Source organism: Streptomyces sp. NPDC092296 (assembly GCF_044755465.1).
Lineage (GTDB): Bacteria > Actinomycetota > Actinomycetes > Streptomycetales > Streptomycetaceae > Peterkaempfera.
The window spans coordinates 94,765-209,736 of the sequence record NZ_JBIVRB010000002.1; the positions used below are offsets into that span (position 1 = coordinate 94,765).

The following is a 114,972-nucleotide window of genomic DNA, read 5'->3' on the forward strand; positions in this document are numbered from 1 at the left end:
AGCCGGATGGACACCGCGCAGCTCTACCACGAGATCCTGGAGCACCGCTGGTACCTCTCCGAGCGGGAGGAGGGCGATGTCGGCCTGGAGCACGCGGTGGACGACTACGTCCGTACCGTCCTGGTGCATGTGCCCGTCCCGGCGGAGGCCGTCCCCATGGAGGCCGCCCCGGCGGAGTGACGGCGGCGGCCTCCGGCACCGGCCGACCCGCCGCCCGCCCCGCTCCGGTCAGCCGCGGCGGCCGGGCCGCCGCCCCGGAGGCTGCCGGGGCTCCGGGCGCGCGGCGGGCTCCGGCACCGGGCACTGCTGCGGCGCCTTCTCGGAGACCATGAACGACTTGCCGTAGTGCTGGATCTCCAGCGGCGCCCCCTCGACCAGCGAGTAGGTGGCCACCGAGTCGGTGATCTCCACCCGCAGCCGCCGCCCCAGCACCTGGATGCGGAAGGCGATCCGGGCGAGCTTCTCCGGCAACCGGGGCGAGAAGCCCAGCGTGTCACCGCAGTGCCGCAGCCCCCCGAAGCCCGCCACCAGGGCGATCCAGGTGCCCGCCAGTGAGGCGATGTGCAGCCCGTCGCGGGTGTTGCGCTCCAGGTCCTTGAGGTCCATCAGGGCCGCTTCGCCCAGGTAGTCGTAGGCCAGCCGCAGATGGCCGACCTCCGCCGCGATCACGGCCTGGCAGCAGGCGGAGAGCGAGGAGTCCCGTACGGTCAGCGCCTCGTAGTAGGCGAAGTTCCGCGCCTTCTGCTCCGTGTCGAACGCATCGCTGCGCAGATACATCGCCAGCACCAGATCGGCCTGCTTGACCACCTGCTTGCGGTACAGGTCGAAGTACGGGAAGTGCAGCAGCAGCGGGTACTGGTCGGGGTGGGTGGCGTTGAAGTCCCACGTCTGGTGCTCGGTGTAGCCGGCCGACTGCTCGTGCACCTCCAGCGTCTTGTTGTACGGGATGTTCATCGCGTCGGCCGCGTCCCGCCAGGCGGAGGTCTCCTCGTCGTCCACGCCCAGCTCGGCGCCCTGGTCCGGGTGGCGCTCGACCACGTCGGCGGCGGCCCGCAGGTTCGACTGGGCCATCAGGTTGGTGTACGTGTTGTCGTCCGCCACCGCGCTGTACTCGTCCGGCCCGGTGACGCCGTCGATGTGGAAGCGGCCCCGGTGGTCGTGGTGCCCCAGCGAGCGCCACAGCCGGGCGGTCTCCACCAGCAGCTCGACGGAGGTCTCCCGCTCGAACGCCTCGTCGCCGGTGAGCGCGACATAGCGCACGGCGGCGTCCGCGACATCGGCGTTGACATGGAAGGCGGCGGTGCCGGCCGGCCAGTAGGCGGAGCACTCCTGCCCGTCGATGGTCCGCCAGGGGAAGGTGGCGCCGCCCAGGCCGAGCTGCTGGGCCCGCTGCCGGGCGGCGGGCAGCGTGGACTGCCGCCAGCGCAGCGCCTCCGCGACGGAGGACGGCGAGGTGCAGGTGAGCATCGGCAGTACGAAGGTCTCGGTGTCCCAGAAGGAGTGCCCGTCGTAGCCGGAACCGGTCAGGCCCTTGGCCGGGATGGCCCGCTCCTCCGCCCGAGCGCCCGCCTGGAGCACATGGAAGAGGGCGAACCGCACGGCCTGCTGGATCTCCGCGTCGCCGTCCACCTCGACGTCCGCCCGCCCCCAGAAGTCGTCCAGGTAGCGGCGCTGGTGGTCGACCAGGCCCTGCCAGCCGGTGCTGTTGGCGCCCGCGAGCGCCGCCTCCACCTGGTCCCGTACGGCGGGCAGCGAGCGGACTCCCGACCAGCCGTAGGAGACCAGCTTCTCCAGCCGCAGCGCCTCGCCCGGCTTCAGCACCGATGTGACGGTGAACCGGCCGACGTCCGGGGCGCTCTCGCTGGAGGTGCGGGTGGACTCCGGCCCGTTGACGATGTGGTCGGCCGCCGCCGCCACCCGCAGCCCGCTGCGCGCGGTGCAGTGCACCAGCCGCAGCCGGGTGCCGTCGGCGTAGTCCTCCTCCGGCTGGAGCGGGGACTCCAGCGCGGCGGCCACCCGGGGGTCGCCGCCGGTCTGCGGCAGTTGCTCGTTGGCGACCAGCTCGGACTGGACGACCACCCGGATCTCGGAGTCCACCGGCTCCACCTCGTAGGCGACCGCGCAGATGGCCCGCTGGGTGAAGGAGACCATCCGGGTGGAGCGCACCTGCACGGTCCGCCCGGCCGGGGAGGTCCAGACACAGGTGCGGTGCAGCAGGCCGCTGCGCAGGTCGAGCACCCGCTCATGGGAGCGCAGCCTGCCGTAGCGCAGGTCGAACGGCTCGTCGTCCACCAGCAGCCGGATCAGCTTGCCGTTGGTGACATTGATGATGGTCTGCCCGGACTCCGGATAGCCGAAGCCGGCCTCCGCGTACGGCAGCGGACGCAGCTCGTGCACGCCGTTGAGGTAGGAGCCGGGCAGGCCGTGCGGCTCGCCCTCGTCCAGGTTGCCGCGCCAGCCGACATGGCCGTTGGAGAGCGCGAAGACCGACTCGCTCTGCGGCAGCACGTCCAGGTTGAGCTCGGACTCGCGTACGCTCCACGGCTCGACGACATACGAGGGATGGGTGATCACGCCCGTGCCTCCAGCAGCTCGGCCAGGTCCTGCACGACGGTGTCGGCGCCGTGCTCGCGCAGCGCGTCGGCCTGGCCGACCCGGTCGACGCCGACCACGAAGCCGAAGCGGCCGGCCCGGCCCGCGTCCATACCGGCCAGCGCGTCCTCGAAGACCGCCGCCGCGTCGGGGGCGACGCCCAGCTCGCGGGCGGCCTCCAGAAAGGTGTCCGGGTGCGGCTTGCCGGGCAGTTTGCGGTCGGCGGCGACCACACCGTCGATCCGCACCTCGAACAGCTGCTCGATGCCGGCCGAGACCAGCACATCACGGCAGTTGGCACTGGAGGAGACCACCGCCGTCCGCAGGCCCGCCGCGCGCACCGCCTCCGCGAAGCGCACCGAGCCCTGGTACGCCTCCACGCCGTCCTGGCGGATCTTGGCCAGCACCAGGACGTTCTTCCGGTTGCCCAGGCCCTGGACGGTGTCGCGCTCCGGCGGGTCGTCGTCCGAGCCGTCCGGCAGCTCGATGCCCCGGGAGGCCAGGAAGGTACGCACCCCGTCGGCGCGCGGCCGCCCGTCCACGTACTCGTCGTAGTCGGCCACCGGGTCGAACGGTCGGAAGCCGGCCCCGTCCCGGCGCCGCAGGAAGTCGTCGAACATCTCCTTCCACGCGGCCGCGTGGACCACCGCCGTCTTGGTCAGTACACCGTCGAGGTCGAACAGGCAGGCCCGGATACCGTCCGGGAGGCCGAGCTTCGTCATGGGTGGTCCCTCCCCGCCCGACCCGGAGCGCATGCCTGGAACCGGCCCTTCTCGCCCAGGCGGCTGCCCGCGGCCGCCACCGCCGGCAGCTGAACCGGCGTCAGCATCCGGCCCCCGCAGCGCCGTCCGCAGCGGCCCACTCCCCGTGGTGTGACCAGGACCGCAGCGTGCGCCGGCTCTCGAAGCGGCGCGGCACCCCGCTGACCGGGTCGGTGAACTCCAGCACCCGGGCCAGCAACTGCAACGGCCGGCGGAAGTCGCCCGGCGCCGGATCGGGCAGCAGCGCCGGATACACCGGGTCGCCCAGGATCGGGAGGCCGAGGCCGCTCATGTGCAGCCGCAGCTGGTGGGTGCGGCCGGTCAGCGGCAGCAGCCGGTAGCGGCCGAGGCCGCCGCGCCGCTCCAGCAGCTCGATCCGGCTCTCGGCGTTGGGCGGCCCCGGCTCCTCCCGGGCGGCTATCACCCCCCGCTCCTTGACGATCCGGCTGCGGACCGTGCGCGGCAGCGGGACGGCCGGGTCGTACGGCGCCACCGCCTCGTACTCCTTGCGCACCAGCCGGTCCCGGAAGAGCGTCTGGTAGGCCCCGCGCAGCTCCGGCGTGACCACGAACATCACCAGCCCGGCGGTCAGCCGGTCCAGCCGGTGCGCCGGGCTGAGGGCGGGCAGGCCCAGCTCCCGCCGCAGTCGCGTCAGGGCGGTCTCGGTGACATGGCTGCCGCGCGGGGTGGTGGACAGGAAGTGCGGCTTGTCCACCACCAGCAGATGGTCATCGCGGTGCAGCACCTCGACGCCGTACGGCACCGGCACCTCGGGCGGCAGCTCCCGGTGGAACCAGAGGAACGCCTCCGGTACGAAGGGGGCGTCCGGCTCGATCGGGCCGTCCACCGCGAAGACCGCCCGCTCCCGCAGCATCGCGTCGATCCGCCCGGCGGGCACGGCCGGCAGCCGGTCCACCAGGTGGTCCCGGACCGTCGCCCACGGGCCGGCGGCGGGCAGCCGCAACCGCACCGGGTCCACCCCGGCGCGCTGCGGCAGGGGCGACGGCGGCACCCTCGGCTTGCGTCTCATCGGGGCCAGCCTAGGCGGGGGGTCGGACAACGGCGGCCGGCCCGGACCCGAGCGGACCCCTGACCAGCGGTCAGGGGCACGGCAGGGGCGAGTGGGGGATCTTCCCGATGCCCGGCGCGGGTCGCCGTCGGCAGGATTCAGGGCATGCCGAAGAACACCGCACACCACGCCCGCCGGACCGCCGCCGCCGTCGCGGCCACCGCCGCCCTCGGGCTGACCCTCACCGCCGTCACCCCGGCCGCAGCCGCCGCACCGCCCGCCGCCGCACCGCCCGCCGCCGCACCGCCCGCCGCCGCACCGGAGCTGCCGGACCCGGCCGCGTACGCCGACTGCCCCACCCGGCTGCCCGCCGGCGCCGACCCCGCCCAGTGGCGCTGCGAGATCACCGTCGCCCGGGGCAGCATCACCCTCGGCGGTGTCAAGCCGGCGGAGATCAAGCCCATCACCCTGGTCCACGCGGAGGGCCCGCTGCCCGGCGGCGACTGGGACCAGGTCTTCGGCGGCCTGCGGGCCGACGCCACCCCGGTGCCCGGCGGACTGCTCGGCCTGCCGGGCACTGGCGGACCCGGACCGCTGCCGGGCCTGTCGGTCCAGCCCGAGTACGGCGGCTACGCGGACTTCCTCGGCACCGGTACGGACAAGGGCGGCCTGGCCCTCAAGTTCCGCCTGGTCTCCCCGCTGCTCAACCGGCGCTGCTCCATCGGCACCGACCGCGACCCGGTGGTGCTGCACCTCAGCCGCGCGGGCGACAGCCGGTGGCTCTCCCAGGACCCGCCGCTGGTCGCCTTCGACGCCTACGACCACACGCTGACCGCCCCGGCGGCCACCGGCTGCGGCCCGCTCGGCGCCGCTCTGAACCACCGCTTCGCCCTGCCCGCCCCCTCCGGCGTCAGCAGGATCGACTACACCGCGCACTACACCTTCCGCAGCTACGACCAGCTCCGCGCCTCCTGACCCGCACCGGCACCGGCACCGGCTGCGGAACGCGGGACCGGCCGGGCGTCGCCTGGCCGCCGGGGGTGGTCAGGAGGCGCCCAGGTCCAGCAGCGCCGCGAGCCGCCGCCACTGGGCGCGCGGCAGCCGCGCGTGCTCCGTGCCGGTCACCACCTGGAGCGCCACATGGTCCGCGCCCGCCGCGTGGAACTCCGCCACCCGGGCGCGCACCCGGTCGTCATCGCCCCAGGCGATCAGCGCGTCCACCAGCCGGTCGCTGCCGCCGTCCCGGAAGTCGTCGTCGCCGAAGCCCAGCCGCCGCAGGTTGGCGGTGTAGTTGGGCAGCTCCAGGTAGTACGTGACGATGCCGCGCCCCAGCGTGCGCGCCCGCTCCGGGTCGCTCTCCAGCACCACCTTGAGCTCCGGGGCCAGCAGCGGCCCGTCGCCCAGCATCTCCCGCGCCTGCGCGGTGTGCTCGGCGGTGACCAGGTACGGATGCGCCCCGGCGGACCTGGCCGCCGACAGCCGCAGCATCTTCGGTCCCAGCGCGGCCAGCACCCGCTCCCCGACGGGCACCGGCGTCGGCGCCGCGTCCAGCGCGTCCAGATACGCCCGCATCGCGGAGTACGGCCGCCGGTAGTCGGCGGCCAGCTTGGCGTGGCTGGCACCCAGGCCCAGCAGGAAGCGGCCCGGGTGCTCCTTGGCCAGCCGGGCGTGTGCCTCGGCCACGTCGGCGGCCTCGTGCTGCCAGATGCTGAGGATGCCGGTCGCCACCACGATCCGCGAGGTGGCCTCGATCAGCCGCGCCGCATGGCCCACATCGCTGCTGCCACCCACCCAGAGCGCGCCGTAGCCCAGCTCCTCCAGCTCCGCGACCGCCTCGGCGACCTCGGCGCGCACCGCAGGTTGGTCGGCGCGCAGCGCCGAACTCCAGATGCCGACCGTGCCCACTGCCTGCCTGAGTGCCATGGTGCGTTCCCCTCGTCGTGCGCCGTATCCGACTCTGTACGCCCCGGGAACGCGGCACGCCGAGCGGCCTATTCCGGCGGCCCGCCGTTCGGGTGAGCCGGACGCCGTACCGGCCGCTCCCGCCCGCCGTGGCATGCTCGGACGCATGGACGCCCCCGCCCCCGCCCCCGGCGCGCAGCCGCCGCCCGCCCGCCGCAACCCGGTGGGGGCGCATGTGCCGGTTGCCGGGCGCGGCCTGGTGGGGACCGGGCTGGCGTACGCGCGGCGGGTCGGCGCCGAGGCGGTGCAGGTGTTCGTCGCCAACCCGCGCGGCTGGGCCACCCCGGCGGGCGACCCGGCGCAGGACGCGGCCTTCCGGGACGCCTGCGCCGAGCAGGGCATCCCGGCGTACGTCCACGCGCCCTACCTGATCAACTTCGGCTCGGACAACGCGGCCACCCGCGAGCGGTCGGCCGTCTCGCTGCGCCACTCGCTGCTGCGGGCCCACGCCATCGGCGCGCGCGGCGTGGTGGTGCACACCGGCTCGGCGGTCGGCGCGGCGGCGGACGGCGGCTCGCGGTACGCGGAGGCGATGGCCCAGGTCCGGGCGGACGTACGGCCGCTGCTGGACGAGCTGGACCGGCTCGGGGCGGACGCGCCGTGGCTGCTGCTGGAGCCGACCGCCGGGCAGGGCAGCTCGCTCTGCTCCCGGCTGGAGCAACTGGCCGAGTACGCCGACGCGCTGGACCGGCACCCGCTGGTCGGCGTCTGTCTGGACACCTGCCATGCCTTCGCCGCCGGGCACGACCTGGCCGCGCCGGGCGGGGTCAAGGAGGCGCTGGACGTATTGGTTGCCGCGGTCGGTCCGGGGCGGCTGCGGCTGATCCACGCCAATGACTCCAAGGACGTCGCCGGGGCCCGCAAGGACCGGCACGCCAACATCGGCGCCGGGCGGATCGGCGCCGAGCCGTTCGGCGAGCTGTTCCGGCACCCGGCGACCAGCGGCGTCCCGCTGGTGGTGGAGACCCCGGACCGGCACCCCGACCGGGAGGGCGGCGGTCACGCCGCCGACATCGCCTGCCTCAAGGCGCTGCGGGAGCTGCCACCGGGGGCCTGATCGGCTGTCGGTGCCGGTTGCTATGGTTCCCTGGCGCGTTTCAGCACCCAGAACGAAAACGGGGGAGTGTGGCCGTGGGCCTGATGGACCGCATCCGCGGTGAGTTCATCGACATCGTCGAGTGGACCGATGACAGCCGGGACACCATCGTGTGGCGCTTCCCGCGCTACGAGAACGAGATCAAGATGGGGGCCAAGCTCGTCGTCCGCGAGTCCCAGGTCGCGGTCTTCGTCAACGAGGGCCAGATCGCGGACGTCTTCAAGCCCGGCACCTACACCCTGGAGACGCAGAACCTCCCGCTGCTGGCCACCCTGAAGGGCTGGAAGTACGGCTTCCACTCGCCCTTCAAGGCCGAGGTCTACTTCGTCACCACCCGTCAGTTCACCGACATGAAGTGGGGCACCCAGAACCCCGTCATCGTCCGTGACGCCGAATTCGGCATGGTCCGGCTGCGGGCCTTCGGCGCCTTCGCCGCCCGGGTGGTCGACGCCGCCGCGCTGCTGCGCGAGCTGGCCGGCACCGATCCGCAGTTCCGCACCGAGGAGGTGCAGGAGTACCTGCGGCAGCTGATCGTCGGCCGGCTGGGCAACGCGCTGGCCACCGCCGGGGTCCCGATGCTGGATCTGGCGACCCAGCAGGACGCGATCGGCACCAAGCTGGCCGGTGTCCTCACCGAGGAGCTGGCCTCGGTCGGCATCGCCATCCCCAAGTTCATCATCGAGAACATCTCGCTGCCGCCCGAGGTCGAGCAGGCCATCGACACCCGCTCCCGGATGGGCATCGCGGGCAACCTCGACCAGTACACCCAGTTCCAGGCGGCCAATGCGATCGGTGACGCCGCCCGCAACCCCGGCGGCGGCGCCGGTGAGGGCATCGGGCTGGGCCTCGGCATGGCGATGGGCCAGCGGATGGCGGCCGGCCTCAGCCCGCAGCAGGCACCCGCCGCCGCCGCCGTCCCGGCCCAGGCACCCGCACCCGCCGCCGGGCCGCCGCCGCTGCCGGTGCAGCAGCAGTGGTACATCGGGGTTGGCGGCGCCCAGCAGGGTCCGTACGACACCGCCGCGCTGAGCGGCCTGGTCGGCGCGGGCACCCTGACCCGCACCACCCTGGTCTGGCACAACGGCATGTCCGGCTGGCTCCCGGCCGAGCAGGTGCCCGAGGTGGGCGGCCTGTTCGCCAGCGTCCCGCCGCCGCTTCCGCCGCAGGTCTGAGAGCGAGGACCGCCATGACCGACGACCAGAGCACCACAGCGGCCACCGCCTCCCAGTCCTACCCGTGCCAGGCGTGCGGCGCCACCGTGGAGTACGCCCCGGGCACGGACGCGATGCGCTGCCCCTACTGCAAGCACGAGCAGGCGATCGTCCCCGTCCCCCGGCAGGTGCGCGAGCACGACTACGCGGAGCTGGCGAGCCTGCCCGCCAAGCCGCTGGCCACCCCGGGCGGCGTCAAGGTCTTCGTCTGCCCCGGCTGCCACGCCCGCACCGAGAGCGACACGCTCTCGGTGCGCTGCCAGTTCTGCGCCACGCCCCTGGTGGCGGACGCCGGGGCCACCGAGCGGGTCGTCCCGGAGGCGGTCGTCCCGTTCGGCATGGACCGCGAGGCGGCCCGTTCCGCGCTGCGCAAGTGGACGTCGTCGCGCTGGTTCGCCCCCTCGGGGCTGAAGAAGGTCACCGAGGCGGAGACCTTCAAGGGCAGCTACCTGCCGCACTGGACGTACGACGCGAACACCGTCTCGGACTACACCGGCCAGCGCGGCGAGTACTACTACGAGACCCAGACATACACCGTCACCGAGAACGGCGAGAGCCGCACCGAGACCCGCGAGGTGCGGCACACCCGCTGGTATCCGGCCTCCGGCACGGTCAGCCGGGGCTTCGACGACGTGCTGGTGCCCGGCACCGGCCACGTCAAGTCCGACCAGCTGGAGAAGCTCACCCCCTGGCCGCTGGAGGAGGCCAAGCCGTACCAGGAGGAGTACCTGGCGGGCTTCCAGACGGTGCGCTACGACATCGAGCCGGAGGACGGCCTGGTGGCGGCCAAGGAGCAGATGGCGCCGGTCATCGCCGCCGACTGCCGGGAGGACATCGGCGGTGACGAGCAGCGGGTGGCCTCGGTGGACACCCGCTACTTCGACCTCACCTTCAAGCTGATGCTGCTCCCGGTGTGGTTCCTCACCTATCTGCACGCGGGCAGGAGCTGGCAGGTGATGGTGAACGCCCGCACCGGCGAGGTGATCGGGGAGCGCCCGTACAGCAAGGGCAAGATCTTCCTGGCGGTGCTGGTGGCGCTCGCCGTCATCGCCGTGGTCGTGCTGCTGGTGAACCGGAAGTAGGGCGGACGCCGGTGGTACGCGGGGTCGCCCGCGTACCACCGGCGGGGCGCTACTTCAGCCCGCTGTCCAGGGCGCCGAGCAGGGTGCCCTGCGGGGTGTCGCCGGACATCTCCCAGATCATCACGCCGAGCAGGTTCTCGGACTTCACATAGTCCGTCTTCTTGCCGATGGACCAGGTGTCGTCGAAGCTCCACCACTGGTTGCCGGTGTAGCCGTAGGTGGCCACCGACTGGGTGTCGTGGTAGACGGTCATGGTCGGGTACGAGGCGATGAGGTTGGCGTAGCCACGGGTGCCGGCCTCCTCCGCGAACTGGCCGGGTGCGGCGCCGCCCGCCGGCTGCCACTCACCGTGCGCGCCGCCGTCGGTGACGTTCTGCCAGCCCCGGCCGTAGAACGGGATGCCCACGGTCAGCTTGCGGGGGCTGACCCCGGCGTCCAGATAGGCGTTGACGGCCGACTCGACGCTGAAGTGGAAGCCGTACGGGTCCTTGTCGTCGGCGTACAGGTTGGCCTGGTTGCCGGTCAGATCGGGCTCCCAGGAGTTGTCACTGCCCGAGCCGTGGAAGTCGTACCCCTGCACATTGGCCACGTCGAGCGAGTCGAAGACCTGGCCGAGGTCCCAGCCGTCGCTGATCTTCTGCGGGTCGGCGGGGGTGAAGGCGGTCAGCAGCCGGTGGTCGCCGCCCAGCGCGTCCAACTGCTTGCGGAACTCCGCGAGCAGCAGGGTGAGGTTGCCCCGGTCGGCGGTGGACCAGTGGTTGCCGGGGTGCCCGGAGTCGGAGCCGGGCCACTCCCAGTCGATGTCGAAGCCGTCGAAGATCCCGGCGGCGGTGCCGGGGCCGCCGGCACCGGCGTAGCTGGGCAGATTGCCCTTGATGTACATGTCGATGCAGGAGGCGACGAACTTCTGCCGGGACGCGGCGGTGGCGGCCACGTCGGAGAAGTACTTGGAGTACGTCCAGCCGCCGAGCGAGACCAGGATCTTCAGGTTCGGGTGGAGCTTCTTGAGCTTCTTCAGCTGGTTGAAGTTGCCGCGCAGCGGCGCGTACCCGTCGTCCCCGACCCCGTCCACGGACTGGGCGGCGCTGAACGGGCGGGCGTAGTCGGCGTCGGCGTCGCCGGCCCCGGTGCCCTGGTTGGGGTCCTCCGGGTCGGCGGTGGTGGCCCGGGTGACGCCGTTCATACAGGTCAGATTGGTCGGGTCGATGTTCTCGAAGGCGTAGTTGACGATGTCGAGCTTGGCGGCGGCGCCGGAGTCCTGGAGGTTCTTCACGAAGTACTGCCGGCCGTAGATACCCCACTGGACGAAGTAGCCCACCTCGGCGTGCCTGCCGCCGCCGATCACGTCGTCAGTGCTCACCGTCAGCGCGTTGCTGGCGGGCGAGGCGTTGTCGGCCGGGTCGCGGGCCTTCACGGTGAAGGTGTAGGGGGTGGACGGCGACAGGCTGCCCACGGTGGCGCTGGTGGTGGAGCCGGAGACGGTCGCCGCCAGGGTGCCGCCCCGGTAGACGTCGTATGCGGCGACGCGCTGGTTGTCGGTGGCGGCGCTCCAGGCGAGGGTGACGCTGGTGGAGCCGACGGCGGTGCTGTGCAGTGAGCCCGGCGCGGTCGGCGGGACGGTGTCGTCGGCCGGGTCCACGGTGGCGGTGGTCACCGGGGCGCTGGGCGCGGAGGTGTTGCCCCGGGTGTCCCTGGCCCGCACGGTGAAGGAGTAGGAGTGGGCCGGGGTCAGCCCGGTGACCACGGCGGTGGTGCCGGTGGTCGTGGCGACCTGGGCGCCGTCGGCCAGTACGTCGTACGAGGCGACCGGGAAGTCGCCGCCGACCGCCGCCGTCCAGGACAGGGTGGCGCTGTGCGCGGTGGCGTCCACGGCCTTCAGCCCGGTGGGCGCGGCCGGCGGCGCGTCGGCGGAGCCGTCGCACTTGTCGCCGTTGACCCGGCAGCCGATCGGCGCGGCGACCGGGCCGTTGGCCACGAACCAGAAGCTGAACGGCTCGGTGGTGCCGTGGGCCGCGACCGTGCCGTTGTAGTAGGCGTTGGTGGCCGTGACGTGGCTGCCCTGGGTGGAGGCGGTGCCGTTGTAGGAGGACTGGATGGTGACTCCGGCAGGCAGGTCGAAGTCGAGCGTCCAGCCGGTGACGGCGGCGTCGCCGTCGTTGTGGACGACATAGGTGCCCTGCCACCAGGAGCCGTTGTCGGCCGTGGTGAAGGTGGCGGTCAGCTTGCCGGTGGCCGCATGTGCGGCGGGGGCGGCCAGCACGGTGAGCAGGGCGAGCAGCAGGCTGAGGGCCGCCAGGAAAGCGGTGGCCGCTCTCCTGCCGGGGCTGAGGTGCTCGGACATGGTTCTCCCTGGGGGCGGGGACCGGACGGACCGGTCCGGTGAGGGGAGCGGTGGCCGTCGGGTGCCATGGAGCATGGTGGAACGTAATTGGAGTGGACCAATTCGTCAAGAGGTCCAGACCACTTGCCTCGGGGAGGGCGGCGCTTTCCGGCCGACGCGGCGGTGGCCGCGCCGGCCGGGGCGGTTGTCGGTGGGGGCTCAGGACGGGATTCGTGTGGGTGGCGGGTGGCGGGTGGCGGGTGGCGGGTGGCGGGTGGCGGGGTGCTGGGGCGCTGGGGTGCTGGGGTGCTGGGTGGTCGGCGGTGATGCGTCGGTTGCGGCGTACGGGGTGGCAGGTGGGGTGGCGGGTGGGGGTTGGTCGGCCGGGGTCATGACGGAGGGTCGGCCGTCCAGGAGGCGTGGACCAGGGCGCGTTCGGTGGCGGTGAGATGGACGGCGGCGGCGAGCCAGCTGCGGGCGTACCGGTCGGGGTCGGGGTCGGAGAGGCGGCCGAAGACATCGCGGCCCCGGCGGTCGGCCTCGGCGGTGAGGGCGCCCGCGAGTTCGGCCGCCACCGGGAGGCCCGCGCGGCGCAGCGCGGCGGACTGACCGCCGGCGGCGGCGCTGCGACCGGCCTCGGCGGCGGCCCGGCGGCCTCCCGTGACGGCCAGCTCGACCAGGCTGCGTACCCGCCAGAGTGGGGAGTCGGCCAGTGGGTCCGGGCCCGGCGCGGTCAGTGCCGCCGGGGGCGGCGGGCAGTCCTCGGCGGGCGGGAGGTGCCTGCCCTGGAGCCGGTCGTAGCCGAGGTCCGCCCGCTCCAGCCACTCGTCCGGCAGGCGCAGCGTCGCCGTCTCGCCCGGGACCGGCCCCACGGCCAGCGGGCGCAGGGTGGCGGCGCGGTCCGGGTCGGCGTGGCCGACCACCCGGATGCGCAGGCCCGGCCGGGAGGCGAACAGGCGCAGATTGCCGAGATGGGCCAGGTCCGGGTGGTGGGAGGCGGCCGAGAGCCGGACCACCGGGCCGATGCTCCTGGCAGCCGCAGGCCCGGCCGGCGAGCCGAGCTGACGGGTGAGCAACTGCTCTCCGGCGGTACCGACGACCAGCAGATCGCAGCCGATCAGCTGCCGCGCGGTCGGCTCGGCGTGCTCGGCGGCCCCGGCTGCGGCATGGGCGGCGACCGGCGGTCGGGCGAACAGGCCCGCCAGCGGCCCGGCCGACCACGGCAGCCCCGGCACCGGATGGGCCCGCACCGAGCGGCCTGCCCCCAACCGGCCGTCCGGCGAGACGGTGGCCCCGGAGACCAGCAGGCCACCCCGGGCGAGCCCGGCGTGGTCCAGTGCGGTCGACAGGGCCACCGGCGCGGTTGCGGCGCCGACGGCACGCCCCGGACCGCCCGGCTTCACATCCGCGAGGGACAGCTGCCGGCCGTCCTCCGCGATCAGATGGGTGACCACTCCGGCGTAGCCGGTGGCGCTGATCACCGGTTCGCGGCAGACACCGAACACCCGCAGACCGCCGTCGGGCCGGTAGTCGCGGCGGGCGGTGCCGATCAGCGACGGGTCGGGGTCGGCGGCGGCCAACCGGGCGCTGGTGAGCAGCAGTTCGCTCAGGTCGGTGACCAGGTCGGCGGTGCGATGGCCGTCCTGGCGGGTCCGGGCCGCCCGCAGGCCGCGCACCGTGCGCAGCGCGGCGGCCTCGGCGCGCAGCAGGCCCGCCAGCCGGGCGCTGTGGGCGGCGCGCAGCAGGTCCGCCTGGAGCACCGCGCCTGCGGTGGCCGTACCGGCGGCGAGCACGGCGGCTGCGGCCGACCAGAGCGCCGCGGCTGCTGCCACCTGGGCGGGGGAGGGCGGCGGTGGGGTGGGCGGTGCGGGGTCGGCTGGTGCGGGGTCGGTCGGCGCCTGGGCCGGGGCGGGAGTGTCGTGGTGTGGAGCGTCGCTGTCTGGGGTGTCGGTGCCCGGGGTGTCGCTGTCCGGGCTCGGGCCGGATTCGGCGGTGGTGACCGGGCAGGCGCCGAGGACGGCCGCGCGGTGCAGGCACCGGGGGGCCAGCAGGCAACTGCACTGCGCCGCGCCGGAGTCGGTGACCGTACCGGAGGGGCTCGGGCGCAGCGTGACCACCGCGTCCTCGCCGCAGACGACGGTGACGACCTCGCCGTCCACGGTGACGGGGGCGGCGGAGATCCGTTCGATCGCCGCGTCCAGCTTCTTGCGCAGCCGGGGGGTGAGCAGTTCCACCGCGTCGGCTGCGACCAGCGGGGTGACGGACGGGAGCGGGGTGGCCGGGGATGTGGTCAACGGGGTTCTCCGCGGAGGCGGTCGCCCACCCAGCGGGCGAGGGCGAGCGGGCTGAGGGCGGCCACGGGCATGCCGGCCGCGACGAGTTGTTGCGCGACGGGCACCGAGTAGCGGGGAGCACCGGCGTCGTCCAGCGCGGCGCAGCCCAGCAGGTGCACCCCCGAGCCGGCCAGTGCGCGGACCTCGGTGAGCAGCCCGCCCAGCGGGTAGCCCTCTTCGAAGTCGCTGACCACCACGACCAGGGTGCGGCTGGGCACGGTCACCAGGGAACGGGCGTGGGCCAGACCGGCGGCGATATGGGTGCCGCCGCCGACCCTTACTTCGAGCAGCAGCGAGAGCGGGTCCGCCACCTGCTCGGTCAGGTCGATCACCTGGGTGGAGAAGGCAAGGAAGTGGGTGGAGAGCGTCGGCACGCCGCCCAGCACGGCGGCGGTGAGCGCGGACCAGACCACGGACGCCTCCATCGAACCGGACACATCGACCACCAGCATCAGCCGCCAGTCGGCCTGCTGCCGCGACCGGGCGCCGAACACCGGCCGCTCGGGGACGACCACCGTCCGGCCGTCGTCCAGTCGGCGGGCGTGCTGGAGGTTGGCCCGCAGGGTGCGGGGCAGGTCCAGTCGGCCGCCGGGTCGGCGGGTCGGCCGGGGAGTGGCCAGACCGGTCAGCGCCGGGCGCAGCCGGGTGGCCAGCTCCTTGGCCAGCTCGTCGACCAGTCGGCGCACCAGTGGCCGCAGCCGGGCGAGTTGCTGCTCCGGCAGGCCACCGGCCAGCGACAGTACCGAGGTCAGCAGCTCCACCGAGGGGCGTACCGAGTCGGGGTCGAGCGCGGCCAGCACATCGGTCCGCCCGCTGTCGGCGGCCCTGGCCAGCACTTCTTCGCGGACCTCGGCGCCGAAGAGGGCGTCGAGTTCGTCGGCCCATTCCCGGGCGGTGGGGAAGGACGCGTCCTGGCCGCCCCCGGCCCCATCGCCGGCCCCGGGACCGAGGTCGGCCGCGCCCTCGCCCCGGCCCGCCCCGTACAACTCGTCCAGGGCATGCGCATAGCGGCGGGCGCCGGACGGCAGCCGGTCGGCCTGGCGGCCGAGCAGCAGCCGCCACCGGTCGGCGGCCGCGAGCCGCTGCGGGACGGCCCGGTCGGCGGATGGATCGGGCTGCGGGGCGGGGGGCGACCCGGGGGATGGGTCGGTGGTGGGCAGGTCGGCGGCGCTGGGGTCGGTGGTGGGCGGGTCGGGGAGTGGGCTGGTTGGCGGAGTTGGGACGGTGGGGTCGGAAAGTGGGCGGGTCGGGGCGGTGGGTGGCTGGGTGGCTTGGGGGTCGGCGGCGGTCAGGTCGATGGTGGGCAGGTCGGGGTTCGGGCTGGTCGGCGGGGTGGGGGCGGTGGGGTCGGTCGGCGGGTCCGGGCTGGTCGGCGGGGTCGGGGCGGTGGCTTGCGGGTCGGCGGCGGTCGGGTTGGTCGGCGGGGTCGGGGCCGTGGGTGGGGGGAGGTGCGGGGCGAGGCCGAGGGCGGTGAGGGTGGCCAGGCCGGCGGCGTCCGCTGCGGCCCACAGGGCGAGCAGTTCCGGGGGCGCCGCCAGTGCCAGGTCCGGCCGGTCGCCCAGCCGCTCGGTGACGGTCCGTAGCAACCGGTCGCGTCCGGCGGGCGCCAGGGCGTCGAAGCCGCCGCGCAGCGCGGGCAAGCGGTCCAGGAAGCCCTGGTCGGTGAGGCCGTCGATCCGGTCCAGCAGCGGGCCGAACGCGGCCGGGGCCGACTGGAGCAGCGGGCCGGCGGCGGTGAGCAGCCCGCTGAGCCGCCCGGTCAGCCGCCTGCGCTCCTCGGGGGTGGTGGCGCCGTCGACCCAGCCCGCCGTACGGGTGCCCAGCGTGCCCGCATCGTCCAGGTCGAGCAGCACCCGGGCGGCCGCCGCCGCGCCCTGCACGAGCGGCGCACCGGTACGGGCGAGCGTCGCCAGGGCGTCGTCCAGCCGAAGCCCCAACCGGTGCTCACCGGCCCGGACCGCGAGGGCCACCAGCGCGGTGGCGTCCTCGGTACGGTCGCTGCCGGCCAGCCCGGGGAGCGACCGTACGGCCGCCTCCAGCAGCAGGCCGGCCAGTTCGGCGGCCTGCTGCCGCAGCTCCGGCGTGGTACCGGCCAGGTGCCGTCGGCGCAGTGCCTCCAGCAGGTCCAGGCCGTCGAGGAGTTCGGCGAGCGTGGCGGCGGACGGCAGTGCGTCCGCCGCCAGGGCCAGCCGGTCCGCGACCAGCTCCGGCAGGTCGCAGTGGGCAGCGGCGCGCAGGCCGGCCAGCAGTTGGGCGCAGGTCGGGCCGCCCTCGGCGGACTCCCGGCGGAAGGTCTCGCGCAGCGTGCCGGCCGCCGCCTGGGCGGCGGTGACCCCGCGCACCCCGGCCAGGTCGAGCAGCGCGGGGACGGCCGGGGTCCAGTGCAGCTGCCACCGGGTGCCGAGCGCCGTGCCGTCCCCCGTACCGGCCACCTCCACCGGCTTGCCGTAGCCGACGCCGCAGACCAGCAGGCGGCGCAGCAGGATCTCGCGGCGGCCGTCCAGCTCGGAGCGGAGCGGGTCCAGCCGCAGGTCGCGGGCGTCCGGCTCGTCGGGGCGGGGCAGCCGCAGGGCGGCGAGGTCGGCTTCGACGGCCGGACCGAGGCCCGACCTGGGTGTGCCCGGCGCCGTCCGGCCCCGGGCGGTGCCGACCAGGACCGTGTCCAGTGCGCGGGCCAGCGCCCGGCCCCGGCCGAGGGGTTCGCCCTGGCCCAGCACCGTGGTCACCGCCTCCAGCAGCTCGCCGCGCCCGGGTGCGGGCAAGCCCCGCAGCCGGGCCAGGTCGTCGGCCAGCCGAAGCGTCTCGGCGGCCTCCCCGGTACCAGCCGGATGACCGGCCGCCCGCAGCTCCCGGCACAGGTCGGTGATGGCCCGCGCGGCGGCGTCCCGTACGCGGTCGGGGTCGCCGCCCGCCGTCAGGACCGCCTGCTGCCAGCGCGGGTCGCGGATGCCGGCGGGATACCCGGAACGGGAGTCGAGCAGGTCGAAGGCGTACGGCACGAGTGATGTGGTCACCGGCGCCACCGGGGCCGCATCCGAGGGGTCGTCAACCCCGCTGCCCACGTGGGCGGTTCCAGGGATCAGCGCCGGGGCGTGGAAGGCACCGACCACGGCGGCCACTCGCCGGCCCCCGGTGGCGGCCGCGGCGAGGACCCGGCGCATGTGCGCCTCACGGGCCAGGTCGACGGCCGAGACGCCGCCCCGGCGCTCCGCGTCGCCGCGCAGCGCCCAGCCGACGCCCAGCGCGGCCCGGCGCACCGCCTCGGGCGGGCAGCCCGGGGCCAGCACCTCGACGGCCCGGTCCCACATGTCGTCGCCGTCCCGGCCGGTGCCCGCTGCGGCCAGTGCGTCGGCGTAGGCCGTCCCGGTGGGGGTGCTCGCGGCGCCTGCTCCGTCGGACGCGGACCACCCCGGGTCGGAGAGCGGCAGGTCGCAGCAGAGCACTTCGACGCCCTGCTCCCGGGCCCAGCGGACGGCGGCCAGCTCCGGGGAGAAGTCCGCGAACGGGTAGAAGCCGAGGCGGCCGTCCTGGCCCGTCCCGGCCAGGGCCACCGGGGCGACGGTGCCGGGGTCGGCCAGGTGCGGCAGCCAGTGCTGGAAGTCGGCGGGCAGCTCCACGCAGACCACCTCGGCGCCCGCCGCCGCCAGCAGGGCCGGGACGGCGGCGGCCAGCGCGGGGCTGTGGTGGCGCACCCCGAGCAGGTACGGCCGCGCCGACCCGGCCAGCGCGGCGACGGCGGCCCGGGGGTCGGCGGGCGGGGCGTCGGCGGGCGGGGGTTGGGCAACGGTCAGGTCGATCCCGGTCACCGCAGGGTCCCCCGCAGCTCCCAGAGCCGCCGCCACATCGCGGAGCCGTCCTCGGCCCGGCGCCGCACCGGCCCGTCCCAGTAGCCGAGCAGCCGCCCGTGGTCGGCGGGGTCGTCCTTGCGGACCACGCCCAGCAGATGACCGGGCACCAGGTCCAGGACGTCACCGGACGGCAGGTAGGCGGCGGCGACCCCCAGCGAGGCGGCGACCTGCACGGCCTCGGCGGTGGACAGCACCGTGCCGGGCCGCTCCACGTCCCAGCCCTCGGCGGACCGGCCGGAGCGCAGGTCGCGGAAGACGGTCACCAGGGCGTCGAGCACCGCGTCGTCCACGCCGAAGGCCGCCCCGGCCCGCTGCACGGCGGCGACCGCCTGGCGGCGTACCAGCTCGGTCTCCGCCGCCGCGTCCGCGATCGGCAGCACCGTCTCGAAGTTGAACCGCCGTTTGAGCGCCGCCGACATCTCCGAGACACCCCGGTCCCGCAGGTTGGCGGTGGCGATCACGGTGAAGCCGGGCGCGGCTGCGGCCAGGCCGTCCGCGCTGCCCGCCAGCTCCGGCACGCTGATCCGCCGGTCGGAGAGGATCGACACCAGGGCATCCTGCACCTCGGGCAGGCAGCGGGTGATCTCCTCGATCCGGGCGACCCGCCCGGTACGCATCGCGGTGAGCACCGGGGAGTCGACCAGGGCCTGCCGGCTGGGGCCCTGGGCGAGCAGCAGGGCGTAGTTCCAGCCGTAGCGGAAGGCGTCCTCGGTGGTGCCGGCGGTGCCCTGCACGGTGAGCGCGCTGGTACCGCAGACGGCGGCGGCCAGCAGCTCGGACAGCATCGACTTGGCGGTGCCGGGCTCACCGACCAGCAGCAGGCCGCGCTCCCCGGCGAGGGTGACCACGCACCGCTCCACCAAGGCCCGCTCGCCCACGAACTTGGGCGCTATCGCCAGCCGGGCCGGCGGACCGGCACCGTCCGGCCCGGGGGTGCGCCGCGCCCTGGGTAGCTCCAGCGTCTCGCCGCCGCTGCCGCAGACGAAGGTGACCACGGCCCGCGGGGTCAGCGCCCAGCCGGGCGGCCGGGGGCCGTCGTCATGGGCGGCGAGGAAGGCCAGCTCGACGGCGTGGCGCTCCTCGGCGGGCAGCACCTGCCGGGCCGCCGGGGCGGCGGCCGGGGCGGCGGCCGGGGAGTCGGCCGGGGAGTCGGCCGGGGAGTCGGTCAGGGGGGTCATCGGGTGTTCCTCGTACCTTTCGGAGTTCTCGAACGGGGTCGGGTGGCCCGGCCCGGCGGACCGGACCACCCCGGAGTCAGCGGCGCCGGCCGCGCCTGACCCGCAACGCCTCGAAGCGCGGCCCGGCACCGTCCCGGACCCGCTGCCAGGCCCGCCGGTACAGGTCCGCCACCGGCTCCAGCGGCACCGTCGCCCCCGGCGCGGCCGAATCGTCGGCCGCCTCGAACAGCGGCAGCTTCCACTGCTCCAGCGATGTCTGCGGCGCCCGCCGGTCCACCCAGCCGCCCGGCAGGAAGAGTGACCGCCCGGACCGGCTGCGGCTGGCCTCCACCAGCAGGCCGCACCCGGCCAGCTCGGTACGGGCCGCCTTCAGCCGCCGGGGCTGCCAACCCGTCCAGCGCGCGGTGTTGCGGTCGGTGGGGTCCGGCATCGCCAGCAGCATCAGATAGAGCGCGGCGGCGTCCGCGCCGAGACCGTGCTCCGCCGCCGCCTCCGCGACCAGGTCCGGCACCGAGCGGGTCGGGTCCTGCGGCCACCAGGTGCCGTCGGCGTCCCGCCCCCCGGCGGCCGGGTCGCCCGGGTCGGCCAGCAGCGCGGCGAACCGCTCGCAGCGCGCCGTACGCAGCGCCGCCTCGACCCGGAACGGCTGCTGCTCCTGGCCGCGCAGCGCGGCCAGGTACGGGTCCTCGCCGGCCGCGTCCAGCAGAGCGGTACGCAGACCGGGGGCCGGCCGGTTGTCGTAGGTGGACAGGATGACCGCGCCATACCGCTCCCAGCCAGCACCGATCTCGGTCGGCGCACCGGCCGCCTTGCGGAACTCGGGCAGGTCGACATAGCGGCCCAGGTCCAGCAGCAGTTCGGGGGAGGCCAGCCGGTCGCGGACCAGGGCCAGCACCGTGGGCAGCTCGGCCCGCAGCCGGTCCCCGGCGGGCAGCCGGTGGGCCAGCCAGCCGGCCAGCGCGACGACGTCGGTCAGCAGCCCCGCGTCGAGGCCGGGGGCGTCCGCCTCCACCGGGGCCACCCGGTCGCGGTGCACGGCCCAGCGCCGGTCCTGGGTGAGCAGCGGGGACGAGGCGGGCTCGACCAGCGCCGGGAGCAACTGCCCCGGCCGCGCGGACGGCGGCGCCGCGCGGCGCGCCTCGGTCAGCAGCCACTCGGGCACCGCCGCCCGCCGCCCGACCTCGGCGAGCCACACCTCGGCGGCGGCGGCCACGTCCGGCCCGTCCGTCCACAGCCGGGCCGGGTCCTCGGGCAGCAGCGCCGCGACCACCGCCCGGCGGACGCCCGGAGCGATCCGCACCAGCTCGTCCCGCGCGGCGGCGGCGTCGGTCGCCTTCACCCCCAGGGCGGTGCGCACCTCGGGGGAGAGGAAGTGCCGCCGGGAGTCGTCCACCTGGGGCAGTCCGGCGACCACCAACCGGGCCGTGGTCAGCGAGACACCGGTCAGCCGGGCGAACTCCTCGGCCGCCGCCGGGCGCCAGGGCGCCGGACCGCGCACATCCGCCTCGGCCAGGACGGCCGCGACCCGGCGGCCCTGGGAGGCGTCGCCCACCGCCGCCGAGGACAGCACGGTGTAGGCGGGCGGCACGGCGAAGCGCTCCGCCGGGTCGTGCAGCAGGGCGGTGAAGCGCAGCCCGGGATCGCGGTCGGACCGGACGTCCACCACCGCCAGCAGCGCCCCGCCGTCCAGCGGCAGCAGCGCCCGCCGGGGGGAGGGGCGGCCGCCGCGCGCCGCGAGCACGCTGTCGTCCAGGTGCAGGGTGAGCCGCCGCCACGGGACCGGGCCGGACGCCGGAAGCAGCCGGAGCGCGGCCGACTCGTCCAGCAGCTCCCGCAGCGCGTCGCGGTGCTGCTGCGGAGTGGTCGGCGCGACATACCGGAAGACCGCCGCGCAGGGGTCGTCCAGCAGCGGCCACCAGTCCAGCCCGGCGGTGGGCAGCGCGGTGCCGTCCATGTGCAGCTCGGCCGCGCCGGTACGCGGGCCGGCCGGCTCCTGGCGCAGGGCCTGGCCGATCAGCCGCAGCTGCCGGAAGACCGTGTGGCCGGGCGTGCCCCACCAGTAGCGGCCGCCGCCGGTCAGGCCGCTCAGCGAGGCGTCGAGCAGCGGGTCCGCCGGGCCTTCCGGCAGCTGCTGGTCCAGGCCGGACACGCCCCTGGCGAGCCGGGTGGCCACCAGGTCCAGCCTGGCTCGCTGCTCCAGGGCGAAGCGCGTCGCACCGGCGACCCCGGCCACCAGCGCCTCCCGGGTGAGCTGCGGCAGCGCCGTACGGATCCGTGCGGGCAGCTCGTCCGCCGCGCCCTCGGCGGCCTTGAGCAGCGCGGCTCCGGTCTCCCGGTCGGCCCGCCGCAGCGCCGCAGAGCCCTCCGGGTCGCGGGGGCGCAGGCAGTGCCAGTAGTCCAGTGGCGGCAGCATCGCGCTGCCCGCCGAGAACGGCCCCGGGGGCCGGCCGGGTTCGGCGGTCGCGGTGGCCACCCCTTCGGGGTCCAGCAGGCTGACCCCGCGCCAGTGGGTGAGCACACCGCGCGGCCGGTCGTCGCCGGGGAGCGTCAGGGCCAGCGCCGGGAAGCCCTGGTCATAGGCCGCGCTGACGCTACGCCCGGCCAGGTCCTCCCCGCGCCGCAGCCCGTCGGGCAGCTCTACCACCCGCCAGCCGACCAGGCCGCCCACCGGCCCGCCGGTCGGGCCCACCGCCCCGCCCGGTGCGGGCCGCACCCAGCTGTGCGCCGCGTCCAGCGAGCTGCCGACCGGGGCGGAGCGGAGCGCGTCGGCCAGGAAGCCGGGCATGCCGGGCCTGCCGTGCTGCCCGCTCACCGGGTCGTACTCGCGCCAGCCGGGCGCCGGCTCCAGCGAGTCGTCCCAGACCCAGTACGAGGTGCCGTCGCCGATCACCGGCCGCCGCTGCGGAATGGCGGTGTCCCCGGAGTGCAGCACCCCGTGGCCGGTGGTCCGCCCGCCGCCGGGCAGCGGCAGCGACACGGTGGACCGCCTCAGCCGCCAGTGGTCGCCGTCCGTGGTCATCGGCAGCACCCGGCCCGCCGCGCGGTGCCAGTAGCCACGCAGCGACGCCTCCGGCTGCCGGGAGTACCAGTGGACCAGCAGCTCGCCGTCGACCAGGTGGAAGCCGGGGCCGCTCCAGACGTCCCCGCTGGGTATCCGCAGGTCATGGCTGAGCACGGTGCCGTCGGCGTCCAGCACCCGGGCCTGCGTCGGCCCGGCGACGACCAGCTGCGGCCAGGCGTCCGCGACGGCCAGGTCACCGAGGCGGTCCGGCTTGACCAGGGCGGCGACCGCCTCGTCCCAGGCGGGCCAGCCCAGCTCGTCGAAGAGGCCGCCGCGCAGCGTACGCGCCAGCTCGGCGGCGAGGTCGGTCCCCGCCGCTGCGGCCACCTCCTCGGCGGCCAGGGCCAGCACCTCGCCCGGCAGCCAGGTCAGCCGGTCCAGCGCCTGGGGCAGCTGCGGCAGGCCGACCCCCAGCGCCCGGCGGGCCACCCCGGCCGTCCACTCCGCCAGCAGCGGCCGGCCGCCGGGGGAGGCGGCCAGCAGCCGGGCGGCCCGGACGCCGGTCGGGGTGTCGCGGAACCGGTCGGCGCCCCGGCGGAAGGCGGCCCGGAACCGCTCGTCGGCCGCCACCGCCCGCAGCTCGCGCTGCCCCTCGCCCTGTGCCCACCGCTCCAGCCCCAGCCAGGCGGACTCCGCCGGGTCGGCCACCGGCAGGCCCAGTGACAGCAGCACGTCCAGCAGGTCCAGATCGCTGCCGGGCTCCAGAACGGCGCCGCTCGCGGCCAGCTCGGCACCGAGCAGCCCGGCGGCCCGCTCCACCAGCGCGTACAGCGACGGCAGCCGCGTCGGGTAGCCGCCCCGGGCGCCGCGCGCGTCCACAAAGCGCTGTAGCCAGCCGGCCGTGCCGTCGGCGGGCCGCTCGGCGGCGGGCAGTGCCGCGTCGAGCAGCCCCGCGACGGCGCCGCACTCCGCCAGCACCTCCAGCCACAGCCCCGGCAGTTCGGCGTCGGAGCCGCGCGGCACCATGCCGAGCAGCGCCCCGCGCACCGAGGCGTCGCGCCGGGCCAGCGCCACCAGCGCCGGCCGGTGCCCCTGCCACCAGCGCAGCGGCGCCCGCAGCACGGACGGCAGGGTCAGCAGCTCCGCCAGGTACTCCTGCTCGGCCGTGTCCGCGTCCGCCCCGGTCGCGGCGGCCAGCCGCCGCAGCTCGGTCGCCATCTGCGCGGACGGCGGCAGCCCACCGGCGCAGCGCCGCACGCACAGCAGCCGGAACCGGCGGAACGCCTCCTCGGCCGGCACCCGCGCGGCCAGCTCCTTGGCGTACCCGGAGAGCACCTTCACCGGTAGTGCGCCCGCGAGCGCGAACTCCAGGAAGACCGCGTCCAGCCGCTCCTCGTCCACCGGCAGGCCGTGTTCCGCCTCCGCCTGCCGTGCCCGGGTGAACAGCTGCGCCGCGTAGGTGGCGTTCTCCACGGCGAGGAAGAGCCGCCCGGCCTGCTCGTAGAAGGTCGGCAGGAAGTGCGGCACGGCCGCGCCCAGCCGCTCCGCGAGCTGCCGGCAGGCGTCCAGCGCGGCCTTCGGCCGGGACTTCGCCAGCCGGGCGGCCCGCTCCAGCTCCGGCACCACGGCCAGCGCGTGGTGGCCGTCCGCCGGGTGGTGCACCAGCACCCACTCGGGGAACCCCAGGCCCTGCCGCAGGCCCAGCCCGACCACGGCCGGTTCGGCGGCCGGCTCCAGCCCCAGGAACCCGGTGGCCAGATCCTCGGCGGCACCCAGCTCCTCGGCGACCAGCCGCACCACCGTCCGGCCGTCCAGGCAGGGGTGCCGGTAGCTGCGGGCGGTCAGCGGGACCGCTTGCTCGCCCGCGCCCTCGGTCCCCGGCGGCAGCACCGCCCCGGCGGCCAGCAGCTCCCGGGCCTCGGCCCCCGTCGGCGTCGTCCGAGCAGTCGGCGTTGCCTGAACCGCAGGTGCCGGCCGGTCCGCACCTGCGGTCCGGTCCGTCGTCGTCGCGCTGTTCACTTGCCCGTCCCCTCCTCGATCCGGCGCCCGGCGTACAGTGCCGCAGCCATCCGCATGCCCTCCGACCAGGCCACCGGCCCGACCTCCCCCAGCGGCAGCACCCCGCCACCCGGGCCGTGCCAGGCGAGATTGCCGGTCTGCGCGTCGTCCAGGTACGGCTCCCCGATCCACACGGCGGCCTCGGCGGTGCGGCCGCCGTCCCGCACCCGGCAGGTGGCGTAGCCGCCGGAGACGCGGTAGCCGAGCGCGGTGGCCCGCGCCGCCAGGCCGAACCGCGAGTCGTACCTCCCCCCGGCGAACTCGGTCACCTCGGTGGCGGCCGCCGCCGGCCCGTCCGGCCGGTGCCAGGTCGCCCGATGGATCTGCTCGACCCGCTGGGTGACGCCCAGCTCGGCGGCGAACTCGCGCAGCTCGGCCAGGTCCGGCAGCAGCACCGGATGCGGCAGGGTCACCGTCTCGGGGGAGAGCCGGACGGTCTCGCCGTCCAGATTCACCACCCGCAGCTCACCGCCGCTGGTGGCGTCGCGCAGGAACCCCACCTCGTCGGGGTCGTCGCCGACCACCGCCAGGTCATGGAGTGCCGACCGCCATGCCTCGTCCGGCCAGACCCGGGCCAGCAGCGCGGTGGGGACGGGCAGCGCCGACACCATCCAGGAGTCCACCTGCCGCACGCAGGCGGCGGCGTGCCGGTCCAGCCACTCCGCGAGCGCGCGCAGCCGGTCCACCTCGGGGTGGTCCCGCAGGGCTCTGGGCAGCGACTTCAGCTGCCGCCCGGCGGCCCGCCCCGCCGTGGCCCGCGCTGCCACCCGGCCCTCCACCAAGGCGACCTCGTACCCGTCGCCCGCTGACAGCCATCCCACCTGTCCCCACCTCTCGACCGAACCAGCCCACAGCTACGCACCGGACCAAGGCCCGGCCATGCTGTGACGATGCGGGAAACGCTAGCGGCGACCACTGACAACCCGTCCATTCCCGAGGGCGGCGCGGGTCCGTCGGCAGCGGACGGACGGGCGCCGCGTACGGGTCGCCGGGTCGGCCCGGCCGGGAGACGACCCCGCCGGACGGCCCGGATACGCATCCGGGCCGTCCGGCGGGGGACGGTGGTGGGAGTGCGGGCGGCCCGCAGCCTCAGCGGGGGCGCGCGCCCGGCGTCACCAGGGGCTGGGCGCGTAGTCCTTGAGGAAGCAGCCGTACACGTCCTCGCCCTGCTCGCCCCGGACGATCGGGTCGTAGACCCGGGCCGCGCCGTCCACCAGGTCGAGCGGGGCGTGGAATCCGGCGTCGGCGAGCCGCATCTTGTCGGGGTGCGGGCGCTCGTCGGTGATCCAGCCGGTGTCGACGCTGGTCATCAGGATGCCGTCGGTGAGCATTTCCTGTGCGCTGGTCCGGGTCAGCATGTTGAGCGCGGCCTTGGCCATATTGGTGTGCGGGTGCCCCGGGCCCTTGTAGCCCCGGGCGAACTGGCCCTCCATCGCGGAGACGTTCACCACGTACTTGCGGCGCGCCGGCGACGCGGCCATCGCCGGGCGCAACCTGCTGACCAGGACGAACGGCGCGGTCACATTGCACAGCTGCACCTCGAGCAGCTCCACCGGGTCGACCTCGTCCACCCGCTGGCTCCAGCTGTTGACCGGGTCCAGGTCCGGCACCAGGCCGCCGGCGTCCACGGCGGTGCCCGCCTCGATCCGGGCGAGCGAGGCGGAGCCGCTGGTCAGCGCGAGGGCGGTCAGCGACTCGGGGGTCAGCCCGCTGGGTGCGCTCCGGCGCGGGCCGGGCAGCGCGGGGTGGCTGGCGGAGTCGAAGCGGCCCAGCACCACCGACTCGGGGAGTTCGCCTGCGGGCAGCGGCGCGGACTCGGCGGCGATCAGCTCCTCGTACGCGCGGGGGGAGCGGCGTACGGTCTGCGCGGCGTTGTTGATCAGGATGTCCAGCGGCCCCTGGGCGCTGACCTGGTCGGCCAGCGCGATCACCTGCGAGGGGTCGCGCAGGTCGATGCCGACGACCCGCAGCCGGTGCAGCCAGTCGGCGCTGTCCGGCATCGCGGTGAAGCGGCGGATCGCGTCATTGGGGAACCGGGTGGTGATGGTGGTGTGGGCGCCGTCCCGGAGCAGCCGCAGGGCTATGTACATGCCGATCTTGGCGCGGCCGCCGGTGAGCAGCGCCCGGCGGCCGGTGAGGTCGGTCCTGGCGTCGCGGCGGGCGCGGTTCTCGGCGGCGCACGTCCGGCAGAGCTGGTGGTAGAAGGCGTCCACCTCGACATACCGGGTCTTGCAGATGTAGCAGGAGCGCGCCCGCTCCAGCACGCCCGCGATCTCGCCGGTGGTGCTGGTGGTGAGCGCCAGCCCCTGGGTCTCGTCGTCGATCCGGCCGGCCGCCCCGGTGGCGGTGGCCTCGGTGACCGCCCGGTCGTTGGCGGTCTTGGCGGCGCGGCGCTCCTGGCGGCGGCGCTGCTTCACCGTCCGGTAGATGCCGGCGGTCGCCTTGCGTACGGTGACCGCGTCGGGGTGGTCCACCGGCAGGTCGTCCAGCTCGGCGAGCACGCTCAGGCACAGCTCCAGGCGTGCCGGGTCGATGCCTGCGGTCGTCTCGTGCAGCACCGTCGTGCCCTGGCCGTCCTCGCTTGCCGTCATGCCCGCTGCTGCTTCCTCGCTCGTCCGTACCACCTGGCTTCTCGGGAACTCTACGGATCGGGCCACCTGCCGCCAAACCGGTGACGGCGCCCGGCCCGGCCGGGCCGGCGGGCGTCGTTGCGGGGCGCGGTGCGGCGCGAAGATCGTCCGGGCGGCGGGTCCGGGCGCCGCGCGCGGCCGGTCGGCGGGTACGCGGGTGCGGCGACCGGCCACCGGGGTGGCGGCACACGGTCGGCGGTGTGCCGATGTCGGTGGCCTGTGCGACTCTGCGGCTGTCGCGATCTTGTGACCGGAATGCACGTGCGAACCCGGTACGGCTGGGCATTAGTCCAGTCAGCCGAACGTCCTGCCGCCCGCCCGACCCGGGGAGACTGCCACTCCATGAACTCGACGCTTGCCGGCCAGGCCCGCCACCGGGCCCGTCCTGGTTCCACCCTCCCCGCCGGTACCCAGGCCGTGCTGGCGGTCGTCGGTGATCCCCAGCGGCCGGTCCACCTGGTGGTGACCACCGGGCGTGTCGCCCGCCGCAGCTTCATCTCCTGGCAGCCGTGGGACGCCGCGGCCCGCACCGGCAACTGCTACACCGCGCTGCCCGCGTCCGTCTGCGACGCCCTGCTCGACGCCGGTCTGATCACCCTGGGCGCGGTGGTGCAGGACCCGCAGCGCCAGGTGCAGGCCATCGGGCTCACCGAGGCGGGCCGGCTCCGCCGCAGCCGGCCCGCCGTCGCCGCCTGACGTCCGGCGCCCGCTCCAGCACCCCGGCCGGGACCGGGTCCCGGCCGGACCGCACCCGGCGCCGCTTGCCCCGGCGCCCGGCGGGGCACACGATCGGAAGTGGGCTGACCGATCGGCTCGCCGACAGGTCGCGTGAACGAGGTGCCGCTGTGAGTGAGAACACCATGGGTGACGAGGTCTACCAGCCCCAGGGGGACGACGTCGTCGAGGACGCCGGCCCGCTGGAGCCCGAGGACACCCTGGTCGACCGAGGGGTGGACCAGGTGCTCGACGAGGGCTACTCGCCGCCGGACAGACCTCTGGTGGTGGAGGACTGGGGCACCACCGCCGACGAGCAGCACCGGGGCGAGACGCTGGACCGGCGGCTGGCCCGCGAGCGGCCGGAGACCCCCGGCCCGGAGGGCGACGGCTTGGGCGACGTCGTCGGCACCGACGGGGAGCTGGTGGACGGCGAGGTCGGGGACCGGCGGGCCGGCCGCCTGATCGCGCCGGACGAGGGCGCCCGGCCGGACACCGAGTCCGAGCTGTTCGCCAGCGACATCGGCGTGGACGGCGCGGGTGCCTCGGCGGAGGAGGCGGCCGTCCATGTCGTCCGCGACGAGGAGTAGCCGCCCGGCACGGCCGACCGGGTCGGTGGCAGGGCGCCGACGGAGTGAGCTTTCGCCGGACCGGTTGGGAGCGAGGCGATCTGACGCCCTATCGTGTCCGGCATGCCCTCTCCCGAGCTGATCCGCATCGTCTCCCGCTCGTCGCCGATGGCCCTGGCACAGGTCGAGCGGGTCCGCGCCGAGCTGGCCGTGCTCCACCCCGGCCTGCGTACCGAGGTCGTCCCGGTGACCACCTCCGGCGACCGCTGGCCCGGCGCCCTGTCGGCGCTCGGCGGCAAGGGCGCGTTCACCAAGGAGGTGGACGCCGCGCTGCTGGCCGGTGAGGCGGACCTGGCGGTGCACTGCGTCAAGGATGTGCCGGCCGACCGTCCGCTCCCCGCGGGCACGGTCTTCGCCGCCTTCCTCAAGCGCGACGACGTACGCGACGCGGTGGTGCACCCGGGCGGTCTGACACTGGACGAGCTGCCCCCGGGCAGCCGGATCGGCACCTCCTCGGTACGGCGGATCGCCCAGCTGGCGGTCTCGCACCCGCAGCTGGAGTGCGTGCCGTTCCGGGGCAACGCCAACCGCCGCCTGCAGAAGCTGGACGCGGGGGAGGCGGACGCGCTGCTGCTGGCCGTCTCCGGGCTGGAGCGGATCGGGCTGACCGACCGGATCAGCGAGATCCTCTCGGTGGAGGCGATGTGCCCGCCGGTCGGCGCGGGGGTGCTCGCCCTCCAGTGCCGTGAGGACGACAGCGCCACCGTGGCGGCGGTCTCCGCCCTCGGTGACACCGACGCCTGGCGGGAGACCACCGCCGAGCGGATGCTGCTGCACGTCCTCCAGGGCCACTGCAACTCCCCGATCGCGGGCTACGCCAGGGCGGAGCGCGACGGCCGGCTCTCGCTGCGGGCCCGGGTCTTCAGCCCGGACGGCAAGACCGTCCTGGACGCCCACGAATGGGCCGGCCCCCTCGACCCGGCCACCCTCGGCACCTCCGTCGCCGTGGCCCTCCTGCGCCAGGGCGCCCGGGAAGTCATCGACTCCATCCCCCACTGACCGCCCTACTGACCGCCCCGCTGGGCGCCCCGGTGGGGGCGCCCAGCCGTCCCCGCGGTGACACCCTCACCGCACCAGCCGCCCCACCAGATCCCGCCACCCCGCCTCCAGCCGCTCCACCGGCAGCCCGCGCTGCTTGCACAGGTGGCTGATCAGCGCCGTGTCCAGAAAGCCGAGCAGCGCCTCGGTCAGCAGGTCGACATCCCCCCCGACGCCCGCCTCCCGCAGCAGCGTCGTGATGTGGGCGGCCCGGACCAGGCGCGGCGGCGCGGTGAAGCGCCGCGACGAACACTGGTCGGCGGCCAGGAAGAGGTCCAGGTACCGGACCTGGTGCCGCAGCGTCGCGACACCGAACGCCTCCAGCCGCTCCACCGGCGGTGCCCCGGGCCCCAGCGGGGCGGGCCCGGTCAGGAACGCCGCCTGGTGCTCGCGCTCCGCGTGGTCCAGCAGGGCGAGCATCAGCCCCACCCGGTCGCCGAACCGCCGGAAGACCGTGCCCTTGCCGACCGAGGCCGCCGCGGCGACGGCCTCCATCGTCACATGCTCCGCGCCGTGCTCGGCCACCAGCCGGGACGCGGCCTCCAGCAGGCGGATGCGGTTGCGTGCCGCGTCCGCCCGCTCCTGCGGACCCTCGTCCGCCATGGGCAGCGGCGTACACACCGCCGCCGGCGTCGGGTGTGGTGATCCCGGGGTGAGGGGGGAGGGAGTCATCTGCTCAGGGTAGCGCCCACCCAGGACAAGTGGACCGAGGTCCGCTTAGCGTGCTACAACCTAGTACCGGACCACGGTCCGCTTGTTGTCCTTACCGATTTCCACTCCGCCCCCCGGGAGTTCCCATGACCGTCCGCGTACTCGCTCTCGTCGGCAGCCTCCGTGCCGGCTCGCACAACCGCCAGCTTGCCGAGGCCGCCGTCAAGCTCGCCCCGGAGGGCGTCGAGGTCGAGATCTTCGAGGGCCTGGCCGACGTCCCCTTCTACAACGAGGACAACGACGTCGAGGGCTCCGTCCCGGCCGCCGCCGGCAAGCTCCGCGAGGCCGGCGCGCAGGCCGACGCCTTCCTGCTCTTCTCCCCGGAGTACAACGGCACCCTCCCGGCCGTCCTGAAGAACGCCATCGACTGGTACTCCCGCCCCTACGGCGCCGGTGCCTTCGTGGGCAAGCCGGTGGCGGTCGTCGGCACCGCCTACGGCCAGTACGGCGGCGTGTGGGCGCAGGACGCGGCGCGCAAGGCGGCCGGCATCGCCGGCGCCACCGTGCTGGAGGAGGTCAAGCTCTCCGTCCCCGGCTCCGTCGTCCGCTTCGCCGAGACCCACCCGGCCAACGACGAGGAGATCATCGAGAAGCTGCCCGCGCTGCTCGCGCAGGTGGCCGACGCGGCCGGCCAGCCCGCCGCCTGACCCGCGTCACCCCCGCAGGCCGCACCGGCCCGCCGCCGCCCTTCCGGGCACGGCGACCCGGTGCGGCCTGCTGCGTTCCCGGTACGCCTCGGCCGCGCCGGGCTGCCCGGCGCCGGGCGGTCACGTAGCGTGAGGGGCGGACCGCTGAGATCCCGAGGAGGTGCCGGTGCAGACTGCGCTCGCGGTGGTGTTCTCGCTGCTGGCGGCGGTCAGCAATGCGCTGGCCACCGCCCTCCAGCGGTATGCGGCCCGGACGGTGCCGCTCTCGGTGGGCTTCCGGCTGCGGCTGCTGGTCGAGCTGGTGCACCGGCCGGTGTGGCTCGGCGGCATGGGCGCCGTCATGGCGGCGGCCGGCTTCCAGGCCCTGGCACTGACCAACGGGGCGCTCTCCCTGGTCCAGCCGATCTTCGTACTGGAGCTGCCGTTCGCGCTGCTGATCGGCGGCCTCGTACTGAAGCAGCGGATGCCGCACCGGGCCTGGACCGGGGTCGCCGCGATCGTGATCGGGCTGGGCATCGCCCTGGCCGCGGCCGCGCCGTCCGCCGGAGTGCAGCAGCCCGGCACCGGCCGCTGGATCCTGGGGCTCGCCTGCTGCTGCGGCGTGGTGGTGCTGCTCGTCGGTACGGCGCTGCGCCGCCCGGCGGGCCCGACCCGGGCGGCCTGCTTCGGCCTGGCCGCCGCCGTCGGCTACGCCCTCACCGCCGCGCTGATGAAGTCGGCCACCCGTATCTGGCAGGCCGGCGGGATCGGTGACTTCTTCACCAGCTGGCAGACCTACGGCTTCGCCGCCGCCGGGGTGGCCGCGCTCTTCCTGCTGGAGAACGCCATGCAGTCCGGGCCGCTGGTGGCCTCGCAGCCGGCCCTGACCCTGGGGGACGCGCTGGTCAGCCTGTCGCTGGGGGTGACGCTGTACCAGGAGCACATCCGCGCGGGCTGGTGGCTGGTACCGGAGGTGCTGGGCGTGGGCCTGGTCGCCGGCGGTGCGGTGGTCCTGGCCCGCGCCCCGCTGACCCAGGCCCTGGTGGCCCCCGACAGCGACCCCTCCTGAGCACCGCCGCCGCGACCGGGGCGCCGATGCCGAGCGCCACCCGTGGGCAGCAGTCGGCGGCGCCCCCGGAGGAGCGCCGCCGACACCGGGAGACGCGAGCCCCCGTCACCGTCCGAAGAACCACCGGGTGGTGAGCTGCCACCAGGACGGCTCCCCCGGCCCGGCCGCCACCGGGACCGGGCCGCCCGCAGGCCGCAGCGGGGTCCCCTCGGCGGTGTCCTCGCCGGCGGTGTCCTCGTCGGTGCCCTCCGCAGCGGCCTCGTCGGCGGCCTCCGGCGGCGGGGCGATCCGGGTCGGCGGGGCGAGCGCCGGGTCGGGCTCCGGCCGGCGCGGGGCGTACACCACCGGCAGCGCGGCCAGATGGCGGGCCCAGATCGAGGAGTGCCAGGTCAGCTGGGACTCCCCGACGGCCAGCCGCACATCGGGCAGCCGGACCAGCAGGCAGTCCACGGCGGCGTCGGTGATCGCCCGGCCGATGTCCTGGCCGGGGCACATGTGCGGGCCGCTGCTGAACGCCAGATGCGAGCGGTTGCCGCGTACCGGAGCCGCCGGGTCCGGTCGGACCGAGCTGTCGACGTTCCCGGCGGCCAGGCCCAGCAGCACCATGTCCCCTGCCCGGATGTGCTGCCCGCCCAACTCGGTGTCGTCCACCGCCCAGCCGCCTGGGCAGGCGGTCAGCGGCGGCTCGTTCCACAGCACCTGCTCCACCGCGTCGGCGACGGTCATCCGCACCCCCGCCAGCGATGCCCGGAAGCGGCGGTCGGTCAGCACCACCTGGAGCGTGTTGGCGATCAGGTTGATGGTGGTGGCGTTGGCCGCCACCAGCACCAGCCGCAGATGGTGCCGCACCTCCTCGTCGGTGAACCCCGCCGGGTGGGCGGCCAGCCAGGAGGCCAGGTCGGGGCCGGGATCGGCGCGCTTGCGCGCCACCAGGTCCCGCAGCGTCCCCAGGATGTACTCATTGGCGCGGCCGGCCTGCTCGGTGCCGGTCATCAGGTCGGAGCTGGCCGCCACCAGCCGGGGGCCCTCCGACTCCGGCAGCCCCAGCAGATGGGTCAGCACCAGCATCGGCACATGCTGCGCGTACTGGACCAGCAGCTCGGCGCCACCGTCGGCGCAGAAGGCATCGATCAGCTGGTTGGCGACCCGGTGGGTGTGGCGGCGCACCCCGCGCCGGTCGAACCGCTCCAGACTCTCGGTGACCGGGGTGCGCAGCCGCTGGTGCTCCTCGCCGTCCGCCGAGATGCAGTCCGGCCGCCAGCTCACCATGGGCAGCAGCGGGGAGTCCTCCGAGACCCGCCCCTCCCGCCAGTCCCGCCAGATCCGGGAGTCCCGGGAGAAGCGGTTGGGCGCCCGCATGACCTCCAGGTTCTCCCGGTAGCCGAGCACCAGCCAGGCCGGTACGTCGCCGTCCAGCAGCACCGGAGCGACCGGCCCGTGCCGGGTGCGCAGCTCCTCGTACAGGCCCATCGGGTCGGCCTCCGCGGCCGGCCCGTAGAACCGTACCGGGCCGCTGTCGGCGTCGTCGGCGTCGTCGGCGTACGGAGCGGCGTACGGATCGGCGTGCGGCCCGGCGGGTGTGCCGGCGGGTGCCCCGGTGTGGGCGTGCGCGGGGCAGCCCGGGGGAGGGGCGGCGCTGCGGGCGTGGTGGGGCGGGGGTGCGGTCACTGCGGCTCCCGGGAGGCGGTGAGGGTGTACAGGTAGCGCATCAGGGTGAGCAGGACGTCCCGGCTGGAGCTGCGCCGCCGGGCGTCGCAGTCCACCATCGGGACCGTGGCGTCCAGGTCCAGGGCCGCCCGCAGCTCCGCCACCGGATGCGCCGGGGCGTCCGGGAAGGCGTTCACGGCGACCACGAACGGCACGCCGCGCTCCTCTAACCGGCCGATCACGTCGAAGCTGACCTCCAGCCGACGGGTGTCGATCAGCACGACGGCGCCCAGCGCCCCGTCGAACAGCCGGTTCCACAGGAACCAGAAGCGCTCCTGGCCCGGCGTGCCGAACAGGTAGAGCACCAGCCGCTCGTTGAGGCTGATCCGGCCGAAGTCCATCGCCACGGTGGTCGCGGTCTTCCGCTCCACCCCGGCGGTGTCGTCCACGCCGACCCCGGCCTGGGTCATCGTCTCCTCGGTGGTCAGCGGACGGATCTCGCTCACCGAGCGGACCAGGGTCGTCTTGCCGACCCCGAAGCCGCCGACGATCACCACCTTGACGGCGGCGGTGGCCGAGGCCGGGAGGGTGTCCTCCTGCCGGGGGCCGGGCAGCAGCTCCTCAGAGCTTCTGGAGTCCATGCATCACCGCCTCCAAGAGTTCGATGTCGGGGAGCGACGCCGCCGGGATCGGTGCCCGTGCCTCCACCTGGCCGCCGGCCAGCAGATCCGCCAGCAGCACCTTGACCGCGTTCACCGGCAGCACCAGATAGGCGGAGATCTCGGCCACCGAGAGCGGGTAGTGGCACATCCGTACGATGGCGGTGTGCTCCGGTGGCATGCCCGGCTCGGGCAGCGACCGGGCCACCACCAGGGTGACCAGGTCGAGTTCGGCCGGGCCGGTCGGCCGACTGCGGCCGCCGGTGATCACATACAGCCGCTCCGGACCGCCGGTGTCCGCCTCACCGCCCGGTGCGCTCATGTGGCGACCGATCCGTCGACGCGGGGCGGGCTGGTCAGATGCTCACCGATCCGGGCGACCAGGTCGCGCATCCGGTGGCCCATCAGCCCGGCGTCCACCCCCTCGTCGGCCAGCACCGCGAGGTACGCCCCGGCGCCCGCCGCCATCAGGTAGAAGAAGCCGGCGTCGATCTCGATCACCACCAGCCGCATCTGCCCGTTGCCGTGCGGGAACTCGGCGGCGACCGCCGCCGACAGGCTCTGCAGCCCGGCGCAGGCGGCGGCGAGCCGGTCGGCGGTGTCCGCGTCGGTGCCGTACTGGGCCATCCGCAGGCCGTCCGAGGACAGCACCACCACCTGGCGGGTGTGCGGGACACCGGTCGCCAGGTCCTGGAGCATCCAGTCCATGTTGGGCCGCTGCTGCTGCAACACTGCTACTCCCCCTCTTCCAACGACTCGTCGGCCGGCCGCCGGCCGGGCGGCCCGGCAGGCAGCGCCTCACCGGAGACGCCGGCCTGGAAGGCCGCCAGCCAGATGCCGGGTTGCACGGGTGCTTCGGCGCTCGCCCCGCCGGGCGCCGAAGCCCTGGCCGGGGCGGGTGCCGGGGCCGGGGCCGCCGCCCGGCGCGCCGCTGGTGGCGAGGCGTGCCGGCGGCGGCGCTGCGGCAGCCCGTAGGCGTTGTGCTCCACCTCGACCGGCTCCTCCTCCAACTGGACCGGCGCCCGGCCCGGACGCGGCTGCGCCGGGCGGGTCGGCATCGGCCGCGGCGGCGGCATGGTGCCGGGGCCGGGCATCGCCCGCGGCGGCGGCACCGAGGTCAGTACGTCCCCGGGGACCACCAGCACCGCGCGGACCCCCGCGTAGGCGGACTGCCGCAGCGACACCTGGAAGCCGTTCGCCTGGGCCAGCCGGCCCACCACCGCCAGGCCCAGGCGCGGCGTCTCGCCCAGGTCGGTCAGGTCCAGCCCGGCCGACGCCTGGGTCAGCACCCGCTCGGCGCGCCCCCGGGCCTCGTCGCCCATGCCCAGCCCGCCGTCCTCGATCTCGATCGCCACCCCGGTCTGCACCACGGTCGCCGTCAGATGCACCCTGGTCTGCGGCGGCGAGTACCGGGTGGCGTTGTCCAGCAGCTCGGCCAGCGCGTGGATCAGCGGCTCGGCCGTCGGGCCGACCACCGCCACCTCGGCCACCGAGTGCAGGTCGACCCGCTGGTAGTCGATGATCCGCGACATGGCGCCGCGCAGCACGCTGAACATGCTCACCGGCTGGCTCCACTGCCGGCCCGGCCGGGCGCCGCCCAGCACCGCGATGCTGTCGGCCAGCCGCCCGATCAGGGCGTTGCCGTGGTCGATGTGCAGCAGATCCCCGAAGACGTCGGGGTTGTCGCCGTGCCGGTTCTCCATCTCCCGCAGGTCCTGCGCCTGCTGGTGGACGATGGCCTGCACCCGGCGGGCGATGTTGACGAACGCGCGCTGCGCGGAGTCGCGCAGGTCCTCCTCGATGACCACCGCCTCCACCACGGTGCTCAGCACGGCCTGGTGGGTGGGGGTGAAGTCCGGGTCGAGCTCGGCCTCATGGGCGGCGCTGCGCAGCACTTCGGTGGCGCGCTCGCCGCGCTGGAGCCGGGCGACCACCGCGGGCAGCAGCGTCTTGGCCAGCCGTACCGTACCGGCCTCCTGCTCGGCCAGCCTGCGGTGCAGCTCGGCCTCCTGCTCGGCCTGCCGACGGCGCAGCACGGTGATCGACCGGCCCCGGCGGGCGGTCTCGGTGGCGATCAGCAGCATGCCGGCCGTCGCCACCGCGCCGCACCAGGCGACCTGGAGCCGGATCGTCGCCGAGACCGTGGTCATCGCCCCTGCGGTGCACGCCGCCATCAGGACGGGCGGGAGTATCCAGACGAGGGCGGAGGCGGCCCGGCGGCCTCCGGATGGCGTTCCAGTACGAACCATCGGCATCCTCAAGCAGTTGAAAGGTCAGGAACGACAATCGGGACAACGACCGGGCGGTGCGCTGGGGTACGGCCGATCGGGTGAAGCGGTCGGGCACCCGGTGTCTGTGGCGCTGCGGGCGCACACCAGGGCGCGCGCCGCTCGCCGGGAGCGCAGCAGCCAGCCCTGACCTGCGGTAATCACCTCGGCGCGCTGCGCAACCAGGAGCATAGCCGCCGGGCTGTGGGCGATGGGCGTGGTCTTGACAAGAGGGCGAAAGGTGCTACGGGTTTACCGGTGCACGGCCAATTGGGGGGCGCGTGGACGACAGTGCGCGCCCCCGGTGTGGGTGACCCGGCGGCCTTAGGCCGACCGGGGGGTGAGGCAGCGTCAGCCGATCGGCGCAGCGGCCGGTGCCCGGCGGCGGGTCGTTCGGTCGGGCCGCCCGGCGTGCCCCGGCGCCCGTTCGCGCTTACCGTTCCGGTGTAGGCATGGTTGGCGGCGCGACGCCCGGCCGGGCCGATCGGCGTGCGGCCCGCGGACCGCGCTGCGGCACGATGCCCTGGAGGCAGTCAATGCACGAGATGCGAGCGGAACACGGACCGGCGGCGGCCGGCGACCACCGTCCGGTGGACTTCTGGCACGTGGTGGCGAGCGGGGCCGATGTCGCCCTGTGCGGCCGCGAACTGCACCGGGACGCGGCGGTCCAACCCGTCCAGGACGACGAACCGGCCGCCGAGCAGTACTGCGAGCCCTGCCTCGCGGCCTTCCGCCAGAAGGTCACCCCCGTCACCCCGGCCACCCCCTGACCCACCCCGGCCACCCCGCCACCAGGGGGCGCGGGCCCGCCCGCGCCCCCTGCCGGGGTCAGCCCCGGAGCTGCTGGAGGCGGCCGGCGGCGTCCTTGAGCACCTCGTCCCGCTTGCAGAAGGTGAAACGGACCAGGGAGCGGCCGGCCGCGGTGTCGTCGTAGAAGACGACATTGGGGACGGCCACCACGCCGCAGCGCTCCGGCAGGGTGCGGCAGAAGGCCAGGCCGTCCTTCTCACCGAGCGGGGTGATGTCGGTGGTGATGAAGTAGGTGCCGGCCGGCCGGAAGACCTCGAAGCCGGCGGCGGTGAGGCCGTCGCAGAGCAGCTCGCGCTTGCGGTGCAGATCGGCGCGCAGCCCGTCGAAGTACGCGTCGGGCAGCCGCAGCGCCTCGGCCACGGCGTACTGGAACGGCCCGGCGCTGACGTAGGTCAGGTACTGCTTGGCCGTGCGGACGGCCGCGACCAGCGCCGGGGCGGCGGTCACCCAGCCCACCTTCCAGCCGGTGAAGGAGAAGGTCTTGCCGGCGGAGGAGATGGAGACGGTGCGCTCCCGCATGCCGGGCAGGGCGGCGATCGGATGGTGGCCGCCCTCGAAGACCAGGTGCTCGTAGACCTCGTCGGTGACGACCAGCAGGTCGTGCTCGACGGCCAGTTCCGCGATGGCGGCCAGTTCGTCGGCGGTGAGCACGGTGCCCGTCGGATTGTGCGGGGTGTTGATCAGCAGCAGCCGGGTGCGCGGGGTGATCAGCCCTCGCAACTCGTCCAGATCCGGTCGGAAGGCCGGCGGCCGCAGCGTCAGCGGGACGCGGACGGCGCCGGCCATGGCGATGCAGGCGGCGTACGAGTCGTAGAACGGCTCCAGCGCGATGACCTCGTCGCCCGGCTCCAGCACCGCGAGCAGGGCGGCGGCGATGGCCTCGGTGGCGCCGGCCGTGACCAGCACCTCGGTGTCCGGGTCGTACGCCAGGCCGTGGAACCGCAGCTGGTGCTCCGCGACGGCCTGCCGCAGCTCGGGGACGCCGGGGCCCGGCGGGTACTGGTTGCCGCGCCCGTCGCGGATCGCCCGCACCGCCGCCTCGGCCACCTCGGCGGGCCCGTCGGTGTCCGGGAAGCCCTGGCCCAGGTTGATCGCCCCGGTGGCGACGGCCAGCGCGGACATCTCCGCGAAGATCGTCGTCCCCAGCCCCTCCAACCTGCGGTTCAGCAGCGGCCTCGCAGCCATGCGGTCACCCTCTCCCAGTGGTCGCCTTCGTCGCGGGACATCCTCCGCCTCACCGGGAGGCGCGGCAAATACCCCGGGTGGCGCGGGTCAGGTCGGGGGGCGGCGGGTGAGGTCGTTCCATTCGGTGTCGGGTTGGCCGGGGACGGCTCGGCCGATGGCGCGCCACTGCTCGGCCAGCGAGGCGAAGAGCGGGGTGTCCAGCCAGCCGGCGGGCGACGGCCGGTTGCGGGCGGCCTCCGCCGGGGGCGGCGGGAGCTGCCGGGGGATGCGGGTGGTCTCCACGCCGCGTACAACGACGTCCCGGGCGGGGGGTGACGCGGGGTGCCGCCGTCCGGCGGTGTCGGCGTCAGCCCCGGCGGCCCAGGGCCGCGCGCAGCCAGTGGTAGGAGTCCTTGGGGGTGCGCCGCTGGGTGGCGTAGTCGACATGGACCAGGCCGAACCGCTGGTGGTAGCCCTCGGCCCACTCGAAGTTGTCCAGCAGCGACCAGATGAAGTAGCCGCGCACCTCCACCCCCGCCGCCATCGCCCGGTGCAGCGCCCGCAGATGTCCGTCCAGGTAGTCGATGCGCGCGGTGTCGCGGACCCGGCCGTCGCCGTCCACCGTGTCCGCGACGGAGCAGCCGTTCTCGGTGATGGTGATGGGCGGGAGCGCGGCCCCGTACCGGTCGCGCAGTCCGGTGAGCAGTTCGTCAAGGCCCTCGGGCACCACGGGCCAGCCGAAGGCGGTGGTCGGTACGCCCTCGATCGGCGGCAGGGTGAACGGCAGCCCGCCGCCGGGGTCGGCGGCGGCGACCCGGGTCGGGTGGTAGTAGTTGACGCCGAGCGCGTCGAGCGGCGCGGCGATGGCCGCCAGGTCGCCGTCGTGGACGTACGGCGGGTCGGCGGGCAGGCCGAGGGCGGCCAGGTCGGGGTAGCGGCCGAGCAGCAGCGGGTCGGTGAACAGCCGGTTGTGCAGGGTGTCGTAGGCGGTGGCCGCTGCCACGTCGGCCGGGTCGTCGCCGGCCGGGTGGACCGGGGTGAGGTTGTTGGCGATCATCACCTCCAGGCCCCGGTCGCGCAGCGCCGTGGCCGCCAGCCCATGGCCCAGCAGCTGGTGGTGGGCGGTCGGCAGCGCGTCGAGCATCAGGGTGCGGCCGGGGGCGTGGATGCCGAGGGCGTAGCCGTAGACCGTGTGCACGAAGGGCTCGTTGAGGGTGATCCAGGCCGGGACCCGGTCGCTGAGGCGGTCCGCCGTGACGGCGGCGTACTCGGCGAACCGGTGGGCGGTGTCGCGGTTCAGCCAGCCGCCGGTGTCCTCCAGGGCCTGCGGGAGGTCCCAGTGGAAGAGGGTGGGCAGCGGGGTGACGCCGGCGGCGAGCAGGGCGTCGACCAGCCGGTCGTAGAAGTCCAGCCCCTTGGGGTTGGCCGGTCCGCTGCCGTCGGGCTGGATGCGGGGCCAGGCGATGGAGAAGCGGTAGCCGCCCACCCCCAGGTCGGCCAGCAGGGCGATGTCCTCGGGCCAGCGGTGGTAGTGGTCGCAGGCGGTGTCCCCGGTCTGGCCGTCGCGGACGTGCCCGGGGGTGTGGGTGAAGGTGTCCCAGACGGACCGCCCCCGGCCGTCCTCGGTGACCGCGCCTTCGATCTGGTACGCGGCGGTGGACACCCCCCACCGGAAGTCCGCGGGGAACTCCGGCAGCGCGCTGCTCATCCTGTGCCTCCTCGGAGAAGTGACTGCTGTTCAGGCTAGGGCTGCCGACGCGGTCCGGCACCGTCGCGGTCCGGCGCGCCGAGGCGGGTGGGGCGCGCGTCGGCGTCCGCGCCCCGGCGGCGGGGGAGCGGCACCGGGTACAGCAGGTCCTCCCAGACCGGCAGCGGCTGCGGACGGCGCCGCCGGGCCGCCGCCGGGTACGGCAGCTCCCGCAGCGACCGCTCCAGCCAGGCGCCCAGTGCGCCCGCCGGTGCCTCCAGCGCCACCTCGCCGCCGGGGGAGGCCAGCGTGAGCCGGACGGCCCGCCGCCCGTCCCGGCGCACCGGGCGGACCTCCGCCCCGCCCTGCCGGCAGGCGCGGAACAGCCCTTCGGTCAGCAGCCCGCGCGGCAGGGTCCACTCCAGCGGCTCGGGGCCGTCCAGCGGCAGGGTGAGCACGATCTCGTACGGGGCCTGCGGGCGGCAGGACAGCCGGGCCTCGGCCCGGATGTCGGCCTGGGTCCGGATGTCGGTGGCGGTCCGGTCGTTGGTGGTGGGCCGGTCGTCAGTGGTGGGGGTGAGCAGCTGTACGGCCACTCCGAACTCCAGGGGGTGCTGCATCGGCCTGCGCTCCTTGTACGAATGAGGGGTTGCCGGTGGAGAGAAGGCGGGTTCGGAGGTCTTACACATGTTCGGGGGACTGTTTCCGTTCGGGGGGCTGTCGCGGCGCGACCCGCAGTCGGACGCACCGTCGACAACGGTGCTACCGGTGGGTAGGTTCGGCGGGTGACCACCACTCCGGCCCCGCCGCGCCGCCGCACCGTCCACTCCGGCGGCCTGCCGCTCGCCGTCGTCGAGCAGGGCGACCCCGCCCGGCCGACGGTGCTGCTGGTGCACGGCTACCCCGACACCCACCGGGTCTGGGACGACATCGCCGCCGACCTGGCCGCCGACCACCATGTGGTCCGCTACGACGTACGCGGCGCCGGCGCCTCCGGGACGCCGCGCGACCGGGCCGGCTACCGGCTGGAGCTGCTGGCCGCCGACCTCTTCGCGGTCGCATACGCGGTCAGCCCCGGCCGGCCGGTGCACCTGGCGGCCCACGACTGGGGCTCCATCCAGTCCTGGGAGGCCGTCACCTCGCCCGGCGCCGAGCAGCGGATCGCCTCGTACACCAGCCTGTCCGGCCCCTGCCCGGACCACGTCGGCCACTGGTACCGCGACCGGCTGGCCCGGCCCACCCCGCGCCACCTGCGCCAGCTGCTCGTCCAGTCGGCCCACTCCTGGTACATCGCCGCCTTCCACCTGCCGCTGCTCGCCCCCGCCCTGTGGCGGCACGGCCTCGCCCGGCACTGGGCCCGGCTGCTGGCCCGCCGCGAAGGGGTCACCCCGCGCCCCGGACACCCCCAGCCGACCCTGGCGCGCGACGCGGTGCACGGCATCGAGCTGTACCGCGCCAACTTCCGCCCCCGGCTGCGCCACCCGGGGCGGCGCGGCACCGCCGTCCCGGTCCAGCTGGTCACCCTCACCGCCGACCGGTACGTCCGGCCGGTGCTCTCCGCCGGGCTGGAGCGCTGGGCACCCCGGCTGACCCGCCGCACCCTGCGGGCCGGCCACTGGTCGGCGCTGCTGGAGCAGGGGCCGGCCGTCGCCGGCCTGGTACGGGAGTTCGCCGCCCGTACCGAGGCCGGCTGACGCCCGGTCACTCCCCGCGATGGGCCCTCAGCCCTTGGGCCAGGGCCGCTGCCCGGTCGCGTCCGACGGCGGCGCCGCCGACGCGGCCGCGCCCCACCCCTTGGCCGGGGTGGCGGCCAGGGTGAAGTCCAGCGTCCGGCCGCGCAGCTCACCGAAGCGCAGCCAGGGCGCGTCCAGCGGGCGACCGCCCAGCGTGAGCCGCTGTACGTACGGCGCGCCCGCCGCCGCCCCGCGCCCGCGCACGGTGAACGGCGCCGCGCCCGGCGGGGAGACCGTCACCGACGGGAAGCCGGGGCTGCCCAGCACCAGCAGGTCCGAGCCGGGCACCGCCGGGTACAGCCCGAGCATCGACCAGACGTACCAGGAGCTCATCGCCCCCAGGTCGTCGTTGCCGAACTGCCCGCCGGGGGAGTTCGACCAGAGCGCGCGCTGCACCTCGCGCACCGCGCGCTGCGTTTTCCACGGCTCCCCGGTCCAGTCGTACTGCCACGGGATGCCGAGGCTGGGCTCGTTGTTGAGGTCGGCCCGGGTCGGCGCCGGGTGGCGGACGTCCTTCAGCAGGCCGTCCAGATAGCGGCTCCACGCCCGGGTGCCGCCGCGCCCCTCGATCTGCCGCCGCAGGTTGAACGCCACCATCGGCGTGTACTGCGCCGAGCTGCCCTCCACAAAGCCCCGGGTGGCACCCGGCGTGAAGCCGGGCGCGAACCCGCCCGCCGCAAGCCGGGGCTGGAGGTAGCCGCTGCGCCGGTTGAAGACGTTCTGCCAGTCCTGCGCCCGGGTGGCGAACCGGGTGTACGTGTCCCGGTCACCGAGGCCGCGGGCGAAGGAGGCGATGGCGTAGTCCGCGTTGTCGTACTCCAGCAGGGTGGAGACCGTGCCGTAGAAGTGGCAGCAGCCCCAGTCCTTGCCGTCCACCGGCAGATAGCCCAGCCGGTCGCGGACCGCCTGGCCGGGCCGCGCGTCATTGCGGTCCGTCGCCTCGCGGACCATCACCGCCAGCGCGCGCCGGGCGTCGAAGCCGCGCGCGCCGAAGGCGTACGCCCCCGCGATGATGCCGTCCGCCGGGTCCCCGATCATCACCCAGCTCTCGCCGTTGTTCTGCGTCCACTTGGGCAGGCTGCCGGACTCGTCGAAGTCCCGCAGCATCGCGGAGACCATGTCGCTCGCCACCGCCGGGTCCACCAGCGCCATCAGCTGCGCCTGGCTGCGGTAGGTGTCCCAGCCGGAGAAGTTGGCGTAGTGGGCGTGGCCGCGCGGCGCGGTGTGGATCTCCTTGTCCATCCCGGCGTAGCGGCCGTCGGTGTCGCTGAAGACATTGGGGTGCAGCAGCGCGTGGTAGAGCGCGGTGTAGAACTGCACCCGCTCGTCCCGGGTGCCGCCGGTCACCCTGATCCGGCCCAGCTCCCGGTTCCAGGCGGCGTGCGCGTCGTCCTCCAGCTCCCGGACGTCCCGGTGCTCGGCCTCCTTGGCGAGGTTGCGCCGGGCGCCGTCCTGGCTGGTGTACGAGATGCCGATCCGGGCGGTGACCGGGCCGCGCCCGGGGTCGAACTCCGCGTACGCCCCGTCCGCGTCGGACAGCTCCTCGCCGTCCGGACCGGGCAGCGCGCTGGACCGGCCGCCGCGCCAGGTGCCGCCGCCGGACAGCGGCCGGTCGAAGACGACGGCGAAGTGCAGGGTGTAGGTGTTGGCCGCGCCGCAGAAGTGGCCGCTGCGCACCGAGCCCGCGATCTCGTGGTCGGAGACGAACCGGACCCGCGTCCCGTCGACCTGGGTGGCGCCGCCGCGCAGCTTCAGCAGCAGCCGGGCCGGCCGATCGGCCGGGAAGGTGAACCGGGCGGCGCCGGACCGGGCCGCCGAGGCGAGCTCGGTGGTGACGCCGCTGTCGTCGGTGACCCGGTAGAAGCCGGTACGGACGGTCTCGCGGCGGTGCGAGAAGCCGACCGAGGCGGCGCCCGGGTCGTCCGGCAGCTCGCCGGCGAGCGGCAGCAGCGGGACGTCGCCTGCGGCGGGGCAGCCGGGACCGCTCAGATGGGTGAGGCCGAAGCCGGTGAGCCGCTTGGCCGCGTACGAGTAGCCGCCGCCGTACGCCCGCTCCGGTGTGGTGTCCGGGCCGAGCTGCATCATGCCGAACGGGACCACCGGGCCGGGGAAGGTGTGGACCACGCCGGCCGTGCCGATCAGCGGGTTCACCAGCGACGCGGGGTCGGCCGCCGGGTCGGCCGCCGGCGGCGCGGCGCGGCCGGCGCTGCCGGAGGTGCCCGGGGCGGGGGCCGCCGCCAGCAGGGCCAGGGCCGCGGCCCCGGCGCCGACCGCTCTCCCGCCGCCGGACAGGAAGGGCAACAGGCGCCGCCCCCGGGCGGCGGACGGCGGTGCGGCAGCGGGCATGGGCGGGTCCTCCCCGGGTCCGGCGACTTCCCGGCCACGGCAGCGGCCGCCCCGGGAACGGGAGGCGGTCCTCGCGCTCCCCGGCAGCACGCTAGAGGCCCCCGGCACCCATTCGGCCGCCCCGCGCCCCGGCCGGCCCTCGGCTCACCCGGATGGCCCAGGGGCGCTGCGGCTACCGGGGGGCGTGGGGCTGCGCTCTGCGGGAGTGGAGGGTCGGCCGCGCCGGTCCTCGCGCCCCGAGGCCCGTGCGGGGTGGCCGGCGGATTGTCGGCCATGCGGCCACCTGCGCGAGCAACCATGCACGGAGGTGAAGCCCCGTACACAGGCAGTCCCGCAGGCCCCCGGGGGAGGCTAGGCGTCGCGGTGGCGCAGGAGGAGCGCGCCGGCGGCCAGGGCTGCGGCGGCGTAGCCGCAGAGCAGGGCGAAGCCGGGCCAGGGGGCGAGGGCGGAGGGCTGGGCGTGGAGGGTGGTGAGGGCCTGGCCGGCCGGGCCGGGGAGGTACGGGAAGATGTGGTCGCGCCAGGAGCCGGGCAGCACCTGGGCCAGTACGGGCAGCACCAGCAGCAGCCCGAGGACGGTGGCGACACCGCCCGCCGTGCTGCGCACCAGGCTGCCCACGCCGACCGCCAGCAGCCCGACGGCCGTCAGATACAGCGGCGTGCCCAGTACGACCCGCAGCACCCCGGGCGCGGCGAGCCCGGTGCCCAGGTGCTGCCCGGCCAGTACGGACTGCCCCAGCAGGAACGCCGCCGGGCAGGCCACCCCGGTGACGGCGAGCGTCACCGCGCCGAACACCCCGGCCTTGGCCAGCAGCACCGGCACCCGGCGCGGCACCGCCGCCAGCGTGGAGCGGATCGCCCCGGTCGCGTACTCGCCGGTGACGACCAGGACGCCGAGGACGCCGATCGCCAGCTGGGCCAGGTAGAACCCCTTGAGGCTCTGCCCGGCCGGGCTGAAGGCGAGCCGTTCGTCCTGGGGCAGCCGGGCCCAGTGGTCGACCGTCACCCAGCAGATCAGCGCGCCGAAGCCGATCATCGCCACGGTCGCGGCGAGCAGGGTGCACCAGGTGGACCGCAGCGACCGGAACTTGATCCACTCGGAGTGGACGACCCGCAGTGCGGTGACCCCGCCGCGCCCGGTGTCCGGGACGACGGCACGGACGGCGGCACCGGCGGCGGTACCGGAGGCACCGGCGGCGACGGCGGAAGCGGTGGCGCTCATCCGGCGACCTCCTCGACAGCATCGACCACGGGCGCGGTCACCAGCGCGGTCACGGGCCGGAGCGCCGGGGCCGGCCGGTCGGCTGACTGGTACTCCACCGCGTCCCGGGTCAGCTCCATGAACGCCTCCTCCAGCGAGGCCGGCTGCGGCGTCAGCTCGACCAGCGGCAGCCCGTACCGCGCGGCCAGCCGCCCGATCCGCTCGCTGTCCGCCCCCGCGACCTCGATCACATCGGGCCGCTCCCCCGCGCCGACCCGCGCCCCGGCCGCGCTGAGCAGCCCGCCGAGCCGCGCGGCCTCGGGCGTACGGACCCGTACGGTGCGGTGCGAGGCGCGGCGGGTGAACTCCTCGACCGAGGTGTCCGCGATCAGCCGGCCCCGCCCGATGACGATCAGGTGCTCGGCGGTCAGCGCCATCTCGCCCATCAGGTGCGAGGAGACCAGTACGGTCCGCCCCTCGGCGGCGAGCGAGGTGAGCAGGGTGCGCACCCAGCGGATGCCCTCCGGGTCGAGCCCGTTGACCGGCTCGTCCAGCAGCAGGGTGCCGGGGTCGCCGAGCAGCGCCCCGGCGATGCCGAGGCGCTGGCCCATGCCGAGCGAGAAGCCGCCCACCCGGCGGTGGGCCGCCTCGCCGAGTCCGACCAGGTCGATGACCTGCTCGACCCGGCGGCGGGGGATGCCGTGGGTGGCGGCGAGCGCGGCGAGGTGGTGGTAGGCGCTGCGGCCGGTGTGTACGGAGCGGGCCTCCAGCATCGCGCCGACCTCGCGCAGCGGCGCCGGATGGTCGGCGTAGCGGCGGCCGCCGACGGTGACGGTGCCGGAGCTGGGCGCGTCCAGGCCCAGGATCAGCCGCATGGTGGTGGACTTGCCCGCGCCGTTGGGCCCGAGGAAGCCGGTGACCGTGCCGGGCCGGACGGTGAAGCGGAGGTCCGCGACGGCGGTCCTGGGGCCGTAGCGCTTGGTCAGGCCGACGGCTTCGATCATCTCTGGGTCCTCGCAGCGGCGGGGGCGGTGGCCGCTCCCACGCTAGGCCGGGCCGCCGGGTCCCGCGCGCGCTGCCGGGCCGTTCGAGTCCCGCCGCCACCCGCCCGGGGGCCGGTGGCGGCGGTGGCGGTTCAGTCGGTCCGCTCGGGGCGCTCGCCCTCCTCGGGCACGACCAGCTCGCTGGGGGCGAGTCCGGCGCCGCTGGAGACGGCGGCCAGCTCGGAGCCGAGCGGCTCGGCGGCGGGCACCGGGTGCTTGCGGTCGATGCGACCGGTGAGCAGCGACGACAGCGCGGCGATGACGCAGGCGGCCACCGCGAACCAGAAGGCGATCACCAGGCCGTCGTGGAACGGTCCGGAGATCAGGTGCGGGAAGAACTCCTTGCTGGTGACGCTCTTGCCGCCGTCCGGCAGGCTGCTGAGGCTGCTGCCGAGCAGCTCCTTCAGCGGGTTGTAGCCGAGGAAGGCGGCGAACAGCACCGCGATCGGCGGCAGCTGGGAGATCTGATCCGCCTGCGCGGCGGGGACGCCCTGCTGGACCAGTCCGTCGTGCATGGCGTGCGGCAGGCTGGTGGACAGGCCCGCGATCATCAGGCTGAAGAAGACGCCGATGGAGAGCACCATCGAGGAGTTCTGGAAGGTGGCGGTCATGCCGGCGCCGACGCCGCGCGACTGGGCGGGCACGGCGTTCATGATCTCGGCCCGGTTGGGGGAGGAGAACAGGCCGGAGCCTAGGCCGTTGACCAGCAGCAGCACCGCGAAGACGGGGTAGGAGAAGTCGGTCGGCAGCAGCATCAGGGCGACGAAGCTGGCGGCGGTGACCAGGGCGCCGGAGACGGTGAAGGACCGGGCGCCGTAGCGGTCGGAGAGCCAGCCGGACAGCGGCGCGGATATCAGGAAGCCGATGGTGAGCGGGATCATGTAGATGCCGGCCCAGAGCGGGGTCTTCTCGAAGCTGTAGCCGTGCAGCGGCAGCCAGATGCCCTGCAGCCAGATGATCAGCATGAACTGGAGGCCACCGCGGCCGAGCGCGGTGAGCAGGCTGGCGATGTTGCCGGCGGTGAAGGCGCGGACCCGGAAGAGCGAGAGCCGGAACAGCGGGTCGGCGACGGTCATCTCGATCCGGACGAACACCGCCAGCACCGCCGCGCCGCCGATCAGCGCGGCGAGCACCCACGGGTTGCTCCAGCCCATGGTGGAGGAGCCGTAGGGCTGGATGCCGTAGGTGATGCCGACCAGGATGGAGACCAGTCCGAGGGCGAAGGTGACATTGCCCCACCAGTCCATCCTGGCGCGGCGCCGGACGCCGGTGTCATGCAGCTTGAGGTACGCCCACACCGTGCCGAAGAGGCCGAACGGCACCGAGACCAGGAAGATCAGCTTCCAGCTGGTGGGCGCGAGCACGCCGCCCAGGATCAGCCCGATGAACGAGCCCGCGATGGCGGCCAGCGAGTTGATGCCCAGCGCGGTGCCGCGCTGATCGGCGGGGAAGGCGTCGGTGAGGATGGCCGTGGAGTTGGCGAACAGCAGCGCCCCGCCGATGCCCTGCACGATCCGCCAGCCGATCAGCCAGAGCGCGCCCGCGCTGCCGCCGAACCAGGTGATCGAGAGCATGATCGAGCAGAAGGTGAAGACGGCGAAGCCCATGTTGTACATGCGGACCCGGCCGAACATGTCGCCGAGTCTGCCGAAGGTCACCACCAGCACCGCCGTGACCACCATGAAGCCCATGAGCATCCACAGCAGGTAGCTGGTGTTGGCCGAGTCGAGCGGGTCGAGATGGATGCCGCGGAAGATGTCCGGGAGTGCGATGAGCACGATCGACTGGTTGATCATCACCATCAGCACACCGAGCGTGGTGTTGGACAGTGCGATCCACTTGTAGTGGGGGCTCAGCCCGTTCGGCTGGGGTGGTTGTGATGTCCGGTCGGCTATGGCCACTGCGGGTGTACTCCTCCGCCTGCGACTGCTGCGCGTCGGCGAGTGCAGGCCGTGGGATGTAGTTAGTTGTCGGAGGCAACCTTATCGCGTGTATGTGACATCTACATGACCGGGGTGGGGTGCGGCAAGGGCGCACACGCCCGGGGCGCACTACTCCGGTACGGCGCGCGCCGACACCGTGATCTCGCTCCACACCTGCTTGCCGCCGCCCATCGGCAGCGAACCGAACGTCCCGGACACCGCCTCGACCAGCATGATTCCCCGCCCGCCGGTCGCCTCCCAGCCGATGTTGGCCGGCTTCACCGGGGACCGCGGCGAGGCGTCCGTCACCGCGATCCGCAGCCGGTCGCCCACATGGGTGAGGTCCAGCCGTACCGGCCCCTGGGTGTGCACCAGCGCATTGGTGACCAGCTCCGAGACCACCAGCAGCGGCGCGTCCGCCTCCTCCGCGAGCCCCCAGGAGGAGAGCGTGCGGGCCACGAAGCGGCGGGCGTGCGAGACCGCCTCCGGCAGCCGCCACACCGTCCACCCGGCCCGTACCGGCAGCGACCCCATCCCGTCGTAGCGCAGCAGCAGCACCGCCACGTCGTCGTCGCGCCGGGTCGCGTCGCCGAGCAGGGTGTCCGCCACCTGCTCCACATCACCGGCCTCGGTACGGCCCAGCGTCGCGCAGAGCCGGCCCAGACCGTCGTCCAGCGTCAGCGTGCGGGACTCCACCAGGCCGTCGGTGGTCAGCACCAGCAGCGTGCCGGGCAGCAGCGCCAGCGGCGTGATCGGGAAGTGCGCGTCCTCCAGCACGCCCAGCGGCGGCCCGCCCTCGGCCACCACCACCTCGGTACGGCCGTCCGGCAGCCGCAGCACCGGCGGGATGTGCCCCGCCCGCGCGCACCAGGCGCTGCCCTCCTCCATGTCGACCACCACGTAGCAGCAGGTCGCGAAGAGGTCGGTGCCCATCCCGACCAACAGCCGGTTGGCGTGCGAGACCACCACGTCGGCCGGGTGCCCCTCCACCGCGTACGCCCGGATGGCCGTCCGCATCTGGCCCATCAGCGTCGCCGCCCCGGCGTTGTGCCCCTGCACATCACCGATCACCAGCGCCACCCGCCCGTCGGTCAGCGGGATCACGTCGTACCAGTCGCCGCCCACCTCCAACCCGGCCGTCGCGGGCAGATAGCGGGCGACCGCCACCCCGCCGGGCAGCTGCGGCAGCCGGCGCGGCAGCAGCGCGCGTTGCAGGGTGCCGATCAGCTCGTGCTCCGCGTCCAGCGTGTGGGCGCGCTCCAGCGCCTGCCCGGCCAGCGCGGCGGCGGCCGTCAGCAGCGCCCGCTCGTCGGAGCTGAAGGTGTGCGGCTGCTCCCAGCCCAGCAGGCAGGCGCCCACCACCCGGCCGGCGGCGGGCAGCGGCAGCAGCGCGAGGCCGCCCGGACCCATCTCGGACAGTCCCGGCTCCAGCGGCGCGCCCGCCGGCCAGAACGAGGGGCGGCCGTCGCGCAGCGCCGACTCCAGAGTCGGCATCGCGCGCGCCGGCGCGTCGGGCCACTCCGAGCGCCACTCCGCGCGCCACACGTCCGGCCAGGCCTCCGGCTCCGGCGGGTCCAGCAGGGTCGCCACCAGCCGGTCCGCCTCCAGCTCCGCCAGCGCCACCCGGTCGGCGCCCAGCGGGTGGCGCAGCGCGCTGACCATCGCCCGGCCGACGTCCTGCACGGTGACCGCCGTCGCCAGGGTGGTCGCCAGCCGCTGCACCCGGGAGATGTCGTCCACCCCCGGCCGCAGCCGGGAGGCGTCCGCGACACTGCCCAGCAGCCGGGTGGGCAGCCCGTCGGCGCCCGGGGTGACCTCGCTGCGCAGCCGCAGCCAGGTCAGCTCGCCGTTGCCCCGGCGGACCCGGAACTCCAGGTCGCGCCCGGTGGCGCGCGGCCCCGGGTCCATCACCGACATCAGGGCGGGCAGATCCTCCGGCACGGTCAGGCCGAGCAGCGTCTCCACCCGGCCGTCGAACTCCGCCGGGGCCAGCCCGAACAGCTCCAGCACCCGGGCGTCCGCCTCCAGCCGGCCGGTGGCCAGCGTCAGCGCGAAGGTGCCCGCGCCGTTGCCGCGCGTCTCGGGGCGGGGCGGCGCCAGCGACTCGTCGGCCGCGATCCGGTCCGCGAACAGCGCCAGCAGCGCCCGGTACTCCTCGTCGAACCCGTCGCGGTCCTCGTCCACCACCAGCAGGCAGCCGCCGGTGCTCCGGCCGCCCGCCACCAGCGGCAGCACCGCCAGCGCGACCTCCCCGGTCAGCGCCGGCCCGTACTGCCCCCCGGCGACCGCCGCCGGGGCCAGCCAGAGCGGGCGCCCCGCCTCGTGCGCGGCGGCGAGCGGGGAGCGGCCGGGCACCGGGTACTCGCGGCGCAGCCCGTACAGCGCCCGGGGCACCCCGGCCTCCTCGACCAGGCTCAGCTCCCCGGCGTGCTCCCGGGTCGCGTACACGGCTGCCAGCGTGGCCCCCGTCGCGACCAGGAGCTGCTCCACCACCGCCCGCAGCGGCACCGCCGCGTCGACCCCCGCGCGCAGCGACCGCCGGGCCAGGTCGGCGCGCAGCGGTCTCACCCCGCGTCTCTCCGTCTGCTCCCCGGCCACATGGTCATTACATCGCCTCCGGCCCCCCGGCGCAGCCGGATGGACCGGTTCCGTTACACCCCGATCGGCCCTGCGCGGCAGGGGCGCACGCCGGTGCGCGCGGCGCGGCCCGGCGCCCGTGCACCGGCCCGCGCCGGGCCCGCGTCGGCCGCCCCGCCGACCGGCCGCCGAGTTGAGCGGCTGCGGCCCAGGGGAGACGCTGGGAGCACCGACCACCCCGACCGGTGCGGAATGGGCAGCGATGGAGACGCACGGCAGCGACCCCCGGGACCAGCCCGGCGATCGTCGCTGGCCGGCGGAGCCGGCGACGGCCACCGCCGACCCCCGCGGCGTCCTGACCGGGTGGAGCGAGAGCGCCCGGCTGCTGCTCGGCCACACCGCCGACCAGGCGGTGGGCCGGCCCGCCGCCGACCTGCTCGGCACCGAGCCGCCGCGCGAAGCGCTGCGGGCCTGCGCCGCCCACCGCCCATGGCGCGGCCTGCTGCGGCTGCGGCACCTGGCCGGGCATTGGCTCGCGGTCGAGGTGCGCATCGAACCGCTGCTGGACGGCGCCGGGCGGCTGCTGGCCCACCAGCTGTTCGCCCTCCCGGTGGAGCGGCTGCGCTCCGAGCAGGATCTGACGCTGCTGGAGTGGTCCTTCGACCAGTCGCCCGCCCAGTTCGCCACCTACGACCTGGAACTGCGGCGGCGCTGGATCAACGACACGGCCTGCCGGGCGTTCAAGATCCGCAAGGCCGACGTGCGGGGGTTCCGCCTGGAGGAGGGCAACCGGGGCGCGGTCAGCGCCGAGTACCTGCGGCGGCTGCGGCAGGTGCTCGAAACCGGGCTGCCCGTCCACTTCGAGAGCCGCACCCGCAAGCCCGGCATGCCCGACGCCATCGCCTGGGACACCTGGCTCTGGCCGGTGCGCGACCTGGCCGGGCAGCTGTGCGGCGTCTCCGTCGCGTCGATCGACGGCACCGAGCAGCAGCTGGCCCGCGACCGGCTCGCCCTGCTCAACGAGGCCGGCATCCGGATCGGCAGCACCCTGGACGTGGTGCAGACCGCCCAGGAGCTGACCGACATGGCGGTGCCCCGGCTCGCCGACTTCGCCAGCGTCGACCTGCTGGAGGGCCTGTGGCAGGGCGAGGAGCCGGTGCCGGGGCCGATCGCCGGACCGGTGGCGATGCGCCGCGCCGCGCACCGCTCGGCCACCGGGGAGTGCCCCGGCGTCGGGGCGATCACCGCGTACGCCCCCGGCTCGCCGCCCGCCGACTGCCTGGCCACCGGCCGGTCCGCCCTGCTCGGCGCCGCCGACCCGGCCTTCGTCCGCTGGCCGGCCGACCACCCCGGGTCGGCCGACCGGAGGCACGGCCGTGGGCAGCACTCGATGATGGTGGTGCCGCTGAGCGCGCGCGGTGCGCTGCTCGGCGTGGCCGTCTTCACCCGCAGCGCCCACCCGGAGCCGTTCGTCCAGGACGACCTGCTGCTGGCCGAGGAGCTGGTCGCCCGCGCCTCGCTCTGCGTGGACAACGCCCGCCGCTTCACCCGCGAGCACACCACCGCGCTGGCCCTCCAGCGCAGCCTGCTGCCGCAGCGGCTGCCCGGCCAGGCGGCCGTCGAGGTCGCCTTCCGCTACCTGCCCGCCGGCTCCCAGGCGGGCGTCGGCGGCGACTGGTTCGATGTGGTGCCGCTCTCCGGGACCAGGGTCGCGCTGGTGGTCGGGGACGTGGTCGGGCACGGCATCCAGGCGTCCGCCACCATGGGCCGGCTGCGTACGGCGGTCCGCACCCTGGCCGACGTCGACCTGCCGCCGGACGAACTGCTCACCCACCTGGACGACCTGGTCTCCCATCTGGCCGCCGACGAGGACCGGGTCACCGACCCGGCCTCCGAGGGCGGCGGCGACGTCGGCGCGACCTGCCTGTATGCGGTCTACGACCCGGTCTCCCGCAGCTGCTGCCTGGCCAGCGCGGGCCACCCGGTGCCCGCCGTCGTCGCTCCGGACGGCACGGTGGACTTCTTCGACGTGGCCCCCGGGCCGCCGCTGGGCCTGGGCGGGCTGCCCTTCGAGGCGGCCGAGCGGCAGTTGCCCGAAGGCAGCCTGCTGGTGCTGTACACCGACGGCCTGATCGAGTCCCGCGACCGGGACGTGGACGAGGGGCTGGCCGAGCTGCGCCGGGTGCTGGCCATCCCGGCCGCCTCGCTGGAGGCCACCTGCGACCAGGTGCTCCGGGCCCTGCTGCCGGGCCGGCCGAGCGACGACGTGGCGCTGCTGATCGCCCGTACCCTGGCCTTCGATCCGGCGCGGGTGGCGACCTGGGAGGTGCCGTACGATCCGGCGGCGGTCGCGGAGGTGCGGGCGGCGGCCGGGCAGCGGCTGGCCGAATGGGGGCTGGTCGAGGCCGGGTTCATCACCGAGCTGGTGGTGAGCGAGCTGGTCACCAACGCGATCCGGTACGGCCGGCCGCCGATCCGGCTGCGGCTGATCCGCGACGACCACGCCCTGGTCTGCGAGGTCTCCGACACCAGCAGCACCGCCCCCCATCTGCGCCGGGCCCGGGTCTTCGACGAGGGCGGCCGGGGCCTGCTGCTGGTCGCCCAGCTCACCCAGCGCTGGGGCACCCGGCAGGCGTCCACCGGCAAGACCATCTGGGCCGAGCAGGCACTGCCGCCACTCTGACGCCCGTACGCGCGCTCGCGTAGGCGGCCGCCGCGCGGCTCGACGAGGACGGGCCGCTCCCTCGCGGGGCTGATGTGCCGAGGGGCGGTGCGGGCTGGGCGCGCGCGGTTCCTGGCGCCCCCGGCGGGGCGTCCAGGCGGTGTACGGAGCGGTGGGGCGGAGTGGGGGTAGTTACGACAGATTGATTAACCTATTGTTACTACTCATGGATGAGACCGGAACACCCCCTGATGACGCCGTCGAGGTCGCCGCAGCGCTGCGGCTCGCCGTCGGCCGGATCGCCCGCCGGGTGCGGCAGGCCCACACGGTGGGCGAGCTGACCCTCTCCGAGGCGTCCGTGCTCTCCCGGCTGGACCGGGAGGGCGCGGACTCCCCGGGGGCGCTCGCGGAGACGGAGCGGGTGCGCCCGCAGGCCATGGCGGCCACGCTGGCCGGGCTGGAGGAACGCGGCCTGGTGAGCCGCCGTCAGGACCCGGCCGACGGCCGCCGCGCGGTGGTGTCGGTGACGGACACCGGCCGCAAGGTGCTGGCCGACCGGCGCTCGGAGTCGGTGCAGCGGCTGGCCGCCCTGCTGGACCAGGAGTTCACCCCCACCGAGCGGCGGCAGATGCTCGCGCTGCTGCCGCTGCTGGACCGCCTCGCGGAGCGGCTGTGACGGCCGGGCGGCCGGATGCGGCCGACGCTCGGCAGCCGGGCGGGCGCGAGGTCGGCGGACGCTACAAGTGGGTGGCGCTGTCCAACACGACGATCGGCGTGCTGATCGCCACCATAGACAGCTCGATAGTGATCATCTCGCTGCCCGCGATCTTCCGCGGCATCGGGCTGGACCCGCTCGCCCCCGGCAACATCGGCTACCTGCTCTGGATGATCCTCGGCTACACGCTGGTCTCGGCGGTGCTGGTGGTCGCGCTCGGCCGGCTCGGGGACATGTTCGGCCGGGTCCGGATGTACAACATGGGCTTCGCGATCTTCGCCTGCGCCTCGCTCGCCCTCTCGCTCGACCCGCTGAAGGGCGGCGGCGGCGCGCTCTGGCTGATCGGCTTCCGGATGGTGCAGGCCGTCGGCGGGTCCATGCTGACGGCCAACTCGGCGGCGATCCTCACCGACGCCTTCCCGGCCCGGCAGCGCGGCATGGCGCTGGGCATCAATCAGATCACCGCGCTGGCGGGCATGTTCCTCGGGCTGCTCGTCGGCGGCGTGCTGGCCGCCGTCGACTGGCGGGCGGTGTTCTGGGTCAGCGTCCCGTTCGGGGTGGTCGGCACCTTCTGGTCGTACCGCAGTCTGCGTGAGACCGGCTCCCACCGACCGGGCCGCATCGACTGGACCGGCAACATCACCTTCGCCACCGGGGCCGGCGCGCTGCTCGCCGCCATCACCTACGGCATCCAGCCGTACGGCGGCCACTCCACCGGCTGGACCAACCCCTGGGTGCTGGCCGGACTGGTCGGCGGCGTGCTGCTGCTGGTGGTGTTCTGCCTGGTGCAGACCCGGATCGCGGAGCCGATGTTCCAACTCGGGCTGTTCCGCATCCGTGCGTTCGCCGCCGGGAACCTGGCGGCGCTGCTCATCGCCATCGCCCGGGGCGGCATGCAGTTCATGCTGATCATCTGGTTGCAGGGGATCTGGCTGCCGCTGCACGGCTACGACTTCGAACGCACCCCGCTGTGGGCCGGCATCTTCATGCTGCCGCTCACCGTCGGCTTCCTGATCGGCGGTCCGACGTCCGGCTATCTGTCGGACCGCTTCGGCGCCCGGCTGTTCGCCACCACCGGGCTGCTGCTGGTGGCCGGCTCGTTCCTCGGCCTGCTGCTGCTGCCGGTGGACTTCTCCTACCCCGCCTTCGCGGCGCTGCTGCTGGTCAGCGGGCTCGGGCAGGGGATGTTCTCCGCCCCCAACACCTCGGCGATCATGGGCAGTGTGCCGCCGGGGCAGCGCGGGGCGGCCTCGGGCATGCGCTCGACGCTCCAGAACTCGGGCACCTCGCTGTCGATCGGGCTGTTCTTCTCGCTGATGATCGCGGGCCTGGCCGGGTCGCTGCCGCACGCGCTGGACAGCGGCCTGCAAGCCCAGGGCGTACCGGCGGCGACGGCCGGGCAGGTGGCCGGACTGCCGCCGGTGAGCACGCTGTTCGCCACCTTCCTCGGCAACAACCCGGTCGGCAATCTGCTCGGGCCCAGCGGCGTACTGGACACCCTGCCCGCCCAGAACGCGCAGACCCTGACCGGGACGCGCTTCTTCCCGGAACTGGTCACCGGACCGTTCCACCACGGCCTGGTCACCGTCTTCAGCGTGGCCGCGGCGATGGCCCTGGTCGGCGCGGTCGCCTCGGCGCTGCGCGGCCGGCACCACCGGGCCGGCTCCGGGCAGCCGGCCGACCCGACGGGCGCCCCGACCACCGAGCAGACGACCGACCCGACCGACCCGGCCGGCCAGAAGACCGTCCCGACCGGCCAGAAGACCGACCCGGCCGGCCAGAAGACCGACCCGACGAACGGACAGGAAGAATGTCGCACCGCGCCCTCCTCGTGATGGACATCCAGCGGGCCATCGTGGACCGCATCCCGGACCCCGGATACCTGCCGCGCCTGCGCGGTGCGGTCGACGCCGCCCGGTCGGCGGACATCCCGGTGATTTACGTGGTCCTCGGATTCCGCGCCGGACACCCGGAGGTCAGCGCCCGCAACCAGCGCTTCGGCGGGCTCGCCGGCAGCGGCGCCTTCGCCGAGGGCGACCCCGGCGCCCGGATTCACCCGGACGTCGCGCCCCGGCCCGGCGACGTGGTGGTCACCAAGAAGCGGGTCAGCGCCTTCACGGGCAGCGACCTCGACCTGGTGCTCCGGGCGGGCGGTGTCGGCCAGCTGGTCCTCACCGGCGTCGCCACCAGCGGCGTCGTGCTCTCCACCCTGCGCCAGGCCGCCGACCTGGACTTCGAGCTCACCGTGCTGGCCGACGGCTGCGCCGACGCCGACCCCGAGGTGCACCGGGTGCTCACCGAGAAGGTGTTCCCCCGGCAGGCGGAGGTGCTCACCGTGGCGCAGTGGGCCGCCGCCCGCTGACCCCCGCCGGGCGGGCGGGGGCCGGTCACACGGCGCCCCGCCCGCCGTCGACCGGGATGACGGCGCCGGTCACATAGCCGGCCGCCGGGGAGGCGAGGAAGGCGATCACCGCCGCGATCTCCTCGGGGCGGGCGGGGCGCCGCAGCAGGGTTTCGGCGCCCAGCTGTTCGATCAGTTCCCGGCTGGCCCCGTCGGTGTAGACCGGACCGGGGGCGACGCTGTTCACCCGGACGCCCCGGGAGCTGAACTCGGCGGCCCAGGAGCGCGTCATCGCGCTGAGCGACGCCTTGGAGGCGCTGTAGGCGGCGCCGCCGGCCAGCCCGATGCGGCCGGCCACGCTGTCCACGCTGATGACGGCGCCGGAGCCGCGCTCGGCCATGCCCGGGGCCAGGGCGCCCACCAGCTGGTAGGCGGCCCGTACATTGCCCGCGAACAGCCGGTCGAAGGTGTCGGTGTCCAGCTCGGCGGTGGGCCCGAACCAGGCCCGCCCCGCGTTGTTCACCAGGACGTCCACCGGGCCCGCCTCAGCCGCCAGCCGGGCGACGTCGGCCGGGTTGAGCAGGTCAGCCGCGAGGAAGCGGGCCTGGCCGCCGGCCTCCTCGACGGCGCGGACCACGGCCGCGCCCCGGTCCGCGTCCCGTCCGTGGATCAGCACCCGGTGGCCGTCGCGGGCCAGCGCCTGGGCCGTCGCCCTGCCGATGCCGGAGGTCGCCCCCGTCACCAGCGCGGTCCTGGGGTTCTGTGCGGTCATGGCCAACACACTCCAAGGGGATCGGTGGTCCGGCCTCCGCAGGTTCCCCCGGCTCGGCCGCCCAATCCCGTCGGCGGGCAGAAAAAACCCTGGCCGGCACCGATGTCAGGTCGGGTGCCGGCCAGGTGCCGGGGCGCGGGTGGCTGGGGCTGCCGGGTGCCCGGAGGAGCGGGGTGGTCAGGCGGCTGGGCCGCTGTTCGCACGGGTGATCCGGGTGATGGCCTCCAGGGTGAGCGCGCGGTCGTGCGGCTCGGTCTCCAGCGCGCGGTGAATGGACAGTCCTTCGATGAGGGCGTCGAGCTGGCGGGCGGTCGCCGGATCGAAGTGCCACTCCAGCGCCCGGCGGCTGCGCCGCATCCACTCCCGGGTCAGCTCCCGGTAGGCGGGCTTGCGGGCCGCCAGGGTGTACAGCTCATGGGTGAGGACCAGTTCGCGCTGGTTGCCGCTGGAGAGGTGGTGCACGAGGTCCGCCACCGCCTCCCGGGCCTGGTCGGGGGTGGCGGCGGCCCCGAGCCGCTCCTCGAACACCGTGACGACGCTGGTGGCGAAGCGGGTGAACGCCTCGCGCAGCAGCTCGTCCATGCCGGCGAAGTGGTAGGTCATCGAGCCCAGTGGCACCCCGGCCCGCGCGGCGACCTTGCGGTGCGAGGTACCGGCGACCCCGGCCTCCGCGATCAGGTCGAGCGCGGCGGTGATGATGCGCTCCCGCCGCTCGGGGTCGGTCTGTCCGGTCGCCACGGTGCTTCCTTCTGCTAGATCGAACGGACCACCCGGGCCGGGTTGCCCACAGCGACCACATTGGCGGGGATGTCCTTGGTGACGACGGCTCCGGCGCCGATGACGCTGTTGTCCCCGATGGTCACCCCGGCCAGGACGATCGCGCCGCCGCCGAGCCAGACGTTGTCACCGATCGTGATCGGCCGGGCCGCCTCCAGCTTGTCCCGGCGCGGCTGCGGCTCCACCGGGTGCGTCGGGGTGAGCAGCTGCACGTTGGGGCCGATCTGGCAGTCGCGGCCGATGGTGATGGGGGCGACGTCGAGGGCGGTGAGATTGTAGTTGATGAAGGTGTCCGCACCGACGCTGATGTACGTGCCGTAGTCGACGAACAGCGGCGGCCTGATGTGGGCACCGGCCCCCAGCGAACCGATCAGCTCGGTGACGACGGACTGCGCGGCCCCGGCGTCCTCGGCGTACGCGGCCTGGTACTCGGCGGCCAGTCGCACGGCGCGCTGCTGGGCCTTGGCGATCTCGGGGTCGTCGGAGATGTAGAGGTCTCCGGCGAGCATCCGCTCATGGTTGGTACGGGGGTCCCCGGCGAAGTAGTCCTGCATGCGTACGATCGTACACCTGGGCGTACGATCGTACTTCCCGCCCATCCGAACCGTCTGCTGAGGCCCTGCTGCCATGGATGCTGCCACCCGCCGCTGGCGTGCCGCCCTGTTCGTCTTCATGCTCGCCGCCGGTACCGGCGTGGCCTCCTGGGTGGCGCGCACCCCGGCGGTCCGCGACGGCCTGGACGTGTCCACCGGCGCCATGGGGCTGGTGCTGTTCGGACTCTCCACCGGCTCGATGGCCGGGGTCACCGCCTCCGGCCACCTCGTACGCCGCCGGGGCGGCCGGGCCGCGATCACCGCCGGGGTCACCCTGGTCGTGGCCGGGCTGCTGATCGTCGCCGGGTCCGCCAGTCTGGCGCTGGCGGCCGGGGTCTTCTGCGGCCTCGCCCTGTTCGGCTTCGGCCTGGGGCTGGCCGAGGTCGCCTTCAACATCGAGGGCGCCGCCATCGAGGGCGTCATCGGCCGCCCCGTCCTGCCGGTGCTGCACGGCTGCTTCAGCCTGGGCACCGTCGCCGGCGCGCTGCTGGGCATGGGGCTGGTCGCGGTCCGGCTCCCGGTCGGCTGGCACCTGGCGGCCGTCGCGGTCCTCGTCGCGGCGGCCGGCAGCTGGTCCGTACTCTCCATCCCGCCGGGCACCGGCCGGGAGACGGCCACCGCCGCCACCGCTGCGCCGGAACCCGGTGGCTGGCGCCGCCAACTGAGCGTGTGGCGGGACCGGCGGCTGGCGTTCATCGGCCTGATAGTGCTGGCCATGGCCTTCGCGGAGGGGGCCGCCAACGACTGGCTGCCGCTGCTCATGGTCGACGGCCACCACGTCAGCGCCACCGCCGGATCGCTGACCTTCCTGGTCTTCGCCGCCGCGATGACCCTCGGCCGCTTCACCGGCGGGCCGCTGCTGGAACGGTTCGGGCGGGTCCAGGTCGTGCGGGTCAGCGCCCTGGTCGCGGTGGTCGGCGTGGCCGGGGTCATCCTCTCGCCCAGCCCGCTGGTCGCCGGCGCCGCCACCGTACTGTGGGGCCTGGGCGCCTCGCTGGGCTTCCCCGTCACCCTCTCCGCCGCAGGCGACCACCCGCACGACGCCGCCACCCGGGTCGCCGCCGTCGCCACCGCCGGCTATGTCGCCTTCCTGGTCGGCCCGCCCACCCTCGGCCTGCTCGCCGACCACCTCGGCCTGCGGGCCACCATGACCGTCGTCCTCGCCCTGCTGCTCGTCGCCGCCACCCTCACCGGCGCCCTCGCCCCGACCCCCGCCACCCCCGCCACCCCCACCGACCCGGCCCCGGCCCCGCAGTGACCCGGGAGCGCCCGGCCGTCGACCGCGGCCGGGCGCTCTGCCAGGCTTACGGGCGGCTGAATGCGCCGTCCGGCATCCCGCCCTCGAACGCCCGCCACTCGCCGGGGGCGAAGACGAGCGCGGGCCCCTTGCCCTGGTCCTTGCTGTCCCGCAGGGCCACCCGCCCGTCATCGAGGAAGGCCACCTCGACGCACTCGGCCTGTCCGTTGCTGCGCTTGCTCCTCCGCCAGACCGCACCTGCCAGGTCGGCACTGTTCACCTGCTCAACTCCCTTGCTGCTCGGGGGAGAAGGTCCTGGGTGCCCCTGTGGTCCAGCGCGGCATCCCAGATCACTGTGAAGGGGTAGCCGATCGGGGGGTTCCGTCTCCCGACCCTCGACGCCGAGCTTGCCGGCGACGGGGCGTGCGGGCGGGCGCTGATCAGTCGGCGTGCGGGGCGGGCATCGAGGTGATCACGGCGTCGAGCTCGCGGGGGGTGAGGGTGGGGCCGTCGGTGGCGAGTGACCACTGCCAGGTGTGGTCGGTCCAGGTGTGGACGCAGATGCCGGGGTCACCGAAGATGCCGCCCAGGTAGGGCGGGTCGCCGGGGCGGCTGCGGGCGAGGCGGGCGTCGAAGGGGCCGTGGGCCCGGGTGCCGGCGCCCAGGTCGAGGCCCAGGTCGATGACCAGCAGCCCGCTCGGCAGATCGCCGTCGAGCACGGAGGGCTGCTGCCTCGGCCCCGGCCAGTAGCCGGGCACGGGCAACGGACGCCCCCGGTGGGCGGCCTCGGCGGCGCGGCGGCGCTCCTCCCAGGCCGCCTGGGCCCCGGCCAGGTCCGCCGGGTCGAACAGGGAGTCCGGGAGACGGTCGGGGAAGGCGAGGTCGCGCAGCTCCTCCCGGTACGCGCCGTCCGGCGACCCGACCCGCAGCAGCAGGCCCTCGGTGCCGTCCACCACCACATCCAGCGGCCCGGCCAGCGGTACGTCCAGCGTGACGGCCCAGCCCTTGCGGTCCGCGTGCACGGCCTCCTCGGGCTCGGACAGCGGTACGGCGGCGGCGAGCGGGCCGTACCCGGAGGTGAGGACCAGCCGCTCCGGCGACTCCGCGAAGCCCCAGGGAAAGCCGTCCTCCGCGAAGTCGAGACCGGAGGGAGCGTCGTCACCGGACTCCTCGGGGGTCGCGATCCACAGCGCCCCGTCGGCATGGGCCAGCGGGTCCGTGTACGCGCACCGCCACGACCCGGGCGGCCGGAAGGCGAAGGTCTCGGTGGTGGCCACCCGGCCCGGGGGGCGGCCGTGCCCGTGGTCCCGGCGCGGCCGCACCACGGCGTACGTACCCGTCACGGCCGGTCGCGGGCGGGAGAGCAGCGCCCTCCACAGCTCCTCCCAGGTCGGCGCAGCCATGGAGAGCTCCTGTTTCCGGAATTCAGCCGCCAGTGCCCGTCTTCGGGCACATCCTAGTGGTCCTCGCCCGGACGCAGACGTCCCAGCCACGGAACTTCTCCCCGGTGTGTCCGTCGTCGCCGACCGCCGAACTTCCGTTGGCGAACCTGACGTCAAACCTGACCAGCGGGAATTTCGTGACGTTGTTCGTGCTGCCGAATCCGTGGTTCAGCGTCGTACCGTTGTGCGCGGCGCTGGAAGCGGAGCCGTCCGCGTGATCGTGGCGCCAGCTGCTGCACGTCTTGTCCTGGCTTTTCGAGATGTTGACGCCGCACTCGTAGTAATAGCGGAGGCTGAAGCTTGACGGACCGCTCCAGGGGCCGGCGTACAGGGTCAGCGTCCAGCGCTTGGACGTCTTCCCGACCGCGTTCTCCTTGAGGTGGAGCTTCACCTGCTGGACCGGCTTGCAGCCGTTGGCGCCGCAGGACGCCTCGATGGCCCAGACGTACGCCGACTGGTAGATGTAGGCGGTCTTCAGGCCGCCCTCGCGGAGCCGGTAGCCGCGCGGCGTCGCGATGTTCGGCGTCACGGATTTCCCGGCCAGCTGCGCGCGGGCCTCGGCGGGGAGCACGGACGCGGGAACCGCCTTCGCGGGGCTGAGCGGCCGGTCCGCGAAATAGGCCACCTGCTGGGTTTTCGGCGGTGCCGCCGAGGTGGCCGCCGCCGATGTCACCTCGGCGGGAAAGGCAGCGGTGATCGCCGCACTCGCGGTCATGGCGGCGGTCACCGCACTCCATGCGAACCGGTGTTTGACATCCATTCTGCTTCCCTCGCCCCGTGGTTCTGCCGCAGTACTGCTGACACACATTCGGGACTGTAGGCGTGGCCGGAGGCGCGCCGATCGGGTTCACCCGAATTCGGCGTTCCGCCGCCTTGCGCGCGCCCCTTACGCCGGCCCGCGCATCCCCCGGATGGAGCAATCCCGGTTGCGGGGGCCGACGACTGGGTCCAACGGTGGTCGGACGGGGCGCAAGCACGCACCGCGAGCACGCACGGAGGACCATACGCACCGTCGCCCATAGGCACCGTCGCCCATACGCACCGTCGCCCATAGGCACTGTCGCATCGAGGAGGAGCCATGGCCCTGGTCGTCCGCAGGAACCAGGCCGTGCTGAGCACGGCGGAGAAGAGGGCCTACGCCGACGCCGTGTGGGCCCTGAAGCGAAGCGACCCCGGCGGGTACGACAGCTTCGTCCGGGCGCACTATGACCTCTTCGACAGCGCCGTGGGCCATTCGGGGCCGGCCTTCCTGCCGTGGCACCGGGAGTTCCTGCTCCGCTTCGAGCAGGGTCTGCAACGGTTCGCACCGGGGATGGCGGTGCCCTACTGGGACTGGACCGTCGACCGGGACCCGTGGTCGTCGATCTGGGACGCCGACTTCCTGGGCGGTGACGGAGGCGACGACGCGGACCGGACCGTGCCGGACGGGCGCTTCGCCGCCGACACCGGCTGGAAGTGCCTCCCGCTCGGCATCGACCGGACCCGGCTCAGCCGGGAGTTCGGCCTGGGGGAGGAGGCGCTCCCCACCCCCGCCGCCGTACGGGACTGCCTCACCCGCACGCCGTACGACACCGCCCCCTGGGACGGCAGCTCGGCCGGGTTCCGCAACGCGTTCGAGGACATCCACAACCGGGTCCACAACTGGGTGGGCGGACACATGGGGCCGGCCAGCTCCCCCAACGACCCGGTGTTCTTCCTGCACCACTGCAACACGGACCGCCTGTGGTCCCAGTGGCAGGCCGGGCACCCCGGCGACGGCCCGCCGGCCACCGGCGCCCGCCCCGGCCACAACCTCAACGACCCGATGAAGCCCTGGGGCACCACGGTGCGGAGCGTGCTCGACCCCGGGGCCCTGGGCTATGTGTACGACACCCAGGGCCCCGAACCCCGGGGGGACCAGATGCTCCCCGGCGACACCCTCCTGGGCGGCCACAATGTGGTGTCCCAGGGCGGCAGGTTCCTCCTCGGGTACCAGACCGACGGCAACCTGGTGCTGGCCCCCACCGATGACACGGCACATCCGGTCTGGAACTCGCGCAACCGCAACCGGAACGACGTCGGCCACTGCGCCATGGAGGCCGACGGGCACCTGCGGGTCCGGGGCAGGGGCGAGCCCGGCAAGGAGACGGTCTACTGGGCCTCCGACAACCCGGACGGCACCCCGGGATACCGGCTCACCGTGTGGGACCAGGGGTTCATGACCATCCACCCCCCGGACAGTCCGGGCTCACCGGTCTGGGACTCCCGCAAGCAGCCCGGTCCCTGACCTGGGCTCGGGCCCGCCCGGTCCTGCGCGGGCCCGGCCCCGGCCGGGGTGGGTGCGGTCGTCAGCCGTCGGTGGGCCGTCAGCCGTCGGTGGGTGGGGGGAAGCCGCCGGTGGCGATGGGCCCCCAGCGCTGGGGGGTCACCCGGAGCAGGCACTTGCCCTGGCGGTGCATGGCCGCGCGGTACTCGTCCCAGTCCGGGTGCTCGCCCGAGATGCTGCGGTAGTACTCGACCAGCGGCTCCAGCGCCTCCGGCAGGTCCAGCACCTCGGTGTCGCCGTCGATTTGGACGTACGGCCCGTCCCAGTCGTCGGAGAGCACGCAGACCGACGCGCGGGGGTCGCGGCGGGCGTTGCGGGCCTTGGCGCGCTGGGGGTAGGTGGAGACCACGATCCGGCCCTCGGCGTCCACGCCGCAGGCCACCGGGGAGGTCTGCGGGCGGCCGTCGGCGCGGGTGGTGATCAGCAGGGCCCGGTGCCGGGGGCGCAGGAAGTCGAGCAGCCCGGCGAGGTCCGGGCGGTCGGCGGTAGCGAATCTGGGTGCCATGGCGAGCACGCTACAACGCCGGGCGCACCCGCCCCACCGGGACGGGACCGGCGGCTCGGCCATACTGGCGGCATGGACCAGCCCGCCATCCCGTACACCCTGCCGACCGAGCACACCCTGCCGACCGAGCGGCTGCTGCTGCACGAGGTGCTGCCCGCCGAGGCCGCCGAACTGCTGGCGGGCCGCACCACCGGCCGGGAATGGCTCGGCGGCGGGCCCGGCGAGGGGACCAGGGAGGCCGCCGGGATGCTCACCCTGGCCGCCGAGGCGGGCTGCCACACGCCGCGCTGGGCGCTGTACCGGATCGCCCGCCGGGACGACGGCATGACGGTCGGCGGCATCTGCTTCCACGGGCCGCCCGCCGACGGCGGCGCCGAGATCGGCTTCGAACTCGCCCCCGGCGCGCGCGGCCTCGGCTACGCCACCGAGGCGCTGCGCGCGCTGGCCGGCTGGGCGCTGCGGCAGCCCGGCGTCGACCGGGTCACCACGATCACCACGCCCGCCAACCGGCCCTCCCAGCGGGTGATGGACCGGGCGGGCTTCACCCGGACCGCCGATCAGGACGGCCTCAACACCTATCGGCTGAGCCGCTGCTGACCGGCGGTCCGGGGCGCTCAGGCGTGGCAGTGGCCGCCCTGGGCGGTGGGCGGCACGTCCAGTGACGGGTTGCGGTCGAAGAAGCCGGTGGGGCGGAGGGTGAAGCCCGCCGAGTCGACCGGCATCACCGGCCAGTCCTCCAGCCGGGGCAGGTGGGTCGGGCCGAAGACGTGCCAGAGCGACAGTTCGGTGTCGGTCAGCGGCTGCTGCTCCGCCAGCCACTCCGGGATGCCGGCGTCGCCCTCGTGCTGGTTGGGGTAGTCGCCGTCCGGGTAGCGGCGGTCGGCGCGGTACGGCGTCACCCACAGGTGCCGGGTGCCGTACGCGACCCGGCGGGCCACCGACGAGCCCGGCTGGGAGAGCAGCACCGGCCCCGGCTGCGGCACCAGGGTGTACGCGACGGGCTCGCCCATCCGGTTGAGCGAGCCGGGGTTGCCGATCCGCCAGCGCCGCCCGACCGCCGGGTCGGCCAGCCGCCCGGCCTGCGAGGTGTCGGCGACGACGGTCGCCCGCGCGGTGAACGCGTTGCCGTGCGGGTTCTCCGGGCCGGTCGCGATCGGCACCACGTCCACCTCCTCCACGGTGTTGCGCGGGCCGTCCACCGCCGGGTCCAGGCGGACGCAGAACAGGTGCTGGTGGTACGGCGCCAGCAGCCCCGGGGCGACCTCGGTGCCGTACGGGGAGCCGGCGCCCGGCTCGATCGCCGAAGTCTGCACGATGCCGGTGGACTTGACCTCGAAGCCGATGGTGCCGTCCTGGTACAGGTACCAGTAGAAGCCGTAGTCGTAGTTGCCGAGTGTGGCGATGTACGAGATCACCAGCCGCCGCGACCGCCGGCTCTGCACCGCGTTGTCGTCGAAGATGTTGGTGTGCTTCCAGAGGAGGCCGATGTCCTCCTCGTGGATGCAGATCGCGTTGGGCGCCGTGTACGGGTGGCCGTGGTCGTCGGTGAGCACCGCGTCCAGGTAGCGGATCTCGCCCAGGCAGTCGCAGCCCAGCCGCAGCGCGTTGGCGTTGCGGCCGAGCAGGTACTCGCCGGCGTCCAGGTAGCAGACCCAGTTGCGGGTGGGGTTCGGCTCGGCGTACGGCACCGCCATCTCGGCCAGCGACGCCCGGTGCAGCACCGGCCGCTCGCGCTCGCCGTCGCGGTAGGACAGCTGGTGCAGCACCAGGCCCTCGCGGGCGTTGAAGCCGACCCGTACCGACCAGTTCTGCCAGCTCAGCAGGGTGCCGTCCAGGGTGAAGGACGGGCCCTCGGGCTGGGTGATCTCCAGCGGGCGCAGATCGGTGCGCGGCGGGCCGGTGAACTCCGCCTCGTACCGGCCGCACTCGGCCGGGATCGGCACCGCGCCGGTGTCCAGCAGCCGGAGGACCCGCTGCTCGATCAGGTCGACGTCCGCCAGCAGGCCCGCCACCGGGTGGGCGAACGGGTTGTCGCCCTCGTCGCAGCGGAGGAAGGTCAGCGAGCGCAGCATCCGGCGGCCGGCCTCGCCGGGGATGCCGAAGCTGCCCGCCGCCAGCGGCGCCGCCACCACCAGCTCCAGATCGGTGATGCCCCGGTCGGCCATGGCCTTGCGCCAGCCGGGGTCGGCCTTCACCACCCGGTCGCACAGCTCGTAGTCCTCGAACAGCAGCGGCGGCTGGCCGTAGGGCGCCTGATCGGTCCGCAGATCGTGCCAGGAGGCGACGGTACCGGCGGTGAGGTCCACCAGGGCCTCGCCCGCGGCGCCGGTGGCGGTGTCCAGCAGGGTGGCGCGCACCCGGCGGTGGACGGGGGCGCCGGGGCGGTGGGCTGCGGCTTCGGCGCGCGGCGGCTCGTCCAGCAGGACCAGCGGGAAGCGGGTGGTCGGGGTGACCCGGCCGGACTGCTCCAGGATGCGGCGGGCGGCGGCGAACTCGGCTGCGGTCAGGTCGTCCAGGGGGTGGGGGGGCGACGTGGCGGGTGCCGGGGTGGTGGCCGGGGTGGTGGCCGGGGGGTTGTGGCAGTCCATGAGCCTCACCTGGTTTCGTACGGGGGCTTGCTGTGGCGCGGGGGTCAGCGTGACGAGGGTCAGGGGCGCGGGAACCGGGATGCCACGGGGTGGGTGGTCGTCCGCGCGGTTCCTCGCGCCCCTGGGGGGATGGTGCCGAGGTGGGGGTGGGGGGGCGGCCGTGCGGTTCCTCGCGCCCCTGGGTGGGTGGGGGTCGGTCGCGCGGCTCAGCGCCCCTGGCGGGGCGGGTCAGTCGGTGGTCTGGCGCTGGGCGGCCAGTTCCAGCTGGTACGCCTCGTGGCCCAGGCCGATCCGGGCGTGGACGGCCGGGCGGCGGAACCGCAGCAGCAGGCCGTAGACCAGGCCGCCGACCGCCGCGATGGCGATCACGCCGGGGAGCACCCAGCGCAGCGCGGAGTCGGGGTCGGAGCCGAGCAGCATGTCGAAGTCCACGACCGCGTAGACCATGATCACCGTCAGGGCGATCCCAGCCACCGTCGCGGCGGCCAGCCGCCACCCCTGGGCGGCGACGGCGCCGCGCCGGACGAAGAAGACCACCACCGCCAGCGAGGAGGTCGCCATCAGCAGCAGCACACCGAGCGCGCCGACATTGCCCATCCAGATGAACAGGTCGTCCACCGGGTCCTTGCCGGTCAGGGCGAAGGCCGACACCACGCAGAGCGCGATCACGGTCTGGAGCAGCGAGCCGAACGCCGGAGCGCCGCTGGTCCGGGAGGCCCGGCCGACCGCCGACGGCAGCAGGCCCTCACGGCCCATCGCGAAGGCGTACCGGGCGACCACGTTGTGGAAGCTCAGCATGGAGGCGAAGATCCCGGTGGCGAAGAACACGCCCAGCACATCGGAGAAGCTGCTGCCCAGCCGGTCGGCGCTCAGCCCGAAGATCAGCCCGGCGCTCGCCTCCTGCGAGGCACCCACGATCTTGGACGGGCCGGTGGCCACGCCCATCGCCCAGGAGCTGAGGGCGAAGAACACGGCGGTGAAGCCGATCGCCGAGAACATCACCCGGCTGACCACCACATGCGGGCGGCTGGTCTCCTCCGCGTACACCGGCGCCTGCTCGAACCCGGTGAAACCCGCGATCACAAAGCAGAGCGCGGTGCCCAGCCCGGCGCCGGTCAGCGTCGACGGGTTGAGCGCGTGGAAGGTGACCCCCTCCGGCCCCGGGTCGGAGACGAACGCGATGTCCACCACGAACACCGACAGGCACTCCAGCATCAGCAGCACGCCCAGCACCCGGGCGTTGAGGTCGATCTTGAGCGCGCCGAGCACCGCGACCAGCGCCACCGCGGCCAGCGACGGCACCCACCAGACGACGTCGGTGTGGAAGAAGGTCTCGAACAGCGAGGAGACCTGGAAGCCGAAGATGCCGTAGATGCCCACCTGGAGCGCGGCGTAGGCGATGAGCGCGACGAACGCCGCGCCCGTCCCCGCCGTGCCGCCCAGCCCCCGGGATATGTAGGCGTAGAAGGCGCCCGCATTGTGCACATGGCGGCTCATCTCGGCATAGCCCACGCTGAACAGGGCCAGCACCACGCCGAGGATCACATAGAGCAGCGGCTGCGCGACGATGCCCATCACCGCGTAGGTGGTGGGCATCACCCCGGCGACCACCATCATCGGCGCACTGGCCGCCAGCACCGACAGCAGCAGCCCGGGAGTGCCGATCCGGCCGGCCCGCAGCGCCTGCTCCTCGCCCCGGTAGGTCTTGATCGCCGGCGCTTTCGATGCCGTCGTCCGGGGACTTGGTTCGCTGCCCGTCAGCATGAGGGGGACTTCCTTCCGAAAAGGGTGGTGGGGAGGTGTGGTGCGGCCGGGCGGCGGACGGATCAGCCGGACGGCGGGGGAGCGAGCGCGACCGCCTGTTCCCGGGCGGCCCGGAAGGACTTCCGGGGGTCGGGGCCGCCGTAGGACCACGGCTCGGGGGAGGCGTGCGGTCCGATCGCGTGGAAGAGCGCGGCAGCCTCGACCAGCCGGCCGTCCAGCACCTTGGCGTACGCCAGGTGGTTGAGGTCCAGCTTGAGCCGGGCGTGCTGCTCCCGGGCGTCGTCCAGCCACCAGGCGAAGGCGTCGTCCAGGCTGCGCCGCGCCCGTGGCGAGGACCAGCGCGGCAGCCGCGCCGGGTCGGCGGGCAGCAGCCCGGCGGCGGCCAGCACCCGGTACCGCTCGATGTGCGCCACCAGCGGCAGCACCGCCAGCGGCGACCCGGCCGGGCACTGCGCGGCGGCCCGGTCGGCGAAGTCGTACACCGGGTGGTCCGGGTCGTCGGGGTCGGGGTGCGGCGGGCTGTACTCGGCCAGCCGGGCCACCACCAGGTGGTGCGCATCGCGGTGCCACGGGTCCAGCTCCCGGACGCGTTCGAAGCTGCCGTCCAGTAACGCCTGGTCCAGGGCACCGCGCGCGCCGAGCAGCAGCAGGCCCACCCAGGGGGAGGGGTCCTGCGGCGCCCGCTCGGCCAGGGCCAGGCAGGCGGCCTGCGCGGCGGCGGGCGCGGCCTTGCCCCGGACGGCGAGCAGCACGGTGGCGAAGGCGTCCAGCGCGGCGGCGTCGGCGTTGTCCGGCTCGACGGCCAGCCAGTCCTTGGCCCAGCCCGCCGTGTCGGCCCCGGCGAGCACGGCCAGCCGGTGCGAGCGGCGGTCCCAGTCCTGGCCGGTCTCGTCGAGCAGGGCGCGGGCGCTCGTCCAGCGGCCCTGCGCCAGGTCGTCGCGGGCGGCCGCGAGCGCGGTGTCGTCCAGTGCCGGATCGAGGGTGAAGTCGTACCGGGAACGGGAGAAGCCGAAGGGGGTCATCGCCTGCCCTGGTCGTCGCCGAGTGGCCGGCTGGGGGCCTTCGGGGCGTGCGTCACGTCCGGCTCCGAGTCTTCTGGTGTGAGGTGCGGCCGGCGCGCCTACCGCGGACCGGACTGGGGGCGCGGCGCGCGGACCCAAGCGGCGCTGATCACCCGGGACCAGCCAAGCAATGCGCGGGGGGCGCCTTCAAGGCTGTGCTTGTTGTCTCGATGTAGTCCTGTGGACACGCCCCGGCACCGCTGGGCTGCGGAGCGGCACCGGAGAGCCCCCAGGGCCCCGGCGCGGGATACGAAACGGCACCGTTTGCCGGATTCGGCTGCGGATGGCGGCCGTCCTTGGTAATCGATCCCTGGCATGTCCGCGCACATACGGCGGGCGAACCGAGGAGGAGGCAGCCGTGGTACGAGCAGGCACCGCGCAGGACGAGGTGCATCCGCTGGCGGAGGTCCGGCGGGACCGGGGCTGGAGCTACCAGGACGTCGCCCGGCTGGTGGCCGAGAACGCGCGGGCACTGGGCGTACCGATGGCCGCCCGCCGGGAGAAGGTGTGGCGCTGGGAGCACTGGGGCGTCATCCCCGAGCGGGACAGCCAGCGCGCCCTGGCCCGCGCCCTCGGCGTCCCCCACACCGAGCTGGACACCCGGCCGTGGCCCGCCTGGCTCACCGTGGAGCCGGGCCCGCCGACGGCGGGCTGGCCATGGGACCGGGCGGGCAGCCTCGCCGCGCTCACCGCCTTGCAGACCGCGCCCCCGGCGGACCCCCGCAGCGACCCCGCGCCCGCCGGGCCCGAGCTGCTGCGGGCGATCGAGGAGTGGACGGCGGCCCCGCCCCCGTCCGCCGCGCCCCCCGCCGTGCCGCCGCAGCGCGAGCAGCCGCCCGGCGGGCCGGTGGATGGTGGCCAGGTGGACGGGGGCCAGGTGGACGGGGGCCAGGTGGACGGGGGCCAGCTGGACGACGGCACCCTCGGCTGGCTGGAGCGCGGAGTGCCGGTGCTGCGCGGGCTGGACGACCGGTTCGGCGGCGAGTCGATACGCGGCCGGGTCGAGGCGGACCTCGCGCTCACCGCCGACCTGCTGCGGCGCGGCGCCCACCGGCCCCGCAGCCGCCGCCGGCTCTACCGGGTGGCCGCCGACCTGGCCCAGCTCGGCGGCTGGGCGTGCACCGACGCGGGCCGCTACGGCGCCGCCCAGCGCTACCACCTGACGGGCCTGCGGGTCGCCCACACCGCCGAGGACCCGCTGCTGACGGCCGGCATCCTGGCCGGGCTCAGCCTGCAAGCGGTCGTCGCCGGGCAGCCGGCGGAGGCGCTGGCCGCCGCCGACGCCGCCGGGCGCGCGGTGCCGGGCGGCGGTCCGGCCCGGGTGCGGGCGCTGATGGCCACCCGGCGGGCCCGTGCCCATGCGCTGCTGGGGGAGGAGGTCGCCGGGCGGCGGGCGCTGGCCGACGCCGAGCAGCTGCTCGACGCGTCGGCGGGGGAGGAGGCGCCGTCCTGGCTCTACTACTTCGACGCGGCGGAACTGGCCGGGCAGGCGGGCAGCGCGCTGCTCGACCTGCGGCTGCCGGGGCAGGCCGCGCCGTTGCTGGAGCGGGCGCTGACCAGCCAGGACCCGTCCTGTGTACGGGACAGGGCGCTGTACTCGGTGCGGTCGGGCACCGCCGCGCTGCTGCTGGGCGACACCGACCGGGCCCGGGGACTGGCGCGGCAGGCGGGGCGGTTGGCGGCGTGGTGCGGCTCGCCTCGGCTCGGTGCGGCGCTGGGTGAGCTGCGTGACCGGCTGCCGGAGCCCTCCGGGGGGCGGCAGTGAGGCGGGGGCGCGGGCTGGGGCGCGGTCGGGCGTTCCGTCAGGTGGGCTCTCCGGGGTCCTGTCCGGCGTCCTGTCCGGGGTCCTTTTCGGGAGGCTGCTCGGAGGGCCGTTCGCAGGGCCGTTCGGGGAGCGGATCGCCGGTGGCCGGATCTCGGTGGCGTGGCGGAAAACCTCCCCCTGTCGTGGGAGCGCTCCCGCAGAGGCCCGTTACGGTCGAAAGTTGCCTTCGAGAAGTGAAGACGCGCGGTGGTCTTGACGCGCTCGTGACACTGCTGGCTTCATGTGTAGCGATTCGCTGACTCCTTCCGACTGCGAGAAGTGGAGACCGGTCCCGCCCCCGGGCCCGTACTTCCCGTGACGCTGCCGGGGCTGATGGCCACCGACGTCTGGGAGCGCTCCCACCCGAGCCCCGTTCCACCCACCCGGCGAAAGGCCCCCACCCGTGCCTCCCGTCACCACCCGTCCCGGTCGCCGCCGCAGGGCCGTGGCCCTGCTCTCCGGCGCGCTGCTGCTCGCGGCCGGGGCCGCCACCGGCAGCCCCGCGGCCCTCGCCGCCACGGCGGCCCCCGGCGCGGCGCCGCAGGCGGCCGCCGCCGACACCGGCTCCCCGGTCCGCGTCAACCAGCTGGGCTACCTGCCCGACGGGCCCAAGAACGCCACCGTGGTGAGCAGCGCCACCACGCCGCTGGCCTGGCAGCTGCGCAACGCGGCCGGCGCCACCGTCGCCTCCGGCAGCACCGTCGTGCACGGCGCCGACGCCGCCTCCGGCGACAGCACCCACCTGGTGGACTTCTCCGCGTACACCGGCACCGGCACCGGCTTCACCCTGGCGGTGGCCGGGCAGACCAGCTACCCGTTCGACATCGCGGCCGACCTCTACGCCGGGCTGCGCTCGGACAGCCTCAACTTCTTCTACCAGCAGCGCAGCGGCATCGCCATCGACGCCTCGCTGGCCGGCGGCGCGGCCTACGCCCGCCCGGCCGGACACCTCGGCGTGGCGCCCAACAAGGGCGACACCAGCGTCCCCTGCCAGGCGGGCGTCTGCGACTACGGCCTCGATGTGCGCGGCGGCTGGTACGACGCGGGCGACCAGGGCAAGTACGTCGTCAACGGCGGCATCGCCGCCTGGCAGCTGGTCAACTCCTTCGAGCGCGCCAAGCGGGCCGGCACCGACGCCGCGCTCGGCGACTCCACGCTGCGCGTCCCCGAGCGCGGCAACGGCGTGCCCGATGTGCTGGACGAGGCCCGCTGGGAGCTGGAGTTCCTGATGCGGATGCAGGTCCCGGCCGGCAAGCCGCTGGCCGGCATGGCGTTCCACAAGATCCACGACGCCGACTGGACCGGCCTGCCCACCCGCCCCGAGCAGGACAGCCAGCAGCGCGAGCTGCACAAGCCGTCCACCGCCGCCACCCTCAACCTGGCCGCCACCGCCGCCCAGTGCGCCCGCGTCTACGCCCCGTACGACGCCGCCTTCGCCGCCAGGTGCCTGGACTCCGCCCGCCGCGCCTGGACCGCAGCCAAGGCCAACCCGGCCCTGCTGGCCCCCGCCTCGGACGGCACCGGCGGCGGCTCCTACGACGACGCCAACGTGGGCGACGAGTTCTACTGGGCCGCCGCCGAGCTCTACGCCACCACCGGCGAGGCGCAGTACCGCGACGCGGTCACCGGCTCCACCTACCACACCTCGGCCGTCTTCAGCCCCGGCGGCTTCTCCTGGGGCGACACCGCCGCGCTGGGCCGGATCACCCTGGCCACCGTCCCCAACGGCCTGCCCGCCGCCGACCTGGCCCGCATCCGCGCCTCGGTGACCGACGCCGCCGACGGCTACCTCGCCACCATGGCCGCCCAGGGCTACGCCGTGCCGCTGCCCGCCGACGGCTATGTGTGGGGCTCCAACAGCCAGGTCGCCAACAACGCCGTGGTGATCGCGGTGGCGTACGAGCTGACCGGGCAGCAGCGCTACCGCGACGGCGCGCTCCAGACGCTCGACTACCTGCTCGGCCGCAACGCCCTCAACCAGTCGTACGTGTCCGGCTACGGCGAGCACGCTTCGGAGAACGAGCACCACCGCTTCTGGGCCCACGAGTACGACGCCTCGCTGCCGCACCCGCCGCCCGGCTCCTTCGCGGGCGGCCCCAACTCCGGCCTCCAGGACCCGGTGGCCGAAGCCGAGCTGACCGGCTGCCGGCCCGCCACGTGCTACATCGACGACATCGGCTCGTACTCCACCAACGAGGTGGCGATCAACTGGAACGCCCCGCTCGCCTGGCTGGCGTCCTTCGCCGCCGACGACCCGGGCGGCTCCGGTGAGCCGCAGCCGGTCACCCCCAAGGTGCTGGTGAACCCGTCCGCCGTCACCGTCCCCGAGGGCTCCAGCGCCACCGTCGGCGTCCGGCTCTCCGGCGCCCCCAAGCAGAACGTCACCGTCACCGTCACCCGGACCTCCGGCGACCAGGACCTCACGGTCGCGGCCGGCGCCACCCTGGTCTTCACCCCGGCGAACTGGGCCACCGCGCAGCCGGTGACCATCGCCGCCGCCCAGGACGCCGACACCGTCGACGGCAGCGCCGTCTTCACCGTCGCCGGAGCGGGCGCCGACAGCGCCACCTTCACCGCCACCGAGGCCGACGACGACAAGGCTCCGGCGGCCGGCTGCTCGGTCACGTACCACGTCGACAGCGCGTGGGGCGACGGCCTCACCGCCACCGTGACGGTGAAGAACACCGGCCAGAGCACCATCAAGGGCTGGACCCTCGGCTGGTCCTTCCCCGGCAACCAGCGGATCACCAACGCCTGGAACGCCACCGTCACCCAGAACGGAGCGGCCGTGACTGCCAAGGACGCCGGTTGGAACGGCACCCTGGCGCCCGGCGGCACCGGAAGCTTCGGCTTCCAGGCCGGCTACTCCGGCAGCAACACCGCACCGACGCAGTTCACCCTGAACGGCGTTGCCTGCGGCTGACCTCCGTACGGGGCGCCGGACCGTCCCCCGGCGCCCCGCACAGGTCCGCATGACCGAGCCCCCACCCAGGCTTGCGAGAGGAAGCGGAAGACCATGACCCGTACCACACGCCGTACCCGAACCCCGTTGATAGCCGCTGCGGCCGCCATGTTCGCCGCCGCCGCAGCGCTGCTGCCACTGCCCTCGGCCCAGGCCGCCGCCGCATCCGGCTGCACGGTCGACTACACCCTGAACCAGTGGGCCGGCGGCTACACCGCCGACGTCAAGATCACCAACCTCGGCCCGGCCGTCAACGGCTGGACCCTGAAGTGGACCTACGGCGCCGACGAGCACATCACCTCGGCCTGGAACGCCACCGTCACCCAGAGCGGCAAGGCCGTCACCGCCACCGACGTCGGCTGGAACGCCTCCATCGCGACCGGCGGCACCGCGAGCTTCGGCTTCCAGGGCACCTGGAGCATCGCCGACCCGATCCCCGCCAACTTCTCGCTCAACGGCACCGGCTGCAACGGCGCGCCCAACCCGACCGCCTCCGACACGGTCAAGCCCACCACGCCGCCGCCCACCACCCCGCCGACCTCCCCGACCCCGACCCCGAGCAAGACCACCGCCCCGCCGACCACGCCGCCGCCCACCACCCCGCAGCCCCAGACCGGCTGCGGCACCGCCGCCGCCGTCTGCTCCGGCTTCGAGGACCAGACCGGCTCCAGCCCCAGCGGTGACTGGCAGATCATCACCCCCGACTGCCAGGGCTCCGGCACGGCCACCATCGACACCAGCGTGGCGCACAGCGGCAGCCGCTCGCTGCGCATCAACGGCCAGGCCGGCTACTGCAACCACGTCTTCGTCGGCACCACCCGCAACGTCTCCTCGGTCGGCCCGGTGTTCTACGCCCGGCTGTGGGTCCGGCACACCACCGCGCTGCCGGCCGCGCACGTCGCCGCGATCACCATGGCGGACTCCAACGACGGCGGCCGCGACCTGCGGTTCGGTGGTCAGAACAGCGCCATGCAGTGGAACCGGCAGTCCGACGACTCGACCCTGCCCGAGCAGAGCCCGGCCGGTGTGGCGCAGTCCGCGCCGCTGCCGACCAACACCTGGAACTGCCTGCGGTTCGAGATCGACACCACCAAGCAGTCCATGCGCACCTACCTCAACGACTCCGAGGTCCCCGGCCTGCACGTGGACGGCGTCCCCACCCACGACATCGACAGCCAGTGGCTGAGCCGCAGCACGGCACCCCGCCCGACCACCTTCCGGCTCGGCTGGGAGAGCTACGGCGGCGGTGACGACACCCTGTGGTACGACGATGTCGCGGTCGGGTCGCAGCCGCTGAGCTGCTGAGCGGCTGAGCTGCTGACACCGCGCCGCTGATCCGGCCGCCGCGCGCCCCGATGTCGGTGACATCGGGGCGCGCGGCGCGCAGGATGTCCCCCGGAGACCGCCGGCCGGCAAGGCGGCCGGCGGCCCGCCGCAGAGAGGAACCACCCGTGGCCGACACGACCTCCGTCGCCGTCCTGGGCACCGGCATCATGGGAGCGGCGATGGCCCGCAACCTGGCCCGCGCCGGCCTCGACGTACGGGTCTGGAACCGCACCCGGGCCAAGGCCGAGCCGCTCGCCGCCGACGGCGCCACCGTCGCCGACAGCCCGGCGGAGGCGGTGCGCGACGCCGATGTGGTGCTCACCATGCTGTACGACGGCCCGGCCGCCCTGGACGCCGTACGGGAGGCGGCGCCCGGACTGCGCGCCGGAGCGGTGTGGGCGCAGTGCTCCACCGCCGGCCTCGCGGCGCAGCCCGCCCTCGCGGCGCTGGCCGACGAGTACGGCCTGCGGTACGTGGACGCGCCGGTGCTCGGCACCCGCAAGCCCGCCGAGGACGGGCAGCTGGTGGTGCTGGCGGCCGGTCCGGCCGATGTCCGGCCGGTGCTGGCGCCGGTCTTCGACGCCGTCGGCAGCCGTACGACCTGGGTCGGGGAGGACGGCGCGAGCGGCGCCGCCACCCGGCTCAAGCTGGTCTGCAACAGCTGGGTGCTGGCCGTCACCCACGGCACCGCCGAGGCGCTGTCGCTGGCGCGCGGGCTGGGGGTGGACGCGCGGGCGTTCCTGGACGCGGTCTCGGGCGGCGCCCTGGACATGGGCTATCTGCGGGCCAAGTCGGCGGCCATCCTGTCCGCCGACTACACCCCGAGCTTCACCGTGACGAACGCCGAGAAGGACGCCCGGCTGATCGTGGCGGCCGGCCGGGAGGCGGGCGTCGCCCTGGACGTCGCCGCCGCCGGTGCCGAGCGCTTCCGCCGCGCCGCCGCCCAGGGGCACGCCGACCAGGACATGGTCGCCTCCTACTTCGCCTCCTTCGAGGACTGACCCCGGCCGAGGACTGACCCCGGCCGAGGACTGACCCCGGCCGAGGACTGATCCCGGCCGAGGACCGGTCCCGGGCGAGGACTGACCCCGGCCGAGGGCCGATCCCGGCGGTACGCCGCTGCGGCCCCCGGCGGTGCCTGCCGCCGGGGGCCGCAGCGGCCGGGCGCGGTCAGCCCCGGCCGGCGGGCTCCTCCACCCGCTCGTCGCGCGACCCGGACGCGGGCTCCTCGGGCGACCCCGGGCCCTCCACGTCGACCCGGGGCAGCAGCCGGTCCAGCCAGGACGGCAGCCACCAGTTGCCCCGCCCCAGCAGCGCGGTCACCGCCGGGACCAGCGCGGTCCGCAGCACCACCGCGTCCAGCAGCACCGCCACCGCCAGGCCGAGCCCGGCCATCTTCACCACCCGGTCGCCGCCCAGCACGAACGACCCGAAGACCAGCACCATGATCGCCGCGGCGGCGGTGATGGTCCGCCCGGTGGCGGCCAGCCCGTGCACCACCGCCTCCCGGGTGTCGCCGCGCCGGCGCCACTCCTCCTGGATGCGGCTGATCAGGAACACCTCGTAGTCCATCGACAGCCCGAACAGCCCGGCGAAGAGCAGCACCGGAACGTACGGCTCCACCGGACCGGTGCCGTCCACCCCGATCAGCCCGCCCAGCCAGCCCCACTGGAAGACGGCGGTGATCACCCCGAAGGCCGTGCCCGCCGCCAGCAGGTTCATCAGCGCGGCGGTCAGCGGGATCAGCACGCTGCGGAAGACCAGCATCAGCAGCAGGAAGGAGATGGCGACCACCGCCCCGATGAACAGCGGCAGCCGGTCGGTGACCGCCCGCGCGAAGTCGGCGTTGGCCGCCGTGGTGCCGCCCACGTGCAGCTCGGCCCCGGTGCCCCGCACGGCCGCCGGGACCACCCGGTCGCGCACGGTGCGTACCAGATCGTAGGTGGCCCGGTCCTGCGGCGCGCTGCGCGGGTAGACGGTGACCACCGCGATCCGCCCGCCGCCGGTGGCCGGCAGCAGCTGGGCCGGCGCCACCCGCGCCACCTGCGGCAGCTCCGCCAGCTGTGCGGCGGCGCGCTGCACGGCCTGCTCGGCCCCGGCGCCGTCGGCCCGTCCGGTGACCACCAGCGGCCCGCCGAATCCGGGGCCGAACCCCTCGGTCAGCAGGTCGTACCCCTGGCGGGTCGTCGTCCCCTTGGCGTCGACACCGGCGTCCGAGATGCCCAGCCGCATCGACAGGAACGGCAGCGCCAGCACCACGATCACCACCAGCGAGGCCAGACCCGGCAGCAGCGGGCGCCGCACCACCCCGCGCGCCCACGCCCCCCAGCGGCGCCCCTCCGCGCCGTCCGCCCACTCGCCCGCCGCCAGCCGCCGCCGCTCCCGCTTGGAGAGCACCCGGTCACCCAGCAGCCGCAGCAGCGCGGGCAGCAGGGTCAGCGCCGCGACCATGGTGAGCAGTACGGCCACGGAGGCGCCCACCGCCAGGCCGTACAGGAAGTCCAGCCGCACCAGGAACATGCCCAGCAGCGCCACGCAGACGGTGATGCCCGCGAACAGCACGCTGCGCCCGGACGTCTCGGCGGCCTCGCCCAGCGCCCGGACCGGGGTGAGCCCGGCCAGCAGGCCCTGGCGGTAGCGGGTGACCAGGAAGAGCGCGTAGTCCACCCCGACGCCGAGGCCGATCAGCGCGGCTATCTCCGGGCTGACCTGGGCCATGTCCATCACATGGGTGAGCAGCCCGACCACCGCGAGGCCGGTGCCGACCGAGATTCCGGCGGTGAGCACCGGCAGCAGCATGGAGAAGAGCGAGCCGAAGGTGACCAGCAGCACCAGCGCGGCGGCGAGGAGCCCGATCCAGGCGCCGCCCAGGTCCGGCGGCGAGGCCCGCTTGGCGACCGCGCCGACCACCGCCGCCCGCACCCCGTCGCCGTCCGCCGCCCGCACGGTGTCGACCAGCTGCCGCGCCTGGTCGGTGCTGACGTCATTGGCCGGCCCGCCGTAGGCGACGACGGCGAAGGCGGTACGGCCGTCCGGGGAGACCTGGGCCCGGCCCTGCTCGGTGTACGGGGAGACCACCTGGGCGACCTGTGGCAGCCGGGCGACCTCGGCCAGCATCGGTTCGACGCGGGCGCGCACGGTCGCGGAGCCGGTGCCCGCGTCGGCGCTGAAGACGATGCGCTCCTGGTCGCCGCCCTGGCCGCCGCCCTGCACCTCGGTCAGCAGGGCCTGCGCCCGGGTGCTGTCGGAGGCGGGCAGCTTCAGGGTGTCGCGGTAGTCGCTCCCGGCGGCGGCGCCGGCGGCGGTGAGAGCGGCCAGCACCAGGAGCCAGCCGGATATCACCCACCAGGAGCGCCGGTGGCAGAAGAGGACGAGTGATCGCATGCGGGGTTCCCTCCACCGGCTCCGGGTGGGAGCCGGTTCGCTGCGGATGCGGATGTAGGGGCTCAGCGGGCCGGCGGCGGTGCCATGAAGCCGGTCAGTACGGCGGCGACCGCCGCCTCCAGCGCCCGGCCGGTCACGGCCTCCGGGTCGGCGGCGTGCTCCAGCCCGAGGCCCTGGCAGAGCGCCAGCAGGATCAGCGCGGCCCCGTCCAGGTCGAGGGTGGGGGTGATGTCCAGCCGTTCGGCCTGCTCCCGCAGGTGCCGGGCGAGTTCGGCGCGCTGGGCGCGGCGGTGCGGGGCGTACACCTCGCGGACGGCCGGGTCGCGGCCGGCCCGCAGGGCGAACTCCAGCGCCAGCCGGTGCCAGACCGCGCCCTGCACCAGGCCCTGCGCCAGCAGGGCGGCGGCGCGCCCCGGGAGTGCCTCGGGGCGCTCCTCGGTGTCCAGGCTGTCCAGCACGGCGGCGGACTTCGCGCGGCCGTGCTCGGCCAGCACCTCGGCGAACAGCTCCTGCTTGCTGCCGAAGTTGGAGTAGACGGCGCCCTTGGTGAAACCGGCCGCGCGGGCGATCTCCTCCAGCCGGCTGCCGTCGTAGCCGTGCTCGGCGAAGGCGAGGGCGGCGGCGTCCAGCAGGCGGCGGCGGACCACGTCATTGGGCACGCGCAGGACGGGCGGGGGTGGCGGGTTGGCTGGCATGGCGTCACCTTACGATACCGACGGGTACTGGGTACCGGCGGGTATCCGGAAGGCGGGAGGGCGGCTGCCGCTACGGTTTGCTGCGGTATGACCGGCCCCGACCGCATACCTCCCGGGGTCGACGGCCCGACCGGCACACCGCCTCCACCCCCTCTCCCCAAGGCTTCTGACGCATCATCACTCCTTCCTCACCCGCCTAGGCAGCGCCCGCCCGGTCCGGTAGCTTGCCCTGCCGGTGTCGGTCCGATCGGCGGTGCCGAAGGGTGAGGGAGGGTGGCACGGTGCGCGACTTCGGCGTCCCGCCGCTGGTGGAGACTCTGCGGGCCGGCGGGCTGGCCGACACGGTGTACGAGGTCGCCGAGCGCACCCCGCAGCTGCCGCAGCTGAGCCGCCGCACCCCGGGCGGCGGCGCCGAGTGGTCGGACGTGACCGCCGCCGCCTTCCGGGACGAGGTGCTGGCGCTCGCCAAGGGCCTGCTGGCCGGCGAGGTCCGCTTCGGTGACCGGGTCGCGATCATGGCGCGCAACCGCTACGAGTGGACGGTCTTCTGCTACGCCCTCTGGTCGGTCGGCGCCCAGCTGGTGCCGATCTACCCCACCTCCTCCTCCGAGCAGGTCAGCTGGATCCTGGCCGACTCCCGGGCGGTGGCCTGCGTGGTGGAGAACGAGGACGACCTGATGACCGTCGGCGCCGCCTACGACGGACTGCCCACGCTGCGCCGGATCTGGCAGCTGGACGGCGGCTGCGTCCAGCAGCTGACCGGGCTCGGCGCGCGGGTGCCGGCCGAGAGCGTCCACCGCCACCGGCAGGCGGTGCTGCCGGACGCGACGGCCGCCGTCGTGTACACCTCGGGGACCACCGGGCGGCCCAAGGGCTGCGTGATCAGCCACGCCAACCTCGCCGCCGAGTGCGACACCCTCCGGACGGGCTGGGACGGGATCGCCGCCCGGCCCGGCGAGCAGCCGTCCGTGCTGGCGTTCCTGCCGCCGGCGCACATCTACGGGCTGATGGTCCAGGTCTACTGCCTGCGGGCCGGGGTGCGGCTCGGGCACCAGGCCGAGCTGTCGGCGGCGGAGCTGCTGCCCGCGCTGGCGTCCTTCCGGCCGACGCTGGTCTTCGCCGTGCCGTACGTCTTCGAGAAGATCTTCGCCCGCGCCTGCCAGGCCGCCGACGAGACGGGCCGCCGGGAGGTCTTCGACCGGGCGATGGACGTGGCGGTGCGCTACGCCGAGGCCCGGGAGGCGCGCGCCCGCGGCCGGGGCCGGGGGCCCAGCCCGGCGCTGCGGGCCAGGCACCGGCTCTATGAGCGGCTGGTCTACGGGCGGCTGCGCGAGGTGCTGGGCGGCAGGGTGCGCAACGCGGTCTCCGGCGGCTCGGCGCTCGACCGGCGGCTGGGCCTGCTGTTCGCCGGGGTCGGCATCACGGTGTACGAGGGCTACGGCCTGACCGAGACCACGGCGGCGGTCACCGGGCAGCCGCTGGGCAGGGCCCGGTACGGCACGGTAGGCCGCCCGCTGCCGGGCTGCACCGTCCGGATCGCCGCCGACGGCGAGATCCTGGTGCGCGGGCAGACCGTCTTCTCCGGCTACCTCAACGACCCCGAGGGCACCGCGCGGGTGCTGCGCGACGGCTGGTTCGCCACCGGTGACCTGGGGGCGCTGGACCAGGACGGCTACCTCACCCTCACCGGCCGCAAGAAGGACATCATCGTCACCAGCACCGGCAAGAGCGTCGCCCCGGCGGTGCTGGAGGAGCGGGTGCGCGCCCATCCGCTCATCTCGCAGTGCCTGCTGGTGGGCGACGACCGGCCGTACATCGCGGCGCTGATCACCCTGGACCCGGCGGCGCTGGGCCACTGGCAGCGGGTGCGGCACAAGCCGCCGGCCACCGGCTGGGCGGCGGTCGGCGACCAGGACCTCCAGGAGGAGGTGCAGCGGATCGTGGTGACCGCCAACACGGCGGTGTCGCGGGCGGAGTCGATCCGCGCGTTCCGCATCCTGCCGCACGAGTTCACGGCGGCGGAGGGGATGCTCAGCGCCTCGCTGAAGCTGCGGCGGCGGGTGATCGTCAAGGCGTACGCGCAGGACGTCGAGGAGCTGTACGGAGGCTGACCCTGCCCCTCGCGCCCGCCCCCCGGTCGGAAACGCCGACGGCAGCGGCGCATCGATCCCGTCGGATACGCCGCCGCCGTCTCGATTCCGGGCCGGGGCCGCCGACTACTCCGTCTGCGGGACGGCGGTCGTCCATGCCCAGCCGTCGTCGTCCTCCGGTGCGGCGGTCGGGGTCCCCTCGGCGGGGACGGGCTCGTCGGGGTCGGTGTGCGTGCTGTCGGCATCCATGCCCGGGAAACGCCCGGGGCGCGCCGGGGTCACGCTCCGGACACGCTTCTGCGGCCGTCCGGGTGGCCGGTCCGCATGGGGTGGGTGGCCGAAACGCGCGTGCCCGCTCCGTATTGTCAACGCGCGCAGACTGTGCCAGGCTCCGGGTGCGGGCGGGGGTCCCCCCGTCCTCCGCCCGCACCAACTGCCGGAGCGCCGTCTGCGGCTCGCGCCCGCGATGTGCGGCATTGCCGCCGCGAGCCGGTCGGCGCTCCCACGGTTCCACTTCCCGATGGACGAATCCCGATGGACGAACCGGGCTGACCAGCCGTCAGTAGCGGCCGCCCACCGGCGCCGGCAGCCCGTCCAGCTCGGCCAGGTCCCGCGCGGTCAGCTCCAGGTCGGCCGCCGCCGCGTTCTCCTCCAGGTAGCGGGGCGTCTTGGTGCCCGGGATCGGCACCACGAAGCGGCCCTGCCCGAGCACCCACGCCAGTGCCACCTGGGCGGGCGTCGCCCCGTGCCGCCCGGCGACCTCCTTGACCTTCGCCACCAGCGCCTGGTTGGCCCGCAGCGCCTCGTCCTGGAAGCGCGGCAGGGTGGCCCGCCAGTCGTCGCCGGGCAGGTCGGCGGCGGACGTGAAGCGCCCGGCCAGGAAGCCGCGCCCCAGCGGCGAGAACGGCAGGAACGCGATGCCCTGCTCCTCGCAGTACGGCAGCACCTCCGCCAGCGGGTCCCTGGTCCACAGCGACAGCTCCGACTGCACCGACGCCACCGGGTGCACCGCCTGCGCCCGCCGGATCTCCGCCACCGTCACCTCCGACAGCCCCAGCCGGAGCGCCTTGCCCGCCGCCACCGCCTCGGCCATCGCCCCCCAGGTCTCCTCGATCGGGACCTCCGGGTCGACCCGGTGCAGCTGGTAGAGGTCCACATGGTCGGTGCCCAGCCGCCGCAGGCTCTCGTCCACCGCCCGGCGGACGTGCTCCGGCCGCCCGTCGCGTCCCAGCCCCGGTGCGCTGCCGCCGGGCGTCCCGCCCGGCACCAGGCCGACCTTGGTGGCGAGCACCGCGCGCTCCCGGTGCCCGGCCAGCGCCCGGCCGACCAGCTCCTCATTGGTGTACGGGCCGTAGATGTCGGCCGTGTCGATGAGCGTCACGCCCAGGTCCAGGGCGTGCCGCAGCACCGCTACGGAGGCGCCCTCGTCCCGGCCCGCCGGGTCGTAGGCGTGCGTCATGCCCATGCATCCCAGGCCGACGACCCCGACCTCGGGGCCCTTGGTGCCGAGTGTGGTGGTGCGCATCTTCGTCCTCCTGGATCGATCCGGTTCGCTGCCGACCGTGTACGGGACAACTCTGTCAGTCGGAGCGCACTCCAGGTGAAGGGCGCGAGCGCTGTCGACCGGAGTGGCGGCGGGGGGAGTCGGCGCCCGGAAATGGGTAGGAGGCCGGTGGCACCGGGCCGCGGGCCGACCCGTCGGCCGTCCCTGCGCGGCGGCCCCGATACGGTGGGTCCAGGTACGTCCGGCGGCAGCGCGGCCGTTCCAGCTTTCGGACCGGGGCGTTTCGAGAGCGAGCGGAGGCGCCACGGGCGGTGGAGGTGCGCGAGTCGTGAGCGAAGACGATTGGTCGGTGGACGGGTCCGGGGGCACCACGCTGGTGCATCCGGCGCTGTTCTACCAGGGGCTCGACGACTACCTGGCGGGGGTGGGCGGCTTCGTGAGCGCGGGGCTGGCGGCCGGTGAACCGGTGCTGGTCGCGGTCCCCGGGCCGCGACTCGGCCCGCTGCGCGAACGGCTGGGCCCGGCGGGCGCCGCCGTCACCTTCGCGGACATGACCGAGCTGGGCCGCAACCCGGGCCGGATACTGGCGGCGCTGCGCGAGTTCGCGGACCGCCACGCCGACCGCAGGAGCCGGGTGGTCGGTGAGCCGATCTGGCCGGAGCGCTCACCGGCCGAGGTGCGCGAGGCCACCCGGCACGAGGCCCTGATCAACCTCGCCTTCGCCGGCCGCCCGGTCAGCATCCTCTGCCCGTACGACACCGACGGGCTGGAACCGTATGTGCTCAAGGACGCCCTGCGCACCCACCCCGAGGTGATCCAGGACGGGGAGCTGGTGGCCTCCGGCTGCTATGTGGACCCGGCCGAGGTCTGCGCGGACTGCGACACCGAGCTGCCCGAGCCGGCCGCCGCCGAGCGGCTGGCCTACTCCGCCGGCGGCCTGGCCGAGGTCCGCCGCTGGCTGGACGACCGGCTGGCCCGCACCGGGCTGGACCGGCAGCAGCGCGGTGACCTGGTGCTCGCCGTGGGCGAGGCGACCGGCAACTCCGTGGTGCACGGCGGCGGCAGCGGAGTGCTGCGGCTGTGGACGGCACCGGGCGAGGTGGTGGCCGAGGTCCGCGACGCCGGGTGGCTGCGCGACCCGCTGGCCGGGCGCCGCAGGCCGGGGCTGGCGACGGCCGACGGCGGGCGCGGACTGTGGATGATCCACCAGCTGTGCGACCTGGTCGAGGTGCGGGCGGCGCCGAGCGGGCTGACCCTGAGGTTGCACATGACCGTACTGGCCCGGCAGCCGACCGGGCGGGTCGCCGGGCGGTGGGCCGACCGGGGCGCGCATCACGCGGACGGCCGATGACCCCGGGGCAGGCATGGCATCATCCCCCGCGGGCGCGTCGGCGTGCCCCCTCGGGTGGTCCGGTTCGTCCCGGACCGGCCGAGGGGCGATCGGGCGGTGCGGTGAGGGCGGCCCGGTGAGGGCGGCCCGGTGAGGCCCACGGCGGCACAGTGAGGGCGGCGGCAGAGTGGACATGGACGAGGCTTCCGGTACGACGGCACCGGACGGCACCACCGGCGGGCAGGGCCCGGTCGGGGAGGCCGAGCTGCGGCGGCTGCTGGCCGGGCTGACCGCCGTCCGGGACGGCGACTTCGGCACTCGGCTGCCCGACACCGGCAACGGGCTGCTGCTTGAGATCGCCACGGTGTTCAACGGCATGGTCGACCAGCTCTCGCTGTTCACCTCGGAGGTCACCCGGGTGGCCCGCGAGGTCGGCGGCGAAGGGCGGCTGGGCGGGCAGGCGGAGGTGCCCGGCGTCGGCGGGGTCTGGCGCGATCTGACCGACTCGGTGAACTTCATGGCGGGCAACCTCACCGACCAGGTCCGCAACATCGCCCAGGTGACCACCGCCGTGGCGCGCGGTGACCTGTCGCAGAAGATCGAGGTCGGTGCGCGGGGCGAGATCCTGGAGCTGAAGGAGACCATCAACACGATGGTCGACGAACTCTCCGCCTTCGCGGACGAGGTCACCCGGGTGGCCCGCGAGGTCGGCACCGAAGGGCGGCTCGGCGGGCAGGCGGAGGTGCCCGGCGTCGGCGGCACCTGGAAGGACCTCACCGAGTCGGTCAATGTGATGGCCTCCAACCTCACCGGCCAGGTCCGCTCGATCGCCCAGGTGGCCGCAGCCGTCGCCGGGGGCGATCTGTCGCAGAAGATCGAGGTCGGTGCGCGGGGCGAGATCCTGGAGCTGAAGGAGACCATCAACACGATGGTCGACCAGCTCTCCGCCTTCGCGGAGCAGGTCACCCGGGTGGCCCGCGAGGTCGGCACCGAGGGCCAGCTCGGCGGCCAGGCGGACGTCCAGGGGGTCTCCGGCACCTGGAAGGACCTCACCGAGTCGGTCAATGTGATGGCCGACAACCTGACCGCCCAGGTCCGCTCGATCGCCCAGGTCACCACGGCGGTGGCGCGCGGTGACCTGTCGCAGAAGATCCGGGTGGACGCGCGGGGCGAGATCCTGGAGCTGAAGGAGACCATCAACACGATGGTCGACCAGCTCTCCGCCTTCGCGGACGAGGTCACCCGGGTGGCCCGGGAGGTCGGCACCGAGGGCAACCTCGGCGGCCAGGCCACCGTCCGGGGCGTCTCCGGCACCTGGAAGGACCTGACCGACAACGTCAATGTGATGGCGTCCAACCTCACCGGCCAGGTCCGCTCGATCGCCCAGGTGGCGGCGGCGGTGGCGCGCGGTGACCTGTCGCAGAAGATCACCGTCGAGGCCAAGGGCGAGGTCGCCGCGCTGGCCGGAGTGATCAACACCATGGTGGACACCCTCTCCGCCTTCGCGGACGAGGTGACCCGGGTGGCCCGGGAGGTCGGCACCGAGGGCCAGCTCGGCGGCCAGGCGCGGGTGCCCAATGTGGCCGGTACCTGGAAGGACCTCACCGACAACGTCAACTCGATGGCCAACAACCTCACCAACCAGGTCCGCAACATCGCCCAGGTGACCACCGCCGTCGCCCGGGGCGACCTCACCCGCAAGATCGACGTGGACGCGCGCGGCGAGATCCTGGAGCTGAAGACCACCATCAACACCATGGTCGACCAGCTGTCCTCGTTCGCCGCCGAGGTGACCCGGGTGGCCCGCGAGGTCGGCAGCGAAGGCCGGCTGGGCGGCCAGGCCGAGGTGGAGGGCGTCTCCGGCACCTGGAAGCGGCTCACCGAGAACGTCAATGAGCTGGCCGGCAACCTCACCCGGCAGGTCCGCGCCATCGCGGAGGTCACCAGCGCGGTGGCCGAGGGCGACCTGACCCGCTCCATCACCGTGGAGGCCCCCGGCGAGGTCGGCGACCTCAAGGACAACATCAACTCCATGGTCGGCTCGCTGCGCGAGACCACCCGCGCCAACCGTGACCAGGACTGGCTGAAGTCCAACCTGGCCCGGATCTCCGGACTGATGCAGGGCCGCCGCGACCTCGCCGTGGTCGCGGGGCTGGTGATGGACGAGCTGGCCCCGCTGGTCTCCGCCCAGTACGGCGCCTTCTTCCTCGCGGAGGAGGCCCCCGGCGGCACCGAGCTCCGGCTGGTCGGCTCCTACGGCTACCCCGCCGACGGCGACCGGCCCACCCGCTTCCCGCTCGGCCGGTCGCTGGTCGGCCAGGCCGCCCGCAGCCGCCGCACCATCGCGGTGGACGACATCCCCGCCGACTACGTCACCGTCACCTCCGGGCTGGGCCGCACCGCGCCCGCCAGCCTGCTGGTACTGCCCATCGCGGTGGAGGGGCAGGTCCTCGGCGTGATCGAGCTGGCCTCCGTACACCGCTTCACCCAGGTGCACCGGGACTTCCTGGAGCAGCTGATGGAGACGGTGGGCGTCAACGTCAACACCATCGTCGCCAACGCCCGCACCGACGAGCTGCTCGGGGAGTCCCAGCGGCTGGCCGCCGAGCTGCGGGCCCGCTCCGAGGAGCTCCAGGTCCGGCAGGAGGAGCTACAGAGCTCCAACGCCGAGCTCAAGGAGAAGGCCGCGCTGCTCGCCACCCAGAACCGCGACATCGAGACCAAGAACCTGGAGATCGAGCAGGCCCGCCAGGAGCTGGAGACCCGCGCCCAGCAGCTCGCCCTCGCCTCCAAGTACAAGTCGGAGTTCCTGGCCAACATGAGCCATGAGCTGCGCACCCCGCTGAACAGCCTGCTGATCCTGGCCCAGCTGCTGGCCCAGAACCCCACCCGCAACCTCACCGCCAAGCAGGTCGAGTACGCCGGCGTCATCCACTCGGCCGGCTCCGACCTGCTCCAGCTGATCAACGACATCCTCGACCTCTCCAAGGTCGAGGCGGGCAAGATGGACGTCAGCCCGGAGCATCTGCGGCTGCGCGGCCTGCTCGACTACGTCGAGGCGAACTTCCGCCCGCTGACCACCGAGAAGGGCTTGGACTTCCGGGTCACCACCGCCCCCGGGCTGCCCGCCGAGCTGGTCACCGACGAGGCGCGGCTGCGCCAGGTGCTGCGCAATCTGCTCTCCAACGCGGTCAAGTTCACCGAGCGGGGCTCGGTGGAGCTGCGGATCGCGCCGGTCGAGGCGGAGGACGGGCTCCCGGACGCCGTCCGGCGCGGCGGCCCGGTGATCGCCTTCCGCGTCTCCGACACCGGCATCGGCATCCCCGAACCCGACCTGGAGGCCATCTTCGGCGCCTTCCAGCAGGCCGACGGCACCACCAGCCGCCGCTACGGCGGCACCGGCCTCGGCCTCTCCATCAGCAGGGAGATCGCCTACCTGCTGGGCGGCGCCATCACCGCCGAGAGCACCCCGGACGAGGGCAGCACCTTCACCCTGTACCTGCCGGCCGTCCTCCCCGGCGGCGAGACCCCCGACGCCGTACGGGACACCGCACCCGGCGCCGAAGCCCGGCCCGCCGCCCGCCCGGCCCCGCCCGAGCGCCGGCTGCTGGTGGTCGAGGGCCGCCCGCGCGGCCTGCTGTCGCTGCTCGCCGAGAGCGCCGCCGACGAGCTGCCGCCGAGCGCCGGACCGGTCACGGTCCGCTCCGCCGTCGGCCGCGCCGAGGCCGCCGCCGCGCTCGCCGCCGAGCGGTTCCACTGCCTGCTGCTCGACCTCGACCTGCCCGGCGAGGAGGCCCTGCGGCTGCTGGCCGAACTCGACCGCGACCCCGTCCGGCACGACCTGCCGGTCATCGCCCACCACGGCCGCCCGCTGTCCCCCGAGTGGGAGCACGAGCTGCGGTCCCGGGCCCGCACCCGGCCGCTGGAGCTGCCCGCCGGCCTGGACGAGCTGCGCGAACGCATCGTGCTGCACCTCACCGCCGAGCAGCCCCCCGGCCTGGCCCGGCTCGCCGCCCCGCACGGCGACCCGGAGCCCGCGCTCGAAGGCGCCGACGGCCGCCTGGCCGGCCGTACCGTGCTGGTGGTCGACGACGACGCCCGCAATGTCTTCGCCATCACCGGCATCCTGGAACTGTGCGGCATGCGTGTGCTGCACGCCGACAACGGCCGGGCCGGCATCGAGATGCTGCGCCGCCACCCGGACGTCGACCTGGTGCTGATGGACGTGATGATGCCGGAGATGGACGGCCTCACCGCCACCGCCGAGATCCGCCGCACGGCCGGATTCGCGGACCTGCCGATCATCGCCGTCACCGCCAAGGCCATGCAGGGCGACCGGGAGAAGAGCCTCGCCGCCGGGGCGGGCGACCATGTCACCAAGCCCGTCGACGCCCGGGAGCTGGTGGAGTGCATGCAGCGGTGGCTGGACCGGTGAGCGGCCACCGGTGACGAGCCGGGCCCAGCAGCCGCCCGCCGGGGACGCGAAGGGAGCACCCGCCGTGGACAGACCGGCACAGCCGTACGGTGATCCGCCCGCCGGGGACACGGCGGGCCACCCGCCGGAGCCCGGCACCGAACTGCTCGCCCGTACGGTCGACCGGCTGCGGGCCGAGCTGGGCACCCGGACGCTGCTGGAACTGGCCAAGGGCGTCCTGGTCGAGCGCCTGCACTGCGCCCCTGCCGAGGCCGCCCGCCAGCTGCGCACCCTGGCCGAGGAGTCCGGGCTGCCCCCGGCCGAGCTGGCCGCCGACATCGTCAACCACGCGGCCGGCGACCTGGTGGCCCGCGCCACCGCCGCCGGGCCGGACGGCGGCCCCGACCGCGCCGCCGCCGTCCGGCTGCGGCTGGCCGAATCCGCCGCGCCGGCCGCCGACGACGACACCGGCGCGGTCGCGGCCGCCGTACTGGCGCAGGCGGCCGCCCCGCACGGCGCCACCGCCGTCGCCGTCTGGGCCGCCGCCCCGGACGGCTCGCTGCGGCTCGCCGGGCAGGCGGGCTTCGGGGCCGCCGAGGCGATGCGCTGGCACCATGTGCCGCCCGGCGTCGGCACCCTCGCCCAGCGGGCGCTGGCCGAGCGGCGCACCCTGTGGCTGCCGGAGCTGCGCGCCCGGGAGGGCGATGTCGCGGCCGCCGCCATCGGCCGCCGCGCCCGAGCCACCTCGGGCGCCCGCGCGGTGCTGCCCGCCGGGCTGGCCGGCCGGCAGCCGGGCGTACTGGAGGTGGCCTGGCCGGACGCCCGGCCGCCGCTCACCGCGCGGCTGCGCCGACAGCTGGAGTCGCTGGCCGAGCTGTGCGCGCACAGCCTGGACACCGCCCCCGAGCCCACCGCGCCCGACCCCACCGCGCCCGACCCCACCGGCCCCGAGCCCGGCAATCCGCTGCCCGACCTGCTGGACGGGCTGCTGGACCCGGCGCTGGTGCTCCGCCCGCTGCGCGACCCGGACGGGCGGCTCACCGACTTCCGGATCGAGTGCGCCAACGGCCGCTTCACCGACCCGGCGGGCCGCCCGGTCGGCACCCTGATCGGCCGGGGCTTCCTGGAGTGCTACCCGCTGGCCGCCGCCGAGGGCGGGCTCTTCCGGGCGGCGGCGGGCACCCTGGCCACCGGCGAGCCGTTCCGGGGCGAGGACCTGCGGCTGCGCCTCCTGGTGGACGGGACGCCGGTGCCGGTCACGGCGAGCGTCGGCATCAGCCGGTTCGGTGACGCCGTGCTGCTCAGCCTGCGGACCGTCGGCGAGGAGACCCGGCTGGCCCGGCTACTACAGCACGCCCAGCGGCTCGGCCGGATCGGCGGCTTCGAGGAGGACCTGCTCACCGGCACCGTCACCTGGAACGCCCAGCTGCACGCCCTGTACGGGCTGCCGCCCTCCGCCGCGCCGGTGCCGGTGGAGCGGTTGAGCAGCCATGCGCACCCCGATGACGCCATCGCCATCGGCCGCTTCCTGCGGGCCGTGCTGCACCACCACCAGGAGGGCGCGGCCACCTTCCGGCTGCTGCGCGGCGACGGCGTCGTCCGGCATGTGCGGGTGGTCGCGGAACCGGTGCTGGACCAGGGCGTCCTGGTCGGCGTACGGGGCGCGTACCAGGACGTCTCGGCGCAGCACTGGACGGAGGTGGCGCTGGCCGCCACCCGCGACCGGCTGGCCGACAGCGAGCAGCGGGCCGCCGACCGCCACCGGCTGGCCCTCCAGTTGCAGCAGGCCCTGATGCCGCCCGCCGCGCCGCCGCTGGACGCCGCCGGGCTGTGCGTGGCCACCCGCTACCGCCCGGCCGAGAAGGGCCACCGGGTGGGCGGCGACTGGTACGACGCCGTGGTGCTGCCCACCGGGCAGGTGCTGCTGGTCGTCGGGGACGTGGCCGGTCATGGCATCGCCGCCGCCACCGGCATGGTGGTGCTGCGCAACGCGCTGCGCGGCCTGGCGGTCACCGGGGCCGGGCCGGGCCGGCTGCTCGGCTGGCTGAACGCCGTCGCGCACGACCTTACCGAGCATGTCACCGCCACCGCCGTCTGCGGCCTGTACGACCCGGAGCGCCGCACCCTGCGCTGGGCGCGGGCCGGGCATCTGCCGCCGGTGCTGGTCCGGGGCGGTACGGCTCGGGCGCTGCCCCTGCCGAGCGGGATGCTGCTGGGGGCGCTGGCGGGGGCGGAGTACGAGGAGCGCAGCGGGCGGCTGGAGCCCGGCGACACGCTGCTGCTCTACACGGACGGGCTGATCGAGCGGCGGGACCGCTCGGTGCAGCAGTCGATCGAACGGCTGCTGGAGACGGCGGGCGACGCGCCGGCCGATCTGGAGGAGTACCTGGACCGGCTGCTCACCCACAGCACCGCCGACACCGACGACGACACCTGCCTGGTCGGCGTGCGGCTCGACTAGGGCCGGCCACGTCTTGTAGGCGCAAGCCACGTCTTGCCGTGGGGGGTGGTGATCCGCGAGACTGGCAACCGACCGAACGGTCAGTAGGGAGGTGGGTCTCCGTGACCAGTACCGGCACCACGGCAGCCGGACCGGCAGCCGCCGCACCCGGCGAAGGCGCGCTCCAGGAGCACTTCGACCAGGTGGTGGGCTCCGAGCAGCGGATCGAGCCGCGCGACTGGATGCCCGACGGCTACCGCGCGACGCTGATCCGGCAGATCGCGCAGCACGCGCACTCGGAGATCATCGGCATGCAGCCCGAGGGCAACTGGCTCACCCGGGCACCCTCGCTGCGCCGCAAGGCGATCCTGCTGGCCAAGGTGCAGGATGAGGCGGGCCACGGCCTCTACCTCTACTCCGCCGCCGAGACCCTGGGCGCCGACCGGGCCGAGCTGACCGAGAAGCTGATCAGCGGACGGCAGAAGTACTCCTCGATCTTCAACTACCCCACGCTGACCTTCGCCGACGTCGGCGTGATCGGCTGGCTGGTGGACGGCGCCGCGATCTGCAACCAGGTGCCGCTGTGCCGCTGCTCGTACGGGCCGTACGCCAGGGCCATGGTGCGGATCTGCAAGGAGGAGTCCTTCCACCAGCGGCAGGGCTACGAACTGCTGATGACCATGGCGGCCGGCACCGACGCCCAGCGCGAGATGGTGCAGGACGCCGTGGACCGCTGGTGGTGGCCGTCGCTGATGATGTTCGGGCCGCCCGACGCCGACTCGCCCAACACCGCGCAGTCGATGGCCTGGCGGATCAAGCGCCACACCAATGACGAGCTGCGGCAGCGATTTGTCGATATGACGGTTCCGCAGGCCGACCGGATCGGCGTCACCCTCCCCGACCCCGGCCTGAGCTGGAACGAGGAGCGCGGCCACTACGACTTCAGCGAACCCGACTGGGCCGAGCTGGGCCGGGTCATCCGGGGCCAGGGCCCCTGCAACGCCGACCGGATCGAGCGCCGCCGCCGGGCCCACCAGGACGGCGCCTGGGTGCGCGAGGCCGCCACCGCGCACGCCGCCAAGCAGGCCGCCCGCGCCCGGCAGGCGGCGGCGACCGGGCAGCCGGCGGCAGCAGAAGGAGGAGCAGCATGACCGACCCCACGCCGACCCCGGCCCCGACCGGGACCGCGACCGGAATCCCGACCGGGACCACGCGCGAGGCAGCCGCCGCCCCGCGCGCCGAATGGCCGCTGTACGAGGTCTTCGTCCGCAGCAGGCGCGGCCTCAACCACGTCCACGTCGGCTCGCTGCACGCCGCCGACGAGCGGATGGCGCTGCTGAACGCCCGGGACCTCTACACCCGCCGCAACGAGGGCGTCTCGCTCTGGGTGGTCCGCTCCGACGCCATCACCGCCAGCAACCCGGACGAGAAGGACCCCTTCTTCGCCCCCAGCGGCGACAAGGTCTACCGCCACCCCACCTTCTACGACATCCCCGAGGACGTCCCCCACATCTGACCCGCGGCCGCCGCCGACGGCGGCACGGAAGGCGCACCCCATGAGCGACGACCACGTCTACCTCTCCCTGGCCGAGGAGTCCCCGCAGGGGGAGGCGCGCTGGGCCTACGGCACCGGCTTCACCGACCCGCTGGCCGGGGTGGACACCACCCTGCCCGCCGGAGTGGACGGCGCCGACCTGGCGGCCTACTGCCTGATGCTCGGCGACGACGCCCTGGTGCTCGCCCAGCGGCTCACCGAGTGGTGCACCCGCGCCCCCGAACTGGAGGACGAGGTCGCCCTCGCCAACATCGGCCTCGACCTGCTGGGCCAGGCCAGGCTGCTGCTCGCCCGGGTCGGTCAGGCCGACGGCAGCGGCCGCAGCGAGGACGATCTCGCCTACCTCCGGGACGAGGGGCAGTTCCGCAACGTCCGGCTGGTGGAGCTGCCCGGCGGCGACTTCGCCCACTCCATCGCCCGGCTGCTGCTGTTCAGCTGCGCCCGGCTCGCCCTCTTCGAGCGGCTGGCCGCCAGTGCCGACCCGGTGCTGGCGGCGGTCGCCGCCAAGGGCGCCAAGGAGCTGGCGTACCACCGCGAGTACGCCGCCGGCTGGACGGTCCGGCTTGGTGACGGCACCGAGCTGTCCCGGCAGCGGATGCAGTGCGGCCTGGACACCCTGCGGCCCTACCTGGCCGAACTGCTGACCGCACACCCGGTGGAACTGCGGCTGGCCGCGTCCGGCGCCGCCGCCGACCCCGCCGCGCTGGGCCCCGAGGTCGAGCGGACGGTCGCGCGGGTGGCCGCCGCCGCCGGGCTCGACCTGCCGCCGGTACCGCCGCTGGCCACCGTCGGCGGGCGGGGCGGCCGGGACGGCGTGCACACCGAGGAGATGGGGCGGCTGCTCGCCGAAATGCAGTGCGTCGCCCGCGCCCACCCGGGGGCGACCTGGTGAGCGGGGCGCTCGTCCGGGCGACGGCGGCGGCCGAGGCCGTCCGCGACCCCGAGCTGCCGATGCTCACCCTGGCCGAGCTGGGGGTGCTCTGCGAGGTGGCGGTGGAGCCGTCCGGCGCCGTCACCGCCTGGATCACCCCCACCTACTCGGGCTGCCCCGCGCTGGCCGAGATGGCCGCCGACCTGGACGCGGCGCTGCACGCGGCGGGCTTCGAGCAGGTCCGGGTGCGCAGACGGCTGGACCCGCCGTGGAGCACCGACCGGATCACCCCCGAAGGCCGCCGCCGTCTCGCCGAGGCCGGGATCGCCCCGCCGGGACCGGCCCCCCGGTCCGGCCCGGTGCCGCTCACCCTGGGCCCGACCGTCCGGTCGGCCGTGGCCTGCCCGCAGTGCGGCTCGCCCGACACCGAGGAGCTGTCCCGCTTCGGCTCCACCCCCTGCAAGGCGCTCTGGCGCTGCCGGGACTGCCGGGAGCCGTTCGAGTACGTCAAGGAGATCTGATGTCCGCTCCGGCCGCGACGGCCCGCCCCGCCCGCCCCCGCCCCGCCTTCCACCGGCTGCGGATCGCCGGGGTGGAGCCGCTCTGCGACGACGCGGCGGCCGTCCGCTTCGAGGTGCCCGCCGACCTGGCCGACGCGTACGCCTTCCGCCCCGGGCAGTGCCTGACGCTGCGGCGGCTGGTCGACGGCCGGGACGAGCGGCGCTCGTACTCGCTCTGCTCCCCGGCGGGCGGGCCGCTGCGGATCGCCGTCCGCGAGGTGCCCGGCGGGCTGTTCTCGCACTGGCTGGTCCGGGAGGCCCGGCCGGGCGACACCGTGGAGGTGCTGCCGCCCAGCGGCGCCTTCACCCCGGAGCCGTCCCAGCCGGGCAGCCATGTGCTGCTGGCCGCCGGTTCCGGGATCACGCCCATGCTGTCCATCGCGGCATCGGTGCTGGCCTGGGACGACCGGTCGCAGGTCACCCTGGTGTACGGCAACCGGCGGGCCGACACCGTGATGTTCGCGGACGAGCTGGCCGACCTCAAGGACCGCCACCCGACCCGCTTCCAGCTGGTGCATGTGCTCTCCCGGGAGGCCCGCGACGCCGAGCTGCTGTCCGGTCGGCTGGACCCGCAGCGGCTCGCCGCGCTGCTGGCGGGCTTCGTGGACGTCCCGGCGGTGGACCACTGGTGGCTCTGCGGCCCTTACGAGCTGGTCCGGGGCGCCCGCGAACTGCTGGTCGGCCTCGGGGTGCCGACCGCCCGCGTCCACCAGGAGCTGTTCCACGCCGAGGACGAGCTGCCGCCCGAGCCGGTGCGCCACGACGGCGACGGCGCCCCGGCCGGGCCGGTCAGCGACGTCACCGTGGTGCTGGACGGCCGGGCCACCGAGCTGCGGCTACCGCGCGACTGGCCCGTACTGGACGGTGCCCAGCGCTCCCGGCCGGACCTGCCGTTCGCCTGCAAGGGCGGCGTCTGCGGCACCTGCCGGGCGCTGGTGGTGGACGGGGAGGTGCGGATGCGGCGCAACTACGCCCTGGAGGAGGCGGAGGTCGACGCCGGGTACGTCCTCACCTGCCAGGCGTTGCCGGTCTCCGACCGGGTCGTGGTCGACTACGACCGCTGAACCCGGCCCGGGGGCCCGTCAGGGGCGCGGGGAACGGCGCGCGCAACCACGCAGCTTCGTAGCGCGCCGAACGAGTGGATCACCCCCGCCTGGGGTGGTGGTGGGTGGTTGCCGAGGTGAGAGTGCGCCTCGGTGGTGGGATGTACGCGCAGTTCCTCGCGCCCCTGGGCCCCCGGCGGGCGCCGCCCGTCAGTGAGGGCTGAGCAGGGTGTGGAGGGCGTTGGCGGCGGCGCGGGCGGCGCGGGTGGCGCCGACGGTGCTGGCGGACGGGCCGTAGCCGACCAGGTGGATGCGCGGGTCGGCCGTGGCGCGGGTGCCGTCCAGGCGGATGCCGCCGCCGGGTTCGCGCAGGCCCAGCGGTGCCAGCTGGCCGACCGCCGGGCGGAAGCCGGTGGCCCAGACGATCGCGTCGGCGGCGGCGTACCGCCCGTCGTCCCAGGCCACACCGGACTCGGTGATCCGGTCGAACATCGGCAGCCGCTCCAGCGCCCCTAGCTCGCGGGCCCGCCGCACCGCCGGGCTGTCCGTCAGCCCGGTCACCCCCACCACGCTCCGCACCGGCAGCCCGTCCCGTACCCGCTGCTCCACCAGCGCCACCGCCGCCCGCCCCTCCTCGGGCGTGAACGGCGTGTCCCGGAAGACCGGGGGCCGCCGGGTCACCCAGCGGGTGTGCCCCACCGCCGCGACCTCCGCCAGCACCTGGACCGCCGACGCCCCGCCGCCGACCACCACCACCCGCTGCCCCCGGAACTCGGCCGGCCCGGTGTACCGGGCGTAGTGCAGCTGCCGCCCCCGGAACAGCTCCGCGCCGGGGTAGTGCGGCACGAACGGCCTGGTCCAGGTGCCCGTGGCGTTCACCAGCGCCCGCGCCGACCAGCTGCCCGCGTCGGTCTCCACCAGCAGCCGCCCCGCCGCGCCCTCCCGTACGGCCCGCACCCGCACCGGCCGCAGCACCGGCAGCGCGTGCGCCCGCTCGTACGCGGCGAAGTACTCCGGTATGGCGTCGCGGGCCGGTCGCGCCGGGTCGCCGGACGGCAGCGGCAGGCCGGGCAGGTCATGGAAGCCGTGCACGGCCGCCATGGTGAGGGTGGGGGAGCGGTGCCGCCAGGCCCCGCCGGGCGCCGGGTCGGCGTCCAGCACCACGAAGCCGTCGTACGGGGCGAACCCGCGTCGCCGCAGGTGGTACGCGGTGGACAGCCCCGCCTGCCCCGCGCCCACCACGACGACCCCGGTCTCGGTGGCGGGCAGCACCGGGCCGGACACGGGCAGGATCTCTGCGGCGGAAGCGGTCACGCCGGTGGAACACCCGCCGCCCGCTCCCTCTTCCGCCGCCGCGCCCGCCCGCCGCCCGGCGACTACGCTGGCGGGCGGGGGCGCGACCGTACAGGAGGCCCCCATGGCTGCCGATCCCGCCGCCGACCGGGCGGTCCGCGAGCTGTACCGCGCCCTGCTGGAGGGCTGGGACGCCGGGGACGCGCAGGCGGTGGCGGCCCCCTTCGCCGGGGACGGCGAGCTGATCGGCTTCGACGGCAGCCGGTACTGCGGCCGGGAGCAGATCGCCGCCGCCATGGCCGACGCCCTCGCCGCGCAGCCCAGGCCGACCTTCGTGGCCAAGGTGCGCGGGGTGCGGTTGCCCGGCCCGGACACCGCCGTCCTCCAGGCCGTCGCCGGCCTGGTGCCGCCGGGCGGGTCGGACCTCGTCCCGGAGCGCAACGCCCGCCACACACTGGTCGCGGTCCGGTCCGGCGGCGACTGGCGGATCGTGCTCTTCCAGCAGACCCCCGCCCGGTTCCAGGGCCGTCCCGAACTGCGGGAGGGCCTGTCCGAGGAACTGCGGGAGCTGCTGCGCCCCTCGTACGACGACCAGTGACCCGGCCGGCGTGCCGTCAGGCGGGCGTGGGCACCCGGTCCAGGAAGCCGTAGACCGCCCGCAGCCGCCCGTCCTCGGCCGCCACCGCCACGTCGAAGCCGACGACCGGCGCCTCACCGCCGCCGTCCGGCACCAGCTCCCACTGGAAGCGGGCGATGTGGTGGTTGGCGTCCACCTCCCCGGCCAGCCGGAACGAGAAGCCCGGGAACTGCTCCCGCGCCCCGGCGATCACGGCCGCGATCCCGGCGCGCCCGGCCACGTCCGCCAGCGGGTCGGTGTACGTCCCGTCCTCGGCCCACAGCTCGCTGATCGCCTGCTCGCGGCGGGTCGGGTCGGGCTCGTTCCAGACGGCGAGGTAGCGGGTGACGAGGTCCTTGAGGTCGCTCATGGCGGCCCCTCCTTCGGTGTGTGCGGTCCGGGTTGCTGCCGGGTTTCGGCTGCCGGTTTCCTCCGACGGCGACCACACTGCCAGCGCCCGGCGGAGCGGTCGATTACCTCCGACGTCATGACGATCCGGGCAGGTCATAGGGTTGCGCCATGACTGATGAGCGCTTCCCGATCGGCGGAGAGCTGCCCGTGCGCCGACTGGGCTTCGGCACCGGCCGACTGACCGGCACCGGCTACTGGGGCCCGCGCGGCGACGCCGCGCGGGCGGTGGCGGTGCTGCGGCGGGCCGTCGACCGGGGGGTGGAGCTGATCGACACCGCCGACAACTACGGCCCGGACCTCGCGGAGCAGCTCGTCGCCCAGGCGCTGCACCCCTACCCGGCCGGGCTGGTGATCGCCACCAAGGGCGGCGTGGTGCGTACCGGCCCGGACATCTGGCACATCGCCGGGCGCCCGGAGGACCTCAGGGCGAGGTGCGAGGCGAGTCTGCGCCGGCTGCGGGTCGAGACGATCGACCTCTACCAGCTGCACCGGATCGACCCGGCCGTGCCGCTGGCCGACCAGCTCGGCGCGCTGGCCGACCTGCGGCAGGCCGGGAAGATCCGGCACATCGGCCTGGACTCCGTCACCGCCGAGCAACTGGAGCAGGCCGCCGGGATCACCGAGATCGCGTCGGTGCAGAACCGCTACCACCTGCTGGACCGCGAGTCCGAGCCGGTCCTCGAACGCTGCGCGGCCACCGGCACGGCCTTCCTGCCCTGGCACCCGCTGGGCAACGGCACGCTGGCGACCGGGGCGGGCACCGCGGTCGGCGGGCTGGCCGAGCGGTACGGGGCCACCCCCGGCCAGCTGGCGCTGGCGTGGCTGCTGCACCGCTCCCCGGTGCTGCTGCCCACCCCGGGCACCGGCAGCCTCGCCCATCTGGAGCAGAACCTCGACGCGGCCGCGATCTCCCTCACCGACCAGGACCTGGACCTGCTGACCGGACTCTCCACCGCCGCGCAGCCCCGCTGACCGGCGGGCCGGGCCCGCGCCGGCAGTGCGGCCCGTCCCGGGCCGTACGACCCTGCGGGCGGCATCCCCGCAGCCCACCGCAGCCGCCCGCCGAGTGCGCGCAAACGACTGACGTTACCTCACCATGCCTTCTAGGATGCGCATCTGCCATCGCATCGGCAGCGGAACACCGGGGGGACACGTTGGAGCCGGAACTGCTCAGCCTTGCCAACAACGCCGGGACCACGCTCGTGCAGCTCATCGCCACCGACGGCTGGGAGCACGTCAGCGCGGCGCTGACGCGGTGGTGGCACCGGCACCGCCAGGAGGACGCCGACCTGGTGGAGAGTGATCTCGCCGAGACACGTGAGAACCTGGTCGCGGCCGCCTCCGACCCGGTCGCCCTGCGGATGGCCGTGACCGCCTGGCAGCTGCAGTTCCGGTCGCTGCTGGCCGCGGCGCCGCCGGGAGCGGCCGACGAACTGCGCGCCCTGATGGCGAACGGCTTTGTGACACCGACCACCGCTCAGGGCGCGTCCTACACCGGGGATGTGCACATGCGCGCGCAGGCGCGTGACTCCGGCACGGTCAACCAGCTCGGCCAAGGCACCATGAACGTGACCGGCCTGCCGCCTGCCGGGTCCGGGAACTGATGGACTCCGGGCAGGACCGGACGGGCGGCGGGGCCGCGTCCGCCGGGCTGTCCTTCACCACCGTGGTGGGCGGCTCCGGTCAGGCGTTCGTGGCGGGCCGCGACATCGTCTTCCAAGGGCCGGTGCCGCGTGCCATGGCCGCTCTGCCGGCGGCGCCGCCGTATCTGGTCGGGCGGGCGGAGCAACTCGGTGCGCTGACCGACTTCCTGGCCGTCGGCGCCGAGGGCCTCTCGTTCACGCCGGTCGCGTTGGTCTCCGGCTTCGCCGGCAGCGGGAAGACGGCCCTCGCGGTGGCGGCCGCGCGCACAGCCCTCCAGGGGGGCGGGTTCGCCGGGGGCGTGGTCTTCGTGGACCTCGGCGGATACGGCGGGGCCCCACTGGACGGCAGCCGCGCACTGGCCTCCGCTCTCCGGTCGCTGGGCGTGCGCCCGGCCGACCTGGCCGAGTCCGAGGCCGACCGTGCCGGGCTCTACCGCTCGCTACTGCACGAGCGTGCCACCGAGAGCGGCCCCGTCCTGGTGATCGCGGACAACGCCTCCGCCGTCGACCAGGTGACGCCGCTGATCCCCGGTGGCGGCGAACACCGCCTGCTGGCCATCAGCCGGCAGCTGCTGCCGGTCACCGGTGCGCGGACGGTGGTGACCGGGCCGCTGGAACCGGCCGAAGCCCACCTGCTGCTCCACCACGGGGTCGGCAGGGTCGGGCTTTCGCGGTCGGGCACCGTCGAATCGCTGACGCCCCAGACGGTCGGTCCCCTCAATGACCTGGTGGAGCTGTCGGGGTTCCTGCCCGCAGCGGTCATCGCGATCGCCCACCAGTTCTCCCAGGACCCGGGTCTGACCGCCGCCGAGCTCCGCCACCGGCTCCGCTCCGACCTCGATGCCTACCTCGCGGGCGGTCCCGCCGCCGGCCCGGTGCTGCCGGCCGTCCGCCACGGCTTCGACGATGCCTATCTGCGGCTGGGGCCGGAGGCTGCGGCACTGCTGCCGCTGCTGGCACTGGTGAACGGGCCGGACTTCACCACCCGTCAGGTCGGCTGCCTCGCGGAGCCGGAGTGGGATGACATCCGCGCCAGGCTCGCGGCGCTCGCCCGCGCCCATCTGCTGGTCGAGGAACCGGTCGGCTCCGACCGCTGGCGGCTGCCCGCGCACGCGCGCCGGGAGGTGGCGGCACTGGCCGGTCGGCTTCCACGGACCGTCCGCGAGAACGCCCAGCAGCGCCTGCTCGACGAGTACGCGCGGATGGCCCGGACGGCTGCGGAGGACATGCGGGGCACCACGGGCAGCTGGCCCACCGAGCTGCGCATAGCGCGCGCTGCCGCGCAGGAGTGGCTCGACCGCGAGCGCCCCAATCTCACCGCCGCCGTGTCGGCGGCCGTGGAAGCCGGGCTGGACCGGCACGCCGCGGCCCTGGCCGTCCCGGTGGCGCAGTTGCTGGTGTACCGCCGCTTGCTGGACGACCTGGCAGCCTGCACCAAGGCCGGGCTCGCGGCAGCGGCACGCTGCGGTGACCGTGCGGCGGAGGCCGAGCTGACCCAGTCGCGCGGCATGTGGCTGCGCGACACGGGGAAGCCCCAGGAGGCACTGGCTGCGTTCGAACGGGCACGCGGCATCTTCACGGAGATCGACGACCGGAAGGGCCGGGCCAAGGCCCTCGGCAACGTCGCCAACATCCACTACGACCTCGGTGACCTCGACCGGGCCTACACCTCCTATCGGGACGTCGCGTCGGAGTTCCACGAGTTGGGCGACTCACGCCTGGAGGCCCAGTGCCTGAAGAACGCGGGCAACGCACTGGTGGCGGCCGAACAGCTCGCACCCGCCCTGCGCTGCTTCGAGGACGCGCTGGCGATCTGCAAGGCCCGCACGGACCTGAACGCCGAGGCGGAGGTGCACAACGCGCTCGGTGAGGCACTGCAACTGGCCGGTCGGCCCCGAGCGGCCCTGGAGCACTACGATCGCGCCGCCCGCATCGGTGAGGCCGTCGGGGACCCGGCGCTCCAGGGAGCCGCGCTCGCCGGTGCCGGCGTGGTGCTGGCCCTCGGCACCCGACGCGAGCGCCACCGGGGGATCGCGCTCATGGAACGCGCGGTCGGGATTCTGGAGGACTCCGGGGACCGCCGACTGCTGGCCCTCGTCTGCCACCAGGCCGGACTACTGCTCTATGAGAACCACAACTACGCCCAGGCGTTCGAGTACTTGCACCGCTCCGGCCTCATCTACCTCTTCGAGCTGGACGATACCGCTGCGGCGGGCGACGCCATGGGCCTGATGGATGCGGCCAGGCGCGCGAAGGAACAGCAGGGCCTGGCCAAGCGACTGCTCCCCGGGCCGGCCCGCCGTGGCCACACGCCTGCCTCGGACGTCGCACCCGCACGGATAGTCTCCGTCCGTCAGCCGCAGCGGGAAGCGAGCGGCGACTGAGCGGGCGGAGCGTGGGCTGACACCCCGGGGCCGCCGGGCGGGGGCGCCGCTCAGGCTTCCGCCGAGAACTTCTCCCAGGCCGACTGCCTGGTGACGCCGAGGGCGGTGCCGATCCGCGTCCAGGAGACGCCCCGCTCGCGGAGCCGGTGCACCAGGGTCTGGAGGCTGCCGTCGACCTGCGCGCTCACCAGGGCGATACGCGGCAGCCGCTGGAGGATCTGCTCGTCGGGCATGTCCTCCCAGGCGGGGATCTCGGGGGCCCCGGCCGCCGCGCCGAGCAGGTCGTTGCAGGCGCCGACGCAGGCGTCGCAGATGTAGACGCCCGGACCGGAGATCAGCTTCGCCACGTCGGCCTCGGCCTTGAGGCAGAACGAGCAGTGGACGGCAGTCATGGAGACACCCCCTGGTTCGCTGGTTCTGTCAGGCTGACCCTGCCCCTGACCGTGCTGCCACGGTGACACTGTCAGGGTCAGCCTGACAAGACCCGCGCGTCCGGCCGTCCGGGTCAGACCAGCCCCAGGCCGTCCGGCCAGGGGTGGTGGCGGGGTTTGTACAGGTAGGCGATGCCGCCGGAGCCGGAGCGGACCGCGCCGGTGGCGTCCTGGCGCCGGGTGCGCAGCCAGACGTCCGCGAACTGCCGCCTCGGATAGACCCGGCGGACCGCCGCGTCGGTAGGCGCCGCCGGGTCGTTGGCGACCACGTCGCCGCTGGCGGTGAAGCCGACGACGGCCATCAGATGCCCCGCCGTGCCGTATCCGGCGCCGTCCAGCTCCTCGGCCAGGAACGACTGCGAGGTGATCACCGGGATGCCCGCCCGGATCAGCCGCTCGACCTCGCCCAGCGAGCGCAGCCGGGTGACCAGCGCGTCCAGGCCGTAGCAGGCGGCGTACGCGGCGTTGAACGGCCAGTTGCCGCAGCCCTCGTACAGCTGGTCATAGGTGCGGCGCGCCGCATGGCAGACCGCCGGGTCCGCGTAGCCCGGATCGACCCAGGCCAGCTCGGCGGGGGTCGGTCGGCGGCCCCAGTACTCGATCACCATCTGCGAGGAGGCCGGGCTGCACCACGCCTCGCCGCCGCCGTCGTACTCCGGGTACCGGCCCCGGTGGACCTCCTGCGAGTAGCGGGGTACGGCCAGCTCCACCGCCGGGCCGCCGAGCTCGCCGGCCGGCACGGTGCAGCGGTCCGGCAGGTCGGAGGCCAGCACCCCGAGCCGCCGCACCCGGGGGCCGCCGCTGCCAGGGCGGCGGTGCAGGGTGACCCGGACCCGGTAGGCGGTGATCCGCACCCCGGAGGAGCGGTCGCCGATCGCGACGGTGTCGGTGGACACCGCGCTGTACGGGTCGGCCTGCCCGCCGACCGAGGTGCGGCGGATGTCGGTGTCACCGGCCGCCCAGCGCCCCAGTACGTACCAGGGGCTGGTCCCGCCGGTGCTGTAGCGGCCCCGCAACGCCACCTCGATCCAGCTGCCCGGCGGAGTGTCGGCGTTCCAGGAGGTGACCAGCTCGCTCGCGCCGAAGCCGGGGCGGTACTCGGGGGAGGTCCAGGTGGCGTACTCCCACTCGGCGGTGGCGCCGGTGTACGGGTCGGTGTACGGGACGATGCCGGCCGGCCGGTCGACGGCCAGGCCGACCGGTCCGCCGTCGGGGGCGGCGGGCGTGATCCGCACTCCGGCGGGGGTGCCGGTGAGCCAGTCGCGCCGCCGGGTCCAGGCTTGGTAGTCCACGGGAGCAGTCTCCGCCGTCCGGCCGCCCCCGGGCCCGGCGGCGCGCGCGGACCGCGCGGCGGTGGTGACGGCGGCGGTGGTGACGGCGGCGAGCACCCCGGCGAGGGCGGTACGACGGGACGGCGCGGCCATGGCGGCTCCCTGCGGCAGGCGGAGGTGACGGTCCCTCACTCTGCTGCGCCGCCGCCCTGCTTGCCAGCGACCACGGCGGCGTGTCCGGCCGCCGGTCGGTGACCGTGCGGATCGCTAAGGTGACTACTTGTGAACGATTCCGTGCTCCGCCGTACCGCCCTGCTCGCCGTCGCCCTGCTGCCCGCCGTCGCCCTGCCCGCCGTCGCCCTGCCCCCCGCGCACGCGGCGCCGCCGACCTCCCGTCAGGCCGCCTTCCGGGCCGCCGCCGAGCGCTACGGGGTGCCGGAGCGGCTGCTGCTCGGCGTCTCCTACCTGGAGTCCCGCTGGGACGCCCACGCCGGGCGGCCCAGCGTCGGCGCGGGCTACGGCCCGATGCACCTCACCGACGCGCCCGCCGCCCTGGCCGCCCTCCCGCAGCGGCCGGCCGGCGACGGGGACGGCGACGGGGACGGCGACCCGCGCGGCGACGACGCCCGACCCCGCACCGCCGCGCCCACGCCCCCCGCCGCGCCCGCCGCCCCGGCGGCCGTCCCGGCCCGGCTGCGGACCCTGGAGCGGGCCGCCGCCCTCACCGGCCTGCCGCCCGAGGCGCTGCGCACCGACCCGGCCGCCAACATCGCCGGCGGCGCCGCGCTGCTGGCCGACCTCCAGCGGCGGGCGCACCGCCGGGCGAGCGCCGACCCGGCCGCCTGGTACGGCGCGGTGGCGGGCTACTCCGGCGCCGCCGACCGGGCGACCGCCGACCGGTTCGCCGCCGAGGTGTACGGCCTGCTGCGCGGCGGCGCGCACCGCACCGCCGACGACGGCACGGCGGTCACCCTCCCGGCCGGTGCCGCCCCGCCGCCGCCGGCCGCCGCTCCGGCCCGGGACGCCCCGGTGACCGACTGCCCGCCCGACCTGCCCTGCGACTGGCAGCCCGCCCCGTACCAGCGGCTCTCCGACCCGGCCCGGCCGGGCGGCCCAGCCGACCCCGACAGCCCGGCCCCCGGCAGTCCGGCGGACCCCGAGGACCACGGGAACCACGACCTGGCCGACCGGCCGGTCTCGCAGCGGATCGACTACATCGTGCTGCACGACACCGAGGGCGACTGGGACACCGCGCTCAAGCTGGTACGGGACCCGGCCCGGCTGGGCTGGCACTACACGATCCGCTCCGCCGACGGCCGGGTGGCCCAGCACATCCGCACCAGGGACATCGGCTGGCACGCGGGCAACTGGGACGTCAACGCCCGCTCGATCGGCATCGAGCACGAGGGCTTCCTGGCCCGGGGCGGCGCCTGGTACACCGAGGCGATGTACCGCAGCTCGGCCCGCCTGGTGCAGTACCTCGCCGACCGGTACGGCATCCCGCTGGACCGCCAGCACATCCTGGGCCACGACAACGTCCCCGGGCCCACCGCCGAGGCCGTCGCCGGGATGCACCTGGACCCCGGGCCGTACTGGGACTGGGCGCACTACTTCGAGCTGCTGGGCCGCCCCTTCGACCGTACGGCGGACGAGGGCGGCGGCCTGGTCGTCATCCGGCCCCGCTACGACGGAAACCGGCCCGACTACACCGGCTGCGACGGGCCGGGGACGGCCTGCCCGCCGCAGGGCTCCTCGGCGGTCACGCTGCACACCGGCCCGAGCGCGGACACGCCGCTGGTCACCGACATCGGCCGGGGCCCCGGCCCGGCGACCGACGCGGTGGACGACATGGGCGACCGGGCCTCCACCGGGCAGCACTTCGCGTTCGCCGGGCGGCAGGGCGACTGGACGGCGATCTGGTACCTGGGGCAGCGGGCCTGGTTCCACGACCCCGCCGACCACCCCACGGCGCTGTGGGCGCAGGGCGAGGTGGCCACGCCGCGCGCCGGCCTGGCCGACATCCCGGTCTACGGCCGCGCCTATCCGGAGGCCGCCGCCTATCCGCCGGAGGTGCCGGTGCAGGAGGTGGCGCCGCTGGCGTACCGGCTGCCCGCCGGACAGCGGTACGCGGTCGGGGGCGCGGTGCGCGGCCGGTACACCTGGTCCAAGAGCTTCGACCCGGCCGGGCACCGGGTGGTGACGGGGCGCAGTTGGTACTACCAGATCCAGTTCGGCCACCGGATCGCCTTCGTCCGGGCGGACGACGTGGACCTGGCCTCCTCGCGGCGGTCCGGCTGAGACCGGCCGGTGCCGGTCGCGCGCCGTTTACGCGGTCGCCGTCCCCGGGCTACGTTGCCTGCGCATGACATGCGATCCGGAGCAGCCGCCGGAGGTACGGCACGGCCTGTCCGCGCGGTCCGGCTTCACCCTGCCGGGGGACCTCTGCGGTCCGGGCCGCTACTCGGCGCGCGATGTGGTACTGCCCCGGGGGAGGGTCCGGCAGAGAAGGAGAGCACACATGCGCATTCTGGTCTCGGCGGACATGGAGGGCGCCACCGGCGTCACCTGTCCGCAGGACGTCGCCCCCGGCAGCGAGCAGTGGCAGCGCTTCCGCCGGATGCTGACCTCGGACACCAATGCCGCGATCGAGGGGTTCCTCGCGGCCGGGGCGGACGAGGTGCTGGTCAACGAGGCGCACTCGACGATGCGCAACATCCTGCTGGAGGAGCTGGACCCCAGGGCCGCCATGCTCTCCGGGCGGCACAAGCCGCTGGGCATGATGGAGGGCGTCCTCCAGGCCGACGCGGTGGCCTTCGTCGGCTACCACACCGGCAGCGGCGAGCCCGGGGTGCTCGCCCACACCTATCTGGGCACCGGACTGCTGCGGCTGCGGATCAACGGCGAACCCGCCTCCGAGGGCCGGCTGAACGCACTGCTGGCGGCCGAGGCGGGCGTCCCGGTGGTGCTGGTCACCGGCGACGACCTGACCTGCCGGGAGGCGGCCGAGTGGGCACCGCACGCCCGTACCGTCGCGGTCAAGACCTGCGTCAGCCGCTATGCGGCGGTCTGCCTCCCGGCCGTGCGCACCGCCGGGCTGATCCGGGAGGCCGCCGCCGGCTCGCTGCGGCCCGCCGGGCGGCCGCAGGCCGTACCGCGCGGACCCTGGCACTTCGAGCTGGAGTTCGTCGCCACCCAGCTGGCGGACGCCTGCACCGCCGTGCCGACGGTCGAGGCGGTCGGGCCGCGCGCGGTGGCCTTCACCGCCGAGCGGATGTACGACGGCATGCGCTGCTTCCGGGCCCTCACCCAGCTGGCCACCGCCGCCCGGGAGCCCGGCTTTGACTGACGCCGACGATCCGGAGCCCGCCGAACCCGCCACCCACACCGGGCCGGCCGCCCGGCTGCTGGCCGCCGCCCGGCAGCGGGAGGGCGGGATGCGGCGGCGGCTGGCCGAGCTGGTGGCGCTGGAGTCGCCGTCCGGGGACGCCGCGCGGCTGGACCGGCTGGCGGCCGAGCTGACCCGGGGGCTGGAGGCCGCCGGGGCCAAGGTCGAGCAGCGGGCCGGCCCGCACGGCGACCACCTGGTGGTCCGGCGGGACGGTGTGGCCGCCCGGGGTCATCTGCTGCTGCTCGCCCACCACGACACCGTCTGGCCGGCCGGCAGCCTGGCCGAGCTGCCCTACCGCGAGCACCTGGACGGCACCGCCACCGGCGCCGGGGTGTTCGACATGAAGGGCAGCCTGGTGGTGCTGGAGACGGCGCTGACGCTGCTCGCCGACCTGGGGATGCCCTGCGCGCTGCCGATGGTGGCGCTGATCCTCGCCGACGAGGAGGTCGGCAGCCCCGACGGCGGGCGGCTGGTCGCGGAGCAGCTGGCCGGCGCGGCGGCCGCGCTCGGCCTGGAGCCGCCGCACCCCGACGGCGGCCTGAAGACCGCCCGGCGCGGCTCCACCCGGGTCCGGCTGGCGGTCACCGGCCGGGAGGCCCACGCGGGGCTGGACGCGGCACTCGGCGTCTCCGCGATCGACGAGCTGACCGACCAGCTGCTGCGGCTGCGGCAGCGGATCGGCGCCCGGCCGGGCAACGCCGTCAACGTCGGCCGGATAGCGGGCGGCACCCGGGCCAATGTCGTCGCCGGGCACGCCGAAGCGGAGCTGGGGCTGCGCTTCACCGAGGCCGACGCCGAGCGGGAGGCGCTGCGGCTGCTGGCCGAACTGCCGCCGTACCGGGCGGGGGCCCGCATCAGCGCCGAGGTGCTCTCCCGGCGGCCCGCCTGGCAGCCGAGCCCGGACGGGGCGCTGCTGGCGCACGTACGGCGGCTCGGCGCGGGCCTGGGGCTGCGGCTCGGCGGCGGACCGGCGGGCGGTGCCGGGGACAGCAACTGGCCGGGCGCCGCCGGGGTGCCCACCCTGGACGGCTTCGGGCCGCCCGGCGGCGGGGCGCACGCCCGGGGGGAGCACATCCGGCTGGACGGGCTCGCCCCGCGCGCCGCGCTGCTGGCCGCCGTGCTGGCCGCGCCGCTGCCGCGCGCCCCCGGCGCGCAGCGGGGCGCGGGCGCCGGCGCGGGGGGCCGTGGGGGGGATCTGGGGGCGTGACGGGGTTGCCCGCCGAGGGCCGGGGGCATCCATTGCCGACGTGGCAACCCCGCCCGGCGCCCCGGCGCGCGCCGCCCCGGGGAGGCCGCCCGCGCGGCGCCGGCGGGCGGCAGCGCCGGACAACCCCACGGAGGTTCCATGACCAGGCCCGTCCGCCCCGGCCGCCGGGGCGCCGCCGCCCTCGCCGCGCTGCTCGCCGCCACCGGCTGCGGCGGCGTCGGCAGCCAGGGGGACGCCGCCGCGCCGGCCGGTTCGTACAGCGTCGCCCTCACCGAGCCGGACCACCTCACCCCCGGCAACACCGCCAGCAGCTACGCCATCGACGTGCTGAACGGCCTCTTCGACACCCTGGTGGTGCTCGACCCCAGGGACGGCCACCCGGTGATGCGCGCCGCCGAGTCGGTCACCTCCCCCGACCAGCGCAACTGGACGATCCGGCTGCGCTCGGGCCAGACCTTCCACAATGGCGAGCCGGTCACCGCGCAGAGCTTCGCCGACGCCTGGAACGCTGCCGCGTACGGCCCCAACGGCTGGGCGAACAACTCCTACTTCGCCCCCATCGAGGGCTACCGGGCGCTCAATCCCCAGGGCGGCGCCGCCCCCCGGGCCAGGACGCTCTCCGGACTGCGGGTGGTCGACGACCGCACCCTGGCCGTGCGGCTCAGCGCGCCGTTCAGCCCGTTCCCGATGACCCTCGCCTACACCGGCTTCGCCCCGCTGCCCCGGGCCGCCTTCACCGACCCCGCCCGGTTCGACGTCCACCCGATCGGCAACGGGCCCTTCGCCATGGACGGCGACTGGCAGCACAACCAGCGGATCACCCTGCGGAAGTACCCGGGCTACCGGGGTCCGCGCCCCGCCCGCGCCGCCGGGGTGCAGTTCCGGATCTACGCCGGGAAGGACACCGCCTGGACCGACTTCCAGGCCGGCCGGGTCGACTTCCTGGCCAACGTCCCGCCCGCCCACCTGCCCCGGGCCCGGCGGCTGCTCGGCGACCGGCTGCGCGCCACCCCCACCGGTACCGTGGACTACCTGGGCTTCCCGGCCTTCGACCACCGCTTCGCCGACCCCCGGTTGCGCAGGGCGTTCTCGATGGCCATCGACCGCCGGGCGATCGTGGACGCCGTCTTCAACGGCGCCTACCGGCCGATGGCCTCGCTGCTGCCGCCCGGCATCCCGGGCCACCGCGCGGACGCCTGCGGGGCGGCGTGCCGCTACGACCCCGCCGGGGCCAAGCGGCTGTTCGACCAGGCGGGCGGGTTGAAGGGCCCGCTGGAGCTGTGGTTCTCCAACGCCGACCCCTCGTACGAGCAGTGGATGACCGCCGTCGCCAACGAACTCAAGCAGAACCTCGGCATCAGGCAGATCACCTTCCGCAAGGTTCCCGCCGCCGACTACCTCTCCGCGCTCTCCGACCGGAAGGTGACCGGCCCGTTCCGCACCAACTGGGTGATGGACTACCCCAGCGCACAGGACTACCTCCAGTACCTCTGGGGCGACGGCAACCGGATGGGCTGGCACAACCAGCACTTCCTGGACCTGCTGAAACAGGCCGCCGCCGCCCCCGGGCTCGCCGCCTCCGTCCCGCTCTACCAGCGGGCCGAGGACATCGCGCTGGCCGAGCTGCCGATGGCCCCGCTGTGGAACTGGACCGCGTACTCCGCCGCCTCCGCCCGGCTGCGCGGCGTACAGGTCGACGGCTACAGCTCGCTGCACCTCGACCGGGTGAGCGTGGCGTAGATGTGGCGCTACACCGCACGCCGGCTGCTCCAGGCCGTCCCGGTCTTCCTGGGGGCCACCTTCCTGATCTACGCCCTGGTCTTCGCGCTGCCCGGCGACCCGGTCCGGGCCCTGGCCGGCGACAAGCCGCTCGCGCCGTCGGTGCTGGCGGCGCTGCACCACCGCTACCACCTGGACGAACCGCTGCCGGTGCAGTACGGCCGGTACCTGGCGGGGCTGGTCCGCGGCGACCTGGGCCAGACCTTCACCGGCCAGCGGGTGGCCGACCTGCTGAGCGACCGGTGGGGGGTCACCGCGCGGCTGGCCCTCACCGCCTGGGCGTTCGAGCTGGTCTTCGGCATCGCCCTGGGCGTCGTCGCGGGCCTGCGGCGCGGCCGGGCGGTGGACACCGCCGTACTGGCCGGCACCACGCTGGTGATCGCGGTGCCGGTGTTCGTCGTCGGCTACACCGCGCAGCTGCTGATCGGGCTGGAGTGGGGGCTGCTGCCCACCGCCGGGACCGACGCGGGCTGGCCGGTCGGCTATCTGCTGCCCGGCATGGTGCTGGGCTCCTTCGGCCTCGCGTACGTCGCCCGGCTCACCCGCACCACGCTGATCGAGAACCTGCACGCCGACTACGTCCGCACCGCCACCGCCAAGGGCCTCGGCCGCACCCGGACCGTCCTGGTGCACACCCTGCGCAACTCGCTGATCCCGGTGGTCACCTACCTGGGCGTCGACTTCGGCTCGCTGCTGGCGGGCGCGGTGGTGACCGAGGGCATCTTCAACCTGCCCGGCGTCGGCCAGCAGGTGTTCCAGTCCATCCAGCTCAAGGAGGGCCCGGTGGTGGTCGGCGCCACCACCGCCCTGGTGCTGGTCTTCCTGCTGGTCAACCTCGCCGTCGACCTGCTCTACGGCGTGCTGGACCCGAGGATCCGCCATGAGTGAGCCCACCACGCTGGACCCGGTCGCCGCGCCGCTGCCGGAACCGCCCCCCGACGACGGCGACTCGGCCCGGCGGCGCGGCGGCGACGCCTGGTACGAGCTGCGCCGCCGGCCGCTCTTCTGGACCTCGGCCGCGATCCTGGCGCTGGCCGGGGTGATGGCCGCAGCCCCCTCGCTCTTCGCCCGGCTCGCGGCGGACGAGCGCTGCGACCTGCTGCGCGCCAAGCGCGGGCCGGCGGACGGGCACCCCTTCGGCTTCGACGTGCAGGGCTGCGACTACTGGTCGCAGGTGGTGCACGGCGCCCGGCCGAGCCTGGTGGTCGGCACGGCGGTGACCCTCTTCGCGCTGGCGGTCTCGGTGGTGCTGGGCAGCCTGGCCGGATACTTCGGCGGCGCGGTGGACGCGGTGGTCTCCCGGCTCACCGATGTCTTCTTCGGACTGCCGTTCGTCCTGGGCGCCACCGTGATCCTGGTCGCCTTCCCCGGGCACGGGATGTGGGCGATCACCCTGGTGCTGGTGGCGCTCGGCTGGACCACCATGACCAGGATCATGCGCTCCCAGGTGATCGCCGTCCGGGAGGCGGACTACGTACTGGCGGCGCGGGCGCTGGGCGCCGGACACCTGCGGGTGATGACCCGCCACATCCTGCCCAACGCCTTCGCCCCGGTCTTCGTGGTGGCGATGCTCAACGTGGGCAATGTCATCGCGGGCGAGGCCACCCTGGACTACCTGGGCGTGGGCCTCCAGTACCCCACCGTCTCCTGGGGCCTCCAGCTGAACACGGCCCAGGACTTCTACGCCGACCACCCGCATCTGCTGGTCTTCCCGGCGCTCTTCCTCTCGGTGACGGTGCTCAGCTTCCTGCTGCTGGGGGACGCGGTACGGGACGCCCTGGACCCCCGGCTCCGCTGAACGGTCGACGGGTGCCCTGCCACGCGTACGGGGCCGGCCGCTGCCCCGGGGCCGGGGCGTGCCGGGGCGGTGTCGGCGGGGGCTGGCATGCTGGGGCGTGTGAGTGAGCCCCTCGACATCCCCGCCGCTGCCGACAGCCCCGCCGCCGCTGCCGTGACCGCCGCCGCGCCGGAGTACGTACTGCCGCTGGTCGTCCACCTGGAGAAGGAGGAGCCGCCCGGCCGCACCGACGCGCTCCAGACCGCCGCCCGAGCCGTGCTGACCCTGCTGGCCGACCCGCGCGCGACCGGCGCCGGTGAATGGGCCGCGGTGGTCGAGGCATGGCAGGACGCCCGCATCCGCAAGGTCGTCCGCCGCGCCCGGCGGGGGGAGTGGCGGCGGGCCGAGGCGCTGCCCGGCATCACCGTGACCGGTACGGCGGCCGAGGTGCGGGTCTACCCGCCGGTACCGCTGGACGGCTGGCCCAAGGACCTGGCCAAGCTCCAGGTCTCCGGCACCGACCTGGACGACCCGGCCCCGCCGCCCGCCCCGGCCCCGGGCGCACCGGTGCTCTGGCTCAACCCCGGGCTGGAGATGACCGCGGGCAAGACCATGGCCCAGGCCGGGCACGCCGCCCAGCTGGCCTGGTGGGAGCTGACGGCGGACCAGCGCGCCGCCTGGGCCGCCGCCGGCTTCCCGCTCGCCGTCCGCACCGCCGACCCGGCCGACTGGCGGCGCCTGACCGCGAGCGGCCTGCCGGTGGTCCGCGACGCCGGCTTCACCGAGATCGCCCCCGGGCTGACTGTCGCAGTGGAAGGAGGCGAGCGCTACTGCCCCCTCCCGCGCCTACGACGCCCGTGACGCACCACCCTGCCCCCAACACGGCAACGCAGCAGGTTGGCTCCTGAACGCTGCGTGAGCGAGCCTTTTCCAGCCGTCATGCCTCGCATGGAGGCTGGAAAGCCCACTGTGCAGAATGTTTCCGAATCGATCAAAAAATGGCAAAAACGAGAAGCGAATGAACATCTTTTCATGCGCGATAGATCATTCCGATCGGACTATTGACATAATCTCAATATCTGGCTACGATCGCGCTTTCGCTGGCCCGTGAAAGGATGCAATAGTGGCGTTGGAGTCCGGTGGTGGCGTGATCGGCTCGAAGAGTGTCCTCGTCCGTAAGACGGACCCCGTTCCTCCGGTGGAGCTCCTGCTTGAGGCCGCTACCAGGGCGCGCCTCCTGGCCTGTCCCCTGACAACCGACTTAGGGCCCGCCGACGGCATCGCCTTCGAGGATGCGGTGGGGCTGGTGCTGTCCGCATCACCCGTCCTTCCGGTACTGTCCGACCCTGACCTGGCCATGGTGGCCAGGATCGCTGACGACGACCCCGACCAGGCCGACGAACTGCTCGCCGGCGTCGTGGCCCTGCGCAAGGACCTGGCAGCCCAGGCCACGCAGCTCGGCGACACCCGGCTCAGCGGCCAACTGGACGCCTCCGTGGCCGCGGCGGTCCAGTTCGACGCCGACGCCCACACCCTGCCCGAGCCGGACGACACCGACCTCGACACCGTCATCGACGCGGTGAACCAGCACGTCGCGCGAGTGAACAACGCGCTCTCCGAAACGGCAGCCGCGGTACCCGCCAAAGTCATCCATCAGTCGATGCTCCGCGTGCTGCGCACCAGCGCCCCGGCGGTGCCGGTTCGCCGGCCTTCGGGCGACGCGGAGCCGTTCATCCGCAGGGCCACGGAGGCCGAGGCCCTCATCAGGTTGTCCACCAGCGGCAGCACGGCACGGAACGCGGCGATCACGCTGGCGGGCCGCCTCTACTGGCAGGACGAGGCGTTGCGTCAGGCCCTCGATGAGGAAGTACGAGCGGCCGCCGTCCCGGAGCCCACCAAGTCCTTCCTCGGCGGGTCCCAGCCGGCCCAGGGCGCGGTAGACGTCTCCTCGGTCATCGCCGACACCCAGCGAAGCTATCTCGGCTTCTCGCTCGGAGTGTCCCAATGGATCGGTGACGCCTGCGCGCAGCTGCTCACGTCGCCCTCGCCCGTCGTCGCCGGCTCCCCGGCTGTTCCCCAGCGCACGGTCGCCGCCTACAGTCCGCTTCCGCCCTTCGCCGGCGCCTTCGGCGGCGTGGCTTCCCCCGGCAACCGCATTTTCGACCCCGAGCTGGGCGAGGACCGAGAACTCACCGACAGGGAAAAGACCATCAGGGACTGGGGGGTCGGCGGCTTCTTCGTCGGATGGGTCGGCCTGGGCACGGTGAGCACGATCGGGACCGCCCCCATCGGGGGAGCGGGCGGACTGGTCGGAACCGTCGCCGGCGGGGCCATCGGAACCGTTGCCGGGATGAAGCTCGGTGAGTGGAAATACGACTACGGCTACGGCGGCATGTTCCTGCGGGCCGGAGAGGCCGTCTCCGCGTTCACGAACCCCGTCACGGCCGTCCACTACATAATCTTTGGGTCACAGATCCGGTAAAATGGAAAAGCGCCGGCGATAGCCCTCTCCGCACTTCCCGGCCGGCCTGGACCGCGCCGCGCACACCATTCGCGCGGGCTTCTTCCAGGACCGGGTGTTCGGCTGGGATCTGTCGCTCGCTGCGTCGCGGGCCGCCGTATGCCCCGTCGCTGCCATGTGAGCTGCGCCGTCCGTCATGCGCTGCCGGTCGACCCGCTCCCGCCCCAGCCGTCCCCGGCACCCTGTACCCGGCCCGGCCTCGCCCGCGCGTACCCGCGAGCGAGGCCGGGCCGGGTACGCCCGCAGGTACCCGCGGGCCGAGCAAGCAGGCACCGCAGGGGGTGCGGCCATCCGCAGGCGCGGCCACCGCCCGCAGCCGCAACGCTTCCTGTGCCGACGGCGACAAGTGCCGCACGTCCCCCGTCACCGCGGCGGCCGGGTCGTGGGGCGTACGGGGAGCGCCCGGGGCGGTCGGGGGGCGCTCGGCGGGGGCACGGTCGGGCGGTCACGCCGGGGAATGAGGCCGTTACCACGCGCAACCCCTAGCCTGCCGTCAGACGGTGGGGCGGGCCGGGGAGGCGGGCATGCGGATGGCAGGACGGTGGCGGGGCCGAGGGCGGACGCCCAGCGGGAAAGACGGCGCGGGGC

89 protein-coding genes (2 of these 89 cut by a window edge) are annotated in these 114,972 nt (G+C 74.9%); 45 read left to right on the plus strand and 44 right to left on the minus strand.

The annotated features are described in order from the left end of the window. Window positions 1-180, plus strand: the final stretch of a protein-coding gene (locus ACIQGZ_RS08190) for a DUF4032 domain-containing protein (protein ID WP_402600082.1). Its footprint begins 1,071 nt before the window's first position; 180 of the gene's 1,251 nt are visible here — the last part of the coding sequence; its start codon lies off the left edge, out of view; its stop codon occupies window positions 178-180. A gap of 48 nt (window positions 181-228) precedes the next feature. Here ACIQGZ_RS08190 and ACIQGZ_RS08195 read toward each other — a convergent pair whose 3' ends face one another. From ACIQGZ_RS08195 to ACIQGZ_RS08205, 3 genes are all read right to left on the minus strand, one after another. Next, on the minus strand, window positions 229-2,574 hold the full coding sequence (locus ACIQGZ_RS08195) for a glycoside hydrolase family 65 protein (protein WP_402600083.1): 2,346 nt from the start codon (window positions 2,572-2,574) through the stop codon (window positions 229-231). Next, window positions 2,571-3,314, minus strand: coding sequence for an HAD family hydrolase (locus tag ACIQGZ_RS08200; RefSeq protein ID WP_402600084.1), 744 nt, complete (start codon window positions 3,312-3,314; stop codon window positions 2,571-2,573). Before ACIQGZ_RS08200 ends, ACIQGZ_RS08195 begins: the two co-directional genes overlap by 4 nt. Window positions 3,315-3,414: 100 nt before the next feature. Next, window positions 3,415-4,383 (minus strand): pseudouridine synthase, encoded by a 969-nt coding sequence (locus tag ACIQGZ_RS08205; RefSeq protein ID WP_402600085.1) that lies wholly within the window; start codon window positions 4,381-4,383, stop codon window positions 3,415-3,417. Window positions 4,384-4,527: 144 nt separating this feature from the next. Between ACIQGZ_RS08205 and ACIQGZ_RS08210 the strand changes: the two genes are divergently transcribed. Continuing rightward, on the plus strand, window positions 4,528-5,337 hold the full coding sequence (locus tag ACIQGZ_RS08210; RefSeq protein WP_402600086.1) for a hypothetical protein: 810 nt from the start codon (window positions 4,528-4,530) through the stop codon (window positions 5,335-5,337). Between the two features lie 69 nt (window positions 5,338-5,406). On the opposite strand, the gene ACIQGZ_RS08215 is transcribed toward ACIQGZ_RS08210, so the two are convergent. Then, window positions 5,407-6,285, minus strand: a complete 879-nt coding sequence (locus ACIQGZ_RS08215; protein ID WP_402600087.1) for an LLM class F420-dependent oxidoreductase — start codon at window positions 6,283-6,285, stop codon at window positions 5,407-5,409. A gap of 145 nt (window positions 6,286-6,430) precedes the next feature. On the opposite strand from ACIQGZ_RS08215, the gene ACIQGZ_RS08220 reads away from it, so the two are divergent. From ACIQGZ_RS08220 to ACIQGZ_RS08230, 3 genes are all read left to right on the plus strand, one after another. Then, complete coding sequence (locus ACIQGZ_RS08220; RefSeq protein ID WP_402600088.1) at window positions 6,431-7,381, plus strand: deoxyribonuclease IV; 951 nt, start codon at window positions 6,431-6,433, stop codon at window positions 7,379-7,381. A gap of 83 nt (window positions 7,382-7,464) precedes the next feature. Further along, a complete protein-coding gene (locus ACIQGZ_RS08225) occupies window positions 7,465-8,592 on the plus strand; it encodes an SPFH domain-containing protein (protein WP_402600720.1) in 1,128 nt (375 codons plus the stop codon). A 14-nt stretch (window positions 8,593-8,606) separates the two neighbouring features. Then, the gene (locus ACIQGZ_RS08230; RefSeq protein ID WP_402600089.1) at window positions 8,607-9,713 is read left to right on the plus strand and encodes a hypothetical protein; all 1,107 of its coding nucleotides are present in this window, start codon (window positions 8,607-8,609) and stop codon (window positions 9,711-9,713) included. Window positions 9,714-9,762: 49 nt separating this feature from the next. On the opposite strand, the gene ACIQGZ_RS08235 is transcribed toward ACIQGZ_RS08230, so the two are convergent. From ACIQGZ_RS08235 to ACIQGZ_RS08265, 7 genes are all read right to left on the minus strand, one after another. Further along, a complete protein-coding gene (locus ACIQGZ_RS08235) occupies window positions 9,763-12,054 on the minus strand; it encodes a glycosyl hydrolase family 18 protein (RefSeq protein ID WP_402600090.1) in 2,292 nt (763 codons plus the stop codon). Between the two features lie 368 nt (window positions 12,055-12,422). Next, the gene (locus tag ACIQGZ_RS08240; protein WP_402600091.1) at window positions 12,423-14,327 is read right to left on the minus strand and encodes a hypothetical protein; all 1,905 of its coding nucleotides are present in this window, start codon (window positions 14,325-14,327) and stop codon (window positions 12,423-12,425) included. Then, complete coding sequence (locus ACIQGZ_RS08245; protein ID WP_402600092.1) at window positions 14,324-18,172, minus strand: DUF5682 family protein; 3,849 nt, start codon at window positions 18,170-18,172, stop codon at window positions 14,324-14,326. The genes ACIQGZ_RS08240 and ACIQGZ_RS08245 overlap by 4 nt, the downstream gene beginning before the upstream one ends. Next, a complete protein-coding gene (locus ACIQGZ_RS08250) occupies window positions 18,169-19,392 on the minus strand; it encodes an AAA family ATPase (protein WP_402600093.1) in 1,224 nt (407 codons plus the stop codon). The genes ACIQGZ_RS08245 and ACIQGZ_RS08250 overlap by 4 nt, the downstream gene beginning before the upstream one ends. Window positions 19,393-19,468: 76 nt before the next feature. Beyond that, a complete protein-coding gene (locus tag ACIQGZ_RS08255; RefSeq protein WP_402600721.1) occupies window positions 19,469-24,283 on the minus strand; it encodes a DNA-binding protein in 4,815 nt (1,604 codons plus the stop codon). A gap of 125 nt (window positions 24,284-24,408) precedes the next feature. Next, window positions 24,409-25,272 (minus strand): DUF4132 domain-containing protein, encoded by an 864-nt coding sequence (locus tag ACIQGZ_RS08260; RefSeq protein ID WP_402600094.1) that lies wholly within the window; start codon window positions 25,270-25,272, stop codon window positions 24,409-24,411. 291 nt (window positions 25,273-25,563) lie between these two features. Beyond that, a complete protein-coding gene (locus tag ACIQGZ_RS08265; RefSeq protein WP_402600095.1) occupies window positions 25,564-27,042 on the minus strand; it encodes an SDR family NAD(P)-dependent oxidoreductase in 1,479 nt (492 codons plus the stop codon). A 381-nt stretch (window positions 27,043-27,423) separates the two neighbouring features. On the opposite strand from ACIQGZ_RS08265, the gene ACIQGZ_RS08270 reads away from it, so the two are divergent. The 3 genes from ACIQGZ_RS08270 to hemC all read left to right on the plus strand — a co-directional run bounded on the left by ACIQGZ_RS08270 (window position 27,424) and on the right by hemC (window position 29,423). Next, a complete protein-coding gene (locus tag ACIQGZ_RS08270) occupies window positions 27,424-27,777 on the plus strand; it encodes a hypothetical protein (protein ID WP_402600096.1) in 354 nt (117 codons plus the stop codon). A gap of 164 nt (window positions 27,778-27,941) precedes the next feature. Beyond that, window positions 27,942-28,385: a DUF5709 domain-containing protein gene (locus ACIQGZ_RS08275; RefSeq protein WP_402600722.1), complete on the plus strand. Its 444-nt coding sequence runs from the start codon at window positions 27,942-27,944 to the stop codon at window positions 28,383-28,385. A gap of 102 nt (window positions 28,386-28,487) precedes the next feature. After that, window positions 28,488-29,423 (plus strand): hydroxymethylbilane synthase, encoded by a 936-nt coding sequence (gene hemC / locus ACIQGZ_RS08280; protein WP_402600097.1) that lies wholly within the window; start codon window positions 28,488-28,490, stop codon window positions 29,421-29,423. A gap of 66 nt (window positions 29,424-29,489) precedes the next feature. Here the strand turns inward: hemC and ACIQGZ_RS08285 are convergent, their stop codons facing one another. Next, on the minus strand, window positions 29,490-30,065 hold the full coding sequence (locus ACIQGZ_RS08285; RefSeq protein WP_402600098.1) for a TetR/AcrR family transcriptional regulator: 576 nt from the start codon (window positions 30,063-30,065) through the stop codon (window positions 29,490-29,492). A 194-nt stretch (window positions 30,066-30,259) separates the two neighbouring features. On the opposite strand from ACIQGZ_RS08285, the gene ACIQGZ_RS08290 reads away from it, so the two are divergent. Both ACIQGZ_RS08290 and ACIQGZ_RS08295 read left to right on the plus strand, forming a co-directional pair. Beyond that, complete coding sequence (locus tag ACIQGZ_RS08290; protein ID WP_402600099.1) at window positions 30,260-30,820, plus strand: NAD(P)H-dependent oxidoreductase; 561 nt, start codon at window positions 30,260-30,262, stop codon at window positions 30,818-30,820. Window positions 30,821-30,986: 166 nt separating this feature from the next. Next, complete coding sequence (locus ACIQGZ_RS08295) at window positions 30,987-31,868, plus strand: DMT family transporter (protein ID WP_402600100.1); 882 nt, start codon at window positions 30,987-30,989, stop codon at window positions 31,866-31,868. 105 nt (window positions 31,869-31,973) lie between these two features. Here the strand turns inward: ACIQGZ_RS08295 and ACIQGZ_RS08300 are convergent, their stop codons facing one another. The 5 genes from ACIQGZ_RS08300 to ACIQGZ_RS08320 are packed head-to-tail and all read right to left on the minus strand — an operon-like array spanning window position 31,974 to window position 36,423. Continuing rightward, window positions 31,974-33,536: a cytochrome P450 gene (locus ACIQGZ_RS08300; RefSeq protein WP_402600101.1), complete on the minus strand. Its 1,563-nt coding sequence runs from the start codon at window positions 33,534-33,536 to the stop codon at window positions 31,974-31,976. Then, a complete protein-coding gene (locus ACIQGZ_RS08305; protein WP_402600102.1) occupies window positions 33,533-34,156 on the minus strand; it encodes a GTP-binding protein in 624 nt (207 codons plus the stop codon). The genes ACIQGZ_RS08300 and ACIQGZ_RS08305 overlap by 4 nt, the downstream gene beginning before the upstream one ends. Next, a complete protein-coding gene (locus tag ACIQGZ_RS08310) occupies window positions 34,137-34,496 on the minus strand; it encodes a DUF742 domain-containing protein (protein ID WP_402600103.1) in 360 nt (119 codons plus the stop codon). Before ACIQGZ_RS08310 ends, ACIQGZ_RS08305 begins: the two co-directional genes overlap by 20 nt. Further along, entirely contained in the window at window positions 34,493-34,882 is a 390-nt protein-coding gene (locus tag ACIQGZ_RS08315; protein WP_402600723.1) for a roadblock/LC7 domain-containing protein, read from the minus strand. The genes ACIQGZ_RS08310 and ACIQGZ_RS08315 overlap by 4 nt, the downstream gene beginning before the upstream one ends. A 26-nt stretch (window positions 34,883-34,908) precedes the next feature. Next, on the minus strand, window positions 34,909-36,423 hold the full coding sequence (locus ACIQGZ_RS08320; protein WP_402600104.1) for a sensor histidine kinase: 1,515 nt from the start codon (window positions 36,421-36,423) through the stop codon (window positions 34,909-34,911). 554 nt (window positions 36,424-36,977) lie between these two features. Between ACIQGZ_RS08320 and ACIQGZ_RS08325 the strand changes: the two genes are divergently transcribed. Beyond that, window positions 36,978-37,211 (plus strand): hypothetical protein, encoded by a 234-nt coding sequence (locus tag ACIQGZ_RS08325; RefSeq protein ID WP_402600105.1) that lies wholly within the window; start codon window positions 36,978-36,980, stop codon window positions 37,209-37,211. Window positions 37,212-37,269: 58 nt separating this feature from the next. On the opposite strand, the gene ACIQGZ_RS08330 is transcribed toward ACIQGZ_RS08325, so the two are convergent. From ACIQGZ_RS08330 to ACIQGZ_RS08345, 4 genes are all read right to left on the minus strand, one after another. Then, complete coding sequence (locus ACIQGZ_RS08330) at window positions 37,270-38,436, minus strand: pyridoxal phosphate-dependent aminotransferase (protein ID WP_402600106.1); 1,167 nt, start codon at window positions 38,434-38,436, stop codon at window positions 37,270-37,272. 87 nt (window positions 38,437-38,523) lie between these two features. Beyond that, entirely contained in the window at window positions 38,524-38,718 is a 195-nt protein-coding gene (locus ACIQGZ_RS08335) for a hypothetical protein (protein ID WP_402600107.1), read from the minus strand. 64 nt (window positions 38,719-38,782) lie between these two features. Beyond that, window positions 38,783-40,123 (minus strand): GH1 family beta-glucosidase, encoded by a 1,341-nt coding sequence (locus ACIQGZ_RS08340; RefSeq protein ID WP_402600108.1) that lies wholly within the window; start codon window positions 40,121-40,123, stop codon window positions 38,783-38,785. 35 nt (window positions 40,124-40,158) lie between these two features. Further along, complete coding sequence (locus ACIQGZ_RS08345) at window positions 40,159-40,722, minus strand: SsgA family sporulation/cell division regulator (RefSeq protein WP_402600109.1); 564 nt, start codon at window positions 40,720-40,722, stop codon at window positions 40,159-40,161. A gap of 165 nt (window positions 40,723-40,887) precedes the next feature. On the opposite strand from ACIQGZ_RS08345, the gene ACIQGZ_RS08350 reads away from it, so the two are divergent. Continuing rightward, the gene (locus ACIQGZ_RS08350; protein ID WP_402600110.1) at window positions 40,888-41,796 is read left to right on the plus strand and encodes an alpha/beta fold hydrolase; all 909 of its coding nucleotides are present in this window, start codon (window positions 40,888-40,890) and stop codon (window positions 41,794-41,796) included. 27 nt (window positions 41,797-41,823) lie between these two features. Here the strand turns inward: ACIQGZ_RS08350 and ACIQGZ_RS08355 are convergent, their stop codons facing one another. From ACIQGZ_RS08355 to ACIQGZ_RS08375, 5 genes are all read right to left on the minus strand, one after another. Continuing rightward, a complete protein-coding gene (locus tag ACIQGZ_RS08355; RefSeq protein ID WP_402600111.1) occupies window positions 41,824-44,181 on the minus strand; it encodes a GH92 family glycosyl hydrolase in 2,358 nt (785 codons plus the stop codon). Window positions 44,182-44,532: 351 nt separating this feature from the next. Next, window positions 44,533-45,402, minus strand: a complete 870-nt coding sequence (locus ACIQGZ_RS08360) for an ABC transporter permease (RefSeq protein WP_402600112.1) — start codon at window positions 45,400-45,402, stop codon at window positions 44,533-44,535. Next, window positions 45,399-46,385, minus strand: a complete 987-nt coding sequence (locus tag ACIQGZ_RS08365) for an ATP-binding cassette domain-containing protein (RefSeq protein ID WP_402600113.1) — start codon at window positions 46,383-46,385, stop codon at window positions 45,399-45,401. The genes ACIQGZ_RS08360 and ACIQGZ_RS08365 overlap by 4 nt, the downstream gene beginning before the upstream one ends. 131 nt (window positions 46,386-46,516) lie before the next feature. After that, a complete protein-coding gene (locus ACIQGZ_RS08370; RefSeq protein ID WP_402600725.1) occupies window positions 46,517-48,319 on the minus strand; it encodes an MFS transporter in 1,803 nt (600 codons plus the stop codon). 156 nt (window positions 48,320-48,475) lie between these two features. Further along, window positions 48,476-50,914, minus strand: a complete 2,439-nt coding sequence (locus ACIQGZ_RS08375; protein WP_402600114.1) for a SpoIIE family protein phosphatase — start codon at window positions 50,912-50,914, stop codon at window positions 48,476-48,478. 271 nt (window positions 50,915-51,185) lie between these two features. Between ACIQGZ_RS08375 and ACIQGZ_RS08380 the strand changes: the two genes are divergently transcribed. The 4 genes from ACIQGZ_RS08380 (at window position 51,186) to ACIQGZ_RS08395 (ending at window position 56,662) form a co-directional block, all read left to right on the plus strand. Then, window positions 51,186-53,606 carry a SpoIIE family protein phosphatase gene (locus tag ACIQGZ_RS08380; RefSeq protein WP_402600115.1) on the plus strand — a complete coding sequence of 807 codons (2,421 nt, stop codon included), beginning with the start codon at window positions 51,186-51,188 and terminating at the stop codon, window positions 53,604-53,606. A 205-nt stretch (window positions 53,607-53,811) separates the two neighbouring features. Further along, window positions 53,812-54,261, plus strand: coding sequence for a MarR family winged helix-turn-helix transcriptional regulator (locus tag ACIQGZ_RS08385; protein WP_402600116.1), 450 nt, complete (start codon window positions 53,812-53,814; stop codon window positions 54,259-54,261). Continuing rightward, window positions 54,258-56,135 carry an MFS transporter gene (locus ACIQGZ_RS08390; protein WP_402600118.1) on the plus strand — a complete coding sequence of 626 codons (1,878 nt, stop codon included), beginning with the start codon at window positions 54,258-54,260 and terminating at the stop codon, window positions 56,133-56,135. Before ACIQGZ_RS08385 ends, ACIQGZ_RS08390 begins: the two co-directional genes overlap by 4 nt. Then, on the plus strand, window positions 56,111-56,662 hold the full coding sequence (locus ACIQGZ_RS08395; protein WP_402600119.1) for a cysteine hydrolase family protein: 552 nt from the start codon (window positions 56,111-56,113) through the stop codon (window positions 56,660-56,662). Before ACIQGZ_RS08390 ends, ACIQGZ_RS08395 begins: the two co-directional genes overlap by 25 nt. 25 nt (window positions 56,663-56,687) lie before the next feature. Here ACIQGZ_RS08395 and ACIQGZ_RS08400 read toward each other — a convergent pair whose 3' ends face one another. The 3 genes from ACIQGZ_RS08400 to ACIQGZ_RS08410 form a co-directional block, all read right to left on the minus strand. Further along, window positions 56,688-57,413: an SDR family NAD(P)-dependent oxidoreductase gene (locus ACIQGZ_RS08400; RefSeq protein ID WP_402600121.1), complete on the minus strand. Its 726-nt coding sequence runs from the start codon at window positions 57,411-57,413 to the stop codon at window positions 56,688-56,690. Between the two features lie 177 nt (window positions 57,414-57,590). Further along, entirely contained in the window at window positions 57,591-58,151 is a 561-nt protein-coding gene (locus tag ACIQGZ_RS08405) for a TetR/AcrR family transcriptional regulator (protein ID WP_402600122.1), read from the minus strand. A 14-nt stretch (window positions 58,152-58,165) separates the two neighbouring features. Continuing rightward, entirely contained in the window at window positions 58,166-58,744 is a 579-nt protein-coding gene (locus ACIQGZ_RS08410; RefSeq protein ID WP_402600123.1) for a sugar O-acetyltransferase, read from the minus strand. A 73-nt stretch (window positions 58,745-58,817) separates the two neighbouring features. Between ACIQGZ_RS08410 and ACIQGZ_RS08415 the strand changes: the two genes are divergently transcribed. Then, window positions 58,818-60,041 (plus strand): MFS transporter, encoded by a 1,224-nt coding sequence (locus ACIQGZ_RS08415; protein ID WP_402600124.1) that lies wholly within the window; start codon window positions 58,818-58,820, stop codon window positions 60,039-60,041. A 46-nt stretch (window positions 60,042-60,087) separates the two neighbouring features. On the opposite strand, the gene ACIQGZ_RS08420 is transcribed toward ACIQGZ_RS08415, so the two are convergent. From ACIQGZ_RS08420 to ACIQGZ_RS08430, 3 genes are all read right to left on the minus strand, one after another. After that, entirely contained in the window at window positions 60,088-60,300 is a 213-nt protein-coding gene (locus ACIQGZ_RS08420; protein WP_402600126.1) for a DUF397 domain-containing protein, read from the minus strand. Window positions 60,301-60,460: 160 nt separating this feature from the next. Beyond that, window positions 60,461-61,423 (minus strand): hypothetical protein, encoded by a 963-nt coding sequence (locus ACIQGZ_RS08425; RefSeq protein ID WP_402600127.1) that lies wholly within the window; start codon window positions 61,421-61,423, stop codon window positions 60,461-60,463. Window positions 61,424-61,445: 22 nt separating this feature from the next. Continuing rightward, the gene (locus tag ACIQGZ_RS08430) at window positions 61,446-62,189 is read right to left on the minus strand and encodes a hypothetical protein (protein WP_402600128.1); all 744 of its coding nucleotides are present in this window, start codon (window positions 62,187-62,189) and stop codon (window positions 61,446-61,448) included. A 351-nt stretch (window positions 62,190-62,540) separates the two neighbouring features. Between ACIQGZ_RS08430 and ACIQGZ_RS08435 the strand changes: the two genes are divergently transcribed. After that, window positions 62,541-63,728, plus strand: a complete 1,188-nt coding sequence (locus tag ACIQGZ_RS08435; RefSeq protein WP_402600129.1) for a tyrosinase family protein — start codon at window positions 62,541-62,543, stop codon at window positions 63,726-63,728. A 79-nt stretch (window positions 63,729-63,807) separates the two neighbouring features. On the opposite strand, the gene ACIQGZ_RS08440 is transcribed toward ACIQGZ_RS08435, so the two are convergent. Further along, window positions 63,808-64,272, minus strand: a complete 465-nt coding sequence (locus ACIQGZ_RS08440; RefSeq protein WP_402600130.1) for a PPOX class F420-dependent oxidoreductase — start codon at window positions 64,270-64,272, stop codon at window positions 63,808-63,810. Window positions 64,273-64,344: 72 nt separating this feature from the next. On the opposite strand from ACIQGZ_RS08440, the gene ACIQGZ_RS08445 reads away from it, so the two are divergent. Continuing rightward, window positions 64,345-64,869 (plus strand): GNAT family N-acetyltransferase, encoded by a 525-nt coding sequence (locus tag ACIQGZ_RS08445; protein ID WP_402600132.1) that lies wholly within the window; start codon window positions 64,345-64,347, stop codon window positions 64,867-64,869. 17 nt (window positions 64,870-64,886) lie between these two features. Here ACIQGZ_RS08445 and ACIQGZ_RS08450 read toward each other — a convergent pair whose 3' ends face one another. From ACIQGZ_RS08450 to ACIQGZ_RS08460, 3 genes are all read right to left on the minus strand, one after another. After that, window positions 64,887-66,860 (minus strand): primary-amine oxidase, encoded by a 1,974-nt coding sequence (locus tag ACIQGZ_RS08450; protein WP_402600134.1) that lies wholly within the window; start codon window positions 66,858-66,860, stop codon window positions 64,887-64,889. 228 nt (window positions 66,861-67,088) lie between these two features. Continuing rightward, complete coding sequence (locus ACIQGZ_RS08455; protein WP_402600136.1) at window positions 67,089-68,624, minus strand: APC family permease; 1,536 nt, start codon at window positions 68,622-68,624, stop codon at window positions 67,089-67,091. A gap of 62 nt (window positions 68,625-68,686) precedes the next feature. Continuing rightward, a complete protein-coding gene (locus ACIQGZ_RS08460; protein WP_402600137.1) occupies window positions 68,687-69,646 on the minus strand; it encodes a hypothetical protein in 960 nt (319 codons plus the stop codon). Window positions 69,647-70,043: 397 nt separating this feature from the next. On the opposite strand from ACIQGZ_RS08460, the gene ACIQGZ_RS08465 reads away from it, so the two are divergent. The 4 genes from ACIQGZ_RS08465 to ACIQGZ_RS08480 all read left to right on the plus strand — a co-directional run bounded on the left by ACIQGZ_RS08465 (window position 70,044) and on the right by ACIQGZ_RS08480 (window position 76,778). Beyond that, a complete protein-coding gene (locus ACIQGZ_RS08465; protein WP_402600139.1) occupies window positions 70,044-71,450 on the plus strand; it encodes a hypothetical protein in 1,407 nt (468 codons plus the stop codon). A gap of 442 nt (window positions 71,451-71,892) precedes the next feature. Further along, window positions 71,893-74,412, plus strand: coding sequence for a glycoside hydrolase family 9 protein (locus tag ACIQGZ_RS08470; RefSeq protein ID WP_402600140.1), 2,520 nt, complete (start codon window positions 71,893-71,895; stop codon window positions 74,410-74,412). Window positions 74,413-74,505: 93 nt separating this feature from the next. Further along, window positions 74,506-75,756, plus strand: coding sequence for a cellulose-binding domain-containing protein (locus tag ACIQGZ_RS08475; protein ID WP_402600141.1), 1,251 nt, complete (start codon window positions 74,506-74,508; stop codon window positions 75,754-75,756). Window positions 75,757-75,839: 83 nt separating this feature from the next. Then, a complete protein-coding gene (locus tag ACIQGZ_RS08480) occupies window positions 75,840-76,778 on the plus strand; it encodes an NAD(P)-dependent oxidoreductase (protein WP_402600143.1) in 939 nt (312 codons plus the stop codon). Window positions 76,779-76,947: 169 nt separating this feature from the next. Here the strand turns inward: ACIQGZ_RS08480 and ACIQGZ_RS08485 are convergent, their stop codons facing one another. Both ACIQGZ_RS08485 and ACIQGZ_RS08490 read right to left on the minus strand, forming a co-directional pair. Beyond that, on the minus strand, window positions 76,948-79,161 hold the full coding sequence (locus ACIQGZ_RS08485; protein ID WP_402600145.1) for an MMPL family transporter: 2,214 nt from the start codon (window positions 79,159-79,161) through the stop codon (window positions 76,948-76,950). 62 nt (window positions 79,162-79,223) lie between these two features. Next, window positions 79,224-79,856 (minus strand): TetR/AcrR family transcriptional regulator, encoded by a 633-nt coding sequence (locus ACIQGZ_RS08490; RefSeq protein WP_402600147.1) that lies wholly within the window; start codon window positions 79,854-79,856, stop codon window positions 79,224-79,226. Window positions 79,857-80,137: 281 nt separating this feature from the next. Between ACIQGZ_RS08490 and ACIQGZ_RS08495 the strand changes: the two genes are divergently transcribed. Beyond that, window positions 80,138-81,967: an AMP-dependent synthetase/ligase gene (locus tag ACIQGZ_RS08495; RefSeq protein ID WP_402600148.1), complete on the plus strand. Its 1,830-nt coding sequence runs from the start codon at window positions 80,138-80,140 to the stop codon at window positions 81,965-81,967. A gap of 105 nt (window positions 81,968-82,072) precedes the next feature. On the opposite strand, the gene ACIQGZ_RS08500 is transcribed toward ACIQGZ_RS08495, so the two are convergent. Beyond that, window positions 82,073-82,195, minus strand: a complete 123-nt coding sequence (locus tag ACIQGZ_RS08500; RefSeq protein WP_402600149.1) for a hypothetical protein — start codon at window positions 82,193-82,195, stop codon at window positions 82,073-82,075. Window positions 82,196-82,505: 310 nt separating this feature from the next. Continuing rightward, window positions 82,506-83,471, minus strand: a complete 966-nt coding sequence (locus tag ACIQGZ_RS08505; protein ID WP_402600151.1) for an aldo/keto reductase — start codon at window positions 83,469-83,471, stop codon at window positions 82,506-82,508. Window positions 83,472-83,778: 307 nt separating this feature from the next. Between ACIQGZ_RS08505 and ACIQGZ_RS08510 the strand changes: the two genes are divergently transcribed. The 8 genes from ACIQGZ_RS08510 to paaE all read left to right on the plus strand — a co-directional run bounded on the left by ACIQGZ_RS08510 (window position 83,779) and on the right by paaE (window position 95,684). Further along, window positions 83,779-84,801: an anti-sigma factor RsbA family regulatory protein gene (locus tag ACIQGZ_RS08510; RefSeq protein ID WP_402600153.1), complete on the plus strand. Its 1,023-nt coding sequence runs from the start codon at window positions 83,779-83,781 to the stop codon at window positions 84,799-84,801. A gap of 172 nt (window positions 84,802-84,973) precedes the next feature. Continuing rightward, window positions 84,974-89,215: a HAMP domain-containing protein gene (locus ACIQGZ_RS08515; protein WP_402600155.1), complete on the plus strand. Its 4,242-nt coding sequence runs from the start codon at window positions 84,974-84,976 to the stop codon at window positions 89,213-89,215. 64 nt (window positions 89,216-89,279) lie between these two features. Continuing rightward, window positions 89,280-91,655, plus strand: a complete 2,376-nt coding sequence (locus ACIQGZ_RS08520) for a SpoIIE family protein phosphatase (RefSeq protein ID WP_402600157.1) — start codon at window positions 89,280-89,282, stop codon at window positions 91,653-91,655. 101 nt (window positions 91,656-91,756) lie between these two features. Beyond that, entirely contained in the window at window positions 91,757-92,785 is a 1,029-nt protein-coding gene (gene paaA, locus ACIQGZ_RS08525; protein ID WP_402600159.1) for a 1,2-phenylacetyl-CoA epoxidase subunit PaaA, read from the plus strand. Next, window positions 92,782-93,150 carry a 1,2-phenylacetyl-CoA epoxidase subunit PaaB gene (gene paaB / locus ACIQGZ_RS08530; protein ID WP_402600161.1) on the plus strand — a complete coding sequence of 123 codons (369 nt, stop codon included), beginning with the start codon at window positions 92,782-92,784 and terminating at the stop codon, window positions 93,148-93,150. Before paaA ends, paaB begins: the two co-directional genes overlap by 4 nt. Before the next feature lie 40 nt (window positions 93,151-93,190). Next, on the plus strand, window positions 93,191-94,081 hold the full coding sequence (gene paaC / locus ACIQGZ_RS08535) for a 1,2-phenylacetyl-CoA epoxidase subunit PaaC (RefSeq protein WP_402600163.1): 891 nt from the start codon (window positions 93,191-93,193) through the stop codon (window positions 94,079-94,081). After that, entirely contained in the window at window positions 94,075-94,581 is a 507-nt protein-coding gene (gene paaD / locus ACIQGZ_RS08540) for a 1,2-phenylacetyl-CoA epoxidase subunit PaaD (protein ID WP_402600726.1), read from the plus strand. Before paaC ends, paaD begins: the two co-directional genes overlap by 7 nt. Continuing rightward, window positions 94,581-95,684, plus strand: a complete 1,104-nt coding sequence (gene paaE, locus ACIQGZ_RS08545) for a 1,2-phenylacetyl-CoA epoxidase subunit PaaE (RefSeq protein ID WP_402600165.1) — start codon at window positions 94,581-94,583, stop codon at window positions 95,682-95,684. Before paaD ends, paaE begins: the two co-directional genes overlap by 1 nt. Window positions 95,685-95,873: 189 nt before the next feature. Here paaE and ACIQGZ_RS08550 read toward each other — a convergent pair whose 3' ends face one another. Beyond that, entirely contained in the window at window positions 95,874-96,977 is a 1,104-nt protein-coding gene (locus ACIQGZ_RS08550) for an FAD-dependent oxidoreductase (protein WP_402600167.1), read from the minus strand. A 103-nt stretch (window positions 96,978-97,080) separates the two neighbouring features. Here ACIQGZ_RS08550 and ACIQGZ_RS08555 point away from each other — a divergent pair, with 103 nt between their 5' ends. Beyond that, window positions 97,081-97,554 carry an SgcJ/EcaC family oxidoreductase gene (locus ACIQGZ_RS08555; protein WP_402600169.1) on the plus strand — a complete coding sequence of 158 codons (474 nt, stop codon included), beginning with the start codon at window positions 97,081-97,083 and terminating at the stop codon, window positions 97,552-97,554. A 16-nt stretch (window positions 97,555-97,570) separates the two neighbouring features. On the opposite strand, the gene ACIQGZ_RS08560 is transcribed toward ACIQGZ_RS08555, so the two are convergent. After that, the gene (locus ACIQGZ_RS08560; protein WP_402600171.1) at window positions 97,571-97,942 is read right to left on the minus strand and encodes a nuclear transport factor 2 family protein; all 372 of its coding nucleotides are present in this window, start codon (window positions 97,940-97,942) and stop codon (window positions 97,571-97,573) included. Window positions 97,943-98,091: 149 nt separating this feature from the next. On the opposite strand from ACIQGZ_RS08560, the gene ACIQGZ_RS08565 reads away from it, so the two are divergent. The 3 genes from ACIQGZ_RS08565 (at window position 98,092) to ACIQGZ_RS08575 (ending at window position 102,010) form a co-directional block, all read left to right on the plus strand. Continuing rightward, window positions 98,092-98,955, plus strand: coding sequence for an aldo/keto reductase (locus tag ACIQGZ_RS08565; RefSeq protein ID WP_402600173.1), 864 nt, complete (start codon window positions 98,092-98,094; stop codon window positions 98,953-98,955). A 182-nt stretch (window positions 98,956-99,137) separates the two neighbouring features. Beyond that, window positions 99,138-99,587: a hypothetical protein gene (locus tag ACIQGZ_RS08570; RefSeq protein WP_402600175.1), complete on the plus strand. Its 450-nt coding sequence runs from the start codon at window positions 99,138-99,140 to the stop codon at window positions 99,585-99,587. Then, the gene (locus ACIQGZ_RS08575; RefSeq protein ID WP_402600177.1) at window positions 99,587-102,010 is read left to right on the plus strand and encodes a tetratricopeptide repeat protein; all 2,424 of its coding nucleotides are present in this window, start codon (window positions 99,587-99,589) and stop codon (window positions 102,008-102,010) included. The genes ACIQGZ_RS08570 and ACIQGZ_RS08575 overlap by 1 nt, the downstream gene beginning before the upstream one ends. A 50-nt stretch (window positions 102,011-102,060) precedes the next feature. Here ACIQGZ_RS08575 and ACIQGZ_RS08580 read toward each other — a convergent pair whose 3' ends face one another. Beyond that, window positions 102,061-102,402, minus strand: a complete 342-nt coding sequence (locus tag ACIQGZ_RS08580) for a ClpX C4-type zinc finger protein (RefSeq protein WP_402600179.1) — start codon at window positions 102,400-102,402, stop codon at window positions 102,061-102,063. Between the two features lie 113 nt (window positions 102,403-102,515). Next, window positions 102,516-103,865, minus strand: coding sequence for a C39 family peptidase (locus tag ACIQGZ_RS08585; protein ID WP_402600181.1), 1,350 nt, complete (start codon window positions 103,863-103,865; stop codon window positions 102,516-102,518). Window positions 103,866-103,994: 129 nt separating this feature from the next. On the opposite strand from ACIQGZ_RS08585, the gene ACIQGZ_RS08590 reads away from it, so the two are divergent. From ACIQGZ_RS08590 to ACIQGZ_RS08630, 9 genes are all read left to right on the plus strand, one after another. Continuing rightward, window positions 103,995-106,010, plus strand: coding sequence for an N-acetylmuramoyl-L-alanine amidase (locus ACIQGZ_RS08590; RefSeq protein ID WP_402600183.1), 2,016 nt, complete (start codon window positions 103,995-103,997; stop codon window positions 106,008-106,010). Window positions 106,011-106,230: 220 nt separating this feature from the next. Next, the gene (locus tag ACIQGZ_RS08595) at window positions 106,231-107,058 is read left to right on the plus strand and encodes a M55 family metallopeptidase (RefSeq protein ID WP_402600185.1); all 828 of its coding nucleotides are present in this window, start codon (window positions 106,231-106,233) and stop codon (window positions 107,056-107,058) included. Continuing rightward, window positions 107,051-108,307 (plus strand): M20/M25/M40 family metallo-hydrolase, encoded by a 1,257-nt coding sequence (locus ACIQGZ_RS08600; protein WP_402600188.1) that lies wholly within the window; start codon window positions 107,051-107,053, stop codon window positions 108,305-108,307. Before ACIQGZ_RS08595 ends, ACIQGZ_RS08600 begins: the two co-directional genes overlap by 8 nt. A gap of 138 nt (window positions 108,308-108,445) precedes the next feature. After that, on the plus strand, window positions 108,446-110,047 hold the full coding sequence (locus ACIQGZ_RS08605) for an ABC transporter substrate-binding protein (RefSeq protein ID WP_402600190.1): 1,602 nt from the start codon (window positions 108,446-108,448) through the stop codon (window positions 110,045-110,047). Then, the gene (locus ACIQGZ_RS08610; protein WP_402600192.1) at window positions 110,048-110,974 is read left to right on the plus strand and encodes an ABC transporter permease; all 927 of its coding nucleotides are present in this window, start codon (window positions 110,048-110,050) and stop codon (window positions 110,972-110,974) included. After that, window positions 110,967-111,884: an ABC transporter permease gene (locus tag ACIQGZ_RS08615; RefSeq protein WP_402600194.1), complete on the plus strand. Its 918-nt coding sequence runs from the start codon at window positions 110,967-110,969 to the stop codon at window positions 111,882-111,884. Before ACIQGZ_RS08610 ends, ACIQGZ_RS08615 begins: the two co-directional genes overlap by 8 nt. 87 nt (window positions 111,885-111,971) lie before the next feature. Then, complete coding sequence (locus tag ACIQGZ_RS08620) at window positions 111,972-112,724, plus strand: peptidyl-tRNA hydrolase (RefSeq protein ID WP_402600196.1); 753 nt, start codon at window positions 111,972-111,974, stop codon at window positions 112,722-112,724. 262 nt (window positions 112,725-112,986) lie between these two features. Further along, the gene (locus ACIQGZ_RS08625; RefSeq protein WP_402600198.1) at window positions 112,987-114,345 is read left to right on the plus strand and encodes a hypothetical protein; all 1,359 of its coding nucleotides are present in this window, start codon (window positions 112,987-112,989) and stop codon (window positions 114,343-114,345) included. 563 nt (window positions 114,346-114,908) lie between these two features. Beyond that, window positions 114,909-114,972, plus strand: partial view of an ABC transporter ATP-binding protein gene (locus ACIQGZ_RS08630; protein WP_402600200.1) — the 5' end (the start) only. The gene runs 1,931 nt beyond the window's last position; only the first 64 of its 1,995 coding nucleotides appear in the window; its start codon is at window positions 114,909-114,911; its stop codon lies off the right edge, out of view.

What these genes read in the sequence shown, in the direction of transcription:
- ACIQGZ_RS08610 (WP_402600192.1), top strand. Translation starts at nt 110,048, where the DNA reads ATGTGGCGCTACACCGCACGCCGGCTGCTCCAGGCCGTCCCGGTCTTC.
- ACIQGZ_RS08585 (WP_402600181.1), bottom strand. Translation starts at nt 103,865, where the DNA reads ATGGCCGCGCCGTCCCGTCGTACCGCCCTCGCCGGGGTGCTCGCCGCC.
- ACIQGZ_RS08450 (WP_402600134.1), bottom strand. Translation starts at nt 66,860, where the DNA reads ATGGACTGCCACAACCCCCCGGCCACCACCCCGGCCACCACCCCGGCA.
- ACIQGZ_RS08400 (WP_402600121.1), bottom strand. Translation starts at nt 57,413, where the DNA reads ATGACCGCACAGAACCCCAGGACCGCGCTGGTGACGGGGGCGACCTCC.
- ACIQGZ_RS08595 (WP_402600185.1), top strand. Translation starts at nt 106,231, where the DNA reads ATGCGCATTCTGGTCTCGGCGGACATGGAGGGCGCCACCGGCGTCACC.
- ACIQGZ_RS08460 (WP_402600137.1), bottom strand. Translation starts at nt 69,646, where the DNA reads ATGACCCCCTTCGGCTTCTCCCGTTCCCGGTACGACTTCACCCTCGAT.
- ACIQGZ_RS08265 (WP_402600095.1), bottom strand. Translation starts at nt 27,042, where the DNA reads ATGACGGCAAGCGAGGACGGCCAGGGCACGACGGTGCTGCACGAGACG.
- ACIQGZ_RS08230 (WP_402600089.1), top strand. Translation starts at nt 8,607, where the DNA reads ATGACCGACGACCAGAGCACCACAGCGGCCACCGCCTCCCAGTCCTAC.
- ACIQGZ_RS08455 (WP_402600136.1), bottom strand. Translation starts at nt 68,624, where the DNA reads ATGCTGACGGGCAGCGAACCAAGTCCCCGGACGACGGCATCGAAAGCG.
- ACIQGZ_RS08500 (WP_402600149.1), bottom strand. Translation starts at nt 82,195, where the DNA reads ATGGATGCCGACAGCACGCACACCGACCCCGACGAGCCCGTCCCCGCC.
- ACIQGZ_RS08395 (WP_402600119.1), top strand. Translation starts at nt 56,111, where the DNA reads ATGTCGCACCGCGCCCTCCTCGTGATGGACATCCAGCGGGCCATCGTG.
- ACIQGZ_RS08290 (WP_402600099.1), top strand. Translation starts at nt 30,260, where the DNA reads ATGACCGTCCGCGTACTCGCTCTCGTCGGCAGCCTCCGTGCCGGCTCG.
- ACIQGZ_RS08270 (WP_402600096.1), top strand. Translation starts at nt 27,424, where the DNA reads ATGAACTCGACGCTTGCCGGCCAGGCCCGCCACCGGGCCCGTCCTGGT.
- ACIQGZ_RS08355 (WP_402600111.1), bottom strand. Translation starts at nt 44,181, where the DNA reads ATGCCCGCTGCCGCACCGCCGTCCGCCGCCCGGGGGCGGCGCCTGTTG.
- ACIQGZ_RS08215 (WP_402600087.1), bottom strand. Translation starts at nt 6,285, where the DNA reads ATGGCACTCAGGCAGGCAGTGGGCACGGTCGGCATCTGGAGTTCGGCG.
- ACIQGZ_RS08345 (WP_402600109.1), bottom strand. Translation starts at nt 40,722, where the DNA reads ATGCAGCACCCCCTGGAGTTCGGAGTGGCCGTACAGCTGCTCACCCCC.
- ACIQGZ_RS08360 (WP_402600112.1), bottom strand. Translation starts at nt 45,402, where the DNA reads ATGAGCGCCACCGCTTCCGCCGTCGCCGCCGGTGCCTCCGGTACCGCC.
- ACIQGZ_RS08365 (WP_402600113.1), bottom strand. Translation starts at nt 46,385, where the DNA reads ATGATCGAAGCCGTCGGCCTGACCAAGCGCTACGGCCCCAGGACCGCC.
- ACIQGZ_RS08615 (WP_402600194.1), top strand. Translation starts at nt 110,967, where the DNA reads ATGAGTGAGCCCACCACGCTGGACCCGGTCGCCGCGCCGCTGCCGGAA.
- ACIQGZ_RS08275 (WP_402600722.1), top strand. Translation starts at nt 27,942, where the DNA reads ATGGGTGACGAGGTCTACCAGCCCCAGGGGGACGACGTCGTCGAGGAC.
- ACIQGZ_RS08305 (WP_402600102.1), bottom strand. Translation starts at nt 34,156, where the DNA reads ATGGACTCCAGAAGCTCTGAGGAGCTGCTGCCCGGCCCCCGGCAGGAG.
- ACIQGZ_RS08560 (WP_402600171.1), bottom strand. Translation starts at nt 97,942, where the DNA reads ATGAGCGACCTCAAGGACCTCGTCACCCGCTACCTCGCCGTCTGGAAC.
- ACIQGZ_RS08490 (WP_402600147.1), bottom strand. Translation starts at nt 79,856, where the DNA reads ATGCCAGCCAACCCGCCACCCCCGCCCGTCCTGCGCGTGCCCAATGAC.
- ACIQGZ_RS08480 (WP_402600143.1), top strand. Translation starts at nt 75,840, where the DNA reads ATGTCCCCCGGAGACCGCCGGCCGGCAAGGCGGCCGGCGGCCCGCCGC.
- paaB (WP_402600161.1), top strand. Translation starts at nt 92,782, where the DNA reads ATGACCGACCCCACGCCGACCCCGGCCCCGACCGGGACCGCGACCGGA.
- ACIQGZ_RS08315 (WP_402600723.1), bottom strand. Translation starts at nt 34,882, where the DNA reads ATGGACTGGATGCTCCAGGACCTGGCGACCGGTGTCCCGCACACCCGC.
- ACIQGZ_RS08580 (WP_402600179.1), bottom strand. Translation starts at nt 102,402, where the DNA reads ATGACTGCCGTCCACTGCTCGTTCTGCCTCAAGGCCGAGGCCGACGTG.
- ACIQGZ_RS08435 (WP_402600129.1), top strand. Translation starts at nt 62,541, where the DNA reads ATGGCCCTGGTCGTCCGCAGGAACCAGGCCGTGCTGAGCACGGCGGAG.
- ACIQGZ_RS08410 (WP_402600123.1), bottom strand. Translation starts at nt 58,744, where the DNA reads ATGCAGGACTACTTCGCCGGGGACCCCCGTACCAACCATGAGCGGATG.
- hemC (WP_402600097.1), top strand. Translation starts at nt 28,488, where the DNA reads ATGCCCTCTCCCGAGCTGATCCGCATCGTCTCCCGCTCGTCGCCGATG.
- ACIQGZ_RS08235 (WP_402600090.1), bottom strand. Translation starts at nt 12,054, where the DNA reads ATGTCCGAGCACCTCAGCCCCGGCAGGAGAGCGGCCACCGCTTTCCTG.
- ACIQGZ_RS08250 (WP_402600093.1), bottom strand. Translation starts at nt 19,392, where the DNA reads ATGACCCCCCTGACCGACTCCCCGGCCGACTCCCCGGCCGACTCCCCG.
- ACIQGZ_RS08555 (WP_402600169.1), top strand. Translation starts at nt 97,081, where the DNA reads ATGGCTGCCGATCCCGCCGCCGACCGGGCGGTCCGCGAGCTGTACCGC.
- paaE (WP_402600165.1), top strand. Translation starts at nt 94,581, where the DNA reads ATGTCCGCTCCGGCCGCGACGGCCCGCCCCGCCCGCCCCCGCCCCGCC.
- ACIQGZ_RS08385 (WP_402600116.1), top strand. Translation starts at nt 53,812, where the DNA reads ATGGATGAGACCGGAACACCCCCTGATGACGCCGTCGAGGTCGCCGCA.
- ACIQGZ_RS08565 (WP_402600173.1), top strand. Translation starts at nt 98,092, where the DNA reads ATGACTGATGAGCGCTTCCCGATCGGCGGAGAGCTGCCCGTGCGCCGA.
- ACIQGZ_RS08620 (WP_402600196.1), top strand. Translation starts at nt 111,972, where the DNA reads ATGCTGGGGCGTGTGAGTGAGCCCCTCGACATCCCCGCCGCTGCCGAC.
- ACIQGZ_RS08310 (WP_402600103.1), bottom strand. Translation starts at nt 34,496, where the DNA reads ATGAGCGCACCGGGCGGTGAGGCGGACACCGGCGGTCCGGAGCGGCTG.
- ACIQGZ_RS08380 (WP_402600115.1), top strand. Translation starts at nt 51,186, where the DNA reads ATGGAGACGCACGGCAGCGACCCCCGGGACCAGCCCGGCGATCGTCGC.
- ACIQGZ_RS08340 (WP_402600108.1), bottom strand. Translation starts at nt 40,123, where the DNA reads ATGAGCAGCGCGCTGCCGGAGTTCCCCGCGGACTTCCGGTGGGGGGTG.
- ACIQGZ_RS08225 (WP_402600720.1), top strand. Translation starts at nt 7,465, where the DNA reads ATGGACCGCATCCGCGGTGAGTTCATCGACATCGTCGAGTGGACCGAT.
- ACIQGZ_RS08440 (WP_402600130.1), bottom strand. Translation starts at nt 64,272, where the DNA reads ATGGCACCCAGATTCGCTACCGCCGACCGCCCGGACCTCGCCGGGCTG.
- ACIQGZ_RS08330 (WP_402600106.1), bottom strand. Translation starts at nt 38,436, where the DNA reads ATGGCTGCGAGGCCGCTGCTGAACCGCAGGTTGGAGGGGCTGGGGACG.
- ACIQGZ_RS08220 (WP_402600088.1), top strand. Translation starts at nt 6,431, where the DNA reads ATGGACGCCCCCGCCCCCGCCCCCGGCGCGCAGCCGCCGCCCGCCCGC.
- ACIQGZ_RS08605 (WP_402600190.1), top strand. Translation starts at nt 108,446, where the DNA reads ATGACCAGGCCCGTCCGCCCCGGCCGCCGGGGCGCCGCCGCCCTCGCC.
- ACIQGZ_RS08205 (WP_402600085.1), bottom strand. Translation starts at nt 4,383, where the DNA reads ATGAGACGCAAGCCGAGGGTGCCGCCGTCGCCCCTGCCGCAGCGCGCC.
- ACIQGZ_RS08200 (WP_402600084.1), bottom strand. Translation starts at nt 3,314, where the DNA reads ATGACGAAGCTCGGCCTCCCGGACGGTATCCGGGCCTGCCTGTTCGAC.
- ACIQGZ_RS08515 (WP_402600155.1), top strand. Translation starts at nt 84,974, where the DNA reads ATGGACGAGGCTTCCGGTACGACGGCACCGGACGGCACCACCGGCGGG.
- ACIQGZ_RS08485 (WP_402600145.1), bottom strand. Translation starts at nt 79,161, where the DNA reads ATGCGATCACTCGTCCTCTTCTGCCACCGGCGCTCCTGGTGGGTGATA.
- ACIQGZ_RS08210 (WP_402600086.1), top strand. Translation starts at nt 4,528, where the DNA reads ATGCCGAAGAACACCGCACACCACGCCCGCCGGACCGCCGCCGCCGTC.
- ACIQGZ_RS08425 (WP_402600127.1), bottom strand. Translation starts at nt 61,423, where the DNA reads ATGGCTGCGCCGACCTGGGAGGAGCTGTGGAGGGCGCTGCTCTCCCGC.
- ACIQGZ_RS08415 (WP_402600124.1), top strand. Translation starts at nt 58,818, where the DNA reads ATGGATGCTGCCACCCGCCGCTGGCGTGCCGCCCTGTTCGTCTTCATG.
- ACIQGZ_RS08445 (WP_402600132.1), top strand. Translation starts at nt 64,345, where the DNA reads ATGGACCAGCCCGCCATCCCGTACACCCTGCCGACCGAGCACACCCTG.
- ACIQGZ_RS08320 (WP_402600104.1), bottom strand. Translation starts at nt 36,423, where the DNA reads ATGGTTCGTACTGGAACGCCATCCGGAGGCCGCCGGGCCGCCTCCGCC.
- ACIQGZ_RS08285 (WP_402600098.1), bottom strand. Translation starts at nt 30,065, where the DNA reads ATGGCGGACGAGGGTCCGCAGGAGCGGGCGGACGCGGCACGCAACCGC.
- ACIQGZ_RS08325 (WP_402600105.1), top strand. Translation starts at nt 36,978, where the DNA reads ATGCACGAGATGCGAGCGGAACACGGACCGGCGGCGGCCGGCGACCAC.
- ACIQGZ_RS08575 (WP_402600177.1), top strand. Translation starts at nt 99,587, where the DNA reads ATGGACTCCGGGCAGGACCGGACGGGCGGCGGGGCCGCGTCCGCCGGG.
- paaC (WP_402600163.1), top strand. Translation starts at nt 93,191, where the DNA reads ATGAGCGACGACCACGTCTACCTCTCCCTGGCCGAGGAGTCCCCGCAG.
- ACIQGZ_RS08505 (WP_402600151.1), bottom strand. Translation starts at nt 83,471, where the DNA reads ATGCGCACCACCACACTCGGCACCAAGGGCCCCGAGGTCGGGGTCGTC.
- ACIQGZ_RS08475 (WP_402600141.1), top strand. Translation starts at nt 74,506, where the DNA reads ATGACCCGTACCACACGCCGTACCCGAACCCCGTTGATAGCCGCTGCG.